The sequence below is a fragment of the Microbacterium sp. Z11_20 genome (genome assembly GCF_057197605.1).
Map to the genome: position 1 here is coordinate 396,182 of NZ_JBXVOQ010000003.1, position 113,717 is coordinate 509,898.

The window sequence follows — 113,717 nt, forward strand, 5'->3', positions numbered from 1 at the left end:
ACCACGACACGCGGACGTTGTCGTCGCCGGCGGCGAGGGTCAGGCCGGTCGCGGCCGGTCGCGGGTTGAGCAGCCCCAGGACGATGAACACCACCAACGCGATGAGCGCCAGGAGCGTCGTGATGGCGGAGACCAGGAAAGCGGGATGCCGCCACATCGGCCGGGGCGCGACCTGGGCATCCTCCAGCTCGGGGAGGACGTCGGCGGCGCTTTCGAGACGGCGGATGTCGCCGGCCGTGGCCGACAGGCTGGCGCGCGCCGTGTCCCAACCGATGCGTGCCGGTTCGACGTCGGCGGGCGGCTGCTCCACGCGGGAGGGCGCGAAGATCGGTGCGGCCGTGATCGGGGCGCCGGAGCGCCGCGGGGCGGCAGCGACCGTGGCGGCGGGGATGCCCTCGGCGGGGCGCCACTGCGTGGCGGCGACCTCCGGGTCAGGGGGGTCGGCGAGCGCCGCGGACGAGCGCAACGGACCAGGGCCGTCGGCGGCCTCGCGGTGCGCGCGGCGCGTCGGGGTGCTGTCGCTCATACCACGCTCCGGAAGCCCGGGCCGGCGCCTGGGACCCGCCTATCATAGTGGGGAATCGACCCCTGTCCTGGAGGCGCCATGCCCCGCTCGTCCGTGCGCGCCGCCGGTGCCCTCGCGGCGCTCGTCGCGTGCGTGGCGTGGGGCGCGGCGCCGGCCGCCGCATCCGCCCCCAGCGACGCGCGCGCCGACAGCGGCGTGATCGAGATCCCGTACGGGGAGCCGATCGACGTGCGTCCCAGTGGCGGGTGGAGCATCGACTGCGCCGGCGTCGGGACGCTCGAGGGTGTCGACATCGCGTGCACGGAGGAGGGCCTCAGCCTCGCCGCCCCGTTCGACGCCGACCGGGAAGAGCAGATCCTGCCGGTCGCGTTGCGGGCGGGGGCGGCGAGCGCCGACGTGCGCTACCGCGTGCGGCTCGAACCGCCTGCCGCGCCGGAGATCGGCGCACCCGCCATCGATGTGCCGCTGCCGGTGGGGCGGCAGAGTCTCGTGCCGCTGTCGCTGCTGGATCTCACGTGCGTCCTGTGCGCCGAAGCGAAGGTCGAGGTCGTCGAGGTCATGCCCGCATCCGCGATCGTGGGCGTCGGGCCGGCGCACCTCGCTGTCCGGCCGGCCGAGCCCGGCGAGATCACGGTGAAGCTCACCGTCACCGACGATGCCGGACAGGCCGTCGACGGGGAGCTGGTCCTCCACGCCACGTCGGCTCTTCCCGGCGCCCCCCGCGCGCTGCACCTGAGCGGACCGGAGCCGGTGCTCCTGGCCGACCTCGTGGACGCCGGCGACGTCACCATCTCCTGCCTGGCGGTGGACCCCGCCCTCACCTGCGGTGCCGGCGGGGAACTCGCCCGCGCGGCCGAGACGGAGAGTCCCGTGCAGGTGGCCTACCGGGTCGTGGATGCTGCGGGCCGCCAGTCGCTCGGCAGCTTCACCGTCGATCCCGCCTCCGCGCTCGCCCCGATCGCCCCGTCGTGGTCGCGCACCGCCGATCTCCGCCTCGCCGTGGCAGCTCCGTCCGAGGACGACAGCGAAGCGCCGTCGCTTCTTGCCCCCCTTACCCGCATCCTGCAGGAGGTACCCGCGTCATGACGCTCCGGCTCACGATCGACCGCCCGAACGAGGCCGCCCCCGCCGAGTCGTGGGTGGTGAAGGTGGATGCAGCCACCACGGTGTCGGAGCTTGCCGAGTCGCTCAAAGTCGACCCGACCGTGCTCGCTCCCGGCGCCGACGCCGGCGAGAGCTTCGCCGAGTCGGGCGTGCGCAGCGGCGTGCGGGTGCCAGCTTCTTCCCCCGTCGTCATCTCCCCGGGAAGGCTCCGCCTGGAATTCGTCGCCGGGCCGTTCGCCGGCGAGGTGGTCGCACTCGAGCCCGGACGCGAGATCGTGATCGGCCGGAGCAACGACGCCAGCGTCTGCGTCGCCGACCCGCACCTGGAGGGCCGTCACGCCACGCTGACCGCGGTCGGGGGGTCGGCGCCGGACGGTTCGGTCGCGCCGCTGACGGCGACCGTGGCACTGACCGATCCCAGCGGCAGCCTCGTCGTCAACGGCGTCGAGACGGCCGCCGCCGTGCAGATCGTGCCGGCAGACCTCGTGCAGCTGGGCAGCAGCATCGTCCGCATCGGCATGTCGCCGGCACCGGATGCCGACCTCACCATCGACGAGGTCGGGACGCGCGCGTTCAACCGCCCGTCGCGCATCCGTCCCGCCCGGCAGACGCCCGTGGTGGCCCTTCCCGGCGACAAGCCCGACGAGGCCGACGGATCGCCGCTGCCGTGGCTGTCGGCGATCATCCCCATCGTGCTCGGCGTCACCCTCGCCGTGGTCTTCCAGCGACCGATCATGCTCATGATGGCCGCGGCGTCACCGGTCATGGTCGTGGGGTCGTTCCTCATGAACAAGCGCCTGGCCGAGCGCAAGGGCCAGCGCACCGAAGCCGAGTGGGTGCAGGACATCCATGACGCCCGCGCGCGCCTGGCCGATCTGACGCGCGAGCAGCGTCTGGACGCGTGGTACCGCCACCTGGACCCGGTGGTCATCCGCGACATCGCCACGCGCCCCCTCGCCCGTCTGTGGGAGCGCCGACGCTCGGACCAGGACGCCCTGCGGGTGCGGGTCGGCGTCGCCGAGATCCCCCTCGAGGTGCGCTTCGAGGGCGGACCGCAGAAGGAACGCACGCTCGAGCGCCGCGTCGGCGTGTCTCCCGCGCCCGTGTCGGTCGACCTGGCCTCCGGCCCCGTCGGCATCAGCGGTCCCGCCGACGTCACCGCGGGGCTCGCCAGGGCCGTCATCACCGAACTCGCCACGCTGCGCTCGCCCCGCGACCTGCAGTTCGTCGTGCTGTGCGACCGCGAGCAGGAGGCGACGTGGTCGTGGGTGCAGTGGCTTCCGCACGTCAACGTCGGTGCCGGACCGGTGGCCCTCATCGGCAACACCGACCACACGCGCCGGGAGCGCCTGCGCGAGGTCGGGGCGCTGCTGGAGGCGCGGATGCGAGCGGGCGCCGAGCGTCGCGGCGGCTCGGCGGATGCGCATCTCGTTCTCGTCATCGACGGCGCCCGGCGCTACCGCATGCTCCCGGGCATGGTGACGATCCTGGAGAAGGGTGCGCAGTTCGGCATCCACGTCGTCGCGCTCGACAGCGACCGCTCGCGCCTGCCCGAGGAGGCCGCATCCGTCGTCACCGTGGACGGCGTCGATCCGCTCCTGGGCCGGGTCGAATCCGCGGAGGAGTACTACGCGCCGGTGCTGCTGGACCAGGTGAGCCTCGCGTACGCCGAAGACATCGCCCGGGCGCTCTGCCCCATCGAGCACGTCCGCGGTGTGGGCGACGACGCCACGCTTCCCTCCAGCGTCCGCTACAGCGAACTCATGGGCATCGACCTCGACGATCCGCGTCCGATCGCCGAGCAGTGGCAGCTCGTTCCGCGCCAGTCGTACGTGGTGGTCGGTGCCGGCACCGAGGGCGAGTTCGCGATCGACATCGCCTCCGACGGTCCGCATGCCCTGGTGGCCGGCACGACCGGGTCGGGCAAGTCGGAGTTCCTGCAGACCCTCGTCATCTCCCTCGCCCTGGCGAACCGGCCCGACGCCCTGAACTTCGTGCTCATCGACTACAAGGGCGGATCGGCCTTCGCCGACTGCAGCCGCCTGCCGCACACCGTCGGAATGGTCACCAACCTCGACGCGCGGGAGACCGAGCGCGCGCTGGCCTCCCTGGACGCCGAGCTGAAGCGGCGCGAGCGGGTGCTCCGCGACGACATCGGGGCGAAGGACGTCGACGCCGCGTGGGAGAAAGACCCGGATGCCGCGGCGCGGCTGGGCCTGGCGCGCCTCATGATCGTCGTCGACGAGTTCGCCGAACTCAAAACCGAACTGCCTGACTTCATCAACGGCCTCGTGCGCATCGCCCGCGTCGGGCGCTCGCTCGGGGTGAACCTCGTGCTGGCGACGCAGCGGCCCTCGGGCGTGATCACGCCCGAGATGCAGTCGAACATCAACCTGCGCGTCGCCCTCCGCGTCACCGATCGTGCCGACTCCGGCGATGTCATCGGAACCCCCGACGCCGCTCTCATCCCGGCCGGCTCCCCCGGGCGCGGGTACGTGCGAGCGGGGCTGGATGCGGCCCCCGCGCCGTTCCAGACCGCGCGCGTCGCCGCTCTCCGGCTCGGCCACCAGCGCGCCGCGCGGGTGCTGCCGCCCGCGGCCCGCGTGGAATGGCAGACCCTGGGCCTTCCGCCGCGGTACCCCAGCGCCCCGCAGCAGACCGCGCACCGCCCCGACCAGGACGACACCGACCTGCGGGCGCTCGTGCAGCTGGCCGGCCAGGCCGCGCAGCTTCTCGGGGTTCCCAAGAGCCCGTCGCCGTGGCTCATGCCGCTGCCCGATGTCCTGCCGCTGGACCGGTTCGACGACGACGCCGTCCCGGACGGTGCCGCCATCCTCGGGCTGGAAGACGTTCCCAGCGAGCAGACCCAGCGACCGCTGGTGTGGAGCATCCTCGACGACTCGCACCTGCTGATGTTCGGCGGCAGCCGATCGGGTCGGACCACGGCGCTGCGCACGATCCTGTCGCAGGTGGTGCTGCGCTTCACGCCCGCCGACCTGCACCTGTACATCGTCGACTGGGGCAACGGCGCACTGCTGCCGCTGGCCGGGGCGCCCCACACCGGCGCGGTCATCACCCCGCAGGACGCCGAGCGCCTCCCACGGCTCCTCGCGCGCCTCGCCGGCGAACTCTCGCGGCGGCAGGGCGTGCTCGCCCAGGCCGCGGTGGGCAGCATCGCCGAGCAGCGACGCACGGCCGACCCGCGCGAGGCCCTGCCGTACGCCATCGTCGTCTTCGACGGCTGGGAGCGGCTGTCGGCCTCGCTCAGCCCGGACGAGATGGTCTCCCTCCGCGACCAGATGCTGCGGCTGCTGCGCGAAGGGCCGGCCGTCGGCATCCGCGTGGTCGTGACCGCCGACCGCAGCATCCCCTCCGACCGCATCGCGAGCTTCATCGACGCGCAGTACGCGCTGCCGATGCGCGACGTGAACGACTACCGCGGAGCGGGCATCATGGTGCGGGAGATTCCGCAGGACATGCCCGCCGGTCGTGTCCTGTTCGGGCCCAGCGGCACCGAGGGGCAGATCGCGGTGATCAACGCCGACACCTCGGGGGAGGCCCAGGGCGCCACCCTGCGCGGTACCGTCGAGCACGCCGCCGCGCACTTCGCGCGGTTCCCGCAGTTGTCGGAGCTGCCCGCTGCCCTGCGCGTCGATCCGCTGCCCTCGCACATCGGGCTGTCGGATGCGGCGCTCCTGCCGCTCGCGGAGCCCGATGCCGCAGAGACCCCGATGGTCGGCGTGGGCGGCGACACGCTCTCGCGCTTCACGATCGACTGGCCGGAGGTGGGCGGCTTCGTGGTCGTCGGTGACCGCCGAAGCGGAAAGACCGACGCCCTCGCGCTGATCACCCACCAGCTGGGCTGGGCCGGCACCCGCATGGCGGTGGTCGCCGCTGCCGGCTCCGTCCTGGCCGAAGTGGCCGCCGCGCACAGCATCCCCGTCCTGACCTCTGCGTCCACCGCAGAGCAGGTGGAGGAGGCGATCGCCGCGGAAGACCTCGTCACCGTCGTCGTCGACGACGCCGAGGCCATCCGCGATTCCGTGCTCGAGCGGGCGCTGGTGGCGGCGCGGACCCGGCTGCGCTTCATCATCTCGCTGGGGGCGGATTCGGCCGGAACGGCCATCAGCGGCGTCGTCACGGACGCCAAGCGCGGCCGCACCGGACTCGTGCTGTCGCCGACCTCCACGATCCTCGGCACGCAGCTGTTCAGCACGCAGATCCCGCGCCCGTTCGTGGGTCGCGGTGCACCCGGATCGGGCGTGCTGTTCGTGTCGGGCGGCTATACGGCGGTCCAGGTGCCCGACCTGCGGGCCTGAGGACGACACGCGCGGGCCTCGGTCCCGCGTAAGCTGACAGGGTTGGGTGCGGACGGGGGTCCGCACGTTCACGATGCGAGGGGCCACCCCATGAGCACGCAGTGCCGCTTCTGTGGTGCGGCCGTCCGGCCGAATACGATGTTCTGCCCGTCCTGCGGGCAGATCGTCGTCGCCGATGCGCCGGTCGCCGGCGGGGGCAACCCCCTGCCACCGCCCTTCCGTACCACCGGAGGCGGTAGTCGTGAGCCGGAGGCCGTGGCGGCTCCCGTCAGCGCGCCCGAGCCGGTCGCTCCGGTGCCCCTGCCCGATCTCACCCCTCGTCCCGCCGGGCGGCCGACGTCGGTGGCGCCCCCCGCGCCCGTCGCCCCCGCCGCCCTCGCGCTGCGGCTCCCGCAGGGCACCGAGATCGCCATCGACCAGACGCTCGTCCTCGGGCGCAACCCTGCCGGGCGGGCCGCCGACCACGACGGCGTCCCGGTGGAGGTCGCCGACCCCACCCGGTCGGTCTCGCGCGTGCACCTGATCATCCGCCCGAGCGCGCCGGGGGAGGCGACCGCCGAAGACGCGGGTTCGGGCAACGGCACCCATGTGGAGCGCGCCGGGGTGCGTCATCCCCTCGGCCCGCGTGAGCCGTTCCCGATCTCCGCCGGTGACCGCCTGCTCCTCGGGGATGTCGTCGTCGAGGTCGGCACGGCGCGATGACCGCGCGGCGATGACCGCACTGACGCCGAGCGGCGGGCGACCGATCGATGCCGTCGCGCTGAACGCCGACCGCGGGCACCTCCGAGCGACCCTGCGCCGCAATACCGCCTACGTCGGCACCTACCTCCTGCTGTCGGCCATCGTGGGAGCCGGCATCGTGGCGCTCGCCGTCAGCGACATCGGGCGCCTCGCGACTTACTTCCTCCTGAGCCTCCTCCTGGTCATCCTCCTCGCGAGCCTGGTGCTCGGACTGTGGCTGCGGCGCCGCGTGCGCGGTTTCCTCCGCGCGGAGGACCCGCTGCTCATCCTCACCCCGGAGGCACTGCTCTTCTCCGGCATCCCTCCGGTCCCGTGGCCGGACGTCCTCGGGGTCGTCTACTGCGACGAACGGGCAGGTCTCGCCCGTGGCGGGGGGCTCAGCCGCTGGATGAGACGCCTCACCTACCGCGCGGGGGGCTCTCAGGTGACCCTGCATGTGGGGATCGCCCGTCCCAAGCGCTTCCGCGCCGGAGCCAGCGGCGGTCTCACGCGCTACCTCAGCACGGCCCTGGACCTCGGGGGGATCACGCTGCCGCTGGACGCGGCGCTGGGCGATCCGCAGCTGCACGCCCTGACCGGGGCGCTGCGAGAACTGAGCGCGACCGGGGTGGTGCGCTATCTCGAAACGGATGACCCGCGCCGGGTCGGGCGGGCGGCGTCGAGCATGGCCACCGGGCGGCCCATGCGTCGCGACGCATGAGGACTTTTCTGTCATAGGTGGTTCCCGGAGCGCAAGGCCCAAATTCCTCGCCGCGCATATGTGGTACAACCATTTTGGAACCTATGACCCGGGCGGCTTCCACGCCCTGAACCACGGAGGATCACATGGCGGACATCAAAGTCACCTCGGAGTCGCTCTCCGGCGTCGCGAACCAGCTCTCGTCTGGCGCGGCATCGATCGAGTCGCAGCTCAGCAACCTCAAGTCGCTCGTACAGGGGCTCATCGCCGGCGACTGGGGCGGCGCCGCCTCGCAGTCGTTCAACGAGCTGTACGAGCAGTGGGATGCCGCGGGCCTGCAGCTGAAGGAGTCCCTCACCGGCATCAGCGACCAGCTCTCGAAGGCCGCGCTGGCCTACGAAGAGTCGGAGAACAACATCAGCAACAGCTTCCGCGCCTGAGCGTGAGCATCGGGGGCGCCGGGAGACGGCGCCCCCTGTCGTCCGTGGGTGAGCGGCAGCAACCAGCGTAGGGAGCAGCAGATGGGGCAATTCTCGGTATCGACACCGGCCCTGGGGTATTCGGCGTCGGCGATGGTCGGAGCCGTCGCCCAGTTCGACGGGCACGTGTCTCAGATCTCCGGGGTGGTGACATCCATCGTGGGTGCGTCGTGGAGCGGCGACGCTGCGGACGCGTTCGCGGAGAGCTGGGCGGAGTGGCAGACCAACGCCGGCCTCCTCCGTGATGCCCTCACCGACATCGCCACACGGGTTCAGGGCGCGGAGACGGGATACACCGTGACCGAGATGCAGGTGACCGCCGCATCCCGTTCGTCCACCGTCGGCGCACGCCGTCAGGGCGGGGGCACCGCGTGAGCCAGCACACCTTCGACCTCGCCCAGCTGCGGGAGCTGGAAACGGCGCTCGGCAACCTCATCACCTACTGCACCGACCTCGAGACCCACGCCGCCGGTGCCACCGCGGCGGCCAACGCCCAGTGGGCGGGCGTGGCCAGCGTGGAGTTCCTCGGGCTCGTGGGCACGTGGCAGGTCGGCGCGACGGCGATCAAGACGCACGCCGAAGATCTGAAGAAATGGGTCGGCGAGGCCGCATCGGTCTACGAAGCCGCCCAGAACGACAACCGTACGATGTGGGCCAGCGCATGACGACGAGACGAATCGACCCGACCCTGTACGTCCAGGCCGCCGACGCCTTCGAGGCGATCGCGACCTCGGCCGACGGCGTGGGATCCAGCGCCAGCTCTTCGGCGAGCGGATACTCGTCGATGGCGGGAAGCGACCCGGGCGGCGAGCAGTTCGCCAGCGCCTACGACGACTCCGCCCGCGCCGCGCTGCAGAACATCTCCGACATCGGCATGCGCGCCAACACCCTGGACCGCCTCTTCATGGCGAGCGGCGCCAACGCCGCGTCGGCCGAGGCCGTCGCATCCGGGCAGCCCTTCGACGCCGGTGCTTTCACGCTGCGCCCTGCACGGTCGCCCGAGAACGTCTCGGCACCGCCGTCCGCGTTCGGCGGCAAGGGCGACGAGCCCAAGGGCTGGGATCTGGTGGTGGACTTCGTCGGGATGATGTGGCCCGATGCCGACACCGACCAGCTCGACGAGGCCGCACAGATGTGGAAGGACATCGCCCGCGACGTCCGCCGCGTCGCCACCGATGTGCGCCAGGCAGACAACGCCGTCTCCTCCCTCGACAGCGTGGAGCTGCCGAAGGCCCGAACCGAGGTGACCGACTTCGCCAGCGACATCACCGAGGTAGCCGATCTCATCGAGGAGATCGGCACGCAGTGCGGCGAGTATTCCGACGACGTGCGCGAAGCGCACAAGGAAGTCATCGAGATGCTCGTGCAGCTGGCGGTGGAGATCGCCGCCACGGTCGCGATCAGTGCCGCCCTCAGTGTCTTCACGCTGGGTGCGGGGGGCGCTGCCGGCGCCGCTGCGATTGCGGCACGCGTCGCTGTCATCGGTGGTCGCATCCTGACGATCCTCACGAAGGTGGGGGGCACCGCGGCGCGCGTGGCCGTGCGGATCCGGGCCATCCGGGCCAGCCTCATCCCTTACGCGCGAAGCCACGAACGGATGGCGCGGGCGATCATCAGTGTGGCCTCGGGCACCGCGGCCGCGGTGACCTCCGAGGTCATTGTCAAGCGCGGCGACGCGAATCTGCTCGCGGCCTTCGGTTCGGGGCTCGTGGGCGGCGCCGTCAGTGAGGCGATCACGGCGCCCTTCGGCCGCTACGGTCAGCGCGTCGCCGTCCAGGCGCTCGCCGGCGGTGGCGGGGGTGCGGCCGGTGCCGCCACCGATGGCCTCATCAGCGACGGCAGCGTCGACGTCCGTAACGTCGTCATCGGCGGCGTCGGTGGCGCCGGCTTCGGCGGTGGCATGGCCCGCCGAGGTTCCGGCCGCGGCTCGTCGTCTGCGGCAGACCCGGGCTCGGGCAACGTGCGGGTGAACGAGAACACGCCCGTCATCAGCGGTGGCGGAAATGCGGGCGCCGGCGGCCCCGACGGTGGTCGTACGGGCACCAACGACTACGAGGGTCCCGTCGTCAGCGGCGGCAACGACGTCAGCGGTGGCGGTGGCGACGGCGGTCCCGCGGGCAACACGGACTACGACGGCCCGAATGTGACCGGCGGCAACGACGTCAGCGGAAGCGGTGGCGACGGCGGCGGCGCACCGCAGGTTCCGCAGGGCGAGGCGCCCAACGCGACCGGCGGTAACGATGTCGGGCCTGGTTCGGGGAGCGGCAATGGCAGCGCCCCGCAGGTTCCTGAGGTTCACGCGCCCGGCGCGACCGGCGGCAATGGCGGCGGGGCTGGTTCGGGGTCCGGTTCGGGCACCAGCGCGCCCGACCCGGTGGACATCCCCACGCCTCCGGTACACACCGGCGGAGGCGGCGACGGCCTGCCGCCGTCCACGGGCTCGGGCGACAGCACGCCGAACCCGGGCAGCGGCCACGACCCCGAGACGCCCATCTTCCACGACGTCGAGAACGACCTGGGCGTCGACGCAGACGGCGACGGGTTCCCGATCTCCTCCGGGACCGGCGGCGCCGATGCGCCCGGCACCGGTGGGGGTGCTCCGACGAACGGTGGGGGTGCTCCGACGAACGGTGCCGATGCTCCGACGAACGGTGCGGATGCCCCCACCAACGGTGCGGATGCGCCGACCGACGGTGCGGATGCCCCCGGGAACGGTGCGGACGCCCGGGACGGCGCGCTCTCGGACGCCGACGCCGGCGATGCGGGCCCGCACGGCGGTCAGGCCGTGCCCCCGGTGGGCGGGGACGCGGCACCGCCGTCGGGAGCCGATGCCGATGCGACCACCCCCGCAGACGGTGCACCGCCGCGCGACGGCGACCTGCCGGCGGACCGCGTGGCACAGCTCGACGGTTCCTCGCCGCTGGTCGACACGACCGGACGCGACATCTCGCACGTCCTCGAGCAGAGTTCGCTGTCACCACGGGAACTGGCCGACTATCTGCAGGCCACGGACCGGCGCGCGTACAACGAGTTCATCCGAACGGGCCAGTGGCCCGACGACGTGCAGATCCCGCGCGATGCGAGCGTACTGGCCGATGGGGCCATCGATTGGGGACAGGTGCCTGGTCACGGTTTCGAGCTCGACGCCAGCGGAAATCCGATCATGCACGACGAGATCCCGGCTCCCGGCTCGTACATCGACCGGTACGGTCCCGGGAACGGGCGGTACACGTCGCCTCTCCCGGACGGCTCGCCCTACGCGTACGACGAGCGGTCCCTTCCCTACGTCCAGGATCCCGGGCAGTACCACCGGTACGAGGTGGTCGGCGATTTCAACGACCTCCGTTCCGCATACGACTCGGCTCCGGCGGATGTGCGTCGGGCCGTGGACAACCTTCGCGAGCTGGGCTACTTCTCCTTCGACAACGTGCCCCAGGCGGGTAACGCGGCGCCCGGCTTCGGCCAGCGCGGAGGCGCAGTACAGTACGAACTGCCGCTGAGCGTGGACATCCTCGTCGGCCTCGGCGTGCTCAAGGAGGTGTGACGTGAATTCCTCGGAACTCAAGTCGGTACTGGCGGACGAAGGGCTGGAGCGCTACTTCCACTTCGGTCCGCCGACGGGAACGACGGCGAACCGCGTATGCCTGTATGAGCGAGACGGTGAGTGGGAACTCATCATCACCGACGAGCGCGCGGTGCCCCAGGAGGGGACCCGTCGGACGTTCCCCGACGAGGAAGTGGCCGTGGCCGCAGCCTTGCGCGCCGTGCGTCTGTACGCGGAGGCCCTCAACTACCGCGCACCCGCACGGTAGGACCCCTCCGCGAGAGGCCCCCCGTGGTCGACGACGCCCTGAGCTCCGCGGTCGTGACCTTCGTCGGCTACGACGGTGATGGCGCGGTACCCGGGCGGTTTCCGTCCCGCATCGGCGACCCGGATCTTCGACAGGGCGTTCTGGAGATCCTGACGGAAATCGACCACGACGCTGAGCTGCTGGCTGTGGCGAACCTCTCTGCATGGGGGAACCCTCTGGTGGCCCGCGTGAGCGGGCGCCATCCGGAGTTGTCCGGTGAGGCGCTGGCGGCGCTCACCGCGCTCCTGACCTTCGAGTGGCGCTGAGAAAGGGGTTCCCGTGAGCGATGCGACGTCGGATGACCTGGTGCGCTGGCTGGCCGGCGAGGGTCTGGAGATGCTCGCGTCCACGGATGCCGTGCTCCTCGTCGATGACGGGGAGGCACGCGTGCGCGTGGATCGTTCGGACGACGGATGGATCGTGAGCAAGAGCCTGCGCTCGGAACCCTTCTCCGCCCGGATGTCCTCTGCCGACTGGGAGGACGTGGATCGTTTCGTCGTGATGCTCTACCTGGGGTCGGCGCGCGAGTCCCGCGGGTTGAGCCGCCTGAAGCGCCTCGGGGAGCTCGGCGCCGACGGGATCGCGGTCGCCGCGGAGGGGTGGAGCGTGCAGCGCGGTGCCGATGGCGGGTGGCTGCTCGACGGCCCCCACGCCCGCAGGCGGTGGTTCGCGAGCGACCTCGACGCCGCGGCGTTCTCGCGGTACGCCGTGTACTCCGCGGATGAGCTGCGCCGGCACGCCACCCTCGCCGAGGCGCCGCTGGCGCGGTGAACCTGCCCCGTTCGCCGGGGCGGGCTCAGCTCGAGGCGCTGTCGCGCCCGTAGGTCTCCAGGAACCGCAGCCACACCTCGCTCGTCGTGGGATACGAGGGCACCGCGTGCCACAGACGGTGCAGCGAGACCTCCCCGACGATCGCGATGGTCGCCGAGTGCAGCAGCTCCGTCACATCCGGGCCCACGAACGTGACGCCCGCCAGCACACCCCGGTCTTCGTCCACGACGGCGCGCGCCCGACCCCGGTAACCGTCGGCGTATTCGCTGGCACCGGCCACCCACGACAGGTCGTAGTCCACGACGCGCGCGCGGATGCCGGCCTTCTCCGCGGCGGCGGCGGTGAGCCCGACGGAGGCGACGACCGGGTCGGTGAAGGTCACCTGCGGCACGGCGGAGTGGTCGGCGGTGGCGACGTGGGCACCCCACGGAGCATCCTGCACGGGCGCCCCCTTCGCCCGCGCCGCGATGACGTCGCCGGCGGCGCGCGCCTGGTACTTCCCCTGGTGGGTGAGGAGCGCGCGGTGGTTGACGTCGCCGGCGGCGTAGAGCCAGTCCGTCCCCGTCACCAGCATCGTGTCGTCCACGTCGAGCCAGGTACCCGGCTCGAGCCCGACGGTCTCCACACCCAGGTCGCCGGTGCGCGGCACGCGGCCGGTGGCGACGAGCACCTCCTCGGCCTCCAACGTCGTGCCATCGGACAGCGAGAGCACAGCCGGGCCATCCCCCTCGCGCGCTGCGGAGACCAGCTCCACCCCGATGCGCACGTCGGCGCCCAGTGCGCGCAGGGATGCGGTCACCAGCTCGCCGGCGAACGGCTCCTCGGCGGTGAGGATCCCGGAGCGGGCGAGCATCGTCACCCGGGTGCCGAAGCTCGCGTACGCGGTGGCCATCTCCGCGGCGACCACACCGCCTCCGAGAATGGCGAGGGATGCCGGGGCCGACTGTGCCGCGGAGGCCTCCCGGCTCGTCCACGGGCGGATGCCCTGCAGCCCGGGGATGTCGGGGAGGAGGGCCGCCGTCCCGGTGCAGAGCGCCACCGCATGGCGGGCGAGGAGGTCGGTCGTTGACCCGTCGTCCGCCGTGACCCGTACCCGCCTCTCACCGGTGAGCGCGCCGTGGCCGCGGACGAGGTCGATGCCCGCTCCGTCCAGCCACGCGACCTGCGAGTCATCCGTCCAGTCGTGGACGATGCGATTCCTCCGTCGGAGCACCGCGGCCACGTCGAGGTCACCGGTGACGGCCTGCTTCGCGCCGTCGACGGCCCGCGCTGCCCGCAGCGCAGCGCCGCTGCGAAGGAGCGCCTTCGACGGCATGCAGGCCCAGTACGAGCACTCGCCGCCGACCAGCTCTGCCTCCACGATGACGGCGGTCAGGCCGCCCTTCACGGCCCGGTCGGCCACGTTCTCGCCCACCGGCCCGGCCCCGATCACGATCACGTCGTACTCGCGCGCGCTCATGTCGCCACGCTACTCGCGCTGGCGACCGCGGGCGCCGAACTCGCGCACACCGGCGCGCGTCCGTGGATTCGGAGGCCGGGTGCTCCCGCGCGGGCGGGCCGGCAGGGCCGTGTCCGATTTCCGCCAGGCCGTGGGAGAGGGGCGTGACAGGCTGGGGGTATGACCACCCAGGGGATGACGTTCGACGAGCGATACCGCGTCATCCAGTCTCGCGACCGCCGCTTCGACGGGCAGTTCGTCACCGCCGTGCGCACCACCGGGATCTACTGCCGCCCCAGCTGCCCGGCACGCACGCCCCGGCCGGCGAACGTGACGTTCTACGCGACCTCCGCGGCCGCGCACGAGGCCGGATACCGCGCCTGCCGGCGGTGCCTGCCGGAGGCGGCGCCCGGCTCGCCGGAGTGGAACGTCCGCGGCGACATCACCGCCCGCGCGATGCGCCTGATCGCCGACGGAGTCGTCGACCGCGACGGCGTCCCCGGTCTCGCGCGGCGCCTCGGATACTCGCCGCGCCACCTCACGCGGCTCCTCACCGCCGAGCTGGGTGCCGGCCCGCTCGCCCTCAGCCGCGCCCACCGGGCCCATACGGCGCGCATGCTCCTGGTGGGCACCGACCTCCCGGCAGCGGACGTCGCGTTCTCCGCCGGCTTCTCCAGCGTCCGGCAGTTCAACGAGACCGTCGGCGAGGTGTTCGGGATGCCGCCGCTGCAGCTGCGCGCGCGCCGGCGCGCCGCCGATCTCACCGGCGGTGCGATCGACCTGGCCCTTCCGCACCGCGGCGCGCTCGATTCCGCGGGCCTGTTCGCCTGGATGACGGCGCGCGCCCTCCCCGGCGTGGAGACGGCGGATGCCCGGCACTTCGCCCGGGCGATCCGGCTCCCCGGCGGGCCGGGCTGGTTCGAGCTGCGCGTCGATGACGCCGGGCGGGTGCGCCTGCGGGCGCGTCTCGCGCGGCTCTCCGACCTGTCGACGCTCGTCACGCGCGCCCGGCGTCTGTTCGACCTCGATGCCGATCCGGTGGCGATCGACGATGCGCTCTCGGAGCATCCGGAACTCCGCCCGCTCGTGGCGGGGGTGCCGGGTATCCGCGTTCCCGGCGCCGCCGACCCGCACGAGATGCTCATCCGGGCGATGGTCGGCCAGCAGATCACGGTGGCGGCGGCCCGGACGGCTCTGGCCGCCCTGGCCGATGCGCTGGGGGAGCGGGTGCCGGACGTGGAAGGCACGTCCGTCCTGTTCCCGACGATGGCCGCCATCGCCGAGCGCGGCCATGAGGTGCTCCGTGGTCCGGCCGCCCGCATCCGCGCGATCACCGGCGCCGCGGCGGCTCTGGCCTCCGGCGACCTCGTCCTCACCACCAGTGACGACCGCGCCGAGCAGCGCGCGGCGCTCCTCGCGCTGCCCGGGATCGGGCCCTGGACCGCCGACTACGTGCGGATGCGCGTCCTCGCCGACCCCGACGTGCTCCTCCCCGGCGATGTCGCCGCGCGCGCGGGAGCCGCCGCCGCCGGGATTCCCGCCGACCCGGCCGGGCTCACCGCGTGGTCGACGCGCGCGGCGCCGTGGCGCAGCTATCTCACGGCGCACCTGTGGCGTGCAGCGCCCCTCCGCCCGTCCCGCGCGCAAAACTCAGGAAGAATCGCCGCACAGCGGCTCCGGGAGGCGCCAGAGGTGCCGGATCTCCTGAATTCTGAACAACCGTCCCGGCAGCCCGCCCCCGCCGGAGCCCGCACCGAGGAGGTTCCCGCATGACCGCGTCCGCCACCATCCAGACCCTCCCCACCCCCGACGGCGCGTTCACGATCGTCACCGACGAGGAGGGGCGCGTCCTCGCCTCGGGCTGGACCGACGACGCCCGCACGATCCTCCAGCGACTGCCAGAGCGGCATCGCCCGCGCCTGGTCACCGCGGGCGAAACGGATGCCGCGGCCGCGGTCCGCGCGTACTACGCCGGCGATGTCGCCGCGATCATCGGCGTGGAGGTGCGGCAGTTCGGGACGGAGCTGCAGCGCGCCGGATGGGACGCCCTCCGCCGCATCCCGCCGGGGCAGCCGCTGACCTACACGGCCTTCGCGACCATGTTCGGGCGACCCGCGGCCGTTCGTGCCGCCGCATCCATCTGCGCCCGCAACGTCCCGGCGCTATTCGTGCCGTGTCATCGCGTGCTCCGGACCGACGGCACCCTCGGCGGATTCGCGTGGGGACTCGACGTGAAGCGGAGCCTCCTGGGGCGCGAAGCGGCCGCGTGAACGCGCCCCGGATGATGTTGCGTCCAGGAAATGCCCAGGTTAGGCTGGAGGGCTGTCGCACCTTCGCAGTGCGGCGGTGCTCGGCCCGCACCTGAGGAGGATGTCATGGACACGATCGTTTCCGCTGCACAGCCGGTGATCGTGCGCATCCCCTCCGCCGGCCGGCGCACGGGTCGCCGGGCGGGATCGACGCCATCCGCAACCCCTGCGGCATAACGCCGCCCGTTTTTCCGTTTCCCCCGCTGAGCGGCTGACGGCAGAGCCGTCATTCGCCGCTCCGGCACCCTTCGTTCGCGCCCGATCCGGCGCGCAGCTCCGACCCTCTGAGGATCATGACCCGCGACACCGCTCCCCCCTCGTCCATGCTCCGCTCCCTGGCGAGACTCCTGCCGTTCGCCAAGCCGGTGGCCGGTCGGCTCATCCTGGGTGCGGTCACCGCGCTCATCGCGAGCCTTCTCGCGCTCGGCATCCCACTCATCCTCGAAGTGATCGTCGGCGAAGGCGGCCCCATCACCGCCGGTGAGCCCTGGCTCGTCGCCGTCGGCGCGGGCGCCATCCTGGTGCTCGGCCTTCTCGAAGCGCTCATGGTGTGGGCGCGCCGCTGGTTCGTCCTGGGCCCCGCGACCAAGGTCGAGTACGACCTGCGCACCGACTTCTACGCGCGCCTGCAGCGCCTTCCCGTCGCCTTCCACGACCGCTGGCAGTCGGGGCAGCTCCTCAGCCGGATGATGCAGGACATCAGCCTCATCCGCCGCTGGCTCGCCTTCGGCCTCATCCTGCTGGTCGTGAACCTGCTGACGATCGTGGCGGGTTCGGCGATCCTGTTCACGTGGCACTGGGCGCTCGGGGCCATCTTCGTCATCTGCGCGCTGCCGCTGTGGATCTCTGGGTACCTCTTCGAGAAGCGGTACGGGATGCTGTCGCGCCAGAGCCAGGATCAGGCCGGTGACCTGGCGACCTCGGTCGAGGAGAGCGTGCACGGCATCCGCGTCCTCAAGGCGTTCGGTCGCGGCAAGCACGCCCTGCAGAAGTTCGCCCGTCAGGCCGAGACCCTCCGCGGGACCGAGCTGGCCAAGGCGCGCGCCGTCGGCTGGATCTGGTTCTGGCTCGTGCTGCTGCCCGACATCGCGTTCGCGCTGTGTCTGGGCGCGGGCATCGTGCTGGTCCAGATGGGCGAGCTGCAGGTGGGGCAGCTGATCGCGTTCTTCGCGATGGCGACGATCCTGCGGTGGCCCGTGGAGTCGATCGGGTTCCTCTTCTCGTTCCTCGTCGACGCCCGCACGGCCACCGACCGCATCTTCGAGGTCTTCGACGAGCAGAACACCATCACCGACCCCGCCGAGCCCCGCACCATCGCCGACGTGCGGGGCGAGCTGGCGTTCGAGGGCACCCACTTCCGGTACCAGGATGCTCCGGCCTCCACCCGGGATCTCCTCGACGGCATCGACCTCGTGCTGCGGCCGGGGGAGACCATGGCGCTCGTCGGACTGACCGGTTCGGGCAAGACCACGCTCACCACCCTCCCGGGCCGGTTGTACGACGTGACCGGCGGCCGCGTGACGCTCGACGGCGTCGACGTGCGCGACCTCGAGTTGCGTGAACTCCGCCGGCACGTCGGCATGGCCTTCGAGGACGCCACGCTCTTCTCCGCATCCGTGCGCGACAACGTCCTGCTCGGCCGGGAGGATCTCATCCCCGGGTCGCCGGAGGCGGAGGAGGTGCTGCGCGAAGCGCTCGACGTGGCGCAGGCTGCCTTCGTCTACGAGCTTCCGAAGGGCCTCGACACCGTGATCGGCGAAGAGGGGCTCAGCCTCTCGGGCGGTCAGCGTCAGCGCCTGGCGCTGGCCCGCGCCGTCGCCGCGCGGCCCGCGGTGCTGGTGCTGGATGACCCCCTGTCGGCGCTCGACGTCGACACCGAGGCGCTCGTGGAGGAGGCGCTGCGGAGGGTGCTCGCCGACACCACGGCGCTCATCGTGGCCCACCGCCCCTCGACCGTCATGCTCGCCGACCGGGTCGCGCTGCTGGAGGCCGGTCGCGTCACCGCCGTCGGCACGCATTCCGAGCTGCTGCGCGACAGCGAGCACTACCGGTACGTGATCTCCAGCCTCGAGGCCGAGGCCCTTCGACGGGCTCAGGCACCGGGGGAGGGCCGGCGGCGCTCCGCCGAGCGCGAAGAACTCTCAGAGACCGAGAAGGAGGTGACCCGATGAGCACCACGACGGTCACCGGAACCAGCGGCGAAGACCGCTCCGACTACTCGCGCGACGAAAGCCGCACCATCCGGCGCCGCTCGCTGCGGCTGCTGGGGTCGCTCGTGGCGCCCCTGCGCTGGCAGCTGGTGCTGGCCGCGGTCGTGCTGATCGTGTCGACGGCGCTCCGGGTGGCAGGCCCCGCCCTCGTCGGCTACGGCATCACGACGGCTCTTCCGGCCGTCGTGGACGACATGAACTGGATGCCCGCCATCCTCGTCGTCGTCGTCTACCTCCTCACCGGCGTCGCCGGGGCGGCGCTGATCGGCTGGTACGCCGTGGTCGCGGCGCGCCTCACACAGGCGATCATGTTCGACCTGCGCAAGCGCATCTTCCTGCACACGCAGCGCCTGAGCCTGGAGTTCCACGAGTCCTACACATCTGGGCGGATCATCTCGCGCCAGACCAGCGACCTCGACACCATCCGCGAGCTGCTCGACGGCGGGCTGAACGAGCTCGTCTCCGGGCTCCTCTACGGCGGCTTCACGCTGATCGCCCTGCTGCTGCTGGACTGGCAGTCCGGCATCATCCTCTTCGTCATGGGTGTGCCGCTGTTCTTCCTCATGCGGTGGTTCTACCTCCGCTCGCAAGTGGTCTACCGCGAATCCCGCGTGATCAGCGCACAGGTGATCGTGAAGTTCGTCGAGACGATGACGGGCATCCGCGCCGTGAAGGCGTTCCGCAAGGAGCCGCGCAACGATGAGGAGTTCGGCAAGCTCGCCAGCGACTACCGCGACATCAACATGCGCTCGATCCGGCTGTTCGGCACGTTCGAGCCCGGCCTCATGGCCGTCGCGGCCGTGACCCTGGGCGTCGTGGTGCTGTGGGGCGGGCTGCGCGTGCTGGACGGCACGTTCGAACTCGGACTGCTGCTGGCCGCGGTGCTCTACGTGCGCAACTTCTTCGCCCCGATGCAGGAGGTGGCGTTCTTCCTGAACTCCTACCAGTCGGCCACGGCGGCGCTCGAGAAGGTCTCCGGCGTGCTCGAGGAGCAGCCGACGGTGCCCGACCCGACCTCTCCGGTCGATCTGTGGAAGGCCCGCGGGCACGTCCGGTTCGAGGACGTCGTCTTCGGCTACTCCGGGGACCGCGTCATCCTGCCCGATTTCTCCCTCGACATCCCGGCGGGGCAGACGATCGCGCTGGTGGGGACCACGGGGGCGGGCAAGTCGACGCTCGCGAAGCTCGTCGCGCGGTTCTACGACCCCACCTCGGGGCGGGTCACCCTGGACGGCGTCGACCTCCGCTCGCTGCATCCGAAGGACCTCCGCCGCGCGATCGTCATGGTCACGCAGGAGGCGTACCTGTTCTCGGGGACCGTCGCCGACAACATCGCCCTCGGAAAGCCCGACGCGACGCTGGACGAGATCAAGGCGGCGGCGCGCGCCGTGGGTGCCGACGAGTTCATTCAGGCGCTTCCGGACGGGTACGGCACCGATGTCAACAAGCGTGGCGGGCGCGTGTCGGCCGGGCAGCGGCAGCTGATCTCGTTCGCGCGGGCGTTCCTCGCCGACCCCGCGGTGCTCATCCTCGACGAGGCCACCGCGTCGCTCGACATCCCGAGCGAGCGGCTCATCCAGGAGGCGCTGCAGACGTTGCTGGCCGACCGCACCGCGATCATCATCGCCCACCGCCTCTCGACGGTGGCGATCGCCGACCGCGTGCTGGTCATGGAGCACGGGCGCATCATCGAGGACGACCTGCCGGAGACGCTCATCGCCGGCACGGGCCGCTTCGCGCAGATGCACGCCGCCTGGCAGGACTCCCTCGTCTGACGCGGCCGGTCGCGGGACGCTCGTCTGACGCGGCCGGTCGCGGGTCCCTCGTCTACCCGCGCCGGCCGCGCCCCGGTCGGAGGATCGCACGAAGGTCGGGGGATCCGCGGGAAATCCTCCGACGGGGATGCGGTTCTCCGACACGAGCGCTTGCGCGGGGGAGCGCGGCCGGCGAGCGGGCGTCGTCGTCCGGTCGGGGGATCGCATAAGGGTCGGAGGATGTGGCTGGGATCCTCCGACGGAGGTGCGATTCTCCGACCCGTTAGCGGACGAGGTGTGCGCCGGCCGCGATCGCGCGGGAGATCGTGCGAGCGACCGCCGGCCAGTCGTGTCGGACTTGCGCGTAGCTGAAACGCAGCACCGTGTACCCGCGGAGGCGCAACTCCGCATCGTGGATGAGGTCGCGCGTGCGATCGGCCGAACTCGAGTGATACGCGAACCCGTCGACCTGGATGACGAGCCGTTCACCGATCAGCACGTCCACCGGCCGCCCGGCCAGGACCACCTGCTGCCGAAACGGCACGCCCCACGCGCTGAGCCGGTAGGCGAAGTGCGTCTCCAGCCCTGAATCCGACAGTCCGTTCACATGATCGGCGCACCATCTGGCATCCACACTCGTCCACTTCACCGCGCGGAGCGCCAGCGCGTTCAGTCCCTCACGCCGCATCGCCGATTCCCACACGGCGAGGGCGTCCTCCCGGGGAAGACACGACGCGATGTGTGCCAGCGCATCCTCGGTCGATTCCTCCAGGGACCGGCGGGATGTCGGTGCGATCGCCTTCGTCCAATGCACGACGCCGCGGAAGCCCTCATCGCCCGCGACCGCTCGACCGTGCGGGTTCAGCGACAGATGCAGCCGCCCGTCGTCGTCTTCCGGCACCCACCACTCCCGCCGGCGTGCGACCGAGATGCACGCGATCCGCCCGCCCGCCTGAGCGGCGGCGATCTCCGCGCGGGGCGCGTCGGGCAGAGCCAGCCACACCCGGCGATGGCGGCGGATGTCCCCGCCCGAGCTCACTGCGCTGCGCAGAGCGGGGGCGGAGAAGCCGGCATCCAGCGCATCATCCCGGTGCGCGATGCTGCCTCTCGCGCGGAGCCATCCCTCGAGGTCGAGCATGCTCCGAGCCTCGCGCGTCCGGCGCCGCCCGCATCCGCCCCGCCGCCACTCGGGGAGAACCCGTGCAGCTCGGCGTCTGGGGAGGAGGGATGCCGCGTCACCTAGGTCGGAGAATCCCACCCCGGTCGGAGGATGAGGGCTGGATGCTCCGACCTTCAGGCGAATCTCCGACCCGGGTATCGAGCCTCAGCGCGCACCGCGCGCACGACGCGCAGCAGCGGCGACGCGCGCACGACGCGCGCACGGCGACGCGCGCGCCTGCCGCGGGCTCCGGTCGGACTACAGGCGGATCTCGGCGATGACCTCGCCGTACTCCGTCTCGCCCGTGGGCGTGAAGCCGACGGCCTGGAAGAAGGCCTCGGGGCCCTCCTCGCCGGGCTCGTAGATGACGTCGACGTGGTCCATGCCGCGCCCGCGCGCCTCGGCGAGCAGGCTCTCCAGGGCGAAGCGGCCGATACCGCGCCCCTGGTCGTCCGCGTCGACGTTGATGCGCCACAGGACCGAGCGGAAGTGCTCCTGCGGGGCCTCGGGATCGAAGTTCGCGCTGACGTATCCGACGACCTCGTTGTCATCGAGGATGACGCGCTGCCAGGTGGTCTGCGGGTTGAGCACGGTCGCGGCGATGCCATAGCTCAGCGGCGCGAGGAATTGCTCCTGCCCCGGTTTGAGCGAAAGCGTGTTCACGGCGACGATCGTCGCGGCGGACAGTTCTTCGAGGCGGAGGGCGGCCATAGCCACAGGCTAGCCGGGATGCGGCGGGTTCGGAACGCGCGTTCCCCAGTGCTACGGAGATATCTCGACATCAAGATATCTCCGGCGCGTGCGATAGGCTGGAGGCCGACCCCGCGACGGCCTTTTGGAGAGACACACGTGCCCGACTCCACCATCATCTACACCCACACCGACGAGGCTCCGGCCCTGGCGACCGCATCCTTCCTCCCCATCGTGCAGGCGGTCACCCGCCAGGCAGGAGTGGAGGTGGAAACCCGCGACATCTCGCTCGCGGGGCGCGTCCTGGCTGCCTTCCCGCAGCGACTGACGCCGGAGCAGCAGGTGGGCGACGCGCTCGCCGAGCTGGGGGGCCTGGCGACCCTGCCCGAGGCCAACATCATCAAGCTGCCGAACATCTCGGCCTCGATCCCGCAGCTGAAGGCGACGATCGCCGAACTGCAGGGGCAGGGATACGACATCCCCGACTACCCCGACGAGCCCGGCTCGCCCGAGGAGAAGGACATCCGGGCACGGTACGACCGCATCAAGGGGTCGGCCGTGAACCCGGTGCTGCGCGAGGGCAACAGCGACCGCCGTGCGCCGCTGTCGGTGAAGAACTACGCCCGCAAGCACCCGCACCGCAACAAGGCGTTCCCGGAGGGCTCGAAGACCCGCGTCGCGACCCTCGGACACGATGACTTCCGCGCCAACGAGGCCTCGGTCGTGATCCCCGACGACGACGTGCTCACCATCCAGCACGTCGCCGCCGACGGCACCGTGACGACCCTCAAGGACGGACTCACGGTGCTCCCCGGGGAGATCGTGGATGCCACGTTCCTCTCCGCGAAGGCCCTCGACGCGTTCCTCGCCGAGACCCTGGAGACGGCCAAGGCCGACGACGTGCTGTACTCCGTGCACCTGAAGGCCACGATGATGAAGGTCAGCGACCCGATCATCTTCGGCCACGTCGTGAAGGCGTACTTCGCCGACGTGTTCGACCGGTACGGCGACGCGATCGCCGCGGCCGGCCTCACCGCGAACGACGGCCTGGGCGCGATCCTCGCGGGCCTCCCGGCGGTCGACGGCGGGGACGAGATCGCCGCAGCGATCGCCGCCGACATCGAACGCGGACCGCGGCTGTCGTACACGAACTCCGACAAGGGCATCACCAACCTGCACGTCCCCTCCGACGTCATCGTCGATGCATCCATGCCCGCCCTCATCCGCAACGGCGGCAAGCTGTGGGGTGCCGACGGCGGCGAGGACGACACGCTCGCGGTCATCCCGGACTCGTCCTACGCGGGGATCTACCAGGCGGTCTTCGACGACGTCAACGCGCACGGACCCCTCGACCCCGCCGTCATCGGCACCGTCCCCAACGTGGGGCTCATGGCCCAGGCGGCGGAGGAGTACGGCAGCCACGACAAGACGTTCGAGATCGCCGACCCCGGTGTCGTGCAGGTTGTGAACTCCGCCGGCGACGTGCTGCTCGAGCACACCGTCGAACCGGGCGACATCTGGCGCGCGACCCAGACCAAGGACGTGCCGGTGCGCGACTGGGTCAAGCTCGCCGTGTCGCGCGCCCGTGCCACCGGGGCGCCCGCGGTCTTCTGGCTGGACGCCACGCGCGCCCACGACGCGCAGCTGATCCAGAAGGTGAACACCTACCTCGGCGATCACGACACCGAGGGCCTCACGATCGAGATCCTCCCGCCGGTCGAGGCCACGCGCTACTCGCTGGAGCGCATCCGCCGTGGGGAGGACACGATCTCGGTCACCGGGAACGTGCTCCGCGACTACCTCACCGACCTGTTCCCCATCCTCGAGGTCGGCACGAGCGCCAAGATGCTCTCGATCGTGCCGCTGCTGGCCGGCGGCGGACTGTTCGAAACCGGCGCGGGAGGGTCCGCTCCCAAGCACGTCCAGCAGCTGCTCTCCGAGAACTACCTCCGCTGGGACTCGCTCGGCGAGTTCTTCGCCCTCGCCGCCTCGCTCGAGCACCTCGCGCAGACCACGGGGAACGCACGGGCTCAGGTCCTCGCCGACACGCTGGATGCGGCGACCGGCACCTTCCTCGAGAACGACAAGTCGCCCGGGCGGGCGCTGGGCAGCCTCGACAACCGCGGGAGCCACTTCTACCTGACGCTGTACTGGGTGCAGGAGCTGGCCAAGCAGACGTCGGACGCCGACCTCGCCGAGGTGTTCGGCCCGATCGCCGAGACGCTCGCTGCCAAGGAGCAGGAGATCGTCGACGAACTCCTCGCCGTGCAGGGGTCCCCGGTCGACATTGGCGGGTACTACCACCCCGACGAGGAGAAGGTGCGCGAGATCATGCGCCCCTCGGCCACCCTCAACGCGATCGTCGACGCGATCGGCTGAGCGGCCTTCCCACACGAAGAGCGGATGCCTCGGCATCCGCTCTTCGTCGTCTCAGGCCAGCTGCTCCGCCAGCCACGCGACCTGTCGCGTGAGCTGGTACGACTGGCCGCCCTCGTGGTCGTTGTGCCGGAACACGTCGATGTCTCGTGGGCCCGCGTAGGCGTTGTAGGCGGCGAACACCGTCGACGGCGGGCAGGTGAGGTCCATCAGCGCGGTGGAGAAGAGCGCCGGGGCATCCGCGCGCTTGGCGAAGTTCACGCCGTCGATGTACGACAGCGTGCGGAACACCCGCTCCTCCGCGCCGCGGTGAACGGAGAGGTACCGCACGATCTCGTGGTACGGATCGCGGTCGGTCAGGCCCACCGCGCGCTCGAAGTGGCAGAGGAAGGGCACGTCGGGTATAACCCCGACCAGGCCCGAGCACAGCCCGGCGGCTGCCAGCGCGATGCCGCCGCCCTGGCTGGCGCCGGCGACCGCGATCCGGTCGGGGTCGGCACCGGGGAGGACGCGCGCCGCGTCCACCGCGCGGACGGCATCGGTGAACACACGGCGGTAGTAGTAGTCGACCGGGTCGTCGATGCCGCGCGTCATGAAGCCGGGGGAGGCGGGGCCGGCGCCGTGCGGATCGGCGGTGTCACCGCCCGATCCCCACCCGGAGCCCTGGCCGCGGGTGTCGACGATGAGGTGCCCGTAGCCGCAGGCCGACCACCCGAGCCGGTCCACGGGGAGGCCTCGCCCGCCGCCGTAGCCCAGGTACTCCACGACCACCGGGAGCAGTTCGTCGCGCCCCGCAGGGCGCAGGTACCACGCCTTGATGGGGTCTCCGGCGAATCCGGGGAAGGTCACATCCCACACGTCCACGGTGCGGAGCATGGTGGGCGCGCGCGTGATGACGGGTTCCCCGCCGACCGCCCGTGACTGGGCGAGCGTGCGCCCCCAGAAGGCATCGAAGTCGTCGGGCTCGGCCACCTCCGGGCCGTATTGCTCGAGTTCGGTCAGCGGAAGGTCGAAACGCGGCACCCCGTCACCATAGCGCGGGGGCGACGCTCAGTAGTGCACCGAGACCTGCGTGCCCTTGGGTGCCCAGTCGTAGAGGAACTTCGCCGCGTTCACGGGGAGGTTGACGCATCCGTGGCTCATCGGGTTGCCGAAGTTGTTGTGCCAGTACGCGCCGTGGAACGCCTGGTCGCCGTTGAAGTACGCCACCCACGGCACGTTCTCGGTGCAGTAGGGGGCACCGTCGAAGCAACCCATGTCCTGCATCGGGGTCTTCCATCCGATGCGGAAGTTGCCCGGCTGGGTGGCCGACCCGGGGAGCCCCGACGAGGCCGCCCAGGACTGCACGACCTGGTCGTTCTCGTACAGGGTGACCCGCTGCGTGCTGAGGTTCGCGTCGATCCGGCGGACCAGGTTCGTCGTCGTGAAGGGCGTCTCCGTGACGGTCAGCGGGAAGGCCGCCTGTCCGTCGCTGAGCATCGTGGCGAACTGGTTGGCGATCCCGTCGGTGCTCTCCAGTGCGCGGCCGGTGACGCCTGCGGTCTGCTCGCGCAGCACCGCTCCGGCCGAGTCCGCGATGACGGTGGCGTTGACCGGATCGCGCAGGACGGCGGCGGGCAGGCCGTCGACGACGGGCTGGATGGCGGACGGGTCGGCGTCGACGACGAAGCCGCCGTCCTCCACGCCCACGGTCAGCCAGGATGCGGCGACGGCGCGGTCGACGGGAACGGTCCGCTCCTCACCCACGTAGAACCCGACCGTGTCGAGCATGCCGTTCAGGCCGCCGGCGGCGGCCGCGGCCTCCTCCGTCGTCGCGGTGGGTTCGACGGGGACGACGGCCACCTCGAACGAACCCGTCGTGGTGCCGGAGTCGAACGTGCGCTCGAGGGCGGCGCGCACCGTCTCGAGGTCGATGCCCTGACCGGGTACCGCGTCGGTGACCGCGTAGCTGGCGGATGCGGCGTCGAAGGAGACGGCGGCGTCGACGGGATCGACGAACAGCGCTCCCGCGACGCTGCGCAGCGTCTCAGTGGCACGCGCCTCGTCGAGGGCGACGGGCGCGTCGATCTCGCCGGGGAACCACCCGGACGGATTCCACATCGGATGGGCCGCGAACGCCGCCTCGGCGGCGGCATCGGCGTCCACCGTGGCGCCCAGCTCGGCGCCGGTGACGGTGAATTCGCCTTCGTCGGTCTCGAGCACGAGCGTGGTGTCGGCCAGACGCGTCGCGATGGCGTCCGCGGCCGCGCCTGCGGTCATCCCGCCCACCGGCACTCCGGCAACGGCCGTGCCGGGGGCGATCAGCACGAGCGACGCGGCGACGAGCGCGATGACGGTGGCTCCGGCGGGGATGCCGATCCACAGCGCCGCGCGGCGTTTGCGCGTGCCGCCATCGGTCGGTGCCCAGGCGTACGCCGGACCGTCGCCGTCACCTGCGGGGGTCGCGTCGTGCGCGCCCTCCTCACCGGCATCCGGTCGTGTTGCCAGATCCGTCATGTCGTGGCACCCCTTCTCGTTCATTCATGGTAAGGGAGGACACGCACCCCGGGGGCAACGTTCCTATCACGGTCGGTCGCCCAGGCACAGGTCCTCGTACGTGGAGGCGGCCTGTTGGAAGGAGGTGCCGAGCTCGGTGACCTCGCCCATCCGTGACGGGTCGCCGGCGGCGGCGGCGGCCACCGCTTCGGCGGCCAGGCCGAACGTCGCCCGGAGCGCCGGCAGGAACGCGGCGATGTCGTCGTTGGTCACCTGCTCCGAGAGGCTGACCAGTTCACCGGATGCGGACTCGAGCGCCGATACGACGGCGTCCGGGTCGTCCGGGGACGCCGCGGAGAACGCCGCCGTCGCCTCGTCGATCGACTGGGCGACGATGGCGCACGCGTCGGCGGTGGACTGACCGCCGTCCCCCGGAGCGTCCGTCGACGCACCGGATACTCCGGCGGTCGCGGTGAAGGTGGGGGTGCCTGCGCACCCGCTCAGGGCGAGACCGGCGGCCAGCACGACCGCACCGAGAGCGTGGCGTGTCTTCATCAGGTGCTCCTTCAGCGAGATTTCTACGCTAGGCGGCATCGAGCTGCCGCTGTCATCCTTCCGGGATAGCGTTCGTCATCCTTCGGTATGACCTTTCGCGCAGGTCCGTGAGGGCGAGCGGGGAGAGCCCGCGGCGCGGACAGACGGGGTCTTGCGCTCGGTTAGTTCGTAAGGTCTACTAACAAACGTGAGCAGTTCTCGTCAGACCGCCTCCCGCGCCTTCGGGGTGAACCGCGCGCTCCGCCCGAACGGGAAGGTGCTCCCCGAGCAGGCTCGCACGCACAACCGGTCGCTGGTGCTGCAGACGCTCTTCTCCCGCGGGGCGATGAGCCGGGCCGACCTCGCACGGGAGACGGGACTCACGCGCGTCACGATCTCCGACCTGGTTGCCGCCTTGATCGCCGAGGGCTACGTCGCGGAGCAGGGGATGCGGGAGTCCTCGCGCCCCGGCAAGCCCGCCATGCTCGTCGACGTCGACCGCGCCGGACACCGCATCGTCGGCATCGACCTGTCCGGCAGCGACGCGATCCTCGGTGCGGTGCTGACCGTGGACGGGGAGATCGTGGCGCGGCGCTCCGTCCCCGTTCCCCCCGCCGGTGCGGACGTCGTCGGCATCGTGGCCGACCTGGCCCGCGACCTGGTCGCTGACTCGCACGCCCCGGTTCTGGGTATCGGAGTGGGTTCGCCCGGTGTCGTGGACGATGCCGGGGTCGTGCTGACCGCCCCGACCTTCGGGTGGGAACGGCTGGACCTGCAATCCGCGCTGTCGGATGCACTCGGTCTGCCGGTCCTCGTGGCCAACGACGCCAACGCCGCCGTCCTCGCCGAGTACACCTTCGGCGGTTCGCGCGACGACGTGCTGCTGGTCAAAGTCGGGCGCGGCGTCGGGTCGGGCCTCCTCGCCGGCGGACGGCCGATGCGCGGCGGACGCTTCGCCGCGGGCGAGATCGGGCACGTGACCGTCGGCACCGACGGCGGCCCGCGCTGCGTGTGCGGCAAGGTCGGATGCCTCGAGGCGTGGCTGTCGGTCCCGGCTCTGTCGGCGCGCCTGGAGGGTGCATCGGCGGCGGACCGCGACGGCGTGCTCCGCGATGCGGGGGAGAGGCTCGGCATCGCGCTGGCTCCCGTCGTGGGCGCGCTGGACCTGTCGGAGATCGTCCTCTCCGGTCCTCCCGAACTCCTCGGCGGCGCCCTCGCGGACTCCACCGCCGAGACCCTTCGTGCCCGCACGCTCGCCCAGTTCCACGACGGCGTCCGGGTGCGGATGACGGAGCACGGGCGGGACATCGTCCTGCGCGGTGCGGCCGTCATGGTCCTGTCCGGACGTCTGGGGGTGTCCTGAACATCCGGCCATCCGAGAGCTTCGGCTCGATCCCTGCCCCACAGAAACCATGAAGGAAGGCACCATGAACAGAAAGCTCGCTTCCCTCGCGCTCGTCGGCGCGTCGGCAGTGGCACTCGCCGGCTGCGCCGGTGGTGGCAGTGCCGGCGGAGACGGCGACGGCGCCGAGATCCGCGTATGGCTGAACGGAACGGACGCGCCCGAAGAAGCCAGGGACTACCTCATCGAGACCTTCGAAGAGGAGAACCCCGACGCCACCCTCGTGATCGAGGAGCAGACCTGGGACGGTCTCGTCGACAAACTGACCACCAGCCTGTCCAGCTCCGACAGCCCGGACATCGTCGAGTTCGGCAACACGCAGGCCCCCGCGTTCACCTCGGTGGGGGCGCTGCTGGACATCACCGACATGTACGACGACCTCGGTGGCGACGACCTGCTCCCCGGGTTCGTCGAGGCCGGCTCGTACGAGGGGGCGTTCTACGCCCCGCCGCTGTACTCCGGAGCGCGCGTGGTCTTCGCCGACCCGGCGTTCATGTCGGCGGCTCCGGCGACGCTGGCGGACTACGTCGCGCAGTCGACGGAGCTGGCCGCGGCCAACCCGGGCACGTCCGGCATCTACTTCGCCGGTCAGGACTGGTACAACGCCCTCCCGTTCATCTGGGAGAACGGCGGCGAGATCGCCGTGCAGGACGGCGACGAGTGGGACGCGCAGTTCTCCTCGCCGGAGTCGCTCGCCGGTCTCGAGCAGGTGCAGGCCCTCATGATGAACGCGTCGGTGGCCCCCGAGGACGGCGACAACGCGGAGCCGTGGACGCCCTACTGCGAGGGCGCCGCGATCCAGTTCTCGGCGCCGAACTGGGCGCTGGGTCTGGCGAGCGAGTGCGAGACCGACAACCCGCCGGCGGCGCCCTTCGTCTACGCCCTGCCCGGTGCGGACGGCGGGGTGGCGCAGGCCTTCGCGGGCGGGTCGAACATCGGCATCTCCGCGCGGTCGGCGAACCCCGAGCTCGCCATGAGCGCTCTGGAGATCATGCTCAGCGACGAGTTCCAGACGATCTACGGCGAGAACGGTCTCATCCCGGCCAAGCAGTCCCTCGCCTCGACGCTGGGCGACAGCGCGGAGGCGGAGGCGTTCACCACCGCCGCCGCGAACGCGAAGCTGACCCCGCCCTCGCCGAACTGGGCGGAGGTCGAGGCGTCGCGGGTGCTGGAGGACTTCTTCGTCCAGGTCGCCCAGGGCGGTGATCTGCCGGTGCTCGCCGCCGAGGTGGACACCAGGATCGAAGACATCCTCAACGGATGACGCCCCTCCTGCCGGCGGAACCGCCGGCTCTCCGTTCTCGCGCAGGAGAGCGACCGACACACGGGAGATGCCATGACACCCCTGCGGAGCGATCTCGCGCCCGCCGTGAGCGGCGTGGACGGAGAACGGCTGGTCGCGCCTGCACCATCGCGGGGGCGGCCGGGGCGCGGGCGCAGACGCCGCGGGGGGTTCACCCCGTACGCGCTGCTGCTGCCGGCACTCGTCGCCCTGGCCCTCCTGTCGGCCTGGCCGCTCGTGCAGCTCGTGGTGATGTCGTTCCAGGAGTTCGGACGAGCGCAGGTGTTCGGCCGGCCGCCGGAATTCATCGGCGTCGGCAACTACGTCGCCGTGCTGACCGACCCGGAGTTCTGGCAGGTGCTCTCGCGCTCGCTGGCCTTCGCGGCCGTCTGCGTCGTGCTGACGATGCTCCTCGGCATCCTCATCGCCCTGCTCATGCGACGGCTCGGCGCGGTGCTCCGCACGCTCGTGTCGATCGGGCTCCTCCTGGCCTGGGCGATGCCCCCGCTGTCGGCGACCATCGTGTGGGGCTGGATCTTCGACACGCAGTACGGGGTGCTCAACCACATCTTGAGCAACGGGTTCGGCCTGCCCTTCGACGAACACTCGTGGCTGCTCGCACCGGAGAGCTTCTTCCTCGTGGCGACGGTGATCATCGTGTGGGGCGCCGTGCCGTTCGTCGCCTTCACCGTCTACGCCGGCCTCACCCAGGTGCCCGACGAGGTGATGGAGGCGGCGCAGCTGGATGGCGCGGGCGCGGCCAAGCGGTTCTTCCTCGTCGTGGTGCCCTACCTGCGCCCGATCCTCACGGTCGTGATGATCCTGCAGGTGATCTGGGACCTCCGCGTCTTCACGCAGATCTACTCCCTCCAGTCGATCGGCGGCATCGCGGAGCAGACCAACACCCTCGGCGTCTACATCTACCGCGTCTCACTCGGATCGGGCGACTTCGGTGCCGGCGGGGCGATCTCCGTGCTCGTCGTGCTGCTGCTGGTGGCGCTCTCGGCGTTCTACGTGCGCCGCACCGTGAAGGAGGAGACGCTGTGACCGCGCGGACGCGTCACCGCGCCGGGTCGCTGCTGGCCGGTGCCGCCGCCATCGTCGTCTTCGCCTTCTCCGCCTTCCCCGTCTACTGGATGGTGAACACCTCGCTGCAGCCGAACGCGCAGGTGCGTGGCAGCGACCTGCACTTCTGGCCCGAGAACGCCACGCTGGAGAACTACGCCGGGGTCATCTTCCGCGCCGACCGCGCCCCGTTCCTGCCGGCCCTGGGCAACTCCCTCGCCGTGGCGCTGCTGACCGTCTTCGTCGCGCTGGTGTTCGCGTTCCTCGCAGCCCTCGCCGTGTCGCGGTTCCGGTTCCGCTCCCGCGGGGCGTTCCTCGTGACGATCCTCGTGGTCCAGATGATCCCGGCCGAGGCGATGATCATCTCGATCTTCCGGCTCGTGGACGGATGGCAGCTGCTGAACACCGTCGTGGGGCTGACGGCGGTCTACGTCGCCACCGTTCTGCCGTTCACCATCTGGACGCTCCGCGGCTTCGTGCAGGGCATCCCGGTCGAACTCGAAGAGGCGGCGATGATCGACGGCCTCAGCCGCGCGCAGGCGTTCTGGCGCGTCACGTTCCCGCTGCTGGCGCCCGGGCTGGTCGCCACCGGGGTGTTCGGGTTCATCCAGGCATGGAACGAGTTCGTGTTCGCGCTGGTGCTCAACCCCCGCCCAGAGGCCATGACACTGCCCGTCTGGCTGCGGACGTTCCTCGATCCCAACGGCGGCATCAACTGGGCAGAACTCATGGCCGGCTCCACCCTCGTCGCCCTCCCGGTCGTCGGATTCTTCCTCATCGTCCAGCACCGCATGACCAGCGGCCTCGTCTCCGGGGCGGTCAAGGGGTGATGGGGGCGCTCCCGTCCGCGGATGCGACGCCCGGCATCCGCGTCGGACTGGACGTGGGCGGAACCAAGACCGACGCGGTCGCACTGGACGCGGCAGGTGTCGTCGTCGCGCGGGTGCGGCACGCGACGAGGTGGGGCGCCGATGCCGTGATGCGGGGCATCCTCGCGGTCGTGGAAGACCTCGCCGCGCAGCCGTCGATGGCCCGGCAGCGGGTGACGTCGGTCGGCGTGGGCATGCCGGGGCAGGTGGAGCGCGGCGGATCGCGCATCGTGCACGCCGTGAACCTCGGCATCGAGCGGCTCGATGTGGCGGCGACCCTCGCTCGCGCTCTCGGGGTGCCCGTCCGCGTGGAGAACGATGTGAAGGCCGCCGCGGCAGGCGCCTACGCGCTCCACGGCGCGGAGGGGGCCATGGCCTACCTCAACCTCGGCACCGGCATCGCCGCGGGCTTCGTCGTCGATGGGGAGCTCTGGCGTGGCGCCCGCGGAACGGCGGGGGAGGTGGGCCACATCTCCGTCGACCCCGCCGGCCCCCCGTGCCGATGCGGGCAGCGCGGATGCATCGAGGCGCTCGCCGGCGGCGCCTCCGTCGCCGAGCGGTGGGGACGGGCGGCTCCGCTGCCGGTCCGCGCGGTGTTCGATGCGGCCGACGCGGGCGATCCGCAGGCCCGGATGCTGCGCGCCGATCTCGCGCGCGGGGTCGCTGCAGCCGTCCGCATCCTGGTGCTGACCGCCGACGCCGACGCCGTCGTCCTCGGTGGCGGGCTCACCGCGCTCGCGCCGCGCCTGACCGCCGACGTGCGGGCAGCGCTGGCGGACAGCGCGGCCGCATCCCCGTTCCTGCAATCGCTAGGGTTGGAGCACCGGGTCGAACTGTTGCCGGCGGGCTCGCCCGCCGCCGCGCTGGGTGCCGCGCTCATCGGAGCCGCGCCGGAGGAGGTGCTCAGTCGTGGCTGAAGTCGTGATCGTGTCCGACCGTGCCGAGGCCGGAGCGCTCGTCGCCGACGAGATCGCGCGTCTCGTGCGTGGGCGCCCCGATGCCGTGCTGGGTCTTGCCACCGGCTCCACCCCGCTTCCGGTCTACCAGGCGCTCCGGGAGCGATTCGCCGGGGTGGACGTGTCGCACGTGCGCGGGTTCGCCCTCGACGAGTACGTGGGCCTGGATCCGCAGCATCCGGAGAGCTACCGATCCGTCATCCAGCGGGAGGTCGTGGAACCGCTCGGGCTCGACCCGCGCCGGGTGCACGTGCCGGACGGCTCTCTGGACGGCATCGAGCACGCCGGGGAGGACTACGAGCGCGCGATCTCCGAGGCCGGCGGCGTCGACCTGCAGATCCTGGGCATCGGCACCGACGGCCACATCGGCTTCAACGAGCCGGGGTCATCGTTCGCCTCCCGCACCCGCGTGAAGACGCTGACGCGGCAGACCCGCCTCGACAACGCCCGGTTCTTCGACTCGGTCGACGACGTGCCGCAGCACTGCATCACGCAGGGCCTCGGCACGATCCTGCAGGCGCGCCACCTCGTGCTCCTCGCGTTCGGCACGGGCAAGGCCGAGGCGGTCGCCGCAGCCCTCGAGGGGCCGCTGACCGCCTCGCTTCCGGCGTCGGCGGTGCAACTGCATCCGCATGTCACGGTCGTCGTCGACGAGGATGCCGCGGCGGCGCTGCGCTTCGCCGACTATTACCGCGACACGTTCGCCCGCAAGCCCGAGTGGCAGGGACTCTAGCCACCCGAGCGCGGGGTCAGGGCGCGAAGACCTTGCCGGGGTTCAGGATGCCGGCGGGGTCGAACACGCGCGCGATCTGCCGCTGCAGCTGCCACTGATCCTCGCCCAGCTCGTCCACCAGCCACCGACGCTTGAGCACGCCGACTCCGTGCTCTCCGGTGAGCGTGCCGCCCAGGGCCAGTGCGGCCTGGAAGAGTTCGCCGGCGGCCTCCCAGATCGCCTCGGGAACGTCCGGTCCGGGAAAGACGAAGTTCGGATGCAGGTTGCCGTCGCCGGCGTGCGCGACGGTGGGGATCGCGACGCCGTGACGGCGCTCGATGTCAGCGATCGCGTCGAACATCGCCGGGAGGGCGCTGCGCGGCACCGAGACGTCCTCGATGAGCGTCGTGCCGGCCTGCTCCCACGCGGGATGCATCGAGCGGCGGACGAGCAGCAGCTCCTCGGCCCGGGCGGTGTCGGCAGCGATGACGACGGCGCCTCCGGCGGCAGCGAGCACGGCGGCGATCGCGTCGGCCTCGACCGTCGCGGCGGGTCCGTCGGTCTGGATGAGCAGCTGGGCGGCGCCGGCGGCCGGGGCCGGCAGACCCAGGTAGGCGTGGGTGCGGGCGAGGGTCGCCGCATCCATCAGCTCCATGATCGCCGGCTGCACGCCCGAGGCGGTGACGGCGGCGGATGCGACGGCGGCGGCGCGCACGTCGGGGAAGGTGGCCGACAGTGTCCGCACCTCGCCCGGCACGAGACGCCGGAGTTTCAGCGTCGCCGCCACCACGATGCCGAGGACCCCCTCGGAGCCGATCACGAGGGAGGTGAGGTCGAGCCCGGTGACCCCCTTGACGCTGCGGTGTCCGAGGCGAAGGAGGCGTCCGTCGGCCAGCACGAGGTCGACGCCGAGGACCGCGTCGCGCACGACGCCGTACTTGGCGCACAGGAGGCCGCCCGCGCCGGTGGCGATGTTGCCGCCGACCGTCGAGATCGCGCGGCTGGCGGGGTCGGGTGCCCACCACAGGCCCTGCTCGGCCAGCACTGCGTTGAGGTCGGCGTTGAGGATGCCCGGTTCCACGACGGCGAGGAGGTCGTCGCGGCGCACCTCGAGGATGCGGTCCATCCGGCGCAGCGACAGCGAGATCTCGCCGGTACCGGTGTTGGCGGCGCCGGCGAGGCCCGTTCCCGCGCCGCGGGGGACGACCGGTGTGCCCGTCGCGGTCGCGATTCGCATCACGGCCTGCACGTCGTCGACCGAGGCGGCGTGCACGACGGCCAGCGGCATCCCTGCGGCGGCGTGGCCGGACTTGTCCGCGCGCGCGGCGGTTCGGGCTTCGTCGGAGATGTCGACGCGCTCGCCGAGGGCGGCGACGAGGCGTGCGACGACGTCGGCGGTCACCCGAGACGCCGCCGGCCGACGACGAGGCCGAAGGCCACGGCCACCACGCCGAAGCCGAGCCCGATCCAGGGCTGACCCATGCTCCACCAGGCGATCGTCGCCGACAGATAGACCAGCAGTTCCACGACGGCGCGCACGAAGGGGTGCACGGCCAGCACGGCGCGCGGGGAGACGAACAGGGCCCACACGAGGAGGGCGAGGACGGGAGCGCCGATGCCGAAGACGAGGTTCCACGGGAACGCCCACGCGGTGAAGCCCCACAGTGCGAGCGTGCCGAACGCGAGAACGCCGCAGAGGACGGACACGACATCGACGACCGACAGGGCGGGGCGCGTGCCGGGTTCTGGCGGGGTCTCGGCGCGCACGCGAGGGGTGTCGGTCATGCCTGCCATTCTACGGCGGGGCCGCTCAGAGCACCGGCGCGCCGCCCGACCAGACCTGCCGCACGATCAGCCCGGCGTCCAGGAGCACGGCGTCGGCGCGGTTGCCCGGGCGCAGATGCCCCACGTCGCCGTCCACGCCGATCGCCCGCGCCGGCGTCGCAGTGACCGCGCGGAGGGCCTCGGCCGCGTCGACTCCCGCGGCCACCGCCACCCGCACCGCGACGTCTTGCGTGAGTGTCGACCCCGCGATCGAGCCGCCGTCCACGAGCCGTGCCACCCCGCCGGTGACCACGACGTCGAGGCCGCCCAGGGCGTACCGCCCGTCCCCGGCCCCGGTGGCCGCCATCGCGTCGGTGACCAGCGCGATGCGCCCCGGAGCGGCCGCGAACGCGATCCGCACCATGTCGGGGTGCACGTGCACCCCGTCGGCGATCACCTCGAGGGTCACGCGGGCATCCGACACCGCCGCCCCGACGGGCCCGGGGGATCGGTGATGCAACCCCGGCATGCCGTTGAAGGCATGCGTGAGGAGGCGGGCGCCCGCGTCGAACGCCGCTGCCGCGAGCGTCGCGTCCGCCCCGGTGTGCCCGACCGCGGCGACGGCGCCGGAGTCGGTGAGCACGCGGATCGCCTCGAAGGCACCCGGCAGCTCGGGGGCGAGCGTCATCTGCCGGATGGTGCCCGCGCCGGCTGCCAGGAGGGCGTCCACCGCCACGGGGGAGGCGAGCGCGGCCGGGTCGTGCGCGCCGCGATGCGCCGGGTCGAGGAACGGCCCCTCGAGGTGGGAGCCGAGGACGTCGGCGTCGGTGCGGGTGACCTCCGCCACCACCGCGGCACGGCGGGCGAGCTCGCCCAGTGGTGCGCTGACGAGGGACGCCACGGCGCTCGTGGTGCCGTGTCGCCGGTGCAGGGCGCGGGCCGCGCGGATCGCGTCGCCGCCGTCGTCGAACGCGTATCCGCCACCGCCGTGACCATGGATGTCCACGAAACCGGGCGAGAGGATGGCGCCGACACCGGCGACCGCGCGGGCATCCACGACCTCATCGCCGGCGGGCAGGTCGCGCCAGGTGTCGCCGACACCGGAGGCGGCGACCCGGCCGTCGGCGAACCGCACCCACGCCGCATCCGTCGCCGCACCGTCGTCCACGAGCCGGGCCGAATGCACGACGACACTCATGCCGCGCGCCACGGGATCTCCGGCGACCGGGTGAAGCCGATGCCCGCGGCCGTCCACAGCGGCGCGAGCCCCGCCACCCGATCGCGGAACGAGGCCCACGTCCGCTCCGAGGAGGCGGCCGGGGCGGGGGACCACGCGATCTCGGCGGCGGCGGCCAGGCGCGGGAAGACGAGCGCGTCGATGTCGGCGAGCGTGCGCACCGTTTCGGTCCACAGCGGCGCCTCGACGCCCAGGATGTCTTCGGCATCCACGCCGGGCAGCAGACCGTCGGGCTCCCACGCGTAGGCCCGCTCGACGCTCGTGGGGCCGTTCGCCCAGGCCAGGCCGAGCGGGAAGTCCGCCTCCGGCTTCATGTCGAGGTACACCGCGTCTGCGGGGGAGAGGATGACCGACTCCGCGCGTCCGATGGGGGAGAGGCCGCCCTCGGCACGCACGAACCCCCAGTACTGCGCGACGAGGTCGGACGGCAGGTCGGCGACCGCGGCGGCCTCGTGCCACACGATGGGGATCTTGCCCGTGGCGGCGACGATGCCCACCGCGCGCGAGACGATGGCGGCGTACTCATCCGCGCGGGTGCCGAGGGCCTCGTCGCCGCCGAGGTGCAGGTAGGGGCCGGGCGTCAGCGCCGCGAGCTCGCCGAAGACGTCGGCGAGGAACGCGTACGTGCGCTCGTCGTCGATTCGCAGCGACGAGAACCCGACCGCCATGCCGGTGTAGGCGCGGCCGGCTTCGGGGAGCCCGCCGCCGAACTCCGCCGCGGTCGCGCGGACGGCGTCGGTGATCACGGGCTCGGCGGCGATCTCGGGATACGCCAGCCCCACCGCGTGCGTGTGCCCGGGGATGTCGACCTCGGGAACGACCGTGATGTGGCGGGACGCCGCGTACGCCACGATCCGGGCGTAGTCGGCGCGCGTGTAGAAGCCGCCGCCGTCTCCGCCCACGCCGCCGCTGGAGGCCCGCGCGGTCAGCTCGGGGCGCGAGCGCAGCTGGAGCCGCCAGCCCTGGTCGTCGGTGAGGTGGAGATGGAGGTGGTTGCACTTCAGCGACGCGACACGGTCGATCAGCGCCACGACGTCGTCGACGCCGAAGAAGTGGCGGGCCACGTCGAGCATCATTCCCCGGTAGCCGAACCGCGGAGCATCCTCGATCTCGGCCGCCCGGATCACCCACCCCGCCTCGTCGCGGCGCACCAGCTGCGCGAGGGTCTGCACGCCGTAGAACAGGCCCGCAGCGTCGGCTGCCGTGACGGCGACGGATGCCGCATCCACGGCGATGCGGTACGACTCCGCCGCGCCGCCGGGCGCGATGACGAGCCGGATGACGCCGTCGGGCGCTGCCGCGAGGTCGATTCCCGTGCGGGCGCTGACGAGCCGGGTCACCTCCGCGACTGCGTCGGTCTCGCCGGCCACCGTGGCGCCGGCCAGCGGAAACGGCTCCGCCCGAGGGCTTTCGCGCAGCGACAGCGGATAGGGCACCAGGGGCGGTGTCGGCACGGCGCTCCTTCGAATGGCGTTGCCCCACTTTATCGGCGACGCGCTAGGCTGACACTGTCGCGACTGGCGTTGAGGTGGGCCACCACCGGGGAGCGACCGTACGACGGCATTCGACCGCACGCCTGGGCCGATGTAGGTGTTCCGTCAGCCCGCGTCGCGGGTCGACCCAGCAACCGCAGATATTCTGCCGACGTCCGAGGAGACCACCGTGTCCGACCCGTCCTTCAACGCCCCGCTCTCCGAGGTCGACCCCGAGATCGCCCAGGTGCTCGAGCGCGAGCTCGACCGCCAGCGCGGATACCTCGAGATGATCGCGTCGGAGAACTTCGTTCCCGTCTCGGTGCTGCAGTCGCAGGGCTCGGTGCTGACCAACAAGTACGCCGAGGGCTACCCCGGGCGCCGCTACTACGGCGGCTGCGAAGAGGTGGACGTGGCCGAAGAGCTGGCGATCGCGCGCGCCAAGGCGCTCTTCGGCGCCGAGTTCGCCAACGTCCAGCCGCACTCCGGCGCGACGGCGAACGCCGCGGTGCTGCACGCCATCGCGCGCCCCGGTGACACGCTTCTCGGTCTGTCGCTCGACCAGGGCGGGCACCTCACGCACGGCATGAAGATCAACTTCTCCGGCCGCCTCTACAACATCGTGGCGTACGGGGTCGACCCCGACACATCCATCATCGACATGGATGAGGTGCACCGCCTCGCCGTCGAGCACCAGCCGAAGGTCATCATCGCCGGCTGGTCGGCCTACCCCCGTCAGCTCGACTTCGCGCGGTTCCGCGAGATCGCCGACGAGGTCGGCGCGCTCCTGTGGGTCGACATGGCCCACTTCGCCGGCCTCGTCGCCGCGGGGCTGCACCCGAACCCCGTGCCGCACGCGCACGTCGTGTCATCCACCGTGCACAAGACGATCGGCGGACCGCGGTCGGGCTTCATCCTCACCAACGACCCCGACCTGGCGAAGAAGCTCAACACCGCCGTCTTCCCGGGGCAGCAGGGCGGTCCGCTCATGCACGTGATCGCCGCCAAGGCGACCGCGTTCAAGCTGGCGGGGACCCCGGAGTTCCGTGAGCGGCAGGAGCGCACCATCCGCGGAGCCGCGATCATCGCCGAGCGACTGACGCAGGCGGACGTCGCCGCTGCCGGCATCTCGGTGCGCTCGGGGGGAACGGATGTGCACCTCGTGCTCGTCGACCTCCGAGACGCCGCGATCGACGGCAAGCAGGCCGAGGATCTGCTCCACGAGATCCACATCACGGTCAACAGAAACGCGGTGCCGAACGACCCGCGCCCGCCGATGGTGACCTCGGGTCTGCGCATCGGCACGCCGGCGCTGGCGACCCGCGGGTTCGGCGACGCGGAGTTCACCGAGGTGGCCGACGTCATCGCGCTGGCGCTCCTGCCCGGCGCCGATGTCGAGGCGCTGCGCACGCGCGTGGCGGCCCTGACGGCCGCCTTCCCCCTCTACCCCGGCCTGCACCAGTGACCCCCCCGGCCCCCGCGGGCGTCCCCCCGATCCGCGAGAATCGATGTGTGCGGCGAACATCCCGCGCACTGCCGGATTCTCGGCGGGTAGCTGGATTCTCGCGGGGAGAAGGACCGGGGAGAAGGACACAGAGGAGACACGGATGACCGCGATCAGGCTCGATGGGAAGGCCGCGGCAGCGGAGATCAAGGCGGAGCTCGCCGAGCGCGTCCTGGCGCTGAAGGAACGCGGCATCACCCCGGGCATCGCGACGGTGCTCGTGGGGGCGGACCCCGCCTCGCAGCTGTACGTCGGGATGAAGCACCGCGACTCCGAGGCGATCGGCATGAATTCGATCCAGGTCCAGCTCCCCGCCGAGTCGTCGCAGGCCGACGTGGAGGCGGCGATCGACGCCCTCAACGCCGACCCGGCGTGCCACGGGTACATCGTGCAGCTCCCGCTGCCCACGCACCTCGACACCGACGCGATCCTCGAGCGCATCGACCCCGCGAAGGACGCCGACGGGCTGCATCCGACGAACCTCGGCCGCCTCGTGCTCAACGTCAACGCGCCCATCACGACGCCGCTGCCGTGCACGCCCCGCGGCGTCATCGAGCTGCTGCAGCGCAACGGCTACGACCTCGCCGGCAAGGACGTCGTCGTCGTCGGGCGCGGGGTCACGATCGGCCGCTCGATCGGGCTCCTCCTCACCCGCCGCGAGATCAACGCGACGGTGACCCTCACCCACACCGGCACCACCGACCTGTCCCACCACCTCCGCCAGGCCGATGTCATCGTGGCGGCGGCCGGCGTCAAGCACATCGTCCGGGCCGCGGACGTCAAGCCGGGCGCGGCCGTCCTCGACGTCGGCGTCACGCGCGAGACCGACCCCGAGACGGGTAAGAGCCGCGTCTACGGCGACGTCGCCCCCGACGTCGCCGAGGTCGCCGGGTGGCTCTCGCCCAACCCGGGCGGGGTGGGCCCGATGACCGTGGCGCTGCTCATGACCAACGTCGTCGAGGCCGCCGAGCGCGCCGCATCCTGACGCCCGCGCCATCCGGGAACCGTGAGACTGCACGCTGCCGACGAGACCGCCGCAGAATGTCACGGTCTGGACGGCAGCGTGAACTCTCGCGAGGGCCGGGCGTCAGAGCCCGTCGAGCATGCGGCGCTGCTCGTCGGTGAGGCCGTCATCGGCACGCGGGCGGGGTGAGGATGCGGAGGGCCGGCCGGGCGTCGAGGCCGCCGAGCCTCCGGAGGACGGGATGGGCGCTGCCGAACCGTCCGCGGAAGCGCGTGAGCGGCGTCCGCCGACGGCGCGGTCGTACAGCGCCCCCGTGCGGGCTTCGATCCGGTCGTCGACGAGGTCGTAGATCGCCCACGCGATAAGGAGGAACATCGGCGGCACGAACCATCCGAAGACGAAGCCGCGCACGTTCACGCCCGTGAACAGCACGAGCATCACCCAGATCGTCGCCGCCACGGCCAGCACCACCAGGTACTGCACGAGCTTCTCCGCGATCCACGAGCGCCGCGCGGCCGATCGCGCGGCCACCGACCGGAAGATCCGGTGGATCAGGGGCTTCAGCCAGATCGTGGCCGCGGCCAGCACGACGCCGGCCCACAGCGCCGACCACCCCACGCGGACGCCCGGCACCAGCGCGCCGATGAGCAGCAGCACGATGACATCGAAGATGTACAACGACACGAAGCGGATGATCCAGGCCCTCATATGTCAAGCGTGACACAGGATGCCCGCGGCGTGACCCCTCAGGCCAGCTGCACGAGTTCGGTCACGTCGTCATCGGGCAGGCGGTCGACGACCGCCGTCACCGTCATGCTCTCCAGCGTCGCGCGCCCTGCGGCGACCGTGAGGAAGGCCGTGTCGGCGGCATCCCGTCCGGTGGCGATGCGCACGAGTGACGCGCGCGGCGCGAGGGTCGTCGCATCCACCGCCCGCCACGCACCGTCCACCCACGCCTCGGCCACGGCGTGGAAGTCCATCGGCGCCAAGCCGGGGGCGTAGACCGACACCATCCGTGCGGGGATGTTGCGCGCCCGCAGCAGCGCGACGCACAGGTGCGCGTAGTCGCGGCACACTCCGCGCCGGTTGAGGAGTGTCTGCACCGCGCCGTCGGTGACCTGACTCGACCCGGAGACGTAGGCCAGTTCGGTTCCCACCCACGACGACACCGCCGCGAGCAGATCGCCCGTGTCGCGGATGCGGGAGAACTCCGCCCACGCGGTGGGCCCGAGGGCGTCGGACTCGGCGTACCGGCTCGGGCGGGTATAGACGAGGAGATCGGTCGGCGACGTGGGCAGGTCATCCGCCGGCTGGTCCACCCGTGCCGTGTAGGACACCTCGAGGCGTCCCGGGGCGCAGCGGATGCGGTGCAGCCGCGTGCCGTGCGCGTCGGGAAGCTCTTCGACCTCGGCCTCTGCGCCGTCGAGCGACGCGACGAGCCGCTCGGACACCGACGGGTACACCGCCGACACCGCGATCGCGAACACGAGATCGGCCGATTCGGTGACGGTCAGAACGATGGTGCTGGCGACATCCCGCTGCATGATGCCAGCGTGTCACATCCGCTGCGCGGCCGGGGCCGGGCGGGGCCCCGATCTCCACCCGCTCAGTAGCTGGCGCGCCCGGCGTCGTCTCCGGCCGGCACCCAGCGCTGGGCGAGCGCCTCCGAACCGCGCGCGAGAAGCGCGACGTCGGCGCCCACGAGCACGAACGCCGCATCCGCGTCCAGGTACGCCTGCGCGGCGGTGGGATCGAACGCGTTGACGCCCACCGGCTTGCCGGCGGCGCGCACGGCCTCGAACGCGCGCTGCACCGCCGCGACGACATCGGGATGGGTCTGCTGCCCGAGAAGCCCCAGGGATGCGGCGAGGTCGCTGGGTCCGACGAACACCCCGTCGATGCCGTCCACGGCGGCGATGTCGCCCGCGGCTTCCACGCCCTCGACGGTCTCGACCTGCACGAACAGCGAGACATGGGAATCGCCGTCGGCGAGGTAGCCGTCGATCCGGTTCCAGCGGGCGGATCGCGCCAGCGCCGACCCCACCCCGCGGACGCCGCGCGGGGGGTAACGCACCGCCGAGACGAGCTCCCGCGCCTGGTCGGCGGTGGACACCATGGGCACGAGGATGTTCTGCGCGCCCAGGTCGAGCACCTGCTTGAGGGTCACGACATCGCCGATCGGCACGCGCACGACCGGCGTGGAGGGGTAGGCGGCTACCGCCTGCAGCTGCGCGAGCACGCTCTGGAGGCCGTTGGGGGAGTGCTCCATGTCGATGAGCAGCCAGTCCAAGCCCGCGCCGGCGCAGATCTCGGCGACCAGGGGGCTGCCCGAACACACCCACATTCCCGCGAGAGGGCGGGATGCGGCGGCGAGGGCGTCGCGGAACGTCGGGGTCAGATGAAGCGGCATGCGATCGTCCCCATCGGGCCGTAGTCGGCCAGCACGGTGTCGCCCGGGTGAACCCACATGGGGCGCGTGAATGAGCCGGCGAGGATGATCTCCCCCGGCTCCAGCCGGTCGCCGTGCTGGGCGAGCTTGTTCGCCAGCCACGCGACGCCGGCGCCGGGGTGGTTGAGCACGGCGGCGGCGACGCCCGATTCCTCGATCGTCTCGTTGCGGTACAGCAGCGCCGAGATCCACCTCAGGTCGACCGCATCCGGCGGTGTCGGGTTGCCGCCGAGCACGAGAGCGCCGTAGGCGGCGTTGTCCGAGATCGTGTCGACGATGGTGCGGCCCTCGAGTTCGATGTGCGAATTGAGCACCTCGAGCGCGGGCACGACGTACTCGGTGGCCCGCAGCACGTCGAACAGGGTGCAGCCGGGACCCTCGAGCGGCTCGGCCAGCACGAACGCCAGCTCGACCTCGATGCGGACGTTGGAGAAGTCGGCGTGCGGGATCACGGCGCCGTTGTCCCACACGGTGTCGTCGAACATGACGCCGTAGTCGGGTTCGCTGATGCCGGTCGCGGCCTGCATGACCTTGGAGGTCAGGCCGATCTTGCGTCCGACCAGGCGGTGGCCGCTCGCGATCCTGGCGTCACGCCACACCCGCTGAATCGCGTACGCGTCCTCCACCGTGGCGTCGGGGTACCGCGCGGTGAGGCGCGGGATCACGCCGTGGGTGCGGTCGGCCTCGGCCAGCTCCGCCGCGATCGCGTCGATGGTCTCTGATGGCAGCATCCGTATGGCCTCCTCGGCCTATCGTGTCTCACTTTCCGCAGAAGACAGCCTCTGAACCTGCAGATGGTGAGACATGTTGTGCGGAAAGTGAGACATGCAGCAGTGGGCGGGGGCGGGGGTTACAGCTGGTGGCCGAGCTTGTATTCGCCCTGCTTGTACTCGGGCATGGATTCGGGGCCCTCGTCGTGGCGGGTGTACGAGAAGCCGTCGGCGCCGATGGTCACCGCCATCTCCGAGGTGTCGGTGCGCGCGACGACCGGCTTCGGATTGCCGTCCAGGTCGAGCACGAGAGATGCCTCGGTGTACCAGGTGGGGACGACCGGGTTGCCCCACCAGTCCCGGCGCTGGTTGTCGTGCACGTCCCACGTCACGACGGGGTTGTCGGGGTCGCCGGTGTAGTAGTCCTGCGTGTAGATCTCCACGCGGTGCCCGTCGGGGTCGCGCAGGTACAGGTAGAACGCGTTGGAGACGCCGTGCCTGCCGGGGCCCCGCTCGATCGCATCGGAGCGGCGGAGCGCCCCGAGTTTGTCGCAGATGGCGAGGATGTTGTGCTTCTCGTGCGTGGCGAAGGCGACGTGGTGCATCCGCGGGCCGTCGCCGCCGGTCATGGCGGTGTCGTGCACCGTGGGCTTCCGGCGCATCCACGCAGCGTAGACGGTGCCGGATTCGTCCTGGATGTCCTCCGTCACGCGGAAGCCGAGGTCCTGCATGAACGCCACCGCGCGCGGCACGTCGGGGGTCACCTGGTTGAAGTGGTCCAGGCGCACGAGAGCGCCCGGGGTGTAGAGGTCGTACCGCCACGCGAGGCGCTCGACGTGCTCGACGTCGTGGAAGAACTCGTACGGGAACCCCAGCGGGTCCTCCACGCGCACCGAGTCGCCGATGCCCTTCGTGAAGCCCTCCGCACGACGCTCCACGCGGCACCCCAGCTCGGTGTAGAAGTCGACGGCCTTGTCGAGGTCTTCGGGAGTGCGCACGCGATAGGAGAAGGCGGCGACGGCGGCGACCGGCCCCTTCCGCAGCACGAGGTTGTGGTGGATGAACTCCTCCATGCTGCGGAGGTAGACCGTGTTCTCGTCCTCCTCGGTGACGACCAGATCGAGGACATCGACGTAGAACGCGCGGGAGCGCGCGAGATCGGTGACGACGAGCTCCATGTACGCGCAGCGGAGGATGTCGGGTGCCGGCGCCGACGGCGTCGGCACGGGATCGCCCGTGACGATGGGCGCCTCCTGGGAGACGTAGAAGCCGGAGGAGGTGAGGGTCATGTCGTCGCGGTTGCTCATGTCAGCGTCCTTGCGTGGATGGCGGGTCAGTGGGATGCGGCGGCGTCGGACTTGCCGAAGGTGGGGTTGTGCACGGCGCCGAGGGTGATGTGCACCGCCTGCTGGTCGGTGTAGAAGTCGATCGAGCGGTAGCCGCCCTCATGACCCAGACCGGACGCCTTCACGCCGCCGAACGGCGTGCGGAGGTCGCGGACGTTGTTCGAGTTGAGCCACACCATGCCGGCATCGATCGCCTGCGCGAAGTTGTGCGATCGCCTCAGATCGTTCGTCCACACGTACGCGGCCAGGCCGTACCGCACGCCGTTGGCCAGGGCGAGCGCCTCTTCGTCGGTGTCGAAGGGCGTGATCGCCACGACCGGTCCGAAGATCTCCTCCTGGAAGATGCGGGTGTCGGGGGCGACATCCGCGAACACCGTGGGAGCGACGTAGTTGCCGGTGTCGAAGCCGTCGGGGCGTCCGCCGCCGGCGACGAGGCGGCCCTCCGTCTTGCCGATCTCGATGTAGCTCATGACCTTGTCGTAGTGCTCGGGGTGCACGAGCGCGCCGACCTCCGTCGCCGGGTCCTGCGGGTCGCCGACGATCACGCGCTTGGCCTGCGCGGCGTAGCGCTCGACGAACTCGTCGTAGACCGGACGCTCGACGAGGATGCGGCTGCCCGCGGTGCAGCGCTCGCCGTTGAGGGAGAACACTCCGAAGATGGTCGCGTCGATCGCGGCCTCCAGGTCGGCGTCGGCGAAGACGATCGCGGGCGACTTGCCGCCCAGCTCCATCGACAGGCCCTTGAGGAAGGGGGCCGCGTTGCCGAAGATTGTCTGTCCGGTGCGACTCTCGCCCGTGAAGGAGATCAGCGGCACATCGGGGTGCTTCACGAGCGCGTCGCCGGCGTCTTCGCCGAGACCGTTGACGAGGTTGAACACACCCTGCGGGAGACCCGCCTCCTCGAAGATGCCCGCCCACAGCGACGCCGACAGCGGCGTGAACTCGGCGGGCTTCAGCACCACCGTGTTGCCGGTGGCCAGGGCGGGGCCGAGCTTCCACGACTCGAGCATGAACGGGGTGTTCCACGGCGTGATGAGCCCGGCGACGCCGATGGGCTTGCGGTTGACGTAGTTCATCTGGCGCCCGGGCACCTTGAACGCGTCATCGGTCTGCGCCACGATCAGGTCGGCGAAGAACCGGAAGTTCTCCGCGGCGCGGCGCGCCTGGCCGAGGGCCTGCGTGATCGGCAGGCCCGAGTCGAAGCTCTCCAATTCCGCCAGCCGCGCGTCGCGGGATTCGACGAGGTCGGCGATCCTGTGGAGGATGCGAGACCGCTCGCGCGGCAGCATCCGCGGCCACGGTCCGTCGGTGAACGCGCGGCGGGCGGAGGCGACGGCCCTGTCGATGTCGGCCTTCTTGCCGGCGGCGGCCTGCAGGTAGGTCTCGTTGGTCACGGGGTCGAGCACATCGAAGGTGTCGCCGTCGACGGAGTCCACGAACTGTCCGTCGATGTAGTGCTGGATGCGCGTGGGCAGATCGGCGGGGATGTGGCGCGAGGTGGCCTGGACGTCGGTCATGGTGTGCTCCTGTTCAGAACGCCGGGAGGCCGAGGGCCTCGCCGGGATGCTCGTGGGTCAGATAGGCGTCGAGGGTGGCCGAACGGTGCCGGCGGGACGCGTGCTCGATGTCGGCGAGCGGCGCCCCGGTCTCGATGAGGCCGAGGATGTGCTCGTGCTCGCGCACGGATTCGGCGGCGCGGCCGGGCACGAAGGTGAAGGTGGACTCGCGCAGGTGACCGAGGCGCCCCCACTCCGCGCGCACGAGTTCGAGCATGCGCGGGTTCGCGCAGCGCTCGAACAGCGTCGCGTGGAACTCCTGATTGAGCGAGGTGAACGCCCGTGGGTCGAAGTCGTCGAGCGTCTCGATCATCCGCTCGTTGATCGCGCGGGCGCGTCGCACGTCGTCGACGGTGAGCGCCCGTGCCGACAGCGCCGTGGCAGCGCCCTCGAGGATGCTGAGGGCCTGCATGCTGAATCGGTATGCCGCGTCGTCGACCATGGACACGCGTGCGCCGACGTTGCGCTCGAACGTCACGAGGCCTTCGGCCTCGAGCTGGCGGATCGCCTCCCGCACGGGCACGACGCTCATTCCCAGTTCGGACGCGATGGAGCCGAGCACGAGCCGGTAGCCGGCGGTGAACTGCTGGCCGGAGATCCGGTCCTTGATCCAGGAGTAGGCCTGCTGCGACTTGCTGCGGGACGTGTCGGTCGCTTCGTGAGCCTGTCGCGGTTCCTGAGCCTGTCGAAGGGTCACGAGTCGGTCCGCTCGTCCTCGTATCGTGCGCGCCACTGCGCGTTCATCGGGAAGAGTCCGTCCACCGGATGCCCCGCCTTCACCTGCGCGGCGATCCAGGCGTCCTCGTCCTCCTGGGCGAGGGCAGCGTCGGCGATCTCTTCGGCCAGGGCGGGCGGGATCACGATCACGCCGTCGCTGTCACCGACGATGACGTCCCCGGGCTCGACCGTGGTTCCGCCGCATCCCACCGCGACGTCGTGCTCCCACGGCACGTGCTTGCGGCCGAGGACCGCGGGGTGGGCGCCGCTCGAGAACACGGGAAGGCCGATCTCGGCCACGGCGTCGTAATCGCGGACGCCTCCGTCGGTGACGATGCCGGCCGCGCCGCGGGCGTGGGCGCGGAGGGCCAGGATGTCGCCGAGGGTGCCGGAGCCCGTTTCGCCTCGTGCGTCGATGACGATCACCTCGCCTTCGCCGACCGCGTCGAACGCCCGCTTCTGCGCGTTGTAGCCGCCGCCATGGGAGGCGAACAGGTCTTCGCGGTTCGGGACGAACCGGAGGGTGCGGGCGAGCCCCACGACCTTGGTTCCGGGATGCATCGGGCGGACACCGTCGATCGTGACGTTGTTGAGCCCGCGCTTGCGCAGCTGCGCGGACAAGCCCGCCACCGGGACGCGCATGAGCTTGTCGCGGAGCTCGGCGGACAGGCGCGGGGGCCCGGCCGCGTCGCTCCCCGGCTCACCGGCCGGGGGAGCGTCGTCGAGCGGGAGGCCGGCCGCCTCGCGCGACCCCCAGGCCTCCGCGCGCTGCGTGTCGTCGATCGCGGGAAGCGATCCAACGGAGGCGTCGAACGCGTGCGCGCCCTGCACGACGGTGGTCACGAGGCGACCCGTCGAGGCGTCGCCCGCGTCGACCTGGACTTCCACACGATCTCCGGGGATGACGACGCTGGAGCCTGCCGGGGTGCCGGTGAGGATGACATCCCCCGTCTCCAGCGTGAAGTGCTGGGACAGGTCGGCGACCATCTGGGGGAGGGAGAAGATGAGCCCGGCTGTCGTGTCGTCCTGCCTGAGCTCACCGTTGATCCAGGTGCGCAAGCGGATCGCGGCCGGGTCGACCGAGCGGGCGTCGATGAGGGCCGGACCCAGGGGCGTGTAGCCGTCGCCGCCCTTGGAGCGGACGTTGGAGCCCTTGTCGTTGGCGCGGAGGTCGTAGAGGCCGAAATCGTTCGCGGCGGTGATGGCCTCCACATGAGCCCACGCCTCGTCCACGCCCACGCGGCGCGCGGGCCGGCCGATGATCAGGGCGATCTCGCCCTCGAAGGCGAGCAGCTCGGTGCCATGCGGTCGCTCGATGCTGGCACCGGTGGGAGCGAGGGAGCTGGACGGCTTGAGGAAGTACGAGGGATGGGCGGGTCGCCTCCCGCGCTGGTCGGCGCGGGAGGCGTAGGCCAGATGCACCGCGACGATCTTGCCGGGGCGGGCGCGCAGCGCCGCGAAACGGGGGTCCGCGCTGTCCGTCGGGGTCATCCGAGCTCCTTCGCCCTTGCGTCGTATTCGAAATCGTATATTATCTGCCGGCGGCAGGCAACCCCCGCGGAACGCATTCGACAGCGACGCTGACGCTCGGGCTCGTGATCCTCACCGCCGGAGTCGGTTTCACCGACGGCCGCAGGCGGCGCGATATGGCCTCTCCAAGGCCTGATCCCCAGCGGTCGACTCGCCAGAAGACGTTGTCTTTCGCGCGAAAACCCGACGTTTCCTGGCGAGTCGACGGGGGGAAGGGGGGGGAAGGGGTCAGCCGGCGTGGATGATCTCTTGCCAGAAGGGGGCGATGACGCTGCCGCTGACCCGCAGGTCGAGCAGCAGGAACGGCCGGTCCGCCACCGGGCGTCCGGTCCAGGCCGCCAGGGCGTCGAGGTCGGCGACCGTCCGCACGACCACGCCCTCCGCGCCGAAGCCTCGGGCAACGCCCGCGAAATCCACCTCCGGGATCAGCATCGGCTCGCGTGCGAGGCCCTTGGCGCCGTAGTTGTTGACCTCCGCGCCGTACTGCGCGTCGTTCCACACCACCGCGATGCCTCGGCCTCGGGCGACCCGGACTGCCGTCTCCAGGTCGGCCAGCGCCATGAGCCCGCCCCCGTCGCCGGTGGTGAGCACGATCGTGGAGTCCGGGCGGGCGACGGCGGCGCCGGGGAGGCTGGGAAACCCGAGCCCGATCGACTGGTACGCGGTGCCGACCATGATCATGCGATCGGGGGATGCGACGGGCCAGTACATGTTCGACCAGCCGAGGAAGTGCCCGCCGTCCGAGACGATCACCCGGTCCTGGGGCAGCAGCTCGGCGATCCGTGCGGCCGCTCCCCGCGGGTCCATCCGCCCGTCCGGCGCGAGGTCGTCGCCGCGTTCCTGCCGGCGCGCCGCAACGACGTCCACGCCGTCACGCCATCCCGACCGGGTGCCGCCGAGGGCGCGGAGGCGGCTCAGGATCGCACCGGCGGCCGAGGCCGCGTCGCCGCGGACGTAGCCACCGACATGGGGATGGGTCGCCGTCTCGGCGAGGTCGACCTGGAACACGCGCGTGCCGGGCCCGAACAGGTCGCCGAAACGCATCGTGAACTGGTTGAGGGCCGCGCCGAAGACCACCACGACGTCGGCCGAGCGGACGAGTTCCATGGCCGCCGGTGCGCCGAAGCCGCCCGCGACCCCCAGATCGAACCGGTCGTCGGGAAAGAGGCCGCGGCCGAGCGCGGTGGTGGTGGTGAGGGCCCCGGATGCGGCGGCCAGCTCGCCGAGCACCGCGCCGGCCCCCGCCAGCCAAGCGCCACGGCCGCCGAGGAGTACCGGCCGCTCGGCCTGGGCGAGGGCGGCGGCGACGGTGTCCAGCACCGCCTCACCGAACGCCGTCCGGGGCGGAACGAGCGAGACCGGCTCCAGCTCGACATCTCCGGGGATGGGTCCGGCATCGCGCGTGGCGAGGTCGTAGGGGATCGCCAGCACGACCGGCACCCGATACGCGTGGGCATGCTCCAGGGCGATCGTCACGGTGGCCGCGGCATCCCGGTGCCCGACGCTGTACGTACGCGCCCCGATGCCGTCGGCCAGGGCGATCTGGTCCACGCCCCAGGGGCGCGGGCCGGACGTCGGCTCGTCGCCGACCAGCAGGACGAGAGGGGTGCGCGCATGAACGGCCTCGGCGAGGGCGGTCAGCGCGTTGGTGAAGCCGGCGCCGTAGGTCGCGGTCGCGGCGGCGATCCGCCCCGAGGCGCGGTAGTAGGCATCGGCGGACGCGACCCCCGCCGCCTCGTGCCGGACCGCGACGAAGCGGGCCGGGGTGTCGCGCTCGATCGCATCGATGAAGTACGCGTTGCCATTGCCCATGACACCGAACACCGTGTCGATGCGGCGGGCGAGAGTGGCGGCGACGTGGGCGGAGACGGAGGGCATGGCGAGGCCTTTCGAGACAGGGACGGATCAGCCGTATGTGTCTCGCGCGCTCCGGGGAGCGGGCTGCGTACCCCTTTTTCGGGCACCGGCGGCTCGCAACTCCTGCCGGACGGTCGCCAGTATAGGCGCCCGCCCCTGGTACGCGGCTTGCGCGGGACGGGGGCCGGCCCTATTCTGCCTCCGCGCGATATGCGAATAGCGCATTCGCATAGAGAACACGCGCGACACGATGACGTGAAGGAGATCCCGTGCAGTTCCACCACCACGGTTATGTGTCCGCCGATCCGCGCGTCCAGCCGGCCGCAGGCACCGGGATCGATCGCCCCGCGGAGCTGCCCGACACCATGGACGTCCTCATCGTGGGGAGCGGACCGGCCGGGATGGTCGCCGCCGCTCAGCTCGCCCAGTTCCCGGGCGTCTCGACGCGCATCATCGAGCGTCGCCCCGATCGGCTGGCGATCGGCCAGGCCGACGGCATCCAGGCGCGCAGCGTCGAGACGTTCCAGGCGTTCGGGTTCGCCGAGCGCATCATCGCCGAGGCCTATCGGATCACCGAGATGGCGTTCTGGAAGCCCGACCCGAGCGACCCCTCGCGAATCGTCCGCACCGCGCGCACCCCTGACGACGCGACGGGCATCAGCGAGTTCCCGCACCTCATCGTCAACCAGGCGCGGGTGCTCGACTACTTCGCCGAGTACGCGGCGCACTCGCCTGCCCGGGTTCGTCCCGACTACGGCTGGGAGTTCCGCGGGCTCGCCGTCGGCGAGGACGAGTACCCCGTCGAGGTCACCCTCGCCCGCACTGCCGGCGATGGCGCCGGTGCCGAGCGCGTGGTGCGGGCCAAGTACGTCATCGGCGCCGACGGCGCGCGCAGCCGGGTCCGCGAGGCCATCGGGTGCCGTCTGGAGGGCGACCAGGCCAACCACGCGTGGGGGGTCATGGACGTGCTCGCGGTGACGGATTTCCCCGACATCCGCACCAAGTGCGCGATCCAGTCCGGCGGCGGCGGCAACATCCTGCTGATCCCCCGCGAGGGCGGGCACCTCTTCCGGATGTACGTCGACCTCGGCGAAGTGCCCGCCGGCGGCGGGTCCGCGGTCCGGGCCACGACGATCGACCAGATCATCGCCACCGCCAACGCGATCCTGCATCCCTACCGTCTTGACGTGAAGGACGTCGCCTGGCACAGCGTGTACGAAGTGGGTCATCGCCTCACCGACCGGTTCGACGACGTCCCCCTGGACGAGATCGGCCGGCGCACCCCCCGTGTCTTCATCACCGGCGACGCCTGCCACACCCACAGCGCCAAGGCGGGACAGGGGATGAACGTGTCGATGCAGGACGGGTTCAACATCGCGTGGAAGCTCGGCCATGTGCTGGAGGGGCGTGCGCCCGAGAGCCTGCTGACGACGTACTCCGGTGAACGCCAGGTGGTCGCGCAGAACCTGATCGACTTCGACAAGCAGTGGTCAAGTCTCATGGCCAAGCGTCCCGAGGAGTTCGACGACCCGTCGGAGCTGGAGGAGTTCTACGTGCGGACGGCGGAGTTCCCGGCCGGCTTCATGACCCAGTACGCCCCATCGATCCTGGTGGCCGAGGCGCGTCATCAGGAGCGTGCCGCCGGGTTCCCCGTCGGGAAGCGCTTCCACTCGGCCCCGGTGACCCGGGTGTGCGACGGCAACCCGATGCAGCTCGGCCACCATGCCCGCGCCGACGGTCGCTGGCGCATCTACGTCTTCGGCGACGCGCAGAACTCCGGCGCGGTGGAGCGCCTCGCCGCCTGGCTCGCGGAGGCTCCCGAGTCGCCGGTCGCGTCCACGCCGGCCGGAGCGGACCGCGACGCGTGGGTCGACGCGAAGGTCGTCTACCCCCGCCCGCACACCGAGGTGGATCTCGGGTCGGTCCCGCCGGTCTTCCTGCCGCGCGTCGGGCCGTTCCAGCTCATCGACTACGAGAAGGTGTACGCCGCCGATCCCGCCGACGACATCTTCACGCGGCGCGGCGTGGGCGCGGAGGGCGCGATCGTGGTCGTGCGCCCCGATCAGTACGTGTCGGCCGTGCTGCCCCTGGACGCCACCGACGAGCTCGCGGGGTTCTTCGCCCCACTCTTGCGGGGGGAGCGCGCGGCGGTGGTGTGACGCGCGCCGCGGATCAGCCGCCGTAGGCGCGGACGATGCGTTCGCCCGCCTGGATGAGGCGCGCGGCGATGACCTGCTCGGGGGCGGTCAGCTCCACGTGGATGACCGCGATGGCCGCATGGGGTTGGCCGGGGAGATGGAGGGGCACCGCCACCGAGCGCAGGGACGGCACGACCTCGCTGTCGCTGACGGTGTAGCCGCGCTCGCGGGAGAGCTCGAGTTCGGCCCGGAGCGCCTCATCCACGGTGCTCGGCCACGCACTCTGCGGGATCCCCACCAGGATCGCCTTCCCCGGCCCGCCCCGGGTGATCGGATGCCGATGGCCCGGCCGGTAGGAGATCACCGCGCCGGCGCGTCGTGGGGCGGCACTGACCAGCGTCACGGCCTCGTCGACGTCGGCGAGCATCGCGAGGAGGCACGTCATCCCGAACTCGTTGGCCACCTCGTCCAGTTCCGGCATCGCCGCCTGCTGCACGTCTCGTGCGACCCCCGACGCCAGGGCCGCCAGGCCCGCGCCCAGGGCGACCCGTCCGCCTCGGTCGCGTGCGACCAGTCCGTGATCCTCGAGAGTGCGCAGCATCCGGTAGGCGATGGAGCGGTGCACACCCAGCTCTGCCGACAGCTCGTCGATGGACAGGGTCCGGCTGGCGCCGGCGAGGATCTCCAGCAGCCGGATGCCCCGGCTGAGGGTCTGCGAGCGGGCGGCGTGGGGGTCGGGCATGCGGGCATCCGTTTCAGGCAGGTCGCGCCGCGAGACGGCGCGTGTTCGATAGTAGGACGCCGTGCTCACTGGGAGAACGCCGGTCGCCTCGCCGTCTATACGCGACCGCGCGGTTATACGCAACGTCCATCGCTGCCGAGCTCTCTGCTGGCCAGAATGAGCGGAGACCCGAACACGATCGAGGAGCACACATGACCGAGGCGCGCGAAGCCGAACTACTGGCATCGATTCCCGACGGGCTGTTCATCGGAGGGCAGTGGCGCCCGGCCGAAGGCGGCAAGACCCTGGATGTCGCCGACCCCTCCACCGGCACTGTGATCCGCTCGATCGCCGACGCCTCGGTCGCCGACGGACAGGCGGCGATGGACGCCGCCGCCGACGCCTTCCCCGGGTGGGCTGCCACCCCGGTGCGCGAACGGGCGGAGATCCTGCGCCGTGCGTTCGACCTGCTGCAGGCGCGCAAGGAGGACGTCGCGCTCGTCATGACGCTGGAGATGGGAAAGCCCCTCGCCGAAGCGCGCGGGGAGATCGCGTACGGCGGCGAATTCCTGCGCTGGTTCAGCGAGGAGGCGGCGCACGTGTCCGGCCGGTACGGCGCGAACCCCGAGGGCACCGGCCGCATGATCGTCACCCAGCATCCCGTCGGACCGGCGTTCCTCATCACGCCGTGGAACTTCCCGCTGGCCATGGCGACACGCAAGATCGCTCCGGCGCTCGCGGCCGGATGCACGGTCGTCATCAAGCCGGCGTCCCTCACCCCGCTGACCACGCTGTTCTTCGCGCAGATCCTCGAGGAGGCCGGCGTTCCCGCCGGCGTCGTCAACGTGGTGACCACCACCTCCTCCGGCGCGGTGTCGGAGCGCATCATCCGCGACCCGCGGCTGCGCAAGCTCTCCTTCACCGGTTCCACGCCCGTGGGCCAGGGACTGCTGAAGCAGGCATCGGAGAACGTGTTGCGCACGTCGATGGAACTCGGCGGCAACGCCCCCTTCGTCGTGTTCGACGATGCCGACCTCGACAAGGCGGTGGACGGCGCGATGCTCGCGAAGTTCCGCAACATCGGGCAGGCCTGCACCGCGGCCAACCGCTTCATCGTGCACCGCCCGGTGGTGGAGGAGTTCACGCGCCGCGTGACCGAGCGCGTGAAGGAGTTGCGCATCGGCCGCGGCACCGAGGAGGGCGTGGTCATCGGCCCGCTCATCGACGACCGCGCGGTGGCCAAGGCCACGGCGCTGGTCGGAGACGCCGTCGAACGCGGCGCCACGGTGACCACCGGCGGGTCTGCCGTGGACGGCCCCGGGACGTTCTACGAGCCCACCGTCGTCTCGGACGTCCAGCCGGGAAGCGAGATCCTCCGCGAGGAGATCTTCGGGCCCGTGCTGGCGATCGTGCCGTTCGACACGGAGGACGACGCGGTGCGTATCGCCAACGACACCGAGTACGGCCTGGTCTCCTACGTGTTCACCGAGAACCTCGCCCGTGGCCAGCGCATGATCGAGCGGCTGGAGACGGGGATGATGGGCCTCAACGTGGGTGTGGTGTCCAACGCCGCGGCGCCTTTCGGCGGCTGGAAGCTCTCCGGCCTCGGCCGCGAGGGCGGAGCCGAGGGCATCCACGAGTACCTCCAGACGAAGTACACCCTCACGGCGAACCCGTTCGCCTGAGCCCCCGCCCGCCCCCGCGGACAGACACTGTCCGCGGGGGCGGGCAGGATGGCGCAGTGACCACCGCGCAGGCTCTCGACCGCAGACTCCGCTCGCACCGGCTGTCCGCTCCGGCGGCCTCGGTGATGGATGCGGCCGCCCACATGCTCGCCGTGCAGTCCCAGGAGTTCTGGGGCGGCCGGTGGGCGCTCGCCGTGCGCACACGCGGGACGCCGACGGTCAGCGACGTGGACGCGGCGTTCGACCGGGGAGAGCTCGTCCGCGCATGGCCCATGCGCGGTACCCTCCACATCGTCCCGGCGCGCGATCTCGCCTGGATGCTGTCGCTCACGGCCGACCGCCAGCTGAAGGCCGCCGCGCCCCGCCGCCGCGATCTCGGACTCGATGAGGAGGCGCTGGCGCGCGGGGAAGTGCTCGTCCGCGCGGCACTGGCCGGGGGCAATCGGTTGACCCGGGCGGATGCCTTCGACGTGCTGGAACGCGGCGGAGTCGATCCGGCCGGGCAGCGCGGCATCCATGTGCTGCACGTGCTGGCGCTCCGCGGCGTGATCGTGTCGGGGCCGGTGGTGCCGCGCGTGGGCGGGCCCCCGCGCGAGCAGTATCTCGTGCCGGCCGAGGAGTGGATCGCCGATCCGGTGATCCCGACCGACCCCCTCGCGGAGCTCGCCGCGCGTTTCGTCGCCTCGCACGGCCCCGCCACGGCGCGCGACCTGGCCTGGTGGGCCGGCCTTCCGCTGGGAACCGCGCGCACGGCGATGGCCGCCGCCGCCGGCCGGGTCGAGGCCTCCGGGGACGGCCCCGATCCGTCGTATGTCGGTGCCGGCGCGGCGCCGCGGCGCGTCGCATCCGCCCCCGACGTCCTGGCGCTCCCGCCCTTCGACGAGTACTACCTCTCGTACGCCGATCGCACGCTGCCCTGTGCGCCGGAGTTCCTCCCGGTCGTGGGGCCGAGCAAGAACGGGATCGTGCGTCCGATCCTCCTCCATCACGGGCGGGTCGCCGGCGTCTGGGCCCATTCGCTGGCCGTCGGGCGGCACGCCGATGATCCGGTGCCCGACCTCTTCGCCCCCGTCGATCCGGCGGAGGTCGCCGCCGCGCTGGGCCGCTACGCCGCCTTCATCACCGGCTGAGCCTCAGCTGCCGGCGTGCCGCTCCAGGAACTCGAAGACCTCGGTGTCGTCCACGCCCGGGAAATCGCCCCGGGGGAGGGGCGAGAACATGTGCATGTGCACACGTGCGCTCGGCCACGCCTTCCCCGCCCACCGCTCGGCGACGCCGGCGGGGGGACGGCGGCAGCACGACTCGTCGGGGCAGCGCGATTCCGCGCGCTGTTGCGTCTCGCGGCCGCGGAACCACTTCGCGTCGTCGAAGGGCACTCCGACGGTGATGGAGAAATCGCCGTCGGAGGTCGATCCGGTCTGCGTGGAGCACCAGAAGGTTCCCGCCGGAGTATCGGTGTACTGGTAGTGCTCCGTGGTGCGGTTCTGCTCGGAGAACGCCCGCCGCGCCGAGAACCGGCGGCAGGCCACCTGCCCCTCGATGGATCCGGTGACATCCGTCGGAAGCGGCAGGTCGTCGTTCTCGTAGACGCGGGAGATCGCCCCCGACCCGTCGACGCGCAGGAAGTGCAGCCGGATGCCCAGGTGCTCCGTTGCCAGGTTGGTCAGCCGCATCCCGGCGGCTTCGTGGGTCACGCCGAACGCGTCACGGAAGTCCTCCACCGCCAGGTTGCGGTCGCGCTTGGCCTGCTGGAGGAAGGCCACGGCGTTCGTCTCGGGCATGAGGCAGCACGCGGCGAAGTAGTTGATCTCCAAGCGCTGCTGGAGGAAGTCCGCGTAGTCGTTGGGGCGCTTGTGCCCGAGGATGCGGTGGGCCATCGCCTGCAGCGCCATCGACCGCAGACCGTGACCTCCGGGGATGGATGCCGGGGGCAGGTAGATGCGGCCGTTCTCGAGGTCGGTGACCGACCGAGCCGAATGCGGCAGGTCGTTGACGTAGATGAGCTCGAAGCCGAGCTGCTCGGCCATGATGCTCACCGAGCGGTGCGTCAGCGCGCCGCCGAGGTGGCCGGCGGCTTTCAGCTGCTTCTCGGCGAGCTTCTCGATCTCGGGCAGGTAGTTGCCCCGCTCGCGCATCCGCAACCGCAGCTCGGTGTTCGCGCGGCGCGCCTCCTCGGGGGTGGCGATCGCCTCCCGCTCGCGTCGCTGCAGTTCCCGGTGCAGACCGAGGATGGATTCGAGCGTCTCATCGCTGACGCCCTTGGTGACCTTGATCGGCGGGATGCCCAGCTGCCGGAACACCGATCCCCCTTGCGCGCGCTCCAGCTCGATCTCCAGGGCCGCCCGGTGGTTGGGCGGCTCGGCGGACAGCAGATCGGCGACCTCCGTCCCGGTGGCCCGGGCGATCTCCTGCAGCAGTGAGAGCTTCGGCTCCCGCTTCCCGTTCTCGATCAGGCTGAGCTGGCTGCCGGCGACGCCCACGAGGGCGCCCAGCTCGTCCAGTGTGAAGCCCGAGGTGAGCCGCTGGTGGCGGATGCGGTGGCCGAGCGTGGCGAGTTCGATCGCGGGGGGAGCCATTCCTTTAGCGTAGCGAAAGAACCGCAACTCTTGACTCTCGAATGTTCGGAAAGAGGCGAGCGGACCGGCCAAGGTGGAACAAGACACCCTTTCTGAACCTCGACCTGGAGGAGCATCCATGGCTCTCGCCGAGATCCACAGCAGCCGTCCCACCCGCGCTTCGGTGGGGGCTCTGCGCCGCTTCGGGAAGCGCCCGGATGTGCGCGGACCCGGGATGGACGCGCTCGTGGCGTGGGTCGACGAGATCGCCGCGCGCACCCAGCCCGACCGCATCCACTGGGTCGACGGCTCGCGCGCCGAGAACGATGCGCTGCTGCGTCAGATGGTGGACGAGGGCAAGCTCCTCAAGCTCAACCCGGAGTGGCGGCCCGGGTCGTACCTGGCGCGCTCGCACCCGGGCGACGTCGCCCGTCTCGAGTCGCGCACCTACATCGCCTCCGAGCTGGAAGAGGATGCGGGCCCCACGAACAACTGGATCGCGCCCAAGACGATCCGCGCCACGCTCGACGGAGTCTTCGAGGGGTCGATGCGCGGACGCACGATGTACGTCGTGCCGTTCTCGATGGGGGCGGTCGGCGGTCCCCTGTCGCACATCGGCGTGCAGGTCACCGACAGTGCATACGCGGTGACCTCGATCGGCATCATGACCCGCGTCGGCCCCGAGGTGCTGGGCCGGATCGCCCAGGGCGACCCGTGGGTCAAGACCGTGCACTCGGTGGGCGCCCCTCTCGCGCCGGGCCAGGCCGATGTCCCCTGGCCGTGCAACGACGAGAAGTACATCGTCCACTTCCCCGACACCCTCGAGGTGTGGTCGTACGGCTCGGGCTACGGCGGCAACGCGATCCTGGCCAAGAAGTGCTTCGCCCTCCGCATCGCCTCGGTGATCGGCCGCGACGAGGGGTGGCTGGCCGAGCACATGCTGCTGATCCGGGTCATCGATCCGGCCGGTCGCGCGTACCACGTGGCCGCGGCGTTCCCCTCGGCGTGCGGCAAGACCAACCTCGCGATGCTCCGACCGACCATTCCGGGCTGGCGCGTCGAGACCCTCGGCGACGACATCGCCTGGATCCGTCCCGGCGCGGACGGGCGCCTGTGGGCGATCAACCCCGAGGCGGGATTCTTCGGCGTTGCGCCGGGAACGGGTGAGTCGACCAACGTCACCGCCGTGGAGACGCTGTGGGGAAACACGATCTTCACCAACGTCGCGCTGCGCCCCGACGGCGACGTGTGGTGGGAGGGGCTGACCGACGACGCTCCGCCGCACCTGACCGACTGGGAGGGCAACGCCTGGACGCCCGACAGCGGACGTCCCGCCGCGCATCCGAACTCCCGCTTCACCGTCGCCGCGGCGCAGTGCCCGCAGATCGCCGCCGACTGGGAGGCTCCGGAGGGCGTACCGCTGGATGTCATCCTCTTCGGTGGCCGCCGCGCCACCAACGTGCCGCTCGTGGTGGAGGCGACCGACTGGACCCACGGCGTGTTCCTGGGGTCGACCATCTCTTCGGAGAAGACCGCAGCGGCCGAGGGAACGGTCGGCGAGCTCCGCCGCGACCCGTTCGCCATGCTCCCCTTCTGCGGCTACAACATGGCCGACTACTTCGGGCACTGGCTGAAGGTCGGGCAGACGCTGCGGTTCGACCGGGCCCCCCGCATCTTCCAGGTGAACTGGTTCCGCAAGGGCGCCGACGGCCGGTTCCTGTGGCCGGGATTCGGTGAGAACTCCCGCGTGATCGACTGGATCATCCGCCGCATCCAGGGCCAGGCCGGAGCGGTGGAGACGCCCATCGGCCGCATCCCGCGCGCCGAGGACCTCAACCTCGACGGCATCGACGTCCCCGAGGCCGACCTCGACGAGCTGTTCGCCGTCGACCCGGATTCGTGGCTGCAGGAGGCTGACCTCACCGAGGAGTTCTACGCGACCTTCGGTGGCCGCATCCCCGCTCCGCTGAATGCCGAGCTGGCTTCGCTGCGTTACCGCCTGAAGGCCGCGAAGGCCGCGCAAGCCTGAGGCCCCGCCACACGCCGAGAAACGACATCCCGGACGAGAAACCACGCGGCGCGTGGCGTCTCAGCCGGGATGTCGTTTCTCGCCGGGGCGGGCGGCTAGGACTGCGCGGGGACGAGGTCGACGCCGAGCTGGCGCATCCACTCGAGGTTGTCGTACGCCACCCACTCCTCGGCCAGCTTGCCGTCGGCGTCATAGCGGAACATGTTGATCAGCGACAGCGTGACCGTCTTGCCGTGGGGCTGCACGGTGCCGAACCGGGTGGCGAACGGCGCGGTGAAGGTGCCGCCCATCTCCGTGCGGCAGCCGATGAAGTCGCCGGCGGAGACGATCTCGTAGCGCTCGCAGTAGTAGCCGGTGAAGGATTGGCGCATCTGCGCGAAGTAGGCCGCCAGCGCGGCGAAATCGAGGTCGCCGTCCGGACCGTGGAACTGGAAGTCCGAGCTGAAGTAGGCCCGCAGCGCTTCCGCGTTCTCGTGGGCGATGGCTTCGCGGCCGACGGCGACGAGCGCGCGGGAGCGCTCGTCATAGCGGGTGTCGTCGGGCTCGATGAACTGGGACATGGTCGCATCCTCCGAATCACTCGGTCGGCGGGTGTGCGGACCGATTGGATGCCACGCTATGGGCTGGGGTGCACTCCAGGTCAAGTCTTCCGCGCAGTGGGCTGCGCGGCGGGCAGGAGCCTCTCCCGCTCGTAGAAGCGCTCCTCTCGGGCGTGCGCGGTTCACACCAGGAGCTGGTGCTTCGCCAGCTCGCGGTACAGGGGGGTGGATGCGACGAGCTCCGAGTGGGTGCCCGCCCCCACGACCTGCCCGTGGTCGAGCACGACGATGAGGTCGCTGTCGACCACGGTGGACAGGCGATGGGCGATCACCAGGAGGGTGCGCCCGGTCGCCACGGCGTCGATGGCCTCGCGCATCCGTTGCTCGTTGACCCCGTCCAGGGATGAGGTGGATTCGTCCAGGAGCAGCACCGGGGGAGCGGCCAGCAGTGCGCGGGCGATCGCGAGGCGCTGACGCTCTCCGCCGGAGAGCATGACCCCGTCCTCGCCGACGGGCGCGTCCACGCCGAGGGGACTCCGCTCGAGGACATCGCCGAGGTTCACCGCGCGCAGCACCGCCGCGCACTCCGCATCGCTCGCCTCGGGGGAGGCCAGCCGGAGATTGTCGGCGATGGTGCCCGCCAGGGTCGGAGCATCCTGTTCGACGTAGCCGAAGCGCGCCCGCAGCGCATCACGGTCGAGGCTGCGCGCGTCGACGCCGTCGATGAGGATGCGGCCTCCCGTGGGGTCGTAGAACCGCTCCACGAGCGACAGCACGGTGCTCTTCCCGGCACCCGACGGCCCGACCAGCGCCACGCGTGCGCCGCGCGGGACGTCGAACGAGACGCCGCGCAGCACGTCGCGCTCCGCGGCGTCCTCGGCCCCGTCCTCCTCATCGGGGAGGCGCTCGACGTGCACCTGTTCGAGCACCGCGCGCGCCTCCTTGGCCGCCGCCTCGCGCGCCTGGACGACGTTCTCGGGGTACCGGAACCGCACGTCGCGGAACGCGATCGCCGGCGCCTGCGGATCGGGCACGGCGGCGCGGTCGGGGGAGTCGGCATCCGTCTCGGTGGGCAGGTCGAGGATCTCCTGGATGCGGCCGAGAGCGCCGAGCGCCTGGCTCACGGACGTGATCGCGCCGAGGGTCGATCCCAGCGGCGCGATGAGGAGGAAGAGGAACATGATGAACGTGATCAGGCCGGAGATCTCGATCGCCCCGGAGGCGACCCGGAACCCGCCGACTCCGAGCACGACCAGGAGCGAGACCTGCAACGCGATGCCGGCGACGGGAACGACCAGGGCCGAGACCTTCGCGATCCGTATGCCGACGCCGTAGGCCTCGGTCGCCAGGCCCGTGACCGAGGTCGTTTCACGCTCGGTCGCTCCCGCGGCCCGCACGGTGCGGATCGAGCCGACGGCACGTTCGACGGCGGATGCGAGCTCCCCGACCTTTACCTGCTGCTCGGTGGATGCGGTGCGGATGCGGCCGCTCAGGAGGATGACCGTGAGCACCGAGAGGCCGAGGACGAGCACGATGAGCGCCAAGAGCACCGGATCGATCAGCGCCATGGCGACGAGTGCGCCGAGGAAGATGAGCAGGTTGCCGACGGCGTCCGCGAGCCCCTGCGTCAGGACGGCGTACAGCAGCGTCGTGTCGGTGCCCACGCGCGAGACGAGGTCGCCGGTGCGGCGGGCGTCGAACTCGCTGATCGGGAGGTGCAGGATGCGGCGGATCAACTGCCTCCGGCTGGAGTAGACCACTGCGGTGCCGGTGCGCTGCAGCAGATAGTGCTGGTAGCCGGAGATCACCGATGACACCACCACGAGCCCCACGACGAGCCAGATCAGGGCGCCGAGGTCGATTCCGCCCTGCACGCGCGCGATCACCTCGCCCACGAGGAGCGGCTGGGCGAGCGTGGCGGCCGCGCCGAGGATGCTGAGGATCGCCACCACGACGAGCACGCGACGGTGCTCGAGGAGGAACGGCAGGAGCTGGCGAAGGGTGGCGCGCGGCCCTTCCGGCTGCGCGCGGCGCCCGCGGCGCGCGCGGGCAGGGGCTGAGGTGGACATCGGTTCCTCGTTCGGGTGGGGTTACTTTCGACCGTACTTCTTGTGCACGGCCTGTTTGGACACGCCGAGGGCTCCGGCGATGGCCTGCCAGGAGAATCCCTGGTTGCGGGCGCGGCGCACCTGCACTTCCTCCGCGCGGGCGAGCTCACGGCGCACCTCGGCGAGGCGGTGCAGTTCGGCGATCGGCTCGCGGTCGGGTGCCGCTCCGAGAGCGGTGCGGATGTCGTTTCCGGTCACGAGCATTCCCTCCTGTATGCGTCAACACTAGTTGACACGCCGCCGCAATGTCAATCGATGTTGACGCGCCATCTGTCGCGGCCTCAGGGGACAGCATCCGCCGCCTCGGAGCACCGTGAGCCGGCAGAACCTGTCCCCGGAAGCACGCGATGAGCGTGTCAGCGGCGGTTATAGGGTGGTGCGGTGCCAGAAGCGGTGATCCGAGCCAGCAACCTCGTCAAGGCGTACCGGGTGAAGGGCAAGCCCGACTTTCTCGCCGTCGATGGACTGTCCTTCGAGGTCGCGCCGGGGGAGTCGTTCGGGCTCCTCGGGCCCAACGGGGCGGGCAAGTCCACGACCATGAAGATGATCGGCGCCGTATCCACCCGCACCGCCGGTGACCTCAGCATCCTGGGCCTCGATCCCGACAGCCACGGTCCGGAGATCCGTTCGCGCCTCGGAGTCGTACCGCAGCAGGACAACCTCGACGGCGAGCTGAACGCCCGGGAGAACCTCTACATCTACGGGCGGTACTTCGGACTCCCCGGGAAGGTCTGCGCGCAGAAGGCGGACGAGCTCCTCGCCTTCGCCCAGCTGCAGGACAAGGCCAAGAGCAAGGTCGACCAGCTCTCCGGCGGGATGAAGCGGCGCCTCACGATCGCACGGGGTCTCATCAACGACCCCCGCATCCTCCTCCTGGACGAACCGACCACCGGCCTCGACCCGCAGGCCCGCCATGTGCTGTGGGATCGCCTGTTCCGCCTCAAGGAGCAGGGCACCACCCTGGTGCTGACCACGCACTACATGGATGAGGCCGAGCAGCTGTGCGATCGACTGGTCGTCGTGGACAAGGGCCGCATCATGGCCGAAGGAACCCCGTCCTCCCTGATCCGCGAGCACTCGAGCCGTGAGGTGCTCGAGGTGCGGTTCGGCTCCGATCGCAACGAGCAGGCCGCGGAGCAGGTGCAGGGCATCGGCGAGCGCGTCGAGGTGCTCCCCGATCGCGTGCTCATCTACGCCGCCGACGGCGAGGCGGCGCTCGAGCGCGTCACCGCGCTGGGCCTGCAGCCGATCACGTCCCTCGTCCGCCGTTCGAGCCTGGAGGATGTGTTCCTTCGGCTGACCGGAAGGTCGCTGGTCGAATGACCCTCAGCCAGGCGCCCGGCGCGGGGGACGCGCGGATCCACCCCTCGTTGGACGAGTTGCGGGCCGAAGCGCTCGAGTGGGGGCGGAAACCGCGGGCTCGGGGCTCGTGGTACGTCACCGAGCACATGGTGCGCGCGATGCGCGCGTATGGCTGGACGATCCTCTTCGGCGCGCTGGGGCAGCCCATCCTCTACCTCCTGGGCCTGGGCCTGGGCCTGGCAGCCCTCATCCAGAGCGATATCGACGACGGCGGCCAGCCGGTCTCCTACCTCGTCTTCATCGCACCCGCCCTCCTCATGACCGCCGCGATCGCCGTCGCGTCGGAGGAGTTCACCTATCCCGTCATGGCCGGATTCAAGTGGCGGCGGTACTTCTACGGCTTCAACGCCTCGCCGCTGGCGTCGGCGCAGATCGCGCACGGCGTGATCCTCGGCGCCGTGGCCCGCATGTTCGTCGCCGTCGCGGCGTACTACCTGTTCATCTGGGTCTTCGGTGCCGTCCCGCACCCGGAGACGGGGTGGATCTCCATCGCCGTGGGCGTGCTCGCCGGGGTGAGCTTCGGCATCCCCCTCATGGCATACGCCGCGTCGATCGAAGACGACAAGGGCCAGTTCGCCCTGGTGCAGCGGTTCATCTTCATGCCGATGTTCCTGTTCTCGGGAACGTTCTACCCCCTGGAGACGCTGCCCGTGTGGCTGCAGTGGATCGGCTGGATCTCGCCGCTGTGGCACGCCACGGAACTCGGTCGCATGGCCACGTACGGCCCGGTCGACCTTCCCACCGGGGCGTTGCACCTGGCCTACCTGATCGTGCTCGCCGTCATCGGCTATGTGCTCGGCCGTCGCACCTTCGAACGGAGACTCGCCAGATGACCGCCGTCGCCGCGCCCGAGACCGCCGGCCGCCGGCGTGGGGTGCGCGCCCTGTGGGCGGGCAACCCCCAGGCCGTCGTCCAGCGGGGCCTGCTGGCCGCCCGTTCGTCGAGCTGGATCGTCGTGCTGTCGGGATTCTTCGAGCCGGTCCTCTATCTCGCGTCGATGGGCATCGGCCTGGGCGCCCTGGTCGGCGACGTCCAGACGTCGGCGGGCGTCGACGTGCCCTACGCCGCGTTCATCGCTCCGGCCCTGCTGGCGGTGTCGGCGATGAACGGCGCCATCTACGACTCCACCTGGAACGTCTTCTTCAAGCTCAACTACGGCAAGCTCTACGAGGGGATGCTGTCCACGTCGCTCGGGCCGCTGGATGTCGCCCTGGGCGAGATCCTCTACGCGCTCCTGCGCGGGCTGCTCTACGCCACCGGCTTCATGATCATCATGCAGCTGCTGGGCCTGAACCTGGCCCCCACCGCCATCCTCGCCCTCCCGGCCGTCGTCCTCATCGCGTTCGGGTTCGCCAGCGTCGGCATGGCGATCACGAGCTACATGAAGACGTTCCAGCACATGGACTGGATCAACTTCGTGATGCTGCCGATGTTCCTCTTCTCGGCGACGTTCTACCCGATCACGGTGTACCCGGAGGTGGTGCAGTGGATCGTGCAGGCCCTGCCGCTGTGGCACGGGGTCGAACTCATCCGGGGCCTGACGACCGGAGCACTGAGCGCGGGGATGCTGTGGCACGTCCTGTACTACGCCGTGATGATCGCGATCGGGCTGGTCCTCACCACGAAGCGGCTCCGCGCCCTCTTCCTGGACTGACACCGGCGACGACGGATGCCGCGGAGCCGAAGCCCCGCGGCATCCGTTTCGGCCGTGTCAGAGCGAGCCGGTGGCTCCGACGCCGATGTTCTCGTCGTAGTCGACGTCCTTGGTCTCCTTCGACAGCGCAAGCGCGATGAAGGTCAGTACCGCCGAACCCGTCAGGTACAGCCCGACCAGCCACGGTTCGCCGTCGGCAGCGGCCCACAGCGCGACCGCGATGAGCGGTGCCACCGCGGCGCCGAGGATCGAGGCGACGTTGTACGAGATCGCCGAGCCGGTGTAGCGCACGTTCGTGGGGAACAGCTCCGGGAGCACCGCGCCCATCGGACCGAAGGTGAGGCCCATCAGCAGGAAGCCGAGGATGAGGAAGGCCTGGATGAGCGCGCCCGTGAACTTCGGGTCGGCCTGCGGCATCAGGAAGACGTTGAAAGCCACGCCGAACACGGCGATCGCTCCCGTCACCCACAGCAGCAGCTTGCGGCGGCCGATGGCGTCGGCCACCGGACCCGACAGCAGCGTGAAGACGCCGAAGAACACGACTCCGATGATCTGCATGGTCACGAAGTCGGTGTACCCGAAGCCGAGCCCGGGGACGTAGGCGGCCGCATCGAAGGGTTCACCCGCCGCATCCGCCGTCGCCTGAGCAGCGTCGGTGGTCGCCTTCGTGCCGTAGGAGAGTGTGAAGCTCGTCATGAGGTAGAACAGCACGTACGTGGCGAGCATGATGAACGTGCCGAGGACGAGCTGGCGCCAGTGCTGGCGCACCACCTCCCCGAGCGGGAACCTCCGCAGCGCCCCGGTCTTCTCCGCACGCGCGAACGTCTCAGACTCCACGAGCTTGAGGCGCACCCACAGGCCGATGATCACCATGAGGGCCGAGAAGAGGAACGGCACGCGCCATCCCCACGCCAGGAACTCCTCGGAGCGCTGCGCCGGGCCGTCGGGGTGGGGGAGGGCGAAGTTGATCACGAGGAAGACGGTGTTGGCGATGATGAACCCGATGGGCGCACCCAGCTGCGGGAACGTGCCGTACCAGGCACGCTTGCCCGCCGGCGCGTTCTCCGTGGCCACGAGTGCCGCGCCCGACCACTCGCCGCCCAGGGCGAAGCCCTGCGCGAGACGGAGGAACAGCAGGATGAGCGCCGCCCACCAGCCGATGTCGTTGTAGGTGGGCAGCAGGCCGATGATGAAGGTCGCGATGCCCATCGTCAGGAGCGACGCGACGAGGGTGGCCTTGCGACCGAACCGGTCGCCGAAGTGACCGAAGACCACGGCGCCGATGGGGCGGGCGACCATGGCGGCGCCGAACACGGCGAAGGAGGACAGCAGCGAGGTGGTCTCGTCGCCGGTCGGGAAGAACAGGACCGGGAAGACCAGAACCGCGGCGGTCGCGTAGACGTAGAAGTCGTAGAACTCGATGGTCGTTCCCACCAGGCTCGCCGTGATGACACGCGAGCGGGGGTTGGCGGGGGCGGGGGGAGCGGAGGTGGGGGAGGTCATGAAGCTCCTGTCGGGGGGACGCGAGGGACCCCCAGATACTATGCGACGGAAGTCACCACAGCAGCGCGATGGCCGCGTTCGTCAGGGTGAGGACCCCGACCAGCCAGAACATCACCGGGGGGAGCGACCCGGTGCGGCGCTGTCGCACCGAACCCATCCCCAGGAGCGCGCCGATCACGACGAGGATGAGGAGCTTGACGCCGAGCTTCACGTAGTTCAGCTCGCCCTCGATTCCCCAGGGTGCCGCGAGGATCAGGCCGGCGACCCCGGCGATCGCGAGGCCCCAGTCCATGATCCGGGTGAACCGGATGCGCCGCGCGACGGCTTCGACGACCCAGGCGCCGAACAGGGTCGCGAACCCGACGAGGTGGACGAGGACGACGATGTTGCGCAGGGTCTCCATGTCCTTCACCGTAGGGCGCGGCATCCTCGCCCGCCAGGAAGGCACGCCTCAGCGGCGCTCCGCCGGGCGGACCAGCGGGCTCGGTCAGGCGCGCAGGTCGCGGAGGACGAGTGCCGTGCGCAGCGCCGCGTCCGCGGCCTCCGCGCCCTTGTCCTCCTTCGAGCCGGGAAGACCGGCACGGTCCAGACCCTGCTGCTCGTCGTCGAGCGTCAAGACCCCGAAGCCGATGGGGCGGCCGGTGTCGAGGGCGACGCGCGTCAGCCCGTCCGTGGTGGCCGAGGAGACGTACTCGAAGTGCGGGGTGCCGCCCCGGATGATGACCCCGAGGGCGATGACGGCGTCGGCGCCGGCGTCCAGGGCGGCCTTCGCCGCGACGGCCAGCTCGAACGAGCCGGGCACCCGCACCAGCTGCCACGACGCCCCCGACGCATCCAGGACGCGCCGGGCGCCGGCGATGAGCCCATCGGTGATGACGTCGTGCCAGGTGCCGGCCACGACGACGACCGTCAGGCCGCTCGCGTCGACGCTCCCGGCCTCGGGTGCTCCTTTGCCGCTCATGCTTCGGCCCCTTCCTTCATCTGCTTCAGCGCATCGGCCAGGTCGGCCTCGGCGATGAGGTGGCCCATGCGGTCGCGCTTGGTCTCGAGGTACTGGTGGTTGTTCGGCCCGACTCCCACCAGCAGCGGCACCTGCTCGGTGACGTCGAGGCCCAGTTCGCGCAGCTGAGAGACCTTGTCGGTGTTGTTGGTCATCAGCCGCACGCGGCTCACCCCGAGGTCGGCGAGGATGCCCGCAGCCGCGGCGTAGTCGCGCGCATCGGCGGGAAGACCCAGGGCGAGGTTGGCATCGACGGTGTCCAGGCCCTGCTCCTGCAGGCTGTAGGCGCGCAGCTTGTTGATGAGCCCGATGCCGCGGCCCTCGTGCCCGCGCATGTACACCACGACCCCGCCATCCTGTTCGATGGCATCCAGGGCGGCTTCCAGCTGCGGGCCGCACTCGCACTTGAGCGACCCGAACGCCTCGCCGGTGAGGCACTCGGAGTGCACCCGCACGAGCGGCGCATCGTCGCTGAGGTCACCCGAGACGACGGCGAGGTGATCGGTGCCGGTCACGCGGTCCTTGTACGCCAGGAAGCGGAAGCTGCCGTGCGAGGTGGGCACGTGGGCCTCTGCGCGGAGGCTGACCCGGCGCGTGTGGCGCTCGGCGGCGACTTTCGGGGGGAGGGGAGACTGCTCGTCCAGGTACCCGATGAGCTGCTCGATCGTGATGACCGGGATGCCGCTGCGCTCGCCGAGCTCGAGGAGCCCGGGGAGCCGCATCATCGAGCCGTCCTCGGCGACGACCTCGGCGATCGCGCCCACCGGCTGCAGGCCGGCGAGTCGCATCAGTTCGACGGCGGCTTCGGTGTGGCCGCTGCGTTCGCGTACGCCGCCGTCCACCGCACGCAGCGGCAGGACGTGACCCGGTCGGATGAGGCTGCCCGGGACTGACTCCGGGTCGGCCAGCACGTTGAGGGTGTGTGCGCGGTCCGACGCGCTGATGCCCGTGCTGTTGCGACCGGATGCGTCGACGCTCACGGTGTATGCGGTACCCCGGGCGTCCTCGTTCACCGCGACCATCGGCGGCAGGTCGAGGCGGTCGGCCCAGTCGGCGGGCATCGGTGCGCACAGGAACCCGCTGGACCAGCGGATGGTCCAGGCGATCCACTCCGGGGTGGCGAGCTCGGCGGAGAGGATGACGTCGCCCTCGTTCTCGCGGTCCTCGTCATCGGCGACGATGACGGGGCGGCCGGCGCGCAGCGCGTCGAGAGCTTCGGGGATGGTGGCAAGGCTCATCGTGAGCCTCCTTCGGGGGTTGTGGGGAAGGCGAGGAGCCTCTGCACATGGCGCGCGAGGATGTCGGTTTCGAGGTTGACGGGGTCGCCGACGGCGGCGCCGCCCAGGGTCGTGGCCGTCAGGGTCTCCGGGATGAGGGAGACCTCGAGCCACGGGTCGGCGGCGTCGGCGGGGCTCACGCCGCTGACGGTGAGCGAGACGCCGTCGATCGCGATCGACCCCTTGTCCACGACGAGCGGGGCGAGGTGGGCGGGGATGGCGATCCGCACCACTTGCCAGCGGTCGCCGGGGCGCACCTCGACGACCGTTCCGGTGCCGTCGATGTGCCCCTGGACGATGTGCCCGCCCAGGCGCCCGTGAGCGGCCGTGGCCCGCTCGAGGTTGACCGTACGGCCGGGCTCGGCACCGGCGAGAGTCGACATGTCCAGGGTCTGCTTCATGACGTCGGCGGCGAACCAATCAGGACCCTGGTCCACGACCGTCAGGCATACGCCGCTCACCGCGATCGAGTCGCCGTGCGCCGCATCCGTCACCGCCAGCGGGGCGCGCACGGTCAGCCGGACGCCGTCGCCGGACGGCTCGACCGCCGTGAGGGTTCCGAGCTCTTCGACGATTCCGGTGAACATCAGGCGTCTCCTTCGGTGACAGGTCGTGCGGTGATCAGCAGGTCGTGGCCGAGGGCCTGGACGGACGACACCGCGAGGCGCCGTTGCTGCGTGATCGTATCGACTCCGAGGCGCCCCAGCGCGGGGCGGTCGGTGCCGTCGGCGCCGTGGCCGATGAGGGTCGGGGCCACATAGGCGAGTACCTCGTCGACGAGGTTCTCGCGCAGGAAGGCGCTCGCGATCGTGGGGCCGCCCTCGACGAAGACGCGCTGAGCGCCGAGGTCGCGCAGTTCGGCCAGCACCGAGGGCAGGTCGCTCCCCGACCGCTGGATGAGCTGCCGCGGATGGCGGCGCAGCGCAGCATCCTCGGGAACCCGGCGGTCGCCGAGCACGACGGGGATCGGCTGGTGCTCGTACAGGGTCCCGTCCGGGCGACGGGCGGTGAGGGCGGGGTCGTCGGCGAGGACCGTCCCGGTTCCCACCAGGATCGCGTCGGCCTCGGCGCGGCGACGGTGCACGTCGGCCCGTGCGTCGGCGCCCGTGATCCACTGGCTCGTACCATCCGGTGCCGCCGCACGGCCGTCTAGGCTCTGCGCCCACTTCACGGTCACGAAGGGGCGTCCCAGCCGCTGCACCGTCAGCCAGCCGTCGAGCAGCGCCCGCGCCTCGTCGGCTCCCACCCCGCCCTCCACCGACACGCCGCCGGCGCGGAGGCGTGCGGCACCGCCGGCCGCGACCTGGTTCGGATCGTCGAGGGCGTAGACCACGCGGGCGACGCCGGCCTCCAGGAGTGCGAGCGCGCAGGGACCCGTCCGTCCGGTGTGGTTGCACGGCTCGAGGGTGACGATCGCGGTGGCGCCGCGCGCGGCGCCGGGGGCGAGCTTCGACAGCGCGTCGACCTCCGCGTGCGCGGTGCCGGCCCCCCGGTGCCACCCTTCGGCGATCACGTCGCCGCCGGGGGAGAGGATGACCGCGCCCACCTGCGGGTTGACGCCGACGGGTCCGCGCGCGGCGAGGGCGAGCGCACGGCGCATCGCCTCGCGTTCCGCGTCGTCCGCCATGTCGATCCTCCGGTCCGGTCCGGGGTCGTTGCGGCAGGGCGGCGCGGTGCGCCGACCGTGCGCCTCCCATCCGGACTCGCGACGGCGGACCGTCGCATCACCGTCGGTTCCGGATTTTCACCGGATCGGCTTCGACCTCCGCCCGAAGGCGGGGGTCGGGCTCGCGGACTGTCACCGCCGGTTCGGATTCTCACCGACCCCGGAGCACGTTGATGTTCTCGATACTAACGAACGCAGAGCCTGGCCGGGCATTCCCCGGTCCGTCGCTGCATCCGGGGTCACTTCAGCAGGCGCGAGAGTCGCCGATCGGCGAGGATCTTGCCGCCGGTCTGGCAGGTCGGGCAGTACTCCAGGGAGTTGTCGGCGAAGAAGACGCTCCGCACCTCGTCGCCGCACACCGGGCACGTCTGGCCGCGCCGGCCGTGGACGCGCATGCCGCGGCGCTTCGCGTCCTTCAGGTCGGCGGGTGGTTTGCCGGATGCTTCGTCCAACGCTTCGGCGAGGGTGGCGGTCATGGCCGCGAACAGCCGGTCGATCTCGGCGTCGTCCAGGGTGGAGGCCAGGGCGTACGGTGACATCTTCGCCGCGTGCAGGATCTCGTCGGAGTACGCGTTGCCGACGCCCGCGATCACCGACTGATCGCGCAGCACACCCTTGATCTGCGTGCGACGCCCGGTGAGGAGGCCGGCGAGCGTGTCGCGCGTGAAGGCGGGGTCGAGGGGATCGGGACCGAGCCGGGCGATGCCCGGCACGTCGGCGACGTCGCGCACCACGTAGACGGCGAGCGACTTTTTCGTGCCGGCCTCGGTCAGGTCGAACCCGGAGGCGTCGTCGAACGCGACGCGCAGGGCGATCGGCGACTTCCCCGGCTTGATCAGCGTCGACGGGAGGGAGTCGTACCAGCGCAGCCAGCCGGCCTTGGCGAGGTGGAAGACGAGGTGAGCGCCGCCGTCGGTCGCGACGTCGAGGAACTTCCCGTGGCGCTCCACGCCGCTCACGGCCGCGCCCTGCAGATCGGTGATCGGCGGGTCGTACGTCTTCAGCGCCGAGATCGCCGACACCGTCGCCCGCGTGATCGTGCGGCCGACCACCCGTCCGCGGAGGTAGTCGACGAGCCCCTGCACCTCGGGCATCTCCGGCATGCGGTCATCCTGCCACGGATCGCGACTCAGTCGCCGAGAACGCTCCACGGCTGCGGTGCGCGGTCGTCCCGCGGGAGCAGGCCGGCGATCCACACGTCGTCGCGGCCGAAGGCGTTCGACATCGCCTGACGCAGGGTGCCCTCATAGCGGAACCCGAGGCGCTGCGCCACGCGCGCCGAGGCGCGGTTGCCGACGACGGCACGCCACTCGATGCGCGCGGCGCCCAGTCCGTCGCTCGCGAAACCCCAATCGACGGCGGCGCCGGCCGCCTCGGCGAGGAGCCCGCGCCCGCGAGAGGTCCGACACATCCAGAAGCCGATCTCCTGTACGCCGCCGGTCTGCCGGTGAAGGCTCAGCATCCCGGCGAGCGTGTCGCCGACGCGGATGGCCCAGGTCGCCTCGATCCCGTCGGCCCACCGTCCGGGAACGGCGGCGACGAAGGCCTCGGCGTGCTCGGGCAGGTACGGCGAGGGCACCGCCGTGTAGCGCTGGATGTCCGCATCCTGGCACGCCCGGAAGATCGCCTCGACGTCGTGCTCGGTCGGTGGCGAGAGCACCGTCCGCGGGCTCCTCAGGGTCACCGGTTCCATGCCCGCCACCCTACTTCTGGACGCGTCGCCGCTTCCGGATGCGCCGCCGCCGTCTCCGTACCGTACTCAGTCCCGTTGGCCGGCGAAGTGGGGACAAACCGCACGATCCCGCGACGACCTGGTGGGCGACGCGCGACTGAGACTGAATACGGTACGACTTGGGCGAGTGCGCCCGCTCTGCACAGCCCCCCAACCCGGGGAACTGATCCACAGATCCGGCCGCCGTCCGTCAACGGGAGGCCACCGGAGCGACAGTCGACCGATGACCGTCGCATTCGCGCACCGTGCCGAGTTGATGTCGAGCGGACTGAGCCGCCGCGAGATCGACCGAGCTGTCACCACCGGGAGCCTGATACGGGCGCGACGTGACCACTACGTCCCCGGTGATACCCCGGAGGCCGTGGTGCGTGCGGTCCGCGTCGGCGGACGGCTGACGTGTCTGTCCCTGCTCGCGTCGCTCGGGGTGTTCGTGCTCGTCAACCGGGTCCTGCATGTGCACATCACGCCAGGGTCGAGCAGGATGCGCTCGCCGCACGATCGCTTCCGCCGTTTGGAGCACCGAGCTCAGCGGGGCGTGCGCCTGCATTGGGCGCCGCTCGGCGAGCAGCCCGGCCAGGCAGCGGTCGTGTCGATTCTCGACGCTCTGGCACACAGCGTGCTCTGCCAGACGCCACGCGCTGCCGTCGCCACTCTCGACAGCGCGCTTCACTTGGGGCTCATTTTCCTCGGCGACCTCCCCGAGGTGTTCCGCCGTCTTCCCCAGCGATACGCCGTGCTGATTCCTCTCGTGGATGGGCGCTGCGAATCCGGATCGGAGAGCTTCCTGCGCCTGATGCTGCGTGGGCTTGGTTGTCGGGTCGAGCCACAGGTCGTCGTGCGCGGGGTCGGCCGGGTCGACTTCGTCATCGATGGATGGCTCGTCATCGAATGCGACAGTCGCGCTCACCACTCGGATTGGGATGCCCAGATGCGGGACCGGCGCCGCGATCTGTTGCTCGCCGCTCTCGGATATACGCCGTTGCGAGTGACCGCATCTCAGATCTTCGACGAACCGGAACTCGTCCTCGCCGCTATCCGAGGCCTGCTCGCAGCGCACGGCTGAATTCCGCACCTGTCGGCGCGTCGGCTGACACGGTGGCACGCGCGTCGGCACACGCGGTGGCACGCGCGGTGGCGCACGCGGTGGCACTAACTCAGTCTGGTTTGCCCCGGCCCGCACTGGCATCCCGGAGTTCCGGGCCTCGCCGACGCGGGGTGGGTGAACAAGACTGAATTCGGCACGGGGAGCGGGCGCGGCGTGGCGCGCGCCGCGATAGCCGGCGGGCGAGCTCTGGCGCGGCGGAGGAGGGTCAGGCGCGGCGGAGGAGGGTCAGGCGCGGCGGAGGAGGCCCAGGCGGTCGTAGACGGCGGAGAGGGTGCCGTCGGCGACGGATGCTGCCCGGCCCGCGTTCTCCGCAAGCACCCGGTCGAGCTCGGCGGGGTCGTCGAGCATCGACAGCGCGCGCTCACGCACCGGCGCGAACTCGTTCACGACGACCTCGGCGAGGCCCTTCTTGAAGTCGCCGTAGCCGCGGCCGGCGTACTCGTCCTCGATCGCGGGAATCTGACGTCCGGTGAGTGCGGCATAGATCACGAGGAGATTCGACACGCCCGGCTTGGCCTCGCGGTCGAAGCGCACGCTCCCCTCGCTGTCGGTCACAGCCCGCATGATCTTCTTCGAGGTCACCGACGGCTCATCCAGCAGCCACAGGGTCCCCGCATCCGACTCGGCCGACTTCGACATCTTCGCCGTCGGATTCTGCAGGTCGAAGATGCGCGCGGTGTCGCGCTGGATCACCGGCGTCGGCACCGTGAAGGTCTCGCCGTAGCGGGCGTTGAACCGCTCGGCGAGGTCGCGCGTGAGCTCGATGTGCTGCTTCTGGTCGTCGCCGACGGGCACGACATCGGTCTGGTACAGCAGGATGTCCGCGGCCATGAGCACCGGGTAGGTGAACAACCCGACGTTCGTTCCGTCCGTGCCGTACCGGGCGGACTTGTCCTTGAACTGCGTCATCCGGCCGGCCTCACCGAACCCCGTGATGGTCGACAGCACCCAGGCCAGCTCGGCGTGCGCGGGAACGTGCGACTGCACGTAGAGCGTCGATCGCGACGGTTCGATGCCCGCGGCGATGTACTGTGCGGCGGTGCGGCGGGTCTTCGCGCGCAGCTCCGACGGGTCGTTCGGCTGGGTCAGCGCGTGCAGGTCGACGACGGAGAAGAAGGCGTCGTACGACTCCTGCAGGTCTCGCCACTGCATGAGCGCCCCGATGTAGTTGCCGATCTGGAGCGAGTCGGCGGAGGGCTGCATGCCGGAGTAGAGACGGGGTTTGGTCACTCACCGATTCTACCGGCGGGCGATGCGGCCCCTGCCGGTCCGCGGGTTCGGGGGAGGACGACACGTGCGGATGCTGCGCCCTGAACCGTCCGAACCCGGCGACGATCTCCGCATCCGGCGACGGCAGCGAAGGTCCGGTGACGCCGGACGATCTCCGCATCCGTGACGGCAGCGGAGGACCGGCCGAGCCGAGCCGGGGCACCAGGGGTTAAGAGGAGGTCAGCGGCCGAGCGTGTAGTCGGCGATGACCGGCGCGTGGTCGCTCCAGCGCGTGTCCCACGACGGGGCGCGCACGACGCGGTAGTCCGCGACGCGCTCTGCCAGGGCGGGGGTGGCGAGGTGGTAGTCGATGCGCCACCCGGAGTCGTTGTCGAACGCGCGCCCGCGCATCGACCACCACGTGTACGGACCGTCGACGTCGCCGGCGTGGCGGCGGCCGATGTCGACCCATCCGAGGCCCGTGCCGACGCTGCCGTCGGCGCCGGTCACCGTGGCTCCCGCGTCGCCGAGGAAGCGGTCGAAGTACGCGCGCTCGCGCGGGAGGAAGCCGGCCTTCTTGACGTTGCCCTTCCAATTGCGGATGTCCAGCTCGCGGTGCCCGACGTTGAGGTCTCCCATGATGAGGGCCAGCGGATGCTCCGCCTCCAGCTGCGGCATCCGTCGCTCCATCGCGTCCAGGAAGGCCCACTTGGCGTCCTGCCGAGGGGTGTCGGCCTCACCGGTGTGCACGTACGCACTGACGATCGCGATGCTCTCGCCGTCGATGTCGAAGTCGGCTTCGATCCACCTGCCCGCGGAATCCAGCGGCTCGGGCCCGAGGACGGTGCGCATCTGGACGGACGGCAGCCGGCTCGCGATGGCGACCCCGGCGCGGCCCTTGGCGAGTGCCTCGTCGTTCACGACCTCCCACCCCGGGAGCGCGGATCGCAGTTCGTCCTGGGTGGCGCGCACCTCCTGGATCGCGAGGATGTCGGCGTCGGCCTCATCGAGCCACTCGCTCATACCCTTGCGGGCGGCAGCACGGATGCCGTTGACGTTGATGGACACGATGCGGACGCGGCGGGGCACCTCCCGAGCCTAACCGCGCGCCCCGACATCGGCGGGTCGCGCCTCTGCGTGCGGACGCGTCCGCCGGGATGATCGCCCCCGGTCGGCCGGGAGGGTCTCGCCCGCGTCAGTCCCAGGGGAGAGCGGAGCGGGGGAGGGACGCGGCGTTCCGCTCGGCATCGGAGACGGCAGCTTCCGCCTCGGCGACCCGGCGCCGCGCGGCTCGGCGCGCGTACCACGGGGCCGTCTGCGCCTTCTGACGAGCCTCCCGCAGCCGGACCCGGGCGGCGACCAGCAGGGCGGCGCGCTCGTCCGCCCGCTCGTCTCGTTCGCTTTCGAGCGACTCCCCGTGGTCGGCGGCGGCCACGGCGATCCACGCGGCGGCGACGAGGATCACGATGCCGTTCAGACGGAACCAGAGGAGGAAGCCGATGAAGATGGCGAAGGTCGCCAGGAGCGGGTTGGACGGGGTGTAGACGAAGACGAATCCTGCCCCGATCTGCAGCACCACGATCGCGCCCCCGCCCAGGAGCGCGCCGGGCCAGATCCGTCGCCAGCGCAGCGACGTGCCGGTGAGAAAGCGGAACAGCGCCGCGAGGGCGAGCGTGTTCACCCCGAACGCGACCACGAGCGACAGCCCGCGGGTGACGACCTGGGCGCCCACCGAATCGCTCGTGCGTCCCAGGAGCGAGAAGAGCAGGTCCACGGCGCCGGTGGTGATGGAGCTCAGGGCGGCGCCGGTGATGAGTGCGAGCCCGAACAGAAGGGCCGCGAGGAGGTCGCGCGCCTTCAGGAGCAGGTAGCTGCGGCGATCGAAGGGCAGTCCGAAGGTGTCCCGGACGGCGCGGCGCGCGTAGGTGACGAAGCCGATCGCCGTCCAGATCACGGCGACGAGCGCCACGACGCCGGTCGCCGTGAACAGCCTGCTGCTTCCGGAGGCGATCTGCTGCACCTGCTCGGGGGTGATCAGCCCGGTCTCGCTGATGAGTTCGGGGATGTAGCGATCGATGAGGTCGACGAGGGCGCTCACGGCGCGCCGGCTGTCGCCGAGCCAGACGCCCACCGCCGCGAACGCCAGGTAGATGACGCTGAAGATCGCGAACAGCGATTGATACGAGATGCCCGCGGCCAGGAGGAACCCGTTGTGCTGCAGGAAGTGGCGCCACACGCGGACGGGGAACCACTCGAGGGTTCGCCGCGTGATCTCGCCCGCGCGTTCGAGAGGTACGTCGAGACGCTCGCGGAGCTCGCCGCGGCGATCACCCGCGGCGTCCGCGCCGGTGGGCACCGCGCCGGCGGACGCCGCCGGAAACGGCCCGGGGTCGGGCCTGCGGCGGCGTGGGGGCGGAGTCTCGGTCACGCGAACAGGGTATCGAGGCCGCCATCGCGCGGGGCGAGGCATCCCCGGTGCGCGCCCGGACGCGCGCACGGCCCGGGATCAGCATCCGCGCCCGGACACGCTGACGGCCCCCGGATCAGCATCCGCGCCTGGACACGCTGACGGCCCCGGATCAGCGTCCGGGGCCGTCAGCGCGCGATGCGTCGGTTCTCAGCGCCGACCGCTGAGGACGGCCTGCTTGACCTCGGCGATGGCCTTGGTGACCTCGATGCCGCGGGGGCACGCCTCGGTGCAGTTGAAGGTCGTGCGGCAGCGCCAGACGCCCTCTTTGTCGTTGAGGATGTCCAGGCGCACATCCGCGGCGTCATCGCGCGAGTCGAAGATGAAGCGGTGCGCGTTGACGATCGCGGCCGGGCCGAAGTACTGCCCGTCGGTCCAGAACACGGGGCACGACGACGTGCACGCGGCGCACAGGATGCACTTGGTGGTGTCGTCGAAGACCTCGCGGTCGACGATCGACTGGATGCGCTCCTTGCCGGCCTCCGGCTTGGAGTTCGCGATGAGGAACGGCTGCACGTCGCGGTAGGAGGCGAAGAACGGCTCCATGTCGACGATGAGGTCCTTCTCCAGGGGGAGACCCTTGATGGCCTCGACGTAGATCGGCTGCGAGATGTCGAGGTCCTTGATCAGCGTCTTGCAGGCGAGGCGGTTGCGGCCGTTGATGCGCATCGCGTCCGAGCCGCAGATGCCATGGGCGCACGACCGGCGGAAGGCGAGCGACCCGTCGACCTCCCACTTGATCTTGTGCAGGGCGTCCAGCACACGGTCGGTGGGGTACAGCTCGACGTCGTAGTCGACCCAGCGCGGTTCCGCGTCGACCTCCGGGTCGAACCGGCGGATGTTGAAGGTGACCAGGAACGACTGGACGCCGGTGGACTCGGGCGCCTGCTCGACGCTCTGCGAATCCCGTGCGGTGTCGATGGTGGCAGTGGCCATGCTCAGTACTTCCTCTCCATCGGCTGGTAGCGGGTGATGACCACGGGCTTCCAGCCGAGCTCGATGTGGTCGGCCGGATGCGACGAGTGGGGGTCGCCCGTCAGGTAGGCCATGGTGTGCTGCATGTAGTTCTCGTCGTCGCGCTTGGGGTAGTCGTCGCGCATGTGCCCGCCACGGCTCTCCTTGCGGTTCTGCGCGGCGTAGACCACGACCTCGGCGAGATCGAGGAGGAACCCCAGTTCCACAGCCTCGAGCAGGTCGGTGTTGTAGCGCCTGCCCTTGTCGTCGACGTGCACGTTGAGGTAGCGCTCGCGAAGGTCGGCGATGACGTCGAGCACGTGGGCGAGGGACTCTTCGGTGCGGAACACCTGAGCTCCCTTGTCCATCTCGTCCTGCAGCGTCTTGCGCAGCACGGAGATCCGCTCCGTGCCGGGGTTGACCCGCATCCGCTCGATCAGCTCGCGGATCTCGCGGGTGGGATCCTCCGGGAGCGCGACGAAGTCGGCGGTCTGGACGTACTCGACGGCGTTGCGGCCGGCGCGCTTGCCGAAGACGTTGATGTCCAGCAGCGAGTTGGTACCGAGCCGGTTGGAGCCGTGGACGGACACGCACGCGCACTCCCCGGCGGCGTACAGGCCCGGGACGACGGTGGTGTTGTTGCTCAGCACCTCGGCGTTGTTGTTGGTGGGGATGCCACCCATCGCGTAGTGCGCCGTGGGCATCACCGGCACCGGCTCCACCACCGGGTCGACGCCGAGGTAGGTGCGGGCGAACTCGGTGATGTCGGGGAGCTTCGTCTCCAGCACCTCGGCGCCCAGGTGCGTGCAGTCCAGCAGCACGTAGTCGCGGTGGGGGCCGGCGCCGCGGCCCTCCGCGACCTCCTGCACCATGCATCGCGCGACGATGTCACGCGGGGCCAGGTCTTTGATCGTGGGGGCGTATCGCTCCATGAAGCGCTCGCCGCTGGCGTTGCGCAGGATCGCGCCCTCTCCGCGGGCGCCCTCGGTGAGGAGGATGCCGAGCCCCGCGAGGCCGGTCGGGTGGAACTGGAAGAACTCCATGTCCTCCAGCGGCAGGCCCTTGCGCCACACGATCCCGACGCCGTCTCCGGTGAGGGTGTGGGCGTTCGAGGTCGTCTTGAAGATCTTGCCGAACCCGCCGGTGGCGAAGATCACGGCCTTGGACTGGAAGACGTGCAGGTCGCCGGTGGCCAGCTCGTACGCGACCACGCCGGCGACCTGGGTGCCGCCGTCGGCATCCTTCACCGTGATGAGGTCGAGCACGTAGAACTCGTTGAAGAAGTTGATGCCGAGCCTGACGCAGTTCTGGAAGAGCGTCTGCAGGATCATGTGGCCGGTGCGGTCCGCCGCGTAGCAGGCGCGTCGGACGGGGGTCTTGCCGTGGTCGGCGGTGTGGCCGCCGAAGCGGCGCTGATCGATCTTCCCCTCGGGCGTGCGGTTGAAGGGGAGGCCCATGTTCTCGAGGTCGATGACCGCGTCGATGGCCTCCTTCGCGAGGATCTCCGCCGCATCCTGGTCGACGAGGTAGTCGCCGCCCTTGACCGTGTCGAAGGTGTGCCACTCCCAGGAGTCCTCTTCGACGTTCGCGAGCGCGGCGGCCATGCCGCCCTGCGCCGCACCGGTGTGCGACCGGGTCGGGTAGAGCTTGGAGATGACCGCGGTCTTCGCGCCCGGGCCCGCCTCGATCGCCGCGCGCATGCCGGCGCCGCCGGCGCCGACGATGACGATGTCGAACTGGTGGTAGTGCACGCCGTCGCGGACGACGGAATCAGCGCTGGTCTGGGTGCTCACGGAATGATGCCTCTACTGGTTCGGTCGGAAGGTCAGGCGGCCTGGCACATGTCCCACAGGGAGCTGGATTCGGTCACGCCGATGCAGGGGTCGAAGGTGAAGACCACGAGAGTGCCGAGCAGGATCAGGAGACCCGCCGACAGCCACAGCGCCCACACCAGCACGCGACGCACGGTGGGGGAGGCGACGTAGTCGTTCACGATCGTGCGCATGCCGTTGGCGCCGTGGATCATGGCCAGCCACAGCATCAGCACGTCCCACCACTGCCAGAACGGCGAGGCGAACTTGCCGACGACGAAGGCGAAGTCGATCTGGTGGATGCCGTCGCCGGTCATGAGGTTGACGAACAGGTGCCCGAAGATGAGGACGACCAGGAGCACGCCGGAGGCGCGCATGTACACCCAGCCCCACTTCTCCAGGTTCGAGCCCTTGTTGCGGGTGCGCGGTGCGGGCACTGTCGAAGCGATCTGGGCGGTCATCAGTGCCCCCCTCCCACGTTGGCGAAGACATTGATGAGGTGCCGGGGGGTGAACCCGAGCATCGTCACGGCCCAGACGCCCAGGACGATCCACCACAGCTGACGCTGGTGGCGCGTCGCCCAGCCCCAGAAGTCCACGAGGATGATGCGGATCCCGTTGTACGCGTGGTACGCGATCGCTCCGACGAGGGCCACCTCGCCGAGGCCCATCACCGGGTTCTTGTACGTCCCGATGACCGCGTCGTACGCCTCGGGCGAGACGCGGATGAGCGCGGTGTCGAGGATGTGGACGAGCAGGAAGAAGAAGATGGCGACGCCGGTGATGCGGTGCAGAACCCACGACCACATGCCTTCGCGGCCGCGGTACAGCGTCCCGCGTGGAACCTTCGAGGTGGTCTCGGCCACCGTCGGCGTGATGCGCGCTGGTGCAGACACCATCGTCCTCCCTGATCGAACACGGCTGAGCGGGCGGTCCGTTGCCCCGAGAAGCACCAATGGCTTCTGCGTCACACGGGCGCGGGATCATCCTACGACCGGGGGCGTAATTCCGGGGATTAGGCCGACCTTACTGTCTCGATATCGAGATATCCGGCGGGGCCGCGGATGCCCCGTTCCACGACGGTCATCCGTCCGACACCTGCCGCCAGCCCGCGCGCGGCTAGCCTGTTCGCATGTCCCACGATCCCATCGACGACTTCTACGCCGTCATTCCCGCCGGCGGCATCGGCAGCCGGCTGTGGCCGCTCTCGCGCGCGGAGGCGCCGAAGTTCCTCCACGACCTGACGGGGTCCGGCCAGACGCTCCTGCGCGCCACCTGGGACCGGCTGGAGCCGCTGGCAGGTCGTGACCGCATCGCCGTGGTCACCGGGCGCGCCCACCGCGCGGCGGTGGAGAACGAACTGCCCGGTATCCCCGACCACAACGTCTTCCTCGAGTCCGAGCCCCGTGACTCGTCGGCGGCCATCGGTCTGGCCGCGGCGATCCTGCACCGTCGAGAGCCGGATGTCATCATCGGTTCGTTCGCCGCCGACCACGTCATCCGCGGAACGCGCACGTTCGAGTTCGCCGTCCAGCAGGCCGTCGCCGTCGCCCGCGCCGGCTACATCTGCACGATCGGCATCCAGCCCAGCGAACCGTCGGTCGGCTTCGGCTACATCCGCAAGGACGGTGAACTCGACGTCGACGGCTCACCCGAAGCGGCAATGGTGGAGCGCTTCGTGGAGAAGCCCGACCTGGAGACCGCGCGCGGCTACTTCGCCGACCGCAACTACCTGTGGAACGCGGGCATGTTCATCACCCGCGCCGACGTGCTCCTGGCCGAGCTCGCCGCGAACGAGCCCGAACTGCACGCCGGGCTCCTGGAACTGGCGGAGGCGTGGGATGACCGCGACCGCCGCGGTCCGGTCGTTGACCGGGTGTGGCCGACACTGAAGAAGATCGCCATCGACTACGCCGTCGCCGAGCCGGCCGCGGAGAAGGGCCGCCTCGCCGTCATCCCCGGTCACTTCGACTGGGACGACGTCGGCGACTTCGCGAGCCTGGCCAAGCTCAACTCCCACGGGGGCAAGAACGAGCTGGCGATCCTGGGCAGCCATGCCCGGGTGCTGGCCGACGCCTCCAGCGGGATCGTGGTGTCGCAGACCGAACGGATCATCAGCCTCATCGGCGTGCAGGACATCGTGGTGGTCGACACCGCCGACGCGCTGCTGGTGACCACGAGCGAGCACGCCCAGCGCGTCAAGGGCGTCGTCGACGCCCTCAAGCTCACCGGGCGCGGCGACGTGCTCTGATGGCCCCGAAGCATCGCAACTTGGTAACTCTTCGGGCCTGAGGGCCGACCAGAGTGGGTGGTCTCGCGCCATCCGACGTAACGTTCAGAAATATCCCGGCCGGGCGCTGCGGTTTTCCGCGCCCGAACCTGTTCAGAGAGGACTGCAGTGACTGCACCCACCCGTAAGCGGACTTTCGCCACCATGGCGTTCATCGGAGCCGCCGGCCTGCTGCTGTCGGCGTGCGCACCGGCTCCCGAGGAGGGTGGCGGCTCCGCAGAGGACAGCGACTTCCTCGCCTGCGCCGTGTCCGACGAGGGCAGCTGGAACGACAAGAGCTTCAACGAGTCGGCCTACCAGGGCCTGCTCGATGCGGAATCCGACCTCGGCATCGAGATCGCCGACGCCGAGTCCAACAGCGAAGAGGACTTCACCCCGAACCTCACGCAGATGGTCGACGCCGGGTGCGACGTGACCTTCGCGGTCGGCTTCAACTTCTCCATCAACGACGTCATCTTCGACTTCGCCGAGGCCAACCCCGAGGCCCGCATCGTGTGGATCGACGGGTGGAACCAGGGCCAGGAGAACCTCAAGCCGATCACGTACGCGATGCAGGAGTCGAGCTTCCTCGCCGGCTATCTCGCCGCGGCGTTCTCCACCAGCAAGATCATCGGTACCTACGGTGGCGACCAGATCGACTCCGTCACCTCCTTCATGACCGGCTACTACAACGGTGCGAAGTACTACGAGGAGGAGACCGGTACGCCGATCACCATCGTCGGCTGGGATCCGGCAGCCAACACCGGTGACTTCGTGGGCGACTTCGCGAACACCGGTGTGGCCCAGACCATCTCGCAGGGGCAGCTCGCCGCCGGCGCGGATGTCATCTTCCCTGTCGCAGGCAGCCTCTTCACCGCGACCGCCGAGGCTATCCGCGAGGCAGGGTCGGGCGTCATGCTGGGTGTCGACAAGGACATCGCCGTCACCCAGCCCGAGCTCGCCGACATCACTCTCACCTCGGTGGAGAAGCGCATGACTCAGGCCGTGCTCGAGGTCATCACGACGATCATCGAGAGCGACGAGTTCACCGCTGACCCGTACGTCGGCACGCTCGCGAACGACGGCACCACGCTGAGCGACTTCGGTGTGTTCGACAGCGAGATCCCGCAGGAAGTGAAGGACCGGCTCGAAGAGATCAGGGCAGGCATCATCGACGGGTCGATCGACCCGCTCGCCGGCCCCTGATCCTTCGTCCCATCCCTGGCACAGTCACACCCCTGGCACACGCCGGGGCGGCACAGTCCGCCTCGGCGTGTGCCGTTTCGAGCCGGTTCCGGCAGGATGGGTCGCACCATGAAACTCGAACTCCGCGGGATCACGAAGCGGTTCGGACCGCTGGTGGCCAACGATGGCATCGACCTGGTGGTCGAAGCCGGCGAGATCCACGCGCTCCTCGGTGAGAACGGCGCCGGGAAGTCCACCCTCATGAATGTGCTTTTCGGGCTCTACCAGCCCGACGAGGGCGAGATCCTTCTCGACGGCATCCCCCAGCACTTCTCTGGACCGGGCCGGGCCATGGCCGCCGGCATCGGAATGGTGCATCAGCACTTCATGCTCATCCCTGTCTTCACCGTGGCCGAGAACGTGATCCTCGGCCACGAGCCCAGCCGTGGCGGAGTGCTCGACCTCGCCGAGGCGCGCCGCCGCGTGCGCGAGATCTCCGACCGGTTCGGCTTCGAACTCGACCCGGACGCCGTCGTGGGTGACCTGCCCGTGGGCGCGCAGCAGCGCGTCGAGATCATCAAGGCGCTGGCGCGGGATGCCCGTGTGCTCGTCCTCGACGAGCCCACCGCGGTGCTCACCCCCCAGGAGACCGACGAGTTGATGGCGACGATGCGTCGCCTGGCCGACGGCGGCACCTCCATCGTCTTCATCACGCACAAGCTCCGCGAGGTGCGCGCGGTCGCCGACACCATCACGGTCATCCGGCTCGGCAAGGTCGTCGGGTCGGCCGCCCCCAGCGCATCCACCGACGAACTGGCCGCCCTCATGGTGGGGCGCGCGGTCGGGCTGACCGTCCACAAAGATCCGCCGAAGCTCGGCGCGGAAGCGCTGGTCGTGGAGAACCTCACCCTGTTCGGGCCCGCCGGCGAGCGGCTCCTGGACGACGTCTCCTTCACCATCCGCGCCGGCGAAGTGCTCGCCGTGGCCGGCGTGCAGGGAAACGGGCAGACCGAACTCACCGAGGCCCTCGTCGGTCTCCGCGACAAGATGCAGGGGAGCATCCGCCTCGACGGGGAGGAACTCTCCTCCGCCCACGTGCGACACGTGCTCGACAGCGGCGTCGGGTTCGTCCCGGAGGACCGGAAGGTGGACGGGCTGGTCGCGGAGTTCTCCGTGGCGGAGAACCTGATGCTCGACCGATCGTTCTCCGGCCCCTTCACGAAGGGCCCCGCGATCGACTTCGCCGAACGCGACCGCTTCGCCGACGAGGCCATCGAGGAGTTCGACATCCGCACCCCGCACCGCGGCGTCCTGGTCGGGCGCCTCTCCGGCGGTAACCAGCAGAAAGTGGTGCTCGCCCGCGAGCTCGGACGCGACCTCAAACTGTTCGTGGCCTCGCAGCCCACGCGGGGCGTGGACGTGGGGTCCATCGAGTTCATCCACGAGCGGATCGTGGAGATCCGCGACTCGGGCATTCCCGTCCTCATCATCTCGACCGAGCTCGACGAAGTCGTCGCCCTCGCAGACCGCATCGCCGTGATGTACCGGGGCGCCATCATCGACATCGTTCCCGCCGACACGCCTCGGGAGCGGCTCGGCCGCCTGATGGCAGGAGTGCACGAATGACCCAGCCGCAGACCGACGTCATCACGCCGGATCCGCCCCCGGGGAGCCGCCCGACGCTCGGCGACGTGCTGCGCGACATCGCCTCCGGCGGCATCGTCCGCACGATCGCCGCGATCGTGCTCTCGCTCATCGTGGCTTCGGTGCTCATCATCTTCACGAACGAAGATGTCGGTCGCACGCTGCCGTATTTCTTCTCCCGCCCGACGGACTTCCTCGGGGAGGCCGGGCGTGCGGTCGGGAACGCCTACGCGGCGCTCTTCCGGGGATCGGTCTACAACTTCTCCGCCGAGTCCCCCGAGCGGGCGTTCCGGCCCCTCCTGGAGTCGCTCCGCTTCGCCGGCCCCCTCATCGCCGCCGGCCTCGGTGTCGCGCTGACCTTCCGCGCCGGCCTGTTCAACATCGGTGGCCAGGGCCAGATGGTCATGGCCGCGATCTGGTCGGCGTGGGCCTCGTTCCAGCTGCACCTGCCCTACGGCATCCACCTCGTCGTCGCGGTGCTGTTCGGGCTGGTCGGCGCCGCGATCTGGGCCGGCATCGCGGGGGTGCTCAAGGCGACGACGGGCGCCCACGAAGTCATCGTCACGATCATGATGAATTACATCGCGGTGTCGTTCGCGACGTTCCTCATGCGCACCCCGGTGCTGCACGACATGGAGTCGGGGAACAACCCGACGACGCGGCCCCCCGACCCGACCGCGGTGTTCTCCCGCATCTTCGGTCCGGGCTTCGATCTCCGCTGGAGCTTCGTCCTCTGCATCGTGGCCGTCGGCGTCTACTGGTGGCTCATGGAGCGCTCGTCGTTGGGCTTCCGGCTGCGCATGGTCGGGTTGAACCCCGACGCCGCGCGGACGGCGGGCATCGACGTGAAGCGGATGTACATCGTCGCGATGGTGCTGTCGGGCCTGTTCATCGGCCTGGCGGGCATCAACCAGTCGCTGGGGCGCGACGGCAACTTCGGCCCCTCGATCGACTCCGGCATCGGATTCGACGCGATCACCGTGGCTCTGCTCGGCGGATCGCGGGCGGGCGGCGTGCTGCTGGCCGGCATCCTGTTCGGGATGCTGCGTGCCGCCGGCCCCACGATGCAGCTGGCCGATGTCGCACCGGAGATCCTCGGCGTCGTGCAGGGCCTCATCGTGCTGTTCATCGCCGCGCCGCCGCTGGTGCGCGCCATCTTCCGGTTCCTGCCGACGCCGCGGGAAGTGACCGAGCTGAACACCGGTCGAAAGCCGCAGCTCGAGGCGAAGGGAGACGAGTGATGACCGCCGTCGCCGTTCCCGAGAAAATCGCTCCCACCCCCGCTCTCCCGCCCCGCGTCTGGCGCACCCCGATCCTCCTCGGCGCGCTGGCCGCGATCACTCTCATCGCGTTCGGCCTGCTGGGCAATGACGAGACGGTGGCGTTCCAGCTTTCCGGACGCGACGACGCCGTCCAGCTCGCCCCGTTCGTCACGACGGCGCGTGCGGCCGGTGTCGTGTCCGGGGTGGTCGCGGTCGCCGCGGCCGTGGGCGCTTTCGCACTGGCCGCCCGCCGTCGCCGGGTGAGCGTCTGGTTCCCGCTCGTCGTCGGCCTCGGATTCCTCGTCGCCCTCGTCGCCTGGGTCGGGGCGGGGGGATCGGTGCCCGTGGTCTTCCTCCTCACCGGCGCGATCGCCCTGTCCACCCCCATCGTGTTCGGCGCGCTCTCCGGGGTCATCGGCGAGCGTGTCGGCATCGTGAACATCGCCATCGAAGGGCAGCTCCTCGCCGGTGCCTGCACGGCCGCGATGGTGGCATCGGTCACGGGAAACCAGATCCTCGCCCTCGGTGCCGCGATGATCTCCGGCGCGCTGATCGCGATGGTGCTGGCCTGGTTCTCCATCAGCTACCTGGTCGACCAGGTGGTGGTCGGTGTCGTGCTGATCGGCCTGGTCACCGCCGTGACGAACTTCCTCTACTCGGCGGTGATCGGCGCCAACTCCGCGGCGCTGAACGACCCCGGCACCCTCCCGCGGATCGCGATCCCGCTTCTGTCGGACATCCCTGTTCTCGGCCCGGTCTTCTTCGATCAGCGGCTGACGACCTACATCATGTTCCTCCTGGTGCCGCTGACCTGGTTCGTGCTGTTCCGCACGACCTCGGGCCTGCGCATCCGCGCCCTCGGCGAGCATCCGCTGGCGGCTGACACCGTCGGCATCAAGGTGAACGTGTGGCGATTCTGGACCGTCAGCGTCGCGGGTCTCATCGCCGGTCTCGGCGGTGCATCGCTGACCATCGGTGCGGTCGGCCCATTCGTCCGCGAGATGAGCGCGGGGCAGGGCTTCATCGCCCTGGCCGCCGTCATCCTCGGCCGGTGGAACCCGTGGGGCGCGGCGATCGCGGCACTCCTGTTCGGCTTCGCCAGCAACTTCCGCATCTGGGCCGGCCAAGCCGGATCGCAGATTCCGACCGACCTCATCCAGATGACCCCGTACGTGGTGACCCTCATCGCCGTGGCGATCGTGGCCGGCCGAGTCGTCGGCCCCAAGGCCGCCGGCAAACCCTATGTCAAGGAGTGACGTGACCGACATCGACTGGGACGTTCTCCGCGTCGCCGCAACCGAGGCCATGCAGCGCGCCTACGCGCCGTACTCACGGTTCAAGGTGGGGGCGGCGGCGCTGGTCAGCGACGGGCGGATCGTCTCGGGGTGCAACGTCGAGAACGCCTCCTACGGTGTGGGCCTCTGCGCCGAATGCGGTCTCGTCTCCGACCTGCACATGTCCGGGGGCGGTCAGCTCGTGGCCTTCGTGTGCGTCAACGGCGAGGGGCAGACCATCATGCCGTGCGGACGGTGCCGCCAACTGCTGTTCGAGCACGCGATACCGGGGATGCTCCTGGAGACGGTGTCGGGGATCCGCACGATCGACGAGGTGCTGCCCGACGCGTTCGGTCCGCGCGACCTGGAGGAGGTCGCTCGATGACGGTCTCCTCCTCCGCCTCCGGCTCCATCGAGCCCCATGACGCGATCGATGTGATCCGCGCGAAGCGCGACGGCGGCCGCATCCCGGAGCCGGCCCTGCGCTGGATGATCGACGCGTACACGCGCGGCTACGTGACCGACCCGCAGATGGCGGCGTTCGCCATGGCGGTGCTCCTCAACGGGATGGAGCGCGACGAGATCCGCGTGATGACCGACGCCATGATCGACTCCGGCGAACGGATGGACTTCTCCTCGCTGGACAAGCCCACCGTCGACAAGCACTCCACCGGCGGCGTGGGGGACAAGATCACCCTGCCGCTCGCCCCGCTCGTGGCGGCCTTCGGTGTGGCCGTGCCGCAGCTGTCGGGCCGGGGCCTCGGACACACCGGTGGCACGCTGGACAAGCTGGAGTCGATCCCCGGCTGGCGCGCCGCGCTCACCAACGACGAGATCCTCGCGCAGCTGGATGAGATCGGCGCGGTCATCTGCGCCGCCGGGTCCGGCCTCGCCCCCGCGGACAAGAAGCTCTACGCCCTGCGCGATGTCACCGGCACCGTCGAGGCGATCCCGCTCATCGCCTCGAGCATCATGTCGAAGAAGATCGCAGAGGGCACCGGATCTCTCGTGCTCGACGTCAAGTTCGGCTCGGGTGCCTTCATGCAGGACATCGACCGCGCACGCGAGCTTGCCCGGACGATGGTCGCGCTCGGCACCGACTCGGGTGTGGCGACCACGGCGCTCCTCACCGACATGAACTCACCGCTCGGGCGCGCGATCGGCAACGCCAACGAGGTGCGCGAGTCGGTCGAGGTGCTCGCCGGCGGCGGGCCCGCCGACGTCGTGGAACTGACGGTCGCCCTGGCCCGCGAGATGCTCACCCTGGCCGGCAGGCCCGACGCCGACGTGGAAGCCGCCCTCGCCGACGGCCGGGCGATGGACGTGTGGCGACGGATGATCCGCGCCCAGGACGGCGACCCGGATGCCGCGCTGCCGCAGCCCCGCGAGACCCACACCGTCACCGCCGACCGCGCCGGCACCGTGCGCCGCCTCGAGGCACTGCCCTTCGGCATCGCCGCCTGGCGGCTGGGTGCGGGCCGTGCCCGGCCGCAGGATCCCGTGATCCACGCCGCCGGGATCGACCTGCACGTCGCCCCGGGCGACACCGTCGTCCCCGGTCAACCGTTGTTCACCCTCCTGGCCGATGATGGTGAGCGGTTCGGCCGGGCCCTCGAGGCTCTGACGGGTGCGTGGGAGATCGGCGACGAGGCCCACCAGGCCCCGCCTCGGGTTCGCGAACGCATCACCGCCTGACGAATTCACGATCCGGGAGGAACCATGGCCATCGACTCCGACGGCGACATCCGCGTCCAGGGGCAGTCGCTTCGTGCGCTGCCCAAGGTCTCGCTGCACGACCACCTGGACGGCGCGGTGCGGCCTGAGACCGTGCTCGATCTCGCCGACGCCGCCGGCCTGGAGGTGCCCGAGACCGACGCCGACGACCTCGGCGACTGGTTCGTCGACCGTGCCGATTCCGGCTCCCTCGTGGAGTACCTGAAGACGTTCGAGGTGACCGTGGGGGTCACGCAGACACGCGAAGCCCTCACGCGGGTCGCCCGGGAGTACGTCGAGGATCTCGCCGCGGACGGGGCCGTCTACGGCGAGGTGCGCTGGGCGCCGGAGCAGCACCTCGCGCTCGGGCTCACTCTCGATGAGGCGGTCGGAGCCGTCCAGGAGGGCCTGGAGGAGGGCGAGGATGCGGCGCAGGACGCCGGCCGTGACATCCGCGTCGGGCAGATCCTCACCGCCCTCCGACACCACGAGCGGTCGCTGGATGTCGCGCGGCTCGCCGTGCAGTGGCGCAGCCGCGGGGTTGTCGGGTTCGACATCGCCGGACCGGAGGACGGGTTCCTCCCCGCCCTCCACCGCACGGCATTCGATTACCTCGCCGGCGAGTTCTTCCCCGTGACCGTCCATGCCGGTGAGGCGGCCGGGCTCGAGTCGATCCGGTCGGCCCTGCTGGACGGCCGGGCGCTCCGCCTCGGCCACGGGGTGCGCATCGCGCAGGGCCTCGATGTCGTCTCTCGTGAGGGCGACGAGGTCCGCGTGCACCTGAGCGACCTCGCCCGGTGGGTGCGCGACCGCGAGATCCCACTGGAGCTGGCGCCGTCCTCCAACCTGCAGACCGGCGCCATCGCGGCGTGGGGGACGAGCGTGGAGGACCACCCGTTCGATCTGCTCTACCAGCTCGGCTTCGCCGTCACGGTGAACGTCGACAACCGGACGATGAGCCGCACATCGCTCACGCGCGAGCTGGCGCTGCTCGTGGAGGCGTTCGACTACGGTCTCGATGACCTCGAGGCCTTCCAGCTGAACGCCGCCGCAGGCGCCTTCCTCCCGGTGGAGGAACGCGAGGAGCTCATCGACCTCATCGCCGACGGCTTCGCCTCCTGACCCCCCACCCCCCACCCCCCACCCCCCCCACCCCCCCACCCCCCCGGCGTGATGTCTCACTTCCGCAGGTTCTGAGGCGCTGGAAGCTGCACAACTGAGACATCACGCGGCTCGATACGTCCTCCACAGGAGTGCGATGCCGGCGAGAGGGGGCGGAAAGCTGGGGAGAGAGCGGGGGAGGGCGGCGGCGGGGATTGGCTGGGCGGATGACGACGCGGCATTCCCCCTTCGGCGACCGGCCGTTCTCCATCGCTGCCGGCACGGCAGCCGGCCTGGGGCGTGGAGCGCTGGCGGGCCCGATGTTCGACGCGCCTTTCCGCGGCGTCCGGCAATGGAAGGACGCGGGGGCGGCGGATGACGAGCGTTCCCGGCTGATCCGTCGCTGCCGGCAGTATGCGCCGCGGATGTCGGCGGCGCAGTTCTTCAGTCATGACACGGCACTGGTGGCGTACGGCGCGCCCACCCCGTACGGCTGGGAGCTCGCCGATCTTCATGTCTCGGTCCATCGGCCCCACCAGGCCCCTCGGACACGCGGCATCCGCGGTCATCGTCTGCAGGAGCGCGTCGCGGCCGTTCGTGAGGTCGCGGGCCTCCGCCTCGAAGACCCCTCCCGCGCGTGGGTACAGCTGGCCCGCGACTGGCCGTTCGACGCGATGGTCGCTGCCGGAGACTTCCTCGTCGCGCGTCGTCGCCCGCTGGCGATGCTGGACGACCTGCGCGCCGAGGTCGCCTGGGCGCGACGAGAGCGGGCTCTCGCGGGCGTGCTGGCCGCCATCCGCGTCGGATCGGAGTCGCCCGAGGAAACGCGCCTCCGCCTGGTGCTGCTGCGCGGCGGGCTGCCCGAACCCGAGCTGAACGTCGACATCTTCGACGACGCCGGCCGTTTCCTCGGCCGAGGAGATCTGGTGTTCCCGCGATGGAAGGTGCTCGTGGAATACGACGGTCGACAGCATGCGAGCGACCCGGACCAGTTCGCCAGGGACGCCGACCGCTGGCACGGGTTCGCCGAGAACGGCTGGACCCTCGTCCGCGTGCTCCGTCATCACCTCCGGGGTGGCGGAGCCGTCGCCCTCGGCCGCACCCGCTCCGCTCTCCTCCGCGCCGGCTGGCGCCCCTGACGGCGCGGGATGTCTCACTTGCGCAGGAAACCCGGGCGGGAAAGCTGCGGAGGTGAGACATCACCCGCGCGGGTCAGGCGAGCTCGGCCTGGCGGGTCTGGACGATCTGCTGGATACGGGGGAAGAGGGGATGCTCCGGCTCCAGGCCCGTCACGGCTGCCGTGAACTCCGCGGCCGACTGCTCCCGCAGCATCCGCTGCAGGTCCACCGACTGCGCGTCCTCCGGGTCGTCGAACGCGAGGGCGGCCGCCATCGCGCCCACCAGTGCGTCCACGGGAAGACCCCGCTCGACCGCCTCGGCGGCGGGCCCGACGAATCGCTCGTGCCGCGACAGCTTGCGCAGCGGCTGCCGCCCCACCCGCCACACGGTGTCGGGGAGGGCGGGGTTGCGGAAGCGGCGGAGGATCGTCTCGCGGTACTGGGTCTGCGTCGCCGGGTCGAGGTCGTGCTTCTGGATCAGCAACTCAGAGGTCTCCCGCAGCGCGGCATCCACGTTCGCGGCGATGCGCGGGTCGGCCAGCGCATCGGAGATCCGCTCGACGCCGGCGGCCGCGCCGAAGTACGCCGTCGTGGCGTGACCGGTGTTGACGGTGAAGAGCTTCCGCTCGATGTACGGCGTGAGATCGTCGACGAAGTGCGCGCCGGGGATGTTCGGCGGTGTGTCACCGAAGGGTCCGCGCTCGATCGCCCACTCGTAGAACGGCTCGACGGTGACATCGATCCCGCCACCGGGCTCCTGGGCGGGCACGATGCGGTCCACGGCGGTGTTGGCGAACACCGCCCGGCCGGAGATGGCCTCCCACCCGTCGCCGGCGACGGACGCCATCTCCTCGCGGAGCAGGTCCGTGGCGCCGATCGCGTTCTCGCAGGCCATGACCTGCAGCGGAGGCGCCGCCGGGTCGCGGAGGCCGAGACCGGCGACGATGTGCGGCGCGACGAACTTCAAGATGGTCGGTCCGACCGCGGTGGTGACCACATCCGCCGTGGAGACCTCGTCGACGAGAGCGGATGCGTCGGTCGCGCTGTTGATCGCCCGGAATCCGGTGACGACGGTGTCGACGCCGCCCTCGCCCACCTCGTGCACCGTGTACTGGGAGGCCGCGTTGATGGCCTCCACGAGGGGTTCGGCCACGTCGGAGAACACCAGCTCGTACCCGCCCTGGTGCAGCAAGAGCCCGACGAATCCCCGGCCGATGTTGCCGGCGCCGAAGTGGACGGCCTTGCTCACCGGTTGACCGCCGACAGCGCCGCGTACAGATCTTCCGCCGACTCCACCGTCTTCAGCCGCGCCACCTCATCTTCGTCAGAGAACAGGATCGCGATCTGCGACAGGATCTCCAGGTGCTCGTCGCCCTTGCCGGCGATCCCCACCACGAAGGTGACCGGCTCCCCGCCCCAGTCGACACCGCCGTCGTAGCGCACGACCGACAGGCCGGACTCGAGGATGGTCTGCTTGGTCTCGTTCGTGCCGTGGGGGATGGCGAGCTCGTTGCCCATGTACGTCGACACGGTCTCCTCGCGCTGCTGCATCGCGTCGTAGTACGCGCTGGTCACGGCGCCGGCGGACTCGAGGATGTCGGCGGCTTCTTTCATCGCCTCCTCGCGGGTCGCACTGCCGGAGTGGATGCGTACCTGTCCGATGCTGAGGACGTCACGGGCCATAGTCTCGCCTTTCGTTGATGTGTTCAGCCTCCCAAATGGCAGGCCGAACGGGAAGAAGGCCGCGGGACCGGGGGCATCACGCCGGCCCGGCCCCGCGGCGGTCGTTCTACTGCGCGGTGTCGTGCTGGTCGCGGACCAGGTCGACGACCTCGTCGTACTTCGGCGAGTTCATGAAGTTGTCCACCGAGACGTGCACCGCGTGCGGCGACTGCCGCCGTGCACGGTCGGTGAGCTGGCTCTGCGTGATGACCAGGTCAGCCGAGTCGTCGAGGTTGGCGATGGACTTGTTGGTCACCGTCACGTCCTGATAGCCGGCCTTCTTGATCTTGTTCCGCAGGACGCTCGCGCCCATGGCGGACGAACCCATGCCCGCGTCGCACGCGAACACGATGCTGCGCACCGGCTTGGTGGCGACCACGCCGCCCTCCAGACGGCCGCCGGTCTCCCGCTCGGTCTCGAGCCGGTCCACCGCGTCCTCGGCCTCGCGGACCGCCTCACGGTCGGTGCCGTCGGCGGCACGCAGCCCGTCCAGCGCCGCGGAGGACTTGCCCTTGTTCGCCGCCGTCTTGGAGACCGCCGCAGAGAACTGGTCGCCCTCGGCGAGGAGGTCGCGCTTTCGGGAGGCGCGCAGGATGACCGCTGCAACGAGGAAGGTCACCGCTGCCGACAGCACGACGGAGAGGATGACGGCGAAGTACGCACCCGATGCCGTCTGCGCGAGCACCGCGAAGATGCTCCCAGGGGCTGCCGGGGCGCGAAGGGCTCCGCCGAGCAGCATGTTCGTGGTCACGCCGGTCGCACCGCCCGCGATCAACGCGACGATCAGTACCGGCTTCATGAGGGCGAACGGGAAGTACACCTCGTGGATACCGCCGAAGAACTGGATGACCGCAGCGCCCGGTGCCGAGGCGCGAGCTGCACCGATGCCGAAGAACGTGAACGCGAGGAGCAGACCCACACCGGGGCCGGGGTTGGCCTCGAGCAGGAACAGGATCGAGGAGCCGTTCTCCGACGCCTGTGCGATGCCGAGGGGCGTGAGCACGCCGTGGTTGATGGCGTTGTTGAGGAAGAACACCTTCGCCGGCTCGATGATGATGCTCGTCAGCGGAAGCAGGTTGGTCTCCACCAGCCAGTTCACCGCGATGCTCAGCACGTTCATGAGGCCGTTGACCAGCCACGCGACGGGGTAGAACCCGACGATGGCCATCACGAAGCCCCAGATGCCGGCCGAGAACATGTTCACGAGCATCTCGAAGCCGGCCCGGATCTTGCCGTCCCACAGCCGGTCGAGCCACTTCATGGTGTAGGCCGCGAGCGGCGCCATGATCATCGCGCCGATGAACTGGTGGATCTCACCCAGCGGCGGCTCGCCCGCCGGGAGCGTCGCGTTGAACTGCGCGATGAGCAGGTCGGAGCCGGCGATGACACCCATCGTGGCGATGGCACCGACGACGGCACCGCGCACGCCGTAGACCATGTGGCCGGCGGTGTAGGCGATGATGATCGGCAGCAGGTAGTGGATGAAGGGGCCGACGATCGTGGCGAGGTCGGCGTTGGGCGTCCATCCCACGTCGATGAAGAACGCCGTGAAGATCCCCCACGCGATCAGCGCCGGGATGTTGGGCATGATCATGCCCGAAAGGAAGGTGCCGAATCGCTGAATCGCGACGCGGGCGCCCCCTTGCTTGGGGGCCACCTCAGGCGACGTCGTCGTCATTGGATTGTCTCTTTCTGTGATGCGGGGGCGGCGTCTGCCGCCTCCGGCGCTGATGAAAGCGAAGCCGCGTTGGCGGCGTCGCGGGCGGAGGCCGCGTCATCCGCGGCCAGGGCTGCCTCGGCGATGCGACGGGCGTCGTCGAGGGTGTGGGTGAGGAGGGTGGCTCGCACGTCGGCCAGCGCGGTGGGCGCCATGGACAGGCTGGTCGCCCCCAGCCCGACGAGCACCACCGCGAGAAGCGGGTCGGCCGCCGCCTCGCCGCAGATGCCCACCGGCTTGCCGGCGGCCGCGCCGGCAGCACCCACCTCGCGCACCAGCCGGAGCACGGCCGGGTGCCACGGATCCTGGAAGGAGGCGACCGATCCGAGCAGCCGGTCGGCCGCCAGCGTGTACTGGGTGAGGTCGTTCGTTCCGATGGAGGCGAAGTCGGCGCGAGCGAGGATGCGGTCGGCCATAAGTGCCGAGGAGGGCACCTCGACCATGACACCGGCCGTCTTCAGGCCGTAGTCGTGGGCGAGGGCGACGAAGTACTCCGTCTCCTCGACCGTGGACACCATCGGTGCCATGACCCACAGGTCGGCGGGGCCTTCCGCGGAACGGCGGGTGGCGGCATCCGCTTCGGCCAGCGCCGTCAGCTGCTCGCGCAGGATGTCTTCGCTGGCCCGCAGCGCGCGGAGGCCCCGCAGCCCCAGCGCGGGGTTCTCCTCGTGCGCGTCGTTGAGGAAGGGCAGCGGCTTGTCGGCGCCGGCATCGAGCACCCGTACGACGACCTTCTGGCCGGGGAAGGTCGCCAGCAGTTCGGTGTATGCCTTCCGCTGCTCCTCGACCGTCGGCGCGGAGTTGGCGCTGAGGAAGAGGAACTCGGTACGGAAGAGGCCCACGCCCTCGGCGCCCAGCTCGACGGCCTGGGCCGCGCCCCCGGGCTTACCGAGGTTGGCCAGCAGCGGCACCGCGGTGCCGTCGGCCAGGGCGCCGGGCGTGATCGGCGCCGATGCGGCCGACGCCCGCTGGGAGGCGCGGGTCTCAGCGCGAGAGAGTTCGTCCCGATTCGGGTCGGCGATCACGACCCCCGCCGCCGCATCCACGATGACCGTGGTGCCGTCGACGAGCGTGTTCGCGTCGGCTGCTCCCACCACCGCGACGATGGACTTCTCGCGAGCGAGGATCGCGGTGTGCGAGGTGGGGCCGCCCTCGGTGGTCACCAGCGCGAGCACCTTGTCGAGATCGAGGAGGGCGGTGTCTGCGGGGGCGAGGTCTTTCGCGACGAGGACGAAGGGATGCCCCGGGTCGGGGACGCCCGGCGCCGGAACGCCTCGCAGCCGGGCGAGGACGCGCTGCGCGACGTCGTCGAGGTCGGCCGCGCGCTCGCCGAGGTATCCGCCGAGGGCCGTCAGCTGCTCGCGGAACGAGGCGAACGCATCCCACACCGCCCATTCGCCGGTCTTGCCGGCCGCTAGCCGCGTGTCGATCTCGGTCTCGAGGCTCGGGTCTTCCGCCATCATCGCCTGCGCCTCGAGAACGTCGCGCGCGGCGCCGCCGGCCTGCGCACCCCGCTGCTCGAGCTCGCGGGCAACCGCGGTGACGGCCTCCCGCACCCGGGCCGTCTCCTCCTCGGTGGACATCGCGCTCGCGGCGTCGTCCGGCGCCGGGAGCGGCTCCGCCATGCGGGCGACCGGGCCCTGGGCGACCCCGAGTCCGATCCCGACCCCGCGCAGCTGCGTCATCGTCGCGTCCCCGTCACTCGGCATCATGGTCGGTGCTCAACAGGTCGGCGAGCGAATCCAGGGTCGCGTCGGCCGAGTCGCCGTCGGCGGTGAGGGTGACGTAGTCGCCCTGATCGATGCCGAGGGCGATCACGCCGAGGATGCTGGCGGCGTTGACCGGCGCGCCGGAGTCCTTGGCGATCGTGATCGGGATGCCGGCTTCCTTCGCCGCCTGCGCGAACAGCTTCGCCGGCCGCGCGTGGAGTCCGTGGGACGATCCGATCCGTACCGTGCGGGTGGCCTGGGGCATTGTCTCTGCTTTCTCGTATGACAGGGGGGTCAGCGGCTGGCGCTGGAAGAGGACGGGAGTGTTGCGCGGACCAGTTCCAGGGTCCGCTCGCCGGTGAGGTCGGAGAAGATGTCGTCGGGGAGCACCGCGACGGCGACGCCGTGCTCGGCGGCGCTTCGCTGGATCCACTCGCGCTCAGCGGCCAGGTGCGGACCCACCAGCACGATGTCGGCGGAATCGAGATCGATCACCAGCGAACCGGCGGTGCCGGCGACCGCCGAGTAGGGCAGGCCACGTTCGTGGGCGGCGCGTCGAACGCGTTGCGCCACGAAGGTGCTGGACGCACCCGCGCCACAGACCACCAGGATCCTCATCGATCACCCTCCTTCTCGCCCATCCTTGTGAGTTTGCTGAACGCGGACAACCACATCTGTTTCCCACCCCCCGGAACGGGAGCACGGACTCGCCGGGGGCCGGGTGGCGGCGGCACCCGCGCCGCGGCGGACGTCCCGTGGTTGACTGGGACGGCGGCCCCGCCGAACCGGCCGCGGAAACGATCGTGACGGCACCATGATGACGAGGGCGCGCCAAGACCGGCTCGTCGGTCTGCTCACCCGCGACGGGGACTGGGCCACCGCGGCCTCCCTCGCCGATGTGCTCGGCGTCACCCCCCGCAGCATCCGGTCCTACGTCACGTCGCTGAATGCGCGCGTGCCCGCCGGTGTGGCGGTCGAATCTGGTCCGCTCGGCTATCGTGCCGGCCCGGATGCCGCGGCTGCTCTGCGCGCGGCCCCGGCCGCGGACGGGGGCACCCCGCGCGACCGGCTGCACACGCTGGTGCGGGCGCTCCTGGACAGCCGGGAGGGGATCGACGTCTTCGACACGGCCGATGCGCTCCACGTCAGCGCGGCGACACTCGAGGCGGACCTCGCACGCGTGCGCGGGCTTCTGGGCGGAACCGAGCTGACGCTGGAACGGTCGGCGTCCACCGCACGGCTGCGTGGCACCGAGATGGCCCAGCGGCGCCTGCTCAGCCGGCTGGCCCACGACGAGATGGACGCCGGGTCCTTCGACCTCGAGGTGCTGCGGCGGACGCTCGGGGAGGGCTCGGTGGGCGCCCACGCCTTCGGACCCTTCAAGGCCGAGCTGACCTCGGAGCTCGGGGCGCTCGGCTACTTCGTCAACGAGTACGGGATCGGCGATGTCGTGATGCACATCGCGATCGCCGCCGACCGCATCGCCCGCGATCGGGCGCTGGAGCGCACGGCGGGGGAGACCTCGGCGGCGCATCGGCAGGTCGCCGCGCTCCTGGACCGGCTCTCCGAGAAGCATCTCGGCCTGCGGCTGGGCGCCGGTGACCAGCAGCATCTCGCCACCCTCGTGCTCACGCGGGTGGTCGCCCCCGGTGCCCCGGCGGCCGACGACGCGCGCGCGCGGCTCGAGCCCGATGTCGAACAGGCCGTCCGCGCGGTGGTCGAGCGCGCCGCATCCGAATTCCTCGTCGACATCGCGCACGACGATTTCATCCTGCGCCTCGCGCTGCACGTGCAGAACCTGCTGCACCGCTCGAAGGAGCAGGCGTGGTCGCGCAACCCGCTCACGCGGTCGCTGAAATCCACGTACCCGATGATCTTCGAAGTGGCCGTCTTCATCTCCAGCGGACTGCACGAGAGCCTGGGGATCCCGATCCTCGACGACGAGATCGCCTATGTCGCGATGCACGTGGGGGGACGGCTGGAACGCAGTCGTCGCTCCGATCAGCTCCTGACCGCCACGATCGTGTGCCCCGGCTACTACGAACTCCACGAACTGCTGCGTTCCAGCGTCGACCGCTCCCTCGGGCAGGCGATCGAGGTCGTTGGAGTCGAGACCCGCGTCGACCCCGACTGGCCCTCGATCGACACCGACCTCGTCCTCACCACCATCGACCCACCACTGGCGGGCGACCGGATCGTCCGCATCCAGCCGTTCCTCACCGACGCCGACGTCGACCGGGTGCAGGCGGCGGCCGCACGGATCCGCCGCGGGCGCCGGCTGCAGCGACTCCGGGCCGAACTGGAGCGCTACTTCGACTCCTCCGCGTTCGTGCGCGGGATCGATGGGGCATCGGGCGAGGAAGGCGTCATCCGCCACCTCGGGAGCCTCCTCGTGCGGCAGGGCGTGATCGACGAGGGCTATGTCGAGCGGGCGATCGAGCGGGAGCGCCTGTCCTCCACCGCGTTCACCGATGCGCTGGCCGTTCCGCACGCGATCGGGATGACCGCGACCCGCACCCAGATCGCGATCGGCATCGCCGAGCCCTCCATCCCGTGGGGGGAGGGGCGCGTGCAGGTCGTCGCGCTCGTGGCGTTCTCCGAGGCCGACCGCGAGGCCTTCCAGACGGTCTTCGAGCAGTTCGTCGAGGTGTTCTCCGAGCGCGAGAGCGTGCAGCGGATCGTGCGGCGAGCAACCGATTTCGCCGGGTTCCTCGATGAGCTGGTCGCCGTCATCGACGGCTGAGGCGGCTTGCGGCTGACACCGTTTCCGGCTGGCGCTTTCTCAGACCTCGCGTTCGAGCCGGGTCTCGAGTCCGCGCCGGACGGCCGGCCACTCGCCGGGCAGGATCGAGTACACGACCGTGTCTCGGAGGATGCCGTCCGGGCCGATGCGGTGGTTGCGCAGTACGCCGTCCTGCTTCGCGCCGAGGCGCTCGATCGCCGCGCGCGACTGCCGGTTGTGCCAGTGGGTGCGGAACTCCACGGCGATCGCGTCGCAGACCTCGAACGCATGGCCGAGGAGGAGGAGCTTGGCCGCGGTGTTGACGGCCGTGCGCTGGGCGCTGAGCCCCAGCCAGGTGTGACCGATCTCGACGCGCCGGTTCGGCTGGTCGATGTTGCAGAACGTGGTCTCCCCGACGACCGTGCCATCGCGGATCACCGCCCACGGGTTCATCGTGCCCTCGTCGCGCCAGCCCAGTCGCTGCGCGATGTCGTCGGTCACAGCATCCGGTGCGGGCACCGACGTGTACCAGACGTGCTCGAGCCCTCGGGCGGCTTCTGCGAGGCCCGGGCCGCGCTCGGGGCGGAGAGGCTCGAGGCGGACGAACGCGTTCTCCAGCCTCACCGGCGCGACGAACTCCATGCCGGCGAGCATAGGACGCCCGCCCGCCCGCGGGCATCCGGCGCGGCCCTGCCCGGCCCCCCGGCGCGGGCCCCCGGCGCGAGCCCCAGCCCCCGGGCGCGAGCCCTGCCCAGCGCCCCCGGCGCGGGCCCTGCGCCGCACTTGCGCGTGCGGCTGTCCGCACCCGCGCGCCGTACTCAGTCTCATTCCGTCGTGGGCCTGCGCAATTCCCGGATTTCCGCGGGCCCGCTGGTTGCGGCGTCGGTTCAAACTGAGTACGTGCACGGGGTGGGCGCGCTCGGCCAGGGTCGGAGCACCGAACGAGCCCCACACACGCTCCGGCCCGGCGGCTGCCCTCACCGGCGCCGTACTCAGTCTCGTTGCCGCGTGCCGCTTGCGTGGGTCGCGGATTTCCGCAGCTACGACCGATGCGGCGTCGGTTCAGACTGAGTACGTGCACGGGGTGGGCGCCCACCGCGCCGGGTCGGGGAACCGAATCAGCCCCAGCGCACCCCCGGCGGCGGTCAGCGGAGGTCGTCCAGCAGCGCCCGCGCGCCGGCGGCGAGAGCGGCCAAGCGCTCCTGTGCCTCGGGTTCGGACTGGCCGTGCACGTCGAGGTACATCTTCAGCTTCGGCTCGGTGCCGCTGGGCCGGACGATGAGGCGGGAGCCGTCGTCGAGCCGGATGCGGAGGACATCTCCGGGGGGAAGGTCGTCGACGCCGGTGAGCAGGTCGTCGATCCGGGCGACGGAGCTGTCGCCCACCCGCGTCGGCGGCTCGGCGCGGAGGCCGGCCATGATGCGCGCGATCTCCGACACCTCCGACACGCGGATCGAGATCTGGTCGCTCGCGAAAGCGCCGAAGGTGGCGCGCAGTTCGTCGAGCAGACCGCGGAGGTCCGTTCCCCGCCCCCGCGCCTCGGTCGCGAGTGCGAGCAGGGCGATGGCGGCCGAGATGCCGTCCTTGTCGCGGACTGTCTCGGGATCGACGAGGTAGCCGAGCGCCTCCTCGAACCCGTAGACGATGCCGGGTGCCCGGGAGATCCACTTGAAGCCCGTCAGGGTCGCGGTGAAGCCGAGGCCGTAGTGCTCGGCGATCGCCTGCAGGCCGGGGGAGGACACCAGCGAGCACGCCAGCGTGGCGCCCGGGATACCGGCTTCGGAGGCGATCCGCGCGGCACGCCACCCCAGAAGAAGCCCGACCTCGTTCCCGCTGAGGCGGCGCCATCCCCCGTCGGACTGGGCGTCGGGGATGGCCACGGCCAACCGGTCGGCATCGGGATCGTTCGCCAGCACGAGTTCGGCACCGGAGCGGCGTGCGGTGTCGAAGGCCAGGTCCATCGCTCCCGGCTCTTCGGGATTGGGGAAGGCCACCGTGGGGAACGCTGCGTCCGGCTGGATCTGCTCCTCCACGACGGTCGGTTCGGGGTACCCGGCGGCCGTGAGGATGCTGCGGAGGGTCTCCCACCCGACGCCGTGCATCGCGGTGTAGACCCAGGCGAGGCCTTCCGCCGCCGCGGCGGCCGGCGCCACGGCGGCGGTCGCGGCGATGTAGGCCTCCACGACCTCCTCCGGCGCGTTGGCGTAGCCGACCGAGCGCGGGATCGTTCCGATGTCGCCGCGGTCGGCGACGGCCTGGATGTGGGCGGCGATCTCGGAATCGGCGGGGGAGACGATTTGCGCGCCGGCGTCCTCACCGCCGAGGTACACCTTGTATCCGTTGTCTTCGGGCGGGTTGTGGCTGGCGGTGACCATGACCCCTGCGGCAGCGCCGAGATGACGTACCGCGAACGCGAGAACCGGGGTGGGCAGCATCCGCGGCAGCAGCACGGCGTGAAGGCCCGCGCCCGCGAAGATCTCCGCCGACTCGCGCGCGAACACGTCGGAGTTGCGGCGCCCGTCGTATCCGACCACGACGAGCGGCGTCGCCCCGCCGGACGCGCGTTCGACGAGGTAGGCCGCGAGGCCCGCGGCGGCCTGGGCGACCAGGACGCGGTTCATGCGATTCGGCCCGGCACCCAGCGCCCCGCGGAGGCCGGCCGTGCCGAACGCGAGCCGGTGCGAGAAGCGGTCGACGAGATCCGATGCCGCCGCGGCGTCGTCGCCCTCGGCGCGCTCAATGAGCTCCTCCAGTTCGCGGCGGGTCTGGGGGTCGGGGTCCTGCGCCAGCCACGCCCGGGCGGAGGCGATCAGCTCGTCGGGGAGGCCGTTCACAGCGCCTCGATGATCCGGGCCAGGAGCGAAGAGATCACCGGTTCGGCCTCGCGGCCTGCCTCGAGGACCTCCGCGTGGCTCAGGGGGGTCTTCTGGATGCCCGCGGCGAGGTTGGTGATGAGTGACATCCCGAGGATCTCCATCCCGGCCTGGCGGGCGGCGATCGCCTCCAGCGCGGTCGACATGCCCACGATGTGGCCCCCGATGGCCTTGGCCATCTGCACCTCGGCGGGTGTCTCGTAGTGCGGCCCGCGGAACTGGCAGTACACGCCCTCATCCAGCTCCGGGTCGATCGTCCGGGCGACCGCGCGCAGCCGCGCCGAGTACAGGTCGGTCAGGTCGATGAAGGTGGCGCCTTCCAGGGGCGAGGCGGCCGTGAGGTTGATGTGGTCGCTGATGAGCACCGGCTGCCCCGGGTGCCAGGTCTCGCGGATTCCGCCGGCGCCGTTGGTGAGGATCATGGTGGATGCTCCGGTCGCCGCCGCCGTCCGGACGCTGTGCACGACGCGGCGCACGCCGTGGCCTTCGTAGAAGTGGGTACGGGCACCGATCACGAGCACGTGCCGGCCCGCGGGGGTGCGGACGCTGCGGAGCGTGCCCACGTGGCCCTCGAGCGCCGGCTTGCTGAACCCGGTGATCTCGGCGGCCGGCACGCTGGCGACGGTCTCGCCGAGGAGTTCGGCGGCACGGCCCCATCCGCTTCCGAGGGTCACGGCGATGTCGTGGTGCTCCACGCCGGTGAGCCGTGCGAGGTCGGACGCGGCCTGCGCCGCGATGTCGAAGGGGTCGGCGGAGGGGTCGTCGAGCGGGTTCGCCGCGATGTCTGGCATCCCCCCACTCTACGAACGTGCGGGGCCGGGTGCCACGCGCGCTGCCCCGGCCCAGTACGCGACAGAATGGATGCCATGTCCCTCAGCTTCGAGCGCACCCAGAGCGTCGCCATCCTCGGCGGCGGACCCGGCGGCTACGAGGCGGCGCTCGCCGCCGCTCAGCTCGGAGCGGAGGTGACGGTCATCGAGCGCCAGGGCATCGGTGGGGCGGCCGTGATCACCGACGTCGTCCCGTCCAAGACGCTGATCGCCACGGCCGACGCGGCGGTGGCGGTGCAGGGTGCCAGCGATCTCGGCGTGCAGCTGTTCGCGAAGGGCGGCGACGGCCGGCCCCTGTCCGCGCAGGTCGCCGTCAACATCGCGGCCGTCAACCGCCGCGTGCTCGCGCTGGCCCGTCAGCAGTCCGACGACATGCGGGCGTCGCTGGTGGAAGCGGGAGTCCGGATCATCGCGGGCCAGGGGCGCCTGGACGGCGACTCCGCCGTCATCGTGTCCACCGAGGCCGGCGGCGCTGACTTCGACCGCGTCGAGGCCGACACCCTGGTGGTGGCGGTCGGGTCCTCCCCGCGGGAGCTCCCCTCCGCGCGACCCGACGGGGAGCGCATCCTCACGTGGACGCAGCTGTACGACATGAAGGCCCTCCCCAAGCACCTCATCGTCGTGGGGTCGGGGGTCACCGGCGCGGAGTTCGCGTCGGCGTACATGAACCTCGGGTCTCAGGTGACGCTCATCTCCAGCCGCGACCAGGTGCTCCCCGGTGAAGACACGGATGCCGCGGCCGTGCTGGAGAAGGTCTTCAAACGGGGCGGCATGACCCTGCTGTCGAAGTCGCGGGCGCAGAGCGTGGTGAACACCGGCGAGGGTGTCGTCGTGACCCTCTCGGACGGCCGCACCATCGAGGGGAGCCACTGCCTCATGGCCGTCGGCGCGGTGCCGAACACCGCGGGCATCGGGCTGCAGGAGGCCGGCGTGCAGTGCGCCGACTCCGGACACATCCGCGTGAACCGGGTAGCGCGCACCTCGGTGCCGAACGTCTACGCCGTGGGAGACTGCACGAACTTCGTGCCGCTCGCTTCGGTCGCGTCGATGCAGGGTCGCACCGCGATCTTCCACGCGCTCGGCGACACCGTCATCCCGCTCGAGCGCCGCCGCATCACCGCCAACATCTTCACCGCCCCGGAGATCGCGTCGGTGGGGTTCTCGGAGCAGGACGTCACCGAAGGGCGCGTCGACGGGGTCGTGCGCAGGCTCCCGCTGTCGGCGAACCCGCGCGCGAAGATGCAGGGCATCAGGGACGGATTCGTGAAGATCATCGCCCGGCAGGGGAGCGGCACCGTCATCGGCGGGGTCATCGTCGGACCGCGCGCGTCGGAACTCATCTACCCGCTGGCCATCGCGGTGGAGCGGCGCCTCACGGTCGACCAGGTCTCGCGGGTGTTCGCGGTCTACCCGTCGCTGTCGGGGAGCATCACCGACGCCACGCGGGCGATGCACATCGTCGAGCGCAACGACGCCCCGGAGCCCGACGCCTGACCGGTCGGCGGTTCAGGAGATCGTCAGCAGCAGGTGACCGGCGGCCACCGTCGTGCCGGGAGCTGCGTCGATGCCGCCGACGACACCGTCCTTGTGCGCCGGGATGGGCTGCTCCATCTTCATCGCCTCCAGCACCACGACGAGGTCTCCCTTGACGACGATCTGACCGTCGGCTACGGCGACCTTGACGATGGTGGCCTGCATCGGTGCCTTCACCGCGTCACCGGTGGCCCCGCCGACGGCGGATGCGGCGTGCGAACGCCGTGAGGGCGGTACTGCGGGGGGGCGCCCCGCCGCAGTACCGGAGGAGGCGATGCGCTCGGGCAGGTTGACTTCGAGGCGCTTTCCGCCGACCTCGACCACGACGGTGTGCCGGGGGGAGGGGGCGGTGGGCGGCTCGAGTTCGCCGTCCCATGCGGGGATGTCGTTGTGGAACTCCGTCTCGATCCACCGCGTGAAGACGCCGAACGACCCGTCCTCGGCGGTGAAGGCCGGGTCGCGGACCACGCGGCGATGAAAGGGCAGCACGGTGGGGAGCCCCGCGACTTCGAACTCGTCCAGGGCACGGCGGGCGCGCTCCAGCGCCTGGGCGCGGTCGCGCCCCGTGACGATGATCTTCGCCAGCAGCGAGTCGAACGATCCCGACACGGTGTCCCCGGCGGTCACGCCGGAGTCCAGTCGCGTGCCAGGGCCCCCGAACGTCTTGAAGACGTGGATGGGGCCCGGCTGGGGCAGGAAGCCGCGGCCGGGGTCCTCGCCGTTGATGCGGAATTCGATCGAGTGCCCGGTGGGGGTCGGATCGTCGTAGCCGATCTCCTCGCCCTCGGCGAGGCGGAACTGTTCGCGCACGAGGTCGATTCCGGTGACCTCCTCGGAGACGGGATGCTCCACCTGCAGTCGCGTGTTGACCTCGAGGAAGGAGATCGTCCCGTCCTCGCCGATGAGGAATTCGCACGTGCCCGCACCCACGTAGCCGACGTCGCGGAGGATCGCCTTGGACGAGGTGTAGAGGATGTCGTTCTGCTCGGGGGTGAGGAAGGGCGCCGGGGCCTCCTCCACGAGCTTCTGGTGCCGGCGCTGCAGTGAGCAGTCGCGGGTGGAGATCACGACGACCGTTCCCGCGGCATCCGCCAGGCACTGCGTCTCGACGTGGCGGGGACGGTCGAGATACTTCTCGACGAAGCACTCGCCGCGTCCGAATGCCGTGACGGCCTCTCGCGTGGCGGAATCGAACAGCTCCGGGATCTCCTCGATCGTGCGGGCGACCTTGAGGCCGCGTCCGCCGCCGCCGTAGGCGGCCTTGATGGCGACCGGCAGGCCTACGCTCTCGGCGAAGGCGATGACCTCCTCGGCGCCGGCGACGGGGCCGGGGGTGCCGGGTGCCAGCGGAGCACCCACCTTCTCGGCGACGCGACGTGCGGTCACCTTGTCGCCGAGGGCCTCGATGGCCTCGGGCGACGGGCCGATCCAGATGAGCCCTGCATCGATCACCGCGCGGGCGAACTCGGCGTTCTCGGCGAGGAAGCCGTAACCGGGGTGGACGGCGTCGGCGCCGGAGCGGCGGGCGACGGAGAGGATCTTCTCGATCGAGAGGTACGTCTCGGCGCTGGTGGCGCCCTCCAGCGCGTAGGCCTCGTCGGCGAGGCGCACGTGCAGTGCGTCGCGGTCGGAGTCGGCGTAGACCGCGACGCTCGCGCGACCGGAGTCGCGGGCGGCGCGGATGACTCGGACGGCGATCTCGCCGCGGTTAGCGATCAGCACCTTGGCGATTTTCGGCATGGGTGCCAGCCTACTCACGGCACGGGGGCGATTTTTGAGCCACCTGCACAAGAAACGCCGGAGAAGGTGTGGGGGAGTCTACGAATCGACCCGGCGGTTCCAGAGGTCCGTCCATTCGCCGCCCAGGGTGCGGACCAGCGCGCGGACCGTGGACAGCGACATCCCCACCACCGTGGAGGGGTCGCCCTCGACCCGCTCGATGAAGGCTCCGCCGAGACTGTCGACGGTGAACGCACCCGCGACGTGCAGCGGTTCCCCCGTGGCGACGTATGCGGCGATCTCCCGGTCGGTGATGTCCGACCGGAAGGTGACGGATGCTTCGGCCGCGGCATCCGCGCCGGTCGCCGGCGCCCCCGGCGACAGGCGCAGCACGCTGTGCCCCGAGTGCAGGACGCCGGTGCGCCCGCGCATCCCGCGCCAGCGTTCGGTCGCCACCTCGGCGGTGTAGGGCTTTCCGAGGATCTCCCCGCCGAGGGCGAACATCGAGTCACCGCCCACGACGAACCCGTCGAAATCCGGGTCGAGAGTCATCAGCTGGACGGCGACGTCAGCGGCCTTGCGCCGCGCGAGGAGCAGCACGTGCTCCGCGGCGGGCAGCCGTCGGCCCTGGGCGGCCTCCGCCTCGGCCACGACGGCGTCCTCATCCACGTTCGGTGCGATGGTCTCCGGCTCGATGCCGGCCTGGCGCAGCAGCATCAGCCGGGCGGGCGAGGTGGAGGCCAGGCAGACGCGCATGCTCTCACGCTAGCCCTCGCGTGGGAGGCTGGAGGAATGGATGCCGGAGACCTCGTCGAACTGGAGATCACCGATGTCGCCCACGGCGGCGTCTTCGTCGCGCGGCTGGACGGGCGCGTCGTCTTCGTCGCCGACGCGATTCCCGGGGAGACCGTCCGGGCTCGGCTGACGGACACGCGGAAGAAGTCCTTCTGGCGGGCCGAGACCGTGGAGGTTCTCACCGCATCGGCGCACCGGCGTCCGCACGTGTGGGCGGCAGCGGACGTGTCGGTCGCGCCCGAGGAGCGCCCCGGGGGCGCGGATTTCGGGCACATCGACCTGTCGCACCAGCGCGAGCTCAAGCTGCGCGTGTTCGATGACGCGCTTCGCCGGATCGGCAAGGTGACCGTGCCGGTGACGATGGAAGCCCCCCATCCCGTCCGCGACGCCGCCGGGGCGGTGCTCGCCGAGGAGAGCCCGGACGGCACGGGATGGCGCACCCGCGTCAGCCTGCACGTCGATGACGAGGGCAGGATCGGCCCCTACGCCGCGCGAAGTCACCGGGTCATCCCCACCGCCGACCTCCCGCTGGCCACCTCCGCCGTCGCTGCCGCCGCGTCGCGGCTGCGCGGACAGGCGCCGGGGCGTGTGGACCTCGTGCAGCCCGCGGACGGCCGGGTGCGGATCGTGCCGCGGCCCGATGCGCCGGCGCGGACGCCGGGGGAGCCCGAGGTGCTGCTCGAGCAGGTCGGCACCCGTTCCTTCCGGGTGGATGCCGGCGGCTTCTGGCAGGTTCACCGCCTCGCCGCGCACAGCCTCACCGCGATCGTCACCGAGGAGCTCCGCGCCGTCGGGGCGGTGGGCGACCCGGACGCCGCGCATCTCGACCTCTATGGCGGGGTGGGCCTGTTCGCCGCGGCGCTCGGAGACGTGGGGGGACCAACCACCCGTGTCACCTCCGTCGAATCCGACCCCCGTGCCACCGAGCGTGCGGGGGAGAACCTCGCGGAGTGGGTGGGTGCGCGGGCGGTCACGGCGCGCGTGGACCGCTTCGTGCGGGAACTGGCGGCGGATGCGTCGGCGCGCGACCGTGAGCGCCTCTCCCGCGGCGTCGTGCTGCTGGACCCGCCCCGAGCTGGAGCGGGGCGCGAGGTGGTCGAGGGGATCGTGGCTCTCGGCCCCGCACATGTCGTGTACGTGGCCTGCGACCCCGTCGCCCTGGCACGCGATCTCGGCACGTTCCGCGACGCCGGCTACGAGGCCTCCCGCGGAATCCGCGCCGTCGATCTGTTCCCCCATTCGCATCACGTCGAGGCGATCACGGTACTGAGCCGGTGACACCGATAGCATGACGACTATGACGCGAGTCGCCCTGATCGACGATCACGAGTCGGTGCGCCTGGGACTCGAGGCGGCGATCGCTCACGACGAGAGCTTGACGGTCGCTTTCTCCGGGAGCACGGTCACCGAATATCTGGCATGGCGAACCGGCCAATCGGCTTCCCCGGCCGACGTGGTGGTACTGGACCTCACCCTCGGCGACGGGACGACGGTCTCGGAGAACGTCGAGCGTCTGGTCGCCGACGGCTCGAGCGTCATCATCCACAGCGTCGCCGACCGGCCCGCGGCCGTGCGGGAGGCGCTGTCTGCCGGAGCCGCCGGAATCGTCAGCAAGGCCTCGCCCATCCATGAGGTGCTCGGCGCCATCCGCACCGTCGCGATGGGCGAACTGCTGAACAACGTCGAGTGGGCCAGCGCCGTCGAGGCCGACCGCGCCTTCGCCGACGCGCAACTGTCGGCGCGCGAACGCGAGGTACTGCGACTGTACGCCGCGGGGTTGCCGCTGAAGGCCGTCGCCGAGCGACTGGGCGTCGCCTACTCCACCGCGAAGGAGAACATCACGCGCGTGCGAGTGAAGTACGTCGAAGTGGGTCGCCCGGCCCCGACGAAGATCGACCTGTTGCGCCGCGCAATGGAAGACGGGATCCTGCAACGCCCCGAGGGCGACACCGATGGCTGAAGCTGATCGGTCCGTTCTCGACGCGGCGTGGGGGCGCCTCCCGAGCTCGCGCGAGGCGACCGAGACCCTCGGCTCCTTCACCCGCGCGCGCATCGAGCGCGTCATCGAGCTCCTGGTCGGCCCCGGGTCGCTGATTCTCGGCGCCCAGGCGGTGTTCGCGTCATTCGGCCCGGGAGACGAGCGCACCGGGTGGCACCTCCCGCTGGTGCTCGCCGTCTTCCTTCCGCTGGCTGCCATGGTCATCGCGTGCGTCGTCGGCAGGTTCTCACGGGTGTTCTGCGGTCTGTTCGCGGTCGTCTACGTCATCGCCCTCGCCCTCTGGCCGGTCGCGACCACCGGCGGCGCTCAGCCGGTTCCCGCCGAGGAACCCTGGATCTTCTATCTGGTCAACGTCGCGACCGTCGCGACGGTCGTTGCCTTTCCGCTGCCGCTCCAGATCGTGTGGACGGTGGTCACCCCGCTGCTGTTCGGCCTCGTGCGACTCATCCAGGCCGGATTCGCGGAGGAGTTCTTCTTCCCCGTGGGCCTGGACGTCTCCTTCGCGCTGATCCTCGGCGGGGTCGTCGTCGTCCTCGGCTGGACCTACCGGGCGGTTGCGGCCAACGTGGATGAGACTCGGGCGCGGGCGGTGGCCAGCTACGCAACGGCAGCCGCCGCTGCCGCCACCGAGCGAGAGCGGGTGGCGGTGGCCGCGCTGATGCATGACAGCGTCCTCGGGGCGCTCCTGGCCGCCGAACGGGCCACGACGCCGCGCGAGCGCACGCTCGCGGTGAGCATGGCCCGCGAGGCGCTCACGCGTCTCGCCAACGCCGAGAAGGACCCGTGGGAGGGCAGCGACGAGCCGGTGGACGCCGCGCGCCTCGCGGACGACCTGGAAAGCGGTGCGCGCGAAATGGGTGTCCAGCTGCTCGTCGCGCGCTCGTTCGACCCCGACACACCCCGAGTTCCCGGACGCGTGGCGCGCGCCCTCGTGCTGGCGGCACTGCAAGCGGTCGCCAACGCGGTGCAGCACGCCAACGCGCAGGGGCTGACCGTGCAGCTGCGCGGGCACGCCGACCCCGGCGGCGTGGTCGTGCGCGTGGGTGACACCGGCGGCGGATTCGACGTGGACCACATCCCCGAAGACCGGCTCGGCATCCGCGGTTCGATTCTCGCCCGGGTCACCGCGGTCGGCGGGCGCACCGAGATCGAATCCGGTTCCCACGGCACGACGATCACCCTCGAGTGGGACAGCGGGGATCGCTGGTGAGCGTCCGTGCGATCGTCTCCGCCCTTGCCGTCGCCTTCACGGCCTATCTGGCGGCCCGCGGATTCTGGTGGGACAGAGCCGACGTCGACCACCCGTGGCTGATCTTCCTCGCGCTGCCGGTGTATCTCATCGTGACGTGGCTCACGATCTTCTGGGGCATCGGCCGGCACAAGCCCGGTGCCGCCGCGGTCATCCCCACGCGCAAGGGGATTCTGCCGGTGTGGGTCTGCGCGATCGCCCTGGGCGTGGCGGTACTCGTTCCCAACGCGATCTTCTTCGCCGTGGAGCCGACCTCGCGGACGCAGCCGTTCGCCACGTGGGTGATCGGTGGGATCGGCGCCCTGATGACCATCGTCATGGTCCGTCGGCGGCCGTGGTTCGCCTGGGTCGGACTCGGCGTGGCCGCAGCCTCCGTCTCGCTGTGGATCGGCGTCCTGCCTACCCTGGCCCTCGGAATGGTCGGCTCGATCGTGTGGGTCGCGGCCGCCCAGCTGCTCATGTCGGCCCTGGACCGGGCCGCGAACGACACGGTGCGCCTCGCTGAACTCCAGCAGGCCGCATCCGCCTGGCAGGCGTCGCAATCCGGCCGCCAGCGGGAGCGGCGCGTGCAGGTGCAGCGGGCCCTGCAGATCGCGGGACCGATCCTCGGCCGCACGATCGAGACGGGGGGCAACCTCCGCCCCGCCGAGCGGCTCGAGGCGCGTCTGGCCGAGGGGCGCCTGCGGGACGAGCTGCGCGGCCCGAGTCTGCTGGATGACACCGTGCGCACCGAGCTGGAAGCCGCCCGCCGGCGCGGCATCACCGTCACGATGCTCGACGAGGGCGGCCTGGAAGACCTCGAAGAACCGGCTCTCGCCGGCATCCGCGGCGAACTGGCCGACATCCTGCGGTCGGCGTCGTCCACGCGGTTGATCATCCGGACCTCGCCGCACGACCAGGTGGCAGTCACGATCGTCGGGCGGTCGGGAGACGGCGACAGCCTCTCGGACGAAGACAGCGTCGAACTCTGGCACGAGATCCTGCGCACGCGGTGATCCACCCGACTCGCCGGTCCGGCGGGGGAGGGCTCCGGACCGGCGAGACGAACGGGGGGAGGCGAGGGGCGGCGAAGCCGCCCGCCCCTCGCCTGGCGGACAGTTACCCGAAAACCGTCCGCAAGACCGGGACTGGCTGTAGAAGCAGTCCCGGCCGAACGCGTAATGCGTTCCAGCTCCTCCAGTATGCGCTCCGTGCAACGCCCCGTCTGTAGGTATTTCGGGGGACAGGTATCAGCATTCCGGGGGACCCGGTATCAGTCTTCCGGAGGACAGGCGCACGATGACGGCCGAGACACTCAGCCGGAGACCCAGCCGCGTTCGCGCGTTAGCTCAGCCGGAGACCCAGCCGCGTTCGCGCGACAGCTCAGCCGGCGAAGCCGCCCCAGCCCCGCTCGCGCGACAGCGTCGCACGGGCATCGCGCGCCGACACGCGCCACCGGGAACGACTGCGCTCCACCGGCACGACGGCCGCGGCGGCCTCTTCCGCGTACGCCTCGCTCACGACGGCCATGAGGGCCGCGAGCTCCTCCTCGGTGGGATTCCCGTGGCGGACGTCGATCGAGACGACCGGCTCCGGCTCGTGCGCGGAACTCACAGCGGGATGTTCCCGTGCTTTTTCGCGGGGAGGCTCGCGCGCTTGCCGCGCAGCGCGCGGAGGGCCTTGGCGATCGCGACGCGGGTCTGCGCGGGCTCGATGATGCCGTCCAGTTCGCCACGCTCGGCGGCGAGGAAGGGGGATGCGACGTTATAGGTGTACTCGTTCGCGAGGCGGGTACGTACCGCTGCGACGTCCTCCCCGGCGGCTTCGGCGCGCTTGATCTCGCCGCGGTAGAGGATGTTCACGGCCCCCTGGCCGCCCATCACGGCGATCTCGGCGGTCGGCCAGGCGAGGTTGATGTCGGCGCCCAGCTGCTTGGAGCCCATCACGATGTACGCGCCGCCGTAGGCCTTGCGCAGGATCACGGTGACCAGCGGAACGGTGGCCTCGGCGTACGCGTACAGCAGCTTCGCGCCGCGGCGGATGACACCGGTCCACTCCTGGTCGGTGCCGGGGAGATAGCCCGGGACATCCACCAGCGTGACGATCGGGATCGAGAAGGCGTCGCAGAACCGCACGAAGCGGCTGGCCTTCTCGCCCGCGTCGATGTTGAGGGTTCCGGCCATCTGCGACGGCTGGTTCGCGATGATGCCGACGGTGCGGCCCTCGATCCGGCCGAAGCCGATGACGATGTTCGGGGCGAACAGCGGCTGCACCTCGAGGAAGTCGCCGCCGTCCACGATCCGCGAAATCACGGTGTGGATGTCGTACGGCTGATTCGCTGAGTCGGGGATGACGGTGTTCAGCGAGCGGTCCGCATCCGTCGTCTCGAACTCGAACGGGGTGTCGTACACCTGGATCTCGTCGAGGTTGTTGTCGGGGAGGAAGCTGAGGAGGGTGCGGGCGTAGTCGAGCGCGTCGTCTTCGTCTTCGGCGAGGTAGTGCGCGACGCCCGAACGGGTGTTGTGCGTGTACGCGCCGCCGAGCTCCTCCATCCCCACGTCTTCACCGGTGACGGTCTTGATCACGTCGGGACCGGTGACGAACATCTGGCTGGTCTTGTCGACCATGATCACGAAGTCGGTGAGGGCGGGGGAGTACACCGCGCCGCCGGCGGCCGGGCCCATGATGATCGAGATCTGCGGGATGACGCCGGAGGCGGCGGTGTTCAGGCGGAAGATCTCGCCGTATTTGCCGAGGGCGACGACCCCCTCCTGGATGCGGGCACCGCCGGAATCGAGGATGCCGATGATCGGGATACCGCCGCGGAGGGCGAACTCCATGACCTTGATGATCTTGTCCCCGGCCACCTCCCCGAGCGACCCGCCGAAAGCGGAGAAGTCCTGCGCGTACACCGCGACGGTGCGCCCGTGGATGGTGCCCGTGCCGGTCACCACGGAGTCGCCGTAGGGGCGCGACTTGTCCA

At 70.9% G+C, this 113,717-nt stretch carries 100 protein-coding genes and 2 riboswitches (2 of these 102 running past the window's edge); of the genes, 47 read left to right on the forward strand and 53 right to left on the reverse strand.

Annotation, left to right across the window (positions count from 1 at the left end; all coding sequences use genetic code 11):
- Positions 1-526 carry the 5' portion of a hypothetical protein gene (locus AC2DFQ_RS09920; protein ID WP_484510567.1) on the reverse strand. 239 nt of this gene lie to the left of the window's left edge, so only the first 526 of its 765 coding nucleotides appear in the window; the start codon lies at positions 524-526; its stop codon lies off the left edge, out of view.
- Between the two features lie 78 nt (positions 527-604).
- Between AC2DFQ_RS09920 and AC2DFQ_RS09925 the strand changes: the two genes are divergently transcribed.
- From AC2DFQ_RS09925 to AC2DFQ_RS09975, 11 genes are all read left to right on the forward strand, one after another.
- Complete coding sequence (locus AC2DFQ_RS09925; RefSeq protein ID WP_484533771.1) at positions 605-1,612, forward strand: hypothetical protein; 1,008 nt, start codon at positions 605-607, stop codon at positions 1,610-1,612.
- Positions 1,609-5,949: a type VII secretion EssC family protein gene (locus AC2DFQ_RS09930; protein ID WP_484533772.1), complete on the forward strand. Its 4,341-nt coding sequence runs from the start codon at positions 1,609-1,611 to the stop codon at positions 5,947-5,949. Before AC2DFQ_RS09925 ends, AC2DFQ_RS09930 begins: the two co-directional genes overlap by 4 nt.
- Positions 5,950-6,039: 90 nt before the next feature.
- The gene (locus AC2DFQ_RS09935) at positions 6,040-6,651 is read left to right on the forward strand and encodes an FHA domain-containing protein (RefSeq protein WP_484510570.1); all 612 of its coding nucleotides are present in this window, start codon (positions 6,040-6,042) and stop codon (positions 6,649-6,651) included.
- Between the two features lie 10 nt (positions 6,652-6,661).
- Complete coding sequence (locus AC2DFQ_RS09940; protein WP_484533773.1) at positions 6,662-7,390, forward strand: hypothetical protein; 729 nt, start codon at positions 6,662-6,664, stop codon at positions 7,388-7,390.
- Positions 7,391-7,515: 125 nt separating this feature from the next.
- A complete protein-coding gene (locus tag AC2DFQ_RS09945) occupies positions 7,516-7,809 on the forward strand; it encodes a WXG100 family type VII secretion target (protein ID WP_135063853.1) in 294 nt (97 codons plus the stop codon).
- A gap of 81 nt (positions 7,810-7,890) precedes the next feature.
- Complete coding sequence (locus AC2DFQ_RS09950; protein WP_484510572.1) at positions 7,891-8,223, forward strand: WXG100 family type VII secretion target; 333 nt, start codon at positions 7,891-7,893, stop codon at positions 8,221-8,223.
- The gene (locus tag AC2DFQ_RS09955; RefSeq protein ID WP_484510573.1) at positions 8,220-8,513 is read left to right on the forward strand and encodes a hypothetical protein; all 294 of its coding nucleotides are present in this window, start codon (positions 8,220-8,222) and stop codon (positions 8,511-8,513) included. Before AC2DFQ_RS09950 ends, AC2DFQ_RS09955 begins: the two co-directional genes overlap by 4 nt.
- Positions 8,510-11,392, forward strand: coding sequence for a TNT domain-containing protein (locus AC2DFQ_RS09960; RefSeq protein WP_484533774.1), 2,883 nt, complete (start codon positions 8,510-8,512; stop codon positions 11,390-11,392). Before AC2DFQ_RS09955 ends, AC2DFQ_RS09960 begins: the two co-directional genes overlap by 4 nt.
- 1 nt (position 11,393) lies before the next feature.
- Positions 11,394-11,660, forward strand: a complete 267-nt coding sequence (locus AC2DFQ_RS09965; protein ID WP_484510575.1) for a hypothetical protein — start codon at positions 11,394-11,396, stop codon at positions 11,658-11,660.
- A 23-nt stretch (positions 11,661-11,683) separates the two neighbouring features.
- On the forward strand, positions 11,684-11,965 hold the full coding sequence (locus AC2DFQ_RS09970) for a hypothetical protein (RefSeq protein WP_484533775.1): 282 nt from the start codon (positions 11,684-11,686) through the stop codon (positions 11,963-11,965).
- 13 nt (positions 11,966-11,978) lie between these two features.
- Positions 11,979-12,470, forward strand: coding sequence for a hypothetical protein (locus tag AC2DFQ_RS09975; protein WP_484510577.1), 492 nt, complete (start codon positions 11,979-11,981; stop codon positions 12,468-12,470).
- 25 nt (positions 12,471-12,495) lie between these two features.
- Here AC2DFQ_RS09975 and AC2DFQ_RS09980 read toward each other — a convergent pair whose 3' ends face one another.
- Positions 12,496-13,929, reverse strand: a complete 1,434-nt coding sequence (locus tag AC2DFQ_RS09980) for a dihydrolipoyl dehydrogenase family protein (RefSeq protein WP_484510578.1) — start codon at positions 13,927-13,929, stop codon at positions 12,496-12,498.
- A gap of 159 nt (positions 13,930-14,088) precedes the next feature.
- Here AC2DFQ_RS09980 and AC2DFQ_RS09985 point away from each other — a divergent pair, with 159 nt between their 5' ends.
- The 4 genes from AC2DFQ_RS09985 (at position 14,089) to AC2DFQ_RS10000 (ending at position 20,202) form a co-directional block, all read left to right on the forward strand.
- Positions 14,089-15,681, forward strand: a complete 1,593-nt coding sequence (locus AC2DFQ_RS09985) for a DNA-3-methyladenine glycosylase 2 family protein (protein ID WP_484533776.1) — start codon at positions 14,089-14,091, stop codon at positions 15,679-15,681.
- Complete coding sequence (locus AC2DFQ_RS09990) at positions 15,678-16,178, forward strand: methylated-DNA--[protein]-cysteine S-methyltransferase (protein ID WP_484533777.1); 501 nt, start codon at positions 15,678-15,680, stop codon at positions 16,176-16,178. Before AC2DFQ_RS09985 ends, AC2DFQ_RS09990 begins: the two co-directional genes overlap by 4 nt.
- Positions 16,179-16,510: 332 nt before the next feature.
- Positions 16,511-18,388, forward strand: a complete 1,878-nt coding sequence (locus tag AC2DFQ_RS09995) for an ABC transporter ATP-binding protein (RefSeq protein ID WP_484533778.1) — start codon at positions 16,511-16,513, stop codon at positions 18,386-18,388.
- Positions 18,385-20,202 carry an ABC transporter ATP-binding protein gene (locus tag AC2DFQ_RS10000; RefSeq protein WP_484510582.1) on the forward strand — a complete coding sequence of 606 codons (1,818 nt, stop codon included), beginning with the start codon at positions 18,385-18,387 and terminating at the stop codon, positions 20,200-20,202. Before AC2DFQ_RS09995 ends, AC2DFQ_RS10000 begins: the two co-directional genes overlap by 4 nt.
- A 262-nt stretch (positions 20,203-20,464) precedes the next feature.
- On the opposite strand, the gene AC2DFQ_RS10005 is transcribed toward AC2DFQ_RS10000, so the two are convergent.
- Together AC2DFQ_RS10005 and AC2DFQ_RS10010 are read right to left on the reverse strand one after the other, a co-directional pair.
- Complete coding sequence (locus AC2DFQ_RS10005; protein ID WP_484533779.1) at positions 20,465-21,319, reverse strand: endonuclease domain-containing protein; 855 nt, start codon at positions 21,317-21,319, stop codon at positions 20,465-20,467.
- Positions 21,320-21,598: 279 nt separating this feature from the next.
- Positions 21,599-22,051: a GNAT family N-acetyltransferase gene (locus tag AC2DFQ_RS10010; RefSeq protein ID WP_484510584.1), complete on the reverse strand. Its 453-nt coding sequence runs from the start codon at positions 22,049-22,051 to the stop codon at positions 21,599-21,601.
- Positions 22,052-22,189: 138 nt separating this feature from the next.
- Here AC2DFQ_RS10010 and AC2DFQ_RS10015 point away from each other — a divergent pair, with 138 nt between their 5' ends.
- Positions 22,190-24,409: an NADP-dependent isocitrate dehydrogenase gene (locus AC2DFQ_RS10015; protein ID WP_484533780.1), complete on the forward strand. Its 2,220-nt coding sequence runs from the start codon at positions 22,190-22,192 to the stop codon at positions 24,407-24,409.
- Between the two features lie 51 nt (positions 24,410-24,460).
- Here the strand turns inward: AC2DFQ_RS10015 and AC2DFQ_RS10020 are convergent, their stop codons facing one another.
- The 3 genes from AC2DFQ_RS10020 to AC2DFQ_RS10030 form a co-directional block, all read right to left on the reverse strand.
- Positions 24,461-25,429 carry an acetylxylan esterase gene (locus AC2DFQ_RS10020; protein ID WP_484510586.1) on the reverse strand — a complete coding sequence of 323 codons (969 nt, stop codon included), beginning with the start codon at positions 25,427-25,429 and terminating at the stop codon, positions 24,461-24,463.
- Positions 25,430-25,456: 27 nt separating this feature from the next.
- On the reverse strand, positions 25,457-26,902 hold the full coding sequence (locus tag AC2DFQ_RS10025; protein WP_484533781.1) for a L,D-transpeptidase family protein: 1,446 nt from the start codon (positions 26,900-26,902) through the stop codon (positions 25,457-25,459).
- A gap of 66 nt (positions 26,903-26,968) precedes the next feature.
- Positions 26,969-27,436 (reverse strand): hypothetical protein, encoded by a 468-nt coding sequence (locus AC2DFQ_RS10030; protein WP_484510588.1) that lies wholly within the window; start codon positions 27,434-27,436, stop codon positions 26,969-26,971.
- Positions 27,437-27,623: 187 nt separating this feature from the next.
- Between AC2DFQ_RS10030 and AC2DFQ_RS10035 the strand changes: the two genes are divergently transcribed.
- From AC2DFQ_RS10035 to nagB, 6 genes are all read left to right on the forward strand, one after another.
- The gene (locus tag AC2DFQ_RS10035) at positions 27,624-28,778 is read left to right on the forward strand and encodes an ROK family transcriptional regulator (protein WP_484510589.1); all 1,155 of its coding nucleotides are present in this window, start codon (positions 27,624-27,626) and stop codon (positions 28,776-28,778) included.
- 64 nt (positions 28,779-28,842) lie between these two features.
- A complete protein-coding gene (locus AC2DFQ_RS10040) occupies positions 28,843-30,081 on the forward strand; it encodes an extracellular solute-binding protein (RefSeq protein ID WP_484533782.1) in 1,239 nt (412 codons plus the stop codon).
- Positions 30,082-30,153: 72 nt separating this feature from the next.
- Positions 30,154-31,146: a carbohydrate ABC transporter permease gene (locus AC2DFQ_RS10045; protein ID WP_484533783.1), complete on the forward strand. Its 993-nt coding sequence runs from the start codon at positions 30,154-30,156 to the stop codon at positions 31,144-31,146.
- Complete coding sequence (locus AC2DFQ_RS10050) at positions 31,143-31,994, forward strand: carbohydrate ABC transporter permease (protein ID WP_484510592.1); 852 nt, start codon at positions 31,143-31,145, stop codon at positions 31,992-31,994. Before AC2DFQ_RS10045 ends, AC2DFQ_RS10050 begins: the two co-directional genes overlap by 4 nt.
- Before the next feature lie 35 nt (positions 31,995-32,029).
- Positions 32,030-32,950, forward strand: coding sequence for an ROK family protein (locus AC2DFQ_RS10055; RefSeq protein WP_484533845.1), 921 nt, complete (start codon positions 32,030-32,032; stop codon positions 32,948-32,950).
- Complete coding sequence (gene nagB, locus AC2DFQ_RS10060) at positions 32,943-33,722, forward strand: glucosamine-6-phosphate deaminase (RefSeq protein WP_484533784.1); 780 nt, start codon at positions 32,943-32,945, stop codon at positions 33,720-33,722. The genes AC2DFQ_RS10055 and nagB overlap by 8 nt, the downstream gene beginning before the upstream one ends.
- 16 nt (positions 33,723-33,738) lie before the next feature.
- Here nagB and AC2DFQ_RS10065 read toward each other — a convergent pair whose 3' ends face one another.
- Genes AC2DFQ_RS10065 through AC2DFQ_RS10080 form a run of 4 tightly spaced genes read right to left on the reverse strand, consistent with a single transcriptional unit; the run spans position 33,739 to position 38,156 of the window.
- Positions 33,739-35,103 (reverse strand): FAD-binding oxidoreductase, encoded by a 1,365-nt coding sequence (locus AC2DFQ_RS10065; protein ID WP_484533785.1) that lies wholly within the window; start codon positions 35,101-35,103, stop codon positions 33,739-33,741.
- Positions 35,100-35,486 (reverse strand): YrdB family protein, encoded by a 387-nt coding sequence (locus AC2DFQ_RS10070; RefSeq protein ID WP_484533786.1) that lies wholly within the window; start codon positions 35,484-35,486, stop codon positions 35,100-35,102. Before AC2DFQ_RS10070 ends, AC2DFQ_RS10065 begins: the two co-directional genes overlap by 4 nt.
- Positions 35,487-35,511: 25 nt before the next feature.
- Positions 35,512-36,663: an N-acetylglucosamine-6-phosphate deacetylase gene (nagA, locus tag AC2DFQ_RS10075; RefSeq protein ID WP_484533787.1), complete on the reverse strand. Its 1,152-nt coding sequence runs from the start codon at positions 36,661-36,663 to the stop codon at positions 35,512-35,514.
- Positions 36,660-38,156, reverse strand: a complete 1,497-nt coding sequence (locus tag AC2DFQ_RS10080; RefSeq protein ID WP_484533788.1) for a family 20 glycosylhydrolase — start codon at positions 38,154-38,156, stop codon at positions 36,660-36,662. The genes nagA and AC2DFQ_RS10080 overlap by 4 nt, the downstream gene beginning before the upstream one ends.
- Before the next feature lie 49 nt (positions 38,157-38,205).
- A riboswitch (ZMP/ZTP riboswitch) is annotated at positions 38,206-38,291 on the forward strand.
- A 73-nt stretch (positions 38,292-38,364) separates the two neighbouring features.
- Here AC2DFQ_RS10080 and glyA point away from each other — a divergent pair.
- Together glyA and AC2DFQ_RS10090 are read left to right on the forward strand one after the other, a co-directional pair.
- Positions 38,365-39,639, forward strand: coding sequence for a serine hydroxymethyltransferase (glyA, locus tag AC2DFQ_RS10085; protein WP_484533789.1), 1,275 nt, complete (start codon positions 38,365-38,367; stop codon positions 39,637-39,639).
- 142 nt (positions 39,640-39,781) lie between these two features.
- Entirely contained in the window at positions 39,782-40,663 is an 882-nt protein-coding gene (locus AC2DFQ_RS10090) for a bifunctional methylenetetrahydrofolate dehydrogenase/methenyltetrahydrofolate cyclohydrolase (protein ID WP_484533790.1), read from the forward strand.
- A 102-nt stretch (positions 40,664-40,765) separates the two neighbouring features.
- Here the strand turns inward: AC2DFQ_RS10090 and AC2DFQ_RS10095 are convergent, their stop codons facing one another.
- The 9 genes from AC2DFQ_RS10095 to AC2DFQ_RS10135 all read right to left on the reverse strand — a co-directional run bounded on the left by AC2DFQ_RS10095 (position 40,766) and on the right by AC2DFQ_RS10135 (position 50,828).
- Positions 40,766-41,350, reverse strand: coding sequence for a hypothetical protein (locus AC2DFQ_RS10095; protein ID WP_484510600.1), 585 nt, complete (start codon positions 41,348-41,350; stop codon positions 40,766-40,768).
- A gap of 38 nt (positions 41,351-41,388) precedes the next feature.
- A complete protein-coding gene (locus AC2DFQ_RS10100) occupies positions 41,389-42,186 on the reverse strand; it encodes a transglutaminase-like domain-containing protein (protein ID WP_484533791.1) in 798 nt (265 codons plus the stop codon).
- 62 nt (positions 42,187-42,248) lie between these two features.
- Complete coding sequence (locus AC2DFQ_RS10105) at positions 42,249-43,052, reverse strand: HpcH/HpaI aldolase family protein (RefSeq protein ID WP_484533792.1); 804 nt, start codon at positions 43,050-43,052, stop codon at positions 42,249-42,251.
- Entirely contained in the window at positions 43,037-43,822 is a 786-nt protein-coding gene (locus tag AC2DFQ_RS10110; protein WP_484533793.1) for a fumarylacetoacetate hydrolase family protein, read from the reverse strand. Before AC2DFQ_RS10110 ends, AC2DFQ_RS10105 begins: the two co-directional genes overlap by 16 nt.
- 119 nt (positions 43,823-43,941) lie before the next feature.
- Positions 43,942-45,108, reverse strand: coding sequence for a 3,4-dihydroxyphenylacetate 2,3-dioxygenase (gene hpaD / locus AC2DFQ_RS10115; protein WP_484533794.1), 1,167 nt, complete (start codon positions 45,106-45,108; stop codon positions 43,942-43,944).
- Between the two features lie 26 nt (positions 45,109-45,134).
- Positions 45,135-46,664 (reverse strand): 5-carboxymethyl-2-hydroxymuconate semialdehyde dehydrogenase, encoded by a 1,530-nt coding sequence (gene hpaE / locus AC2DFQ_RS10120; RefSeq protein WP_484533795.1) that lies wholly within the window; start codon positions 46,662-46,664, stop codon positions 45,135-45,137.
- 13 nt (positions 46,665-46,677) lie between these two features.
- Positions 46,678-47,400, reverse strand: coding sequence for a GntR family transcriptional regulator (locus AC2DFQ_RS10125; RefSeq protein WP_484533796.1), 723 nt, complete (start codon positions 47,398-47,400; stop codon positions 46,678-46,680).
- Positions 47,397-48,911, reverse strand: a complete 1,515-nt coding sequence (locus tag AC2DFQ_RS10130) for a fumarylacetoacetate hydrolase family protein (RefSeq protein WP_484533797.1) — start codon at positions 48,909-48,911, stop codon at positions 47,397-47,399. The genes AC2DFQ_RS10125 and AC2DFQ_RS10130 overlap by 4 nt, the downstream gene beginning before the upstream one ends.
- Positions 48,912-49,178: 267 nt before the next feature.
- On the reverse strand, positions 49,179-50,828 hold the full coding sequence (locus tag AC2DFQ_RS10135; RefSeq protein WP_484533798.1) for a thiamine pyrophosphate-binding protein: 1,650 nt from the start codon (positions 50,826-50,828) through the stop codon (positions 49,179-49,181).
- Between the two features lie 248 nt (positions 50,829-51,076).
- On the opposite strand from AC2DFQ_RS10135, the gene AC2DFQ_RS10140 reads away from it, so the two are divergent.
- On the forward strand, positions 51,077-52,966 hold the full coding sequence (locus AC2DFQ_RS10140; RefSeq protein WP_484533799.1) for an FAD-binding monooxygenase: 1,890 nt from the start codon (positions 51,077-51,079) through the stop codon (positions 52,964-52,966).
- Between the two features lie 13 nt (positions 52,967-52,979).
- Here AC2DFQ_RS10140 and AC2DFQ_RS10145 read toward each other — a convergent pair whose 3' ends face one another.
- A complete protein-coding gene (locus AC2DFQ_RS10145) occupies positions 52,980-53,687 on the reverse strand; it encodes an IclR family transcriptional regulator (RefSeq protein ID WP_484533800.1) in 708 nt (235 codons plus the stop codon).
- A gap of 191 nt (positions 53,688-53,878) precedes the next feature.
- On the opposite strand from AC2DFQ_RS10145, the gene AC2DFQ_RS10150 reads away from it, so the two are divergent.
- Together AC2DFQ_RS10150 and AC2DFQ_RS10155 are read left to right on the forward strand one after the other, a co-directional pair.
- Positions 53,879-55,351 carry an NAD-dependent succinate-semialdehyde dehydrogenase gene (locus AC2DFQ_RS10150; RefSeq protein ID WP_484509948.1) on the forward strand — a complete coding sequence of 491 codons (1,473 nt, stop codon included), beginning with the start codon at positions 53,879-53,881 and terminating at the stop codon, positions 55,349-55,351.
- A 56-nt stretch (positions 55,352-55,407) separates the two neighbouring features.
- Entirely contained in the window at positions 55,408-56,481 is a 1,074-nt protein-coding gene (locus tag AC2DFQ_RS10155; RefSeq protein ID WP_484533801.1) for a winged helix DNA-binding domain-containing protein, read from the forward strand.
- Positions 56,482-56,484: 3 nt separating this feature from the next.
- Here AC2DFQ_RS10155 and AC2DFQ_RS10160 read toward each other — a convergent pair whose 3' ends face one another.
- Entirely contained in the window at positions 56,485-57,927 is a 1,443-nt protein-coding gene (locus AC2DFQ_RS10160; protein WP_484509946.1) for a helix-turn-helix domain-containing protein, read from the reverse strand.
- Positions 57,928-58,045: 118 nt separating this feature from the next.
- On the opposite strand from AC2DFQ_RS10160, the gene AC2DFQ_RS10165 reads away from it, so the two are divergent.
- Positions 58,046-59,935, forward strand: coding sequence for a phosphoenolpyruvate carboxykinase (GTP) (locus tag AC2DFQ_RS10165; RefSeq protein ID WP_484509945.1), 1,890 nt, complete (start codon positions 58,046-58,048; stop codon positions 59,933-59,935).
- Between the two features lie 95 nt (positions 59,936-60,030).
- Here AC2DFQ_RS10165 and AC2DFQ_RS10170 read toward each other — a convergent pair whose 3' ends face one another.
- The 3 genes from AC2DFQ_RS10170 to AC2DFQ_RS10180 form a co-directional block, all read right to left on the reverse strand.
- Complete coding sequence (locus AC2DFQ_RS10170) at positions 60,031-60,495, reverse strand: ester cyclase (RefSeq protein ID WP_484509944.1); 465 nt, start codon at positions 60,493-60,495, stop codon at positions 60,031-60,033.
- Positions 60,496-60,656: 161 nt separating this feature from the next.
- Positions 60,657-62,543, reverse strand: a complete 1,887-nt coding sequence (locus AC2DFQ_RS10175; protein ID WP_484533802.1) for an ABC transporter ATP-binding protein — start codon at positions 62,541-62,543, stop codon at positions 60,657-60,659.
- 21 nt (positions 62,544-62,564) lie between these two features.
- The gene (locus AC2DFQ_RS10180) at positions 62,565-62,780 is read right to left on the reverse strand and encodes an AsnC family protein (RefSeq protein WP_484533803.1); all 216 of its coding nucleotides are present in this window, start codon (positions 62,778-62,780) and stop codon (positions 62,565-62,567) included.
- A gap of 183 nt (positions 62,781-62,963) precedes the next feature.
- Between AC2DFQ_RS10180 and AC2DFQ_RS10185 the strand changes: the two genes are divergently transcribed.
- The 3 genes from AC2DFQ_RS10185 to AC2DFQ_RS10195 are packed head-to-tail and all read left to right on the forward strand — an operon-like array spanning position 62,964 to position 65,598.
- Entirely contained in the window at positions 62,964-63,905 is a 942-nt protein-coding gene (locus AC2DFQ_RS10185) for an ABC transporter ATP-binding protein (RefSeq protein WP_484509941.1), read from the forward strand.
- Positions 63,902-64,777: an ABC transporter permease gene (locus AC2DFQ_RS10190; protein ID WP_484533804.1), complete on the forward strand. Its 876-nt coding sequence runs from the start codon at positions 63,902-63,904 to the stop codon at positions 64,775-64,777. The genes AC2DFQ_RS10185 and AC2DFQ_RS10190 overlap by 4 nt, the downstream gene beginning before the upstream one ends.
- Positions 64,774-65,598, forward strand: coding sequence for an ABC transporter permease (locus AC2DFQ_RS10195; protein WP_484533805.1), 825 nt, complete (start codon positions 64,774-64,776; stop codon positions 65,596-65,598). Before AC2DFQ_RS10190 ends, AC2DFQ_RS10195 begins: the two co-directional genes overlap by 4 nt.
- A 57-nt stretch (positions 65,599-65,655) precedes the next feature.
- On the opposite strand, the gene AC2DFQ_RS10200 is transcribed toward AC2DFQ_RS10195, so the two are convergent.
- From AC2DFQ_RS10200 to AC2DFQ_RS10235, 8 genes are all read right to left on the reverse strand, one after another.
- Positions 65,656-67,101 (reverse strand): MFS transporter, encoded by a 1,446-nt coding sequence (locus AC2DFQ_RS10200; protein ID WP_484533806.1) that lies wholly within the window; start codon positions 67,099-67,101, stop codon positions 65,656-65,658.
- A gap of 52 nt (positions 67,102-67,153) precedes the next feature.
- Positions 67,154-67,504: a Fe-S protein gene (locus AC2DFQ_RS10205; protein ID WP_484509937.1), complete on the reverse strand. Its 351-nt coding sequence runs from the start codon at positions 67,502-67,504 to the stop codon at positions 67,154-67,156.
- Between the two features lie 84 nt (positions 67,505-67,588).
- Positions 67,589-68,062, reverse strand: a complete 474-nt coding sequence (gene ribH, locus AC2DFQ_RS10210; RefSeq protein ID WP_484533807.1) for a 6,7-dimethyl-8-ribityllumazine synthase — start codon at positions 68,060-68,062, stop codon at positions 67,589-67,591.
- Complete coding sequence (gene ribA / locus AC2DFQ_RS10215) at positions 68,059-69,339, reverse strand: GTP cyclohydrolase II (RefSeq protein ID WP_484533808.1); 1,281 nt, start codon at positions 69,337-69,339, stop codon at positions 68,059-68,061. The genes ribH and ribA overlap by 4 nt, the downstream gene beginning before the upstream one ends.
- Complete coding sequence (locus tag AC2DFQ_RS10220; RefSeq protein ID WP_484533809.1) at positions 69,336-69,965, reverse strand: riboflavin synthase; 630 nt, start codon at positions 69,963-69,965, stop codon at positions 69,336-69,338. Before AC2DFQ_RS10220 ends, ribA begins: the two co-directional genes overlap by 4 nt.
- Complete coding sequence (gene ribD / locus AC2DFQ_RS10225; RefSeq protein ID WP_484533810.1) at positions 69,965-71,005, reverse strand: bifunctional diaminohydroxyphosphoribosylaminopyrimidine deaminase/5-amino-6-(5-phosphoribosylamino)uracil reductase RibD; 1,041 nt, start codon at positions 71,003-71,005, stop codon at positions 69,965-69,967. Before ribD ends, AC2DFQ_RS10220 begins: the two co-directional genes overlap by 1 nt.
- A 54-nt stretch (positions 71,006-71,059) precedes the next feature.
- A riboswitch (FMN riboswitch) is annotated at positions 71,060-71,216 on the reverse strand.
- 67 nt (positions 71,217-71,283) lie between these two features.
- On the reverse strand, positions 71,284-72,147 hold the full coding sequence (locus AC2DFQ_RS10230; protein ID WP_484533811.1) for an Fpg/Nei family DNA glycosylase: 864 nt from the start codon (positions 72,145-72,147) through the stop codon (positions 71,284-71,286).
- 26 nt (positions 72,148-72,173) lie between these two features.
- Complete coding sequence (locus AC2DFQ_RS10235; protein WP_484533812.1) at positions 72,174-72,737, reverse strand: GNAT family N-acetyltransferase; 564 nt, start codon at positions 72,735-72,737, stop codon at positions 72,174-72,176.
- 262 nt (positions 72,738-72,999) lie between these two features.
- Here AC2DFQ_RS10235 and AC2DFQ_RS10240 point away from each other — a divergent pair, with 262 nt between their 5' ends.
- Entirely contained in the window at positions 73,000-73,839 is an 840-nt protein-coding gene (locus AC2DFQ_RS10240; RefSeq protein WP_484533813.1) for an endonuclease domain-containing protein, read from the forward strand.
- Between the two features lie 267 nt (positions 73,840-74,106).
- On the opposite strand, the gene trpS is transcribed toward AC2DFQ_RS10240, so the two are convergent.
- The 7 genes from trpS to sdhC form a co-directional block, all read right to left on the reverse strand.
- Positions 74,107-75,111 (reverse strand): tryptophan--tRNA ligase, encoded by a 1,005-nt coding sequence (gene trpS, locus AC2DFQ_RS10245; protein WP_484509929.1) that lies wholly within the window; start codon positions 75,109-75,111, stop codon positions 74,107-74,109.
- 219 nt (positions 75,112-75,330) lie between these two features.
- Positions 75,331-76,179: an exodeoxyribonuclease III gene (locus tag AC2DFQ_RS10250; protein WP_484509928.1), complete on the reverse strand. Its 849-nt coding sequence runs from the start codon at positions 76,177-76,179 to the stop codon at positions 75,331-75,333.
- Between the two features lie 106 nt (positions 76,180-76,285).
- Positions 76,286-77,518: a YihY/virulence factor BrkB family protein gene (locus AC2DFQ_RS10255; RefSeq protein ID WP_484509927.1), complete on the reverse strand. Its 1,233-nt coding sequence runs from the start codon at positions 77,516-77,518 to the stop codon at positions 76,286-76,288.
- A gap of 189 nt (positions 77,519-77,707) precedes the next feature.
- Complete coding sequence (locus tag AC2DFQ_RS10260) at positions 77,708-78,493, reverse strand: succinate dehydrogenase iron-sulfur subunit (protein ID WP_484509926.1); 786 nt, start codon at positions 78,491-78,493, stop codon at positions 77,708-77,710.
- 2 nt (positions 78,494-78,495) lie between these two features.
- Positions 78,496-80,304 carry a succinate dehydrogenase flavoprotein subunit gene (gene sdhA / locus AC2DFQ_RS10265; RefSeq protein ID WP_484509925.1) on the reverse strand — a complete coding sequence of 603 codons (1,809 nt, stop codon included), beginning with the start codon at positions 80,302-80,304 and terminating at the stop codon, positions 78,496-78,498.
- A gap of 32 nt (positions 80,305-80,336) precedes the next feature.
- Positions 80,337-80,783, reverse strand: coding sequence for a succinate dehydrogenase hydrophobic membrane anchor subunit (locus AC2DFQ_RS10270; protein ID WP_484509924.1), 447 nt, complete (start codon positions 80,781-80,783; stop codon positions 80,337-80,339).
- On the reverse strand, positions 80,783-81,220 hold the full coding sequence (sdhC, locus tag AC2DFQ_RS10275; protein WP_484509923.1) for a succinate dehydrogenase, cytochrome b556 subunit: 438 nt from the start codon (positions 81,218-81,220) through the stop codon (positions 80,783-80,785). Before sdhC ends, AC2DFQ_RS10270 begins: the two co-directional genes overlap by 1 nt.
- Before the next feature lie 233 nt (positions 81,221-81,453).
- Between sdhC and AC2DFQ_RS10280 the strand changes: the two genes are divergently transcribed.
- From AC2DFQ_RS10280 to AC2DFQ_RS10320, 9 genes are all read left to right on the forward strand, one after another.
- Positions 81,454-82,572: a mannose-1-phosphate guanylyltransferase gene (locus AC2DFQ_RS10280; protein WP_484509922.1), complete on the forward strand. Its 1,119-nt coding sequence runs from the start codon at positions 81,454-81,456 to the stop codon at positions 82,570-82,572.
- Between the two features lie 147 nt (positions 82,573-82,719).
- Positions 82,720-83,796 carry a BMP family lipoprotein gene (locus AC2DFQ_RS10285; RefSeq protein ID WP_484509921.1) on the forward strand — a complete coding sequence of 359 codons (1,077 nt, stop codon included), beginning with the start codon at positions 82,720-82,722 and terminating at the stop codon, positions 83,794-83,796.
- 108 nt (positions 83,797-83,904) lie between these two features.
- Complete coding sequence (locus AC2DFQ_RS10290) at positions 83,905-85,401, forward strand: ABC transporter ATP-binding protein (RefSeq protein WP_484533814.1); 1,497 nt, start codon at positions 83,905-83,907, stop codon at positions 85,399-85,401.
- Positions 85,398-86,660 carry an ABC transporter permease gene (locus tag AC2DFQ_RS10295; protein WP_484533815.1) on the forward strand — a complete coding sequence of 421 codons (1,263 nt, stop codon included), beginning with the start codon at positions 85,398-85,400 and terminating at the stop codon, positions 86,658-86,660. Before AC2DFQ_RS10290 ends, AC2DFQ_RS10295 begins: the two co-directional genes overlap by 4 nt.
- Positions 86,660-87,937, forward strand: coding sequence for an ABC transporter permease (locus tag AC2DFQ_RS10300; RefSeq protein ID WP_484533816.1), 1,278 nt, complete (start codon positions 86,660-86,662; stop codon positions 87,935-87,937). Before AC2DFQ_RS10295 ends, AC2DFQ_RS10300 begins: the two co-directional genes overlap by 1 nt.
- A gap of 1 nt (position 87,938) precedes the next feature.
- A complete protein-coding gene (locus AC2DFQ_RS10305; protein WP_484509917.1) occupies positions 87,939-88,340 on the forward strand; it encodes a cytidine deaminase in 402 nt (133 codons plus the stop codon).
- Positions 88,337-89,650: a thymidine phosphorylase gene (locus tag AC2DFQ_RS10310; RefSeq protein ID WP_484509916.1), complete on the forward strand. Its 1,314-nt coding sequence runs from the start codon at positions 88,337-88,339 to the stop codon at positions 89,648-89,650. Before AC2DFQ_RS10305 ends, AC2DFQ_RS10310 begins: the two co-directional genes overlap by 4 nt.
- A 24-nt stretch (positions 89,651-89,674) precedes the next feature.
- Positions 89,675-90,790 carry an adenosine deaminase gene (locus AC2DFQ_RS10315; protein ID WP_484533817.1) on the forward strand — a complete coding sequence of 372 codons (1,116 nt, stop codon included), beginning with the start codon at positions 89,675-89,677 and terminating at the stop codon, positions 90,788-90,790.
- 206 nt (positions 90,791-90,996) lie between these two features.
- On the forward strand, positions 90,997-91,908 hold the full coding sequence (locus tag AC2DFQ_RS10320) for a hypothetical protein (RefSeq protein ID WP_484533818.1): 912 nt from the start codon (positions 90,997-90,999) through the stop codon (positions 91,906-91,908).
- 73 nt (positions 91,909-91,981) lie between these two features.
- Here the strand turns inward: AC2DFQ_RS10320 and AC2DFQ_RS10325 are convergent, their stop codons facing one another.
- From AC2DFQ_RS10325 to AC2DFQ_RS10350, 6 genes are all read right to left on the reverse strand, one after another.
- Positions 91,982-93,136, reverse strand: coding sequence for a mannitol-1-phosphate 5-dehydrogenase (locus tag AC2DFQ_RS10325; RefSeq protein ID WP_484533819.1), 1,155 nt, complete (start codon positions 93,134-93,136; stop codon positions 91,982-91,984).
- Positions 93,133-93,570 carry a PTS mannitol transporter subunit IIA gene (locus AC2DFQ_RS10330; RefSeq protein ID WP_484509912.1) on the reverse strand — a complete coding sequence of 146 codons (438 nt, stop codon included), beginning with the start codon at positions 93,568-93,570 and terminating at the stop codon, positions 93,133-93,135. The genes AC2DFQ_RS10325 and AC2DFQ_RS10330 overlap by 4 nt, the downstream gene beginning before the upstream one ends.
- Positions 93,571-93,676: 106 nt before the next feature.
- A complete protein-coding gene (locus AC2DFQ_RS10335; protein ID WP_484509911.1) occupies positions 93,677-95,287 on the reverse strand; it encodes a PTS mannitol transporter subunit IIBC in 1,611 nt (536 codons plus the stop codon).
- Positions 95,284-97,011, reverse strand: a complete 1,728-nt coding sequence (gene ptsP, locus AC2DFQ_RS10340; protein ID WP_484533820.1) for a phosphoenolpyruvate--protein phosphotransferase — start codon at positions 97,009-97,011, stop codon at positions 95,284-95,286. Before ptsP ends, AC2DFQ_RS10335 begins: the two co-directional genes overlap by 4 nt.
- Before the next feature lie 13 nt (positions 97,012-97,024).
- Positions 97,025-97,300 (reverse strand): HPr family phosphocarrier protein, encoded by a 276-nt coding sequence (locus tag AC2DFQ_RS10345; RefSeq protein ID WP_484533821.1) that lies wholly within the window; start codon positions 97,298-97,300, stop codon positions 97,025-97,027.
- 29 nt (positions 97,301-97,329) lie between these two features.
- On the reverse strand, positions 97,330-97,653 hold the full coding sequence (locus tag AC2DFQ_RS10350) for a PTS sugar transporter (RefSeq protein ID WP_484509908.1): 324 nt from the start codon (positions 97,651-97,653) through the stop codon (positions 97,330-97,332).
- A gap of 199 nt (positions 97,654-97,852) precedes the next feature.
- On the opposite strand from AC2DFQ_RS10350, the gene AC2DFQ_RS10355 reads away from it, so the two are divergent.
- The gene (locus tag AC2DFQ_RS10355) at positions 97,853-99,778 is read left to right on the forward strand and encodes a BglG family transcription antiterminator (protein ID WP_484533822.1); all 1,926 of its coding nucleotides are present in this window, start codon (positions 97,853-97,855) and stop codon (positions 99,776-99,778) included.
- A gap of 39 nt (positions 99,779-99,817) precedes the next feature.
- On the opposite strand, the gene AC2DFQ_RS10360 is transcribed toward AC2DFQ_RS10355, so the two are convergent.
- The 3 genes from AC2DFQ_RS10360 to AC2DFQ_RS10370 form a co-directional block, all read right to left on the reverse strand.
- Entirely contained in the window at positions 99,818-100,399 is a 582-nt protein-coding gene (locus AC2DFQ_RS10360) for a GNAT family N-acetyltransferase (RefSeq protein WP_484533823.1), read from the reverse strand.
- Positions 100,400-100,902: 503 nt separating this feature from the next.
- On the reverse strand, positions 100,903-102,591 hold the full coding sequence (locus AC2DFQ_RS10365) for a phospho-sugar mutase (protein WP_484533824.1): 1,689 nt from the start codon (positions 102,589-102,591) through the stop codon (positions 100,903-100,905).
- Complete coding sequence (locus tag AC2DFQ_RS10370) at positions 102,588-103,421, reverse strand: purine-nucleoside phosphorylase (RefSeq protein ID WP_484533825.1); 834 nt, start codon at positions 103,419-103,421, stop codon at positions 102,588-102,590. The genes AC2DFQ_RS10365 and AC2DFQ_RS10370 overlap by 4 nt, the downstream gene beginning before the upstream one ends.
- 75 nt (positions 103,422-103,496) lie before the next feature.
- On the opposite strand from AC2DFQ_RS10370, the gene AC2DFQ_RS10375 reads away from it, so the two are divergent.
- Complete coding sequence (locus AC2DFQ_RS10375; protein ID WP_484509903.1) at positions 103,497-104,954, forward strand: NAD(P)H-quinone dehydrogenase; 1,458 nt, start codon at positions 103,497-103,499, stop codon at positions 104,952-104,954.
- Between the two features lie 12 nt (positions 104,955-104,966).
- On the opposite strand, the gene AC2DFQ_RS10380 is transcribed toward AC2DFQ_RS10375, so the two are convergent.
- Together AC2DFQ_RS10380 and AC2DFQ_RS10385 are read right to left on the reverse strand one after the other, a co-directional pair.
- A complete protein-coding gene (locus AC2DFQ_RS10380) occupies positions 104,967-106,733 on the reverse strand; it encodes an acetyl/propionyl/methylcrotonyl-CoA carboxylase subunit alpha (RefSeq protein ID WP_484533826.1) in 1,767 nt (588 codons plus the stop codon).
- Between the two features lie 78 nt (positions 106,734-106,811).
- Complete coding sequence (locus tag AC2DFQ_RS10385) at positions 106,812-107,468, reverse strand: Maf family protein (protein ID WP_484509901.1); 657 nt, start codon at positions 107,466-107,468, stop codon at positions 106,812-106,814.
- A gap of 36 nt (positions 107,469-107,504) precedes the next feature.
- Here AC2DFQ_RS10385 and AC2DFQ_RS10390 point away from each other — a divergent pair, with 36 nt between their 5' ends.
- Genes AC2DFQ_RS10390 through AC2DFQ_RS10405 form a run of 4 tightly spaced genes read left to right on the forward strand, consistent with a single transcriptional unit; the run spans position 107,505 to position 111,750 of the window.
- Positions 107,505-108,785, forward strand: coding sequence for a class I SAM-dependent RNA methyltransferase (locus tag AC2DFQ_RS10390; protein WP_484533827.1), 1,281 nt, complete (start codon positions 107,505-107,507; stop codon positions 108,783-108,785).
- A 19-nt stretch (positions 108,786-108,804) separates the two neighbouring features.
- Positions 108,805-109,467, forward strand: a complete 663-nt coding sequence (locus tag AC2DFQ_RS10395; RefSeq protein WP_484509899.1) for a response regulator — start codon at positions 108,805-108,807, stop codon at positions 109,465-109,467.
- Positions 109,460-110,716 carry a sensor histidine kinase gene (locus AC2DFQ_RS10400; RefSeq protein ID WP_484509898.1) on the forward strand — a complete coding sequence of 419 codons (1,257 nt, stop codon included), beginning with the start codon at positions 109,460-109,462 and terminating at the stop codon, positions 110,714-110,716. Before AC2DFQ_RS10395 ends, AC2DFQ_RS10400 begins: the two co-directional genes overlap by 8 nt.
- Complete coding sequence (locus AC2DFQ_RS10405) at positions 110,713-111,750, forward strand: hypothetical protein (RefSeq protein ID WP_484533828.1); 1,038 nt, start codon at positions 110,713-110,715, stop codon at positions 111,748-111,750. Before AC2DFQ_RS10400 ends, AC2DFQ_RS10405 begins: the two co-directional genes overlap by 4 nt.
- Positions 111,751-112,117: 367 nt before the next feature.
- Here the strand turns inward: AC2DFQ_RS10405 and AC2DFQ_RS10410 are convergent, their stop codons facing one another.
- The gene (locus AC2DFQ_RS10410; protein ID WP_484509896.1) at positions 112,118-112,348 is read right to left on the reverse strand and encodes an acyl-CoA carboxylase epsilon subunit; all 231 of its coding nucleotides are present in this window, start codon (positions 112,346-112,348) and stop codon (positions 112,118-112,120) included.
- On the reverse strand, positions 112,345-113,717 hold the 3' portion of the coding sequence (locus AC2DFQ_RS10415) for an acyl-CoA carboxylase subunit beta (protein WP_484533829.1). Its footprint extends 217 nt past the window's final position; the window shows 1,373 of its 1,590 coding nt (coding positions 218-1,590); the start codon falls outside the window, past its right edge; its stop codon occupies positions 112,345-112,347. Before AC2DFQ_RS10415 ends, AC2DFQ_RS10410 begins: the two co-directional genes overlap by 4 nt.

Bases quoted from the DNA above. Each gene is read 5' to 3' on its own strand.
- AC2DFQ_RS09925 (WP_484533771.1), top strand. From the start codon at position 605: ATGCCCCGCTCGTCCGTGCGCGCCGCCGGTGCCCTCGCGGCGCTCGTC.
- AC2DFQ_RS09930 (WP_484533772.1), top strand. From the start codon at position 1,609: ATGACGCTCCGGCTCACGATCGACCGCCCGAACGAGGCCGCCCCCGCC.
- AC2DFQ_RS09935 (WP_484510570.1), top strand. From the start codon at position 6,040: ATGAGCACGCAGTGCCGCTTCTGTGGTGCGGCCGTCCGGCCGAATACG.
- AC2DFQ_RS09940 (WP_484533773.1), top strand. From the start codon at position 6,662: ATGACCGCACTGACGCCGAGCGGCGGGCGACCGATCGATGCCGTCGCG.
- AC2DFQ_RS09945 (WP_135063853.1), top strand. From the start codon at position 7,516: ATGGCGGACATCAAAGTCACCTCGGAGTCGCTCTCCGGCGTCGCGAAC.
- AC2DFQ_RS09950 (WP_484510572.1), top strand. From the start codon at position 7,891: ATGGGGCAATTCTCGGTATCGACACCGGCCCTGGGGTATTCGGCGTCG.
- AC2DFQ_RS09960 (WP_484533774.1), top strand. From the start codon at position 8,510: ATGACGACGAGACGAATCGACCCGACCCTGTACGTCCAGGCCGCCGAC.
- AC2DFQ_RS09980 (WP_484510578.1), bottom strand. From the start codon at position 13,929: ATGAGCGCGCGCGAGTACGACGTGATCGTGATCGGGGCCGGGCCGGTG.
- AC2DFQ_RS09985 (WP_484533776.1), top strand. From the start codon at position 14,089: ATGACCACCCAGGGGATGACGTTCGACGAGCGATACCGCGTCATCCAG.
- AC2DFQ_RS09990 (WP_484533777.1), top strand. From the start codon at position 15,678: ATGACCGCGTCCGCCACCATCCAGACCCTCCCCACCCCCGACGGCGCG.
- AC2DFQ_RS09995 (WP_484533778.1), top strand. From the start codon at position 16,511: ATGACCCGCGACACCGCTCCCCCCTCGTCCATGCTCCGCTCCCTGGCG.
- AC2DFQ_RS10000 (WP_484510582.1), top strand. From the start codon at position 18,385: ATGAGCACCACGACGGTCACCGGAACCAGCGGCGAAGACCGCTCCGAC.
- AC2DFQ_RS10005 (WP_484533779.1), bottom strand. From the start codon at position 21,319: ATGCTCGACCTCGAGGGATGGCTCCGCGCGAGAGGCAGCATCGCGCAC.
- AC2DFQ_RS10010 (WP_484510584.1), bottom strand. From the start codon at position 22,051: ATGGCCGCCCTCCGCCTCGAAGAACTGTCCGCCGCGACGATCGTCGCC.
- AC2DFQ_RS10025 (WP_484533781.1), bottom strand. From the start codon at position 26,902: ATGACGGATCTGGCAACACGACCGGATGCCGGTGAGGAGGGCGCGCAC.
- AC2DFQ_RS10030 (WP_484510588.1), bottom strand. From the start codon at position 27,436: ATGAAGACACGCCACGCTCTCGGTGCGGTCGTGCTGGCCGCCGGTCTC.
- AC2DFQ_RS10040 (WP_484533782.1), top strand. From the start codon at position 28,843: ATGAACAGAAAGCTCGCTTCCCTCGCGCTCGTCGGCGCGTCGGCAGTG.
- AC2DFQ_RS10045 (WP_484533783.1), top strand. From the start codon at position 30,154: ATGACACCCCTGCGGAGCGATCTCGCGCCCGCCGTGAGCGGCGTGGAC.
- AC2DFQ_RS10070 (WP_484533786.1), bottom strand. From the start codon at position 35,486: ATGACCGACACCCCTCGCGTGCGCGCCGAGACCCCGCCAGAACCCGGC.
- nagA (WP_484533787.1), bottom strand. From the start codon at position 36,663: ATGAGTGTCGTCGTGCATTCGGCCCGGCTCGTGGACGACGGTGCGGCG.
- AC2DFQ_RS10090 (WP_484533790.1), top strand. From the start codon at position 39,782: ATGACCGCGATCAGGCTCGATGGGAAGGCCGCGGCAGCGGAGATCAAG.
- AC2DFQ_RS10095 (WP_484510600.1), bottom strand. From the start codon at position 41,350: ATGAGGGCCTGGATCATCCGCTTCGTGTCGTTGTACATCTTCGATGTC.
- AC2DFQ_RS10100 (WP_484533791.1), bottom strand. From the start codon at position 42,186: ATGCAGCGGGATGTCGCCAGCACCATCGTTCTGACCGTCACCGAATCG.
- AC2DFQ_RS10105 (WP_484533792.1), bottom strand. From the start codon at position 43,052: ATGCCGCTTCATCTGACCCCGACGTTCCGCGACGCCCTCGCCGCCGCA.
- AC2DFQ_RS10110 (WP_484533793.1), bottom strand. From the start codon at position 43,822: ATGCTGCCATCAGAGACCATCGACGCGATCGCGGCGGAGCTGGCCGAG.
- hpaD (WP_484533794.1), bottom strand. From the start codon at position 45,108: ATGAGCAACCGCGACGACATGACCCTCACCTCCTCCGGCTTCTACGTC.
- hpaE (WP_484533795.1), bottom strand. From the start codon at position 46,664: ATGACCGACGTCCAGGCCACCTCGCGCCACATCCCCGCCGATCTGCCC.
- AC2DFQ_RS10130 (WP_484533797.1), bottom strand. From the start codon at position 48,911: ATGACCCCGACGGACAGCGCGGACCCCCGTTTCGCGGCGCTGCGCGCC.
- AC2DFQ_RS10135 (WP_484533798.1), bottom strand. From the start codon at position 50,828: ATGCCCTCCGTCTCCGCCCACGTCGCCGCCACTCTCGCCCGCCGCATC.
- AC2DFQ_RS10145 (WP_484533800.1), bottom strand. From the start codon at position 53,687: ATGCCCGACCCCCACGCCGCCCGCTCGCAGACCCTCAGCCGGGGCATC.
- AC2DFQ_RS10150 (WP_484509948.1), top strand. From the start codon at position 53,879: ATGACCGAGGCGCGCGAAGCCGAACTACTGGCATCGATTCCCGACGGG.
- AC2DFQ_RS10160 (WP_484509946.1), bottom strand. From the start codon at position 57,927: ATGGCTCCCCCCGCGATCGAACTCGCCACGCTCGGCCACCGCATCCGC.
- AC2DFQ_RS10165 (WP_484509945.1), top strand. From the start codon at position 58,046: ATGGCTCTCGCCGAGATCCACAGCAGCCGTCCCACCCGCGCTTCGGTG.
- AC2DFQ_RS10170 (WP_484509944.1), bottom strand. From the start codon at position 60,495: ATGTCCCAGTTCATCGAGCCCGACGACACCCGCTATGACGAGCGCTCC.
- AC2DFQ_RS10175 (WP_484533802.1), bottom strand. From the start codon at position 62,543: ATGTCCACCTCAGCCCCTGCCCGCGCGCGCCGCGGGCGCCGCGCGCAG.
- AC2DFQ_RS10190 (WP_484533804.1), top strand. From the start codon at position 63,902: ATGACCCTCAGCCAGGCGCCCGGCGCGGGGGACGCGCGGATCCACCCC.
- AC2DFQ_RS10195 (WP_484533805.1), top strand. From the start codon at position 64,774: ATGACCGCCGTCGCCGCGCCCGAGACCGCCGGCCGCCGGCGTGGGGTG.
- AC2DFQ_RS10200 (WP_484533806.1), bottom strand. From the start codon at position 67,101: ATGACCTCCCCCACCTCCGCTCCCCCCGCCCCCGCCAACCCCCGCTCG.
- AC2DFQ_RS10205 (WP_484509937.1), bottom strand. From the start codon at position 67,504: ATGGAGACCCTGCGCAACATCGTCGTCCTCGTCCACCTCGTCGGGTTC.
- ribH (WP_484533807.1), bottom strand. From the start codon at position 68,062: ATGAGCGGCAAAGGAGCACCCGAGGCCGGGAGCGTCGACGCGAGCGGC.
- ribA (WP_484533808.1), bottom strand. From the start codon at position 69,339: ATGAGCCTTGCCACCATCCCCGAAGCTCTCGACGCGCTGCGCGCCGGC.
- AC2DFQ_RS10220 (WP_484533809.1), bottom strand. From the start codon at position 69,965: ATGTTCACCGGAATCGTCGAAGAGCTCGGAACCCTCACGGCGGTCGAG.
- ribD (WP_484533810.1), bottom strand. From the start codon at position 71,005: ATGGCGGACGACGCGGAACGCGAGGCGATGCGCCGTGCGCTCGCCCTC.
- AC2DFQ_RS10230 (WP_484533811.1), bottom strand. From the start codon at position 72,147: ATGCCGGAGATGCCCGAGGTGCAGGGGCTCGTCGACTACCTCCGCGGA.
- AC2DFQ_RS10235 (WP_484533812.1), bottom strand. From the start codon at position 72,737: ATGGAACCGGTGACCCTGAGGAGCCCGCGGACGGTGCTCTCGCCACCG.
- AC2DFQ_RS10240 (WP_484533813.1), top strand. From the start codon at position 73,000: ATGACCGTCGCATTCGCGCACCGTGCCGAGTTGATGTCGAGCGGACTG.
- AC2DFQ_RS10260 (WP_484509926.1), bottom strand. From the start codon at position 78,493: ATGGCCACTGCCACCATCGACACCGCACGGGATTCGCAGAGCGTCGAG.
- AC2DFQ_RS10270 (WP_484509924.1), bottom strand. From the start codon at position 80,783: ATGACCGCCCAGATCGCTTCGACAGTGCCCGCACCGCGCACCCGCAAC.
- sdhC (WP_484509923.1), bottom strand. From the start codon at position 81,220: ATGGTGTCTGCACCAGCGCGCATCACGCCGACGGTGGCCGAGACCACC.
- AC2DFQ_RS10280 (WP_484509922.1), top strand. From the start codon at position 81,454: ATGTCCCACGATCCCATCGACGACTTCTACGCCGTCATTCCCGCCGGC.
- AC2DFQ_RS10290 (WP_484533814.1), top strand. From the start codon at position 83,905: ATGAAACTCGAACTCCGCGGGATCACGAAGCGGTTCGGACCGCTGGTG.
- AC2DFQ_RS10295 (WP_484533815.1), top strand. From the start codon at position 85,398: ATGACCCAGCCGCAGACCGACGTCATCACGCCGGATCCGCCCCCGGGG.
- AC2DFQ_RS10300 (WP_484533816.1), top strand. From the start codon at position 86,660: ATGACCGCCGTCGCCGTTCCCGAGAAAATCGCTCCCACCCCCGCTCTC.
- AC2DFQ_RS10310 (WP_484509916.1), top strand. From the start codon at position 88,337: ATGACGGTCTCCTCCTCCGCCTCCGGCTCCATCGAGCCCCATGACGCG.
- AC2DFQ_RS10315 (WP_484533817.1), top strand. From the start codon at position 89,675: ATGGCCATCGACTCCGACGGCGACATCCGCGTCCAGGGGCAGTCGCTT.
- AC2DFQ_RS10320 (WP_484533818.1), top strand. From the start codon at position 90,997: ATGACGACGCGGCATTCCCCCTTCGGCGACCGGCCGTTCTCCATCGCT.
- AC2DFQ_RS10330 (WP_484509912.1), bottom strand. From the start codon at position 93,570: ATGGCCCGTGACGTCCTCAGCATCGGACAGGTACGCATCCACTCCGGC.
- AC2DFQ_RS10335 (WP_484509911.1), bottom strand. From the start codon at position 95,287: ATGACGACGACGTCGCCTGAGGTGGCCCCCAAGCAAGGGGGCGCCCGC.
- ptsP (WP_484533820.1), bottom strand. From the start codon at position 97,011: ATGACGCAGCTGCGCGGGGTCGGGATCGGACTCGGGGTCGCCCAGGGC.
- AC2DFQ_RS10345 (WP_484533821.1), bottom strand. From the start codon at position 97,300: ATGCCCCAGGCCACCCGCACGGTACGGATCGGATCGTCCCACGGACTC.
- AC2DFQ_RS10350 (WP_484509908.1), bottom strand. From the start codon at position 97,653: ATGAGGATCCTGGTGGTCTGTGGCGCGGGTGCGTCCAGCACCTTCGTG.
- AC2DFQ_RS10355 (WP_484533822.1), top strand. From the start codon at position 97,853: ATGACGAGGGCGCGCCAAGACCGGCTCGTCGGTCTGCTCACCCGCGAC.
- AC2DFQ_RS10360 (WP_484533823.1), bottom strand. From the start codon at position 100,399: ATGGAGTTCGTCGCGCCGGTGAGGCTGGAGAACGCGTTCGTCCGCCTC.
- AC2DFQ_RS10370 (WP_484533825.1), bottom strand. From the start codon at position 103,421: ATGCCAGACATCGCGGCGAACCCGCTCGACGACCCCTCCGCCGACCCC.
- AC2DFQ_RS10375 (WP_484509903.1), top strand. From the start codon at position 103,497: ATGTCCCTCAGCTTCGAGCGCACCCAGAGCGTCGCCATCCTCGGCGGC.
- AC2DFQ_RS10380 (WP_484533826.1), bottom strand. From the start codon at position 106,733: ATGCCGAAAATCGCCAAGGTGCTGATCGCTAACCGCGGCGAGATCGCC.
- AC2DFQ_RS10385 (WP_484509901.1), bottom strand. From the start codon at position 107,468: ATGCGCGTCTGCCTGGCCTCCACCTCGCCCGCCCGGCTGATGCTGCTG.
- AC2DFQ_RS10390 (WP_484533827.1), top strand. From the start codon at position 107,505: ATGGATGCCGGAGACCTCGTCGAACTGGAGATCACCGATGTCGCCCAC.
- AC2DFQ_RS10395 (WP_484509899.1), top strand. From the start codon at position 108,805: ATGACGCGAGTCGCCCTGATCGACGATCACGAGTCGGTGCGCCTGGGA.
- AC2DFQ_RS10400 (WP_484509898.1), top strand. From the start codon at position 109,460: ATGGCTGAAGCTGATCGGTCCGTTCTCGACGCGGCGTGGGGGCGCCTC.